Annotated in this window: 100 protein-coding genes, 6 tRNA genes, 3 rRNA genes, 1 pseudogene and 1 riboswitch (2 of these 111 running past the window's edge); of the genes and pseudogenes, 79 read left to right on the top strand and 31 right to left on the bottom strand. The window is 59.2% G+C overall.

Going from position 1 to position 114,231, the window contains the following annotated elements; translation table 11 throughout:
* From RHM69_RS13620 to argH, 6 genes are all read right to left on the bottom strand, one after another.
* A protein-coding gene (locus tag RHM69_RS13620; protein ID WP_122300988.1) for a hypothetical protein crosses the window boundary here: on the bottom strand, nt 1-734 show its 5' portion. It extends 217 nt beyond the left edge of the window; only the first 734 of its 951 coding nucleotides appear in the window; the start codon lies at nt 732-734; its stop codon lies beyond the left edge, outside the window.
* A 54-nt stretch (nt 735-788) separates the two neighbouring features.
* Nucleotides 789-1,958 carry an MFS transporter gene (locus RHM69_RS13615; protein WP_019819281.1) on the bottom strand — a complete coding sequence of 390 codons (1,170 nt, stop codon included), beginning with the start codon at nt 1,956-1,958 and terminating at the stop codon, nt 789-791.
* 163 nt (nt 1,959-2,121) lie between these two features.
* Entirely contained in the window at nt 2,122-2,943 is an 822-nt protein-coding gene (locus RHM69_RS13610) for an ABC transporter substrate-binding protein (RefSeq protein ID WP_020303106.1), read from the bottom strand.
* Between the two features lie 25 nt (nt 2,944-2,968).
* Nucleotides 2,969-3,733, bottom strand: coding sequence for an amino acid ABC transporter ATP-binding protein (locus RHM69_RS13605; protein ID WP_200599608.1), 765 nt, complete (start codon nt 3,731-3,733; stop codon nt 2,969-2,971).
* Nucleotides 3,734-3,757: 24 nt separating this feature from the next.
* Nucleotides 3,758-4,636 (bottom strand): amino acid ABC transporter permease, encoded by an 879-nt coding sequence (locus tag RHM69_RS13600; protein WP_019819278.1) that lies wholly within the window; start codon nt 4,634-4,636, stop codon nt 3,758-3,760.
* A 123-nt stretch (nt 4,637-4,759) separates the two neighbouring features.
* Nucleotides 4,760-6,187, bottom strand: coding sequence for an argininosuccinate lyase (gene argH, locus RHM69_RS13595; RefSeq protein WP_200599610.1), 1,428 nt, complete (start codon nt 6,185-6,187; stop codon nt 4,760-4,762).
* Nucleotides 6,188-6,380: 193 nt separating this feature from the next.
* Between argH and RHM69_RS13590 the strand changes: the two genes are divergently transcribed.
* Nucleotides 6,381-7,340 carry a LysR family transcriptional regulator gene (locus tag RHM69_RS13590; RefSeq protein WP_200599612.1) on the top strand — a complete coding sequence of 320 codons (960 nt, stop codon included), beginning with the start codon at nt 6,381-6,383 and terminating at the stop codon, nt 7,338-7,340.
* Nucleotides 7,341-7,431: 91 nt separating this feature from the next.
* On the opposite strand, the gene RHM69_RS13585 is transcribed toward RHM69_RS13590, so the two are convergent.
* The 3 genes and pseudogenes from RHM69_RS13585 to RHM69_RS13575 form a co-directional block, all read right to left on the bottom strand.
* On the bottom strand, nt 7,432-8,079 hold the full coding sequence (locus RHM69_RS13585; RefSeq protein WP_019819275.1) for an HAD-IB family hydrolase: 648 nt from the start codon (nt 8,077-8,079) through the stop codon (nt 7,432-7,434).
* Nucleotides 8,080-8,151: 72 nt separating this feature from the next.
* Nucleotides 8,152-8,325 (bottom strand): annotated as a pseudogene (locus RHM69_RS13580) (HNH endonuclease); the annotation flags it as partial.
* Between the two features lie 66 nt (nt 8,326-8,391).
* A complete protein-coding gene (locus RHM69_RS13575) occupies nt 8,392-9,642 on the bottom strand; it encodes a ribonucleotide-diphosphate reductase subunit beta (RefSeq protein WP_014719604.1) in 1,251 nt (416 codons plus the stop codon).
* 480 nt (nt 9,643-10,122) lie between these two features.
* Between RHM69_RS13575 and vapB the strand changes: the two genes are divergently transcribed.
* Nucleotides 10,123-10,353: a type II toxin-antitoxin system VapB family antitoxin gene (gene vapB, locus RHM69_RS13570; RefSeq protein ID WP_014719603.1), complete on the top strand. Its 231-nt coding sequence runs from the start codon at nt 10,123-10,125 to the stop codon at nt 10,351-10,353.
* Nucleotides 10,350-10,763 carry a type II toxin-antitoxin system VapC family toxin gene (locus RHM69_RS13565; RefSeq protein ID WP_014719602.1) on the top strand — a complete coding sequence of 138 codons (414 nt, stop codon included), beginning with the start codon at nt 10,350-10,352 and terminating at the stop codon, nt 10,761-10,763. The genes vapB and RHM69_RS13565 overlap by 4 nt, the downstream gene beginning before the upstream one ends.
* A gap of 137 nt (nt 10,764-10,900) precedes the next feature.
* Here RHM69_RS13565 and RHM69_RS13560 read toward each other — a convergent pair whose 3' ends face one another.
* Nucleotides 10,901-11,170, bottom strand: coding sequence for a DUF2790 domain-containing protein (locus RHM69_RS13560; RefSeq protein WP_133632763.1), 270 nt, complete (start codon nt 11,168-11,170; stop codon nt 10,901-10,903).
* Nucleotides 11,171-11,568: 398 nt separating this feature from the next.
* On the opposite strand from RHM69_RS13560, the gene acs reads away from it, so the two are divergent.
* From acs to argR, 7 genes are all read left to right on the top strand, one after another.
* Nucleotides 11,569-13,524, top strand: a complete 1,956-nt coding sequence (acs, locus tag RHM69_RS13555) for an acetate--CoA ligase (RefSeq protein ID WP_200601031.1) — start codon at nt 11,569-11,571, stop codon at nt 13,522-13,524.
* A 695-nt stretch (nt 13,525-14,219) separates the two neighbouring features.
* Nucleotides 14,220-15,005, top strand: a complete 786-nt coding sequence (locus RHM69_RS13550; protein WP_047711612.1) for an ABC transporter substrate-binding protein — start codon at nt 14,220-14,222, stop codon at nt 15,003-15,005.
* A 91-nt stretch (nt 15,006-15,096) separates the two neighbouring features.
* Nucleotides 15,097-15,786: an ABC transporter permease gene (locus RHM69_RS13545; RefSeq protein ID WP_003193627.1), complete on the top strand. Its 690-nt coding sequence runs from the start codon at nt 15,097-15,099 to the stop codon at nt 15,784-15,786.
* Nucleotides 15,783-16,481, top strand: a complete 699-nt coding sequence (locus RHM69_RS13540; RefSeq protein WP_003193625.1) for an ABC transporter permease — start codon at nt 15,783-15,785, stop codon at nt 16,479-16,481. The genes RHM69_RS13545 and RHM69_RS13540 overlap by 4 nt, the downstream gene beginning before the upstream one ends.
* 1 nt (nt 16,482) lies before the next feature.
* On the top strand, nt 16,483-17,595 hold the full coding sequence (locus RHM69_RS13535) for a succinylglutamate desuccinylase/aspartoacylase family protein (protein ID WP_014719599.1): 1,113 nt from the start codon (nt 16,483-16,485) through the stop codon (nt 17,593-17,595).
* A gap of 27 nt (nt 17,596-17,622) precedes the next feature.
* Nucleotides 17,623-18,387, top strand: a complete 765-nt coding sequence (locus RHM69_RS13530; RefSeq protein WP_014719598.1) for an ABC transporter ATP-binding protein — start codon at nt 17,623-17,625, stop codon at nt 18,385-18,387.
* Nucleotides 18,388-18,633: 246 nt separating this feature from the next.
* Complete coding sequence (gene argR, locus RHM69_RS13525; RefSeq protein ID WP_014719597.1) at nt 18,634-19,614, top strand: transcriptional regulator ArgR; 981 nt, start codon at nt 18,634-18,636, stop codon at nt 19,612-19,614.
* Between the two features lie 7 nt (nt 19,615-19,621).
* On the opposite strand, the gene RHM69_RS13520 is transcribed toward argR, so the two are convergent.
* A complete protein-coding gene (locus RHM69_RS13520; RefSeq protein WP_200601032.1) occupies nt 19,622-24,670 on the bottom strand; it encodes a leucine-rich repeat domain-containing protein in 5,049 nt (1,682 codons plus the stop codon).
* Between the two features lie 301 nt (nt 24,671-24,971).
* On the opposite strand from RHM69_RS13520, the gene RHM69_RS13515 reads away from it, so the two are divergent.
* From RHM69_RS13515 to astE, 7 genes are all read left to right on the top strand, one after another.
* Nucleotides 24,972-26,192: an aspartate aminotransferase family protein gene (locus RHM69_RS13515; protein ID WP_014719595.1), complete on the top strand. Its 1,221-nt coding sequence runs from the start codon at nt 24,972-24,974 to the stop codon at nt 26,190-26,192.
* Between the two features lie 212 nt (nt 26,193-26,404).
* Nucleotides 26,405-27,424 (top strand): arginine/ornithine succinyltransferase subunit alpha, encoded by a 1,020-nt coding sequence (gene aruF, locus RHM69_RS13510; protein WP_003175655.1) that lies wholly within the window; start codon nt 26,405-26,407, stop codon nt 27,422-27,424.
* 51 nt (nt 27,425-27,475) lie between these two features.
* Nucleotides 27,476-28,501, top strand: a complete 1,026-nt coding sequence (gene astA, locus RHM69_RS13505) for an arginine N-succinyltransferase (protein WP_003193612.1) — start codon at nt 27,476-27,478, stop codon at nt 28,499-28,501.
* Entirely contained in the window at nt 28,498-29,967 is a 1,470-nt protein-coding gene (astD, locus tag RHM69_RS13500; protein ID WP_165901725.1) for a succinylglutamate-semialdehyde dehydrogenase, read from the top strand. Before astA ends, astD begins: the two co-directional genes overlap by 4 nt.
* A gap of 156 nt (nt 29,968-30,123) precedes the next feature.
* On the top strand, nt 30,124-31,470 hold the full coding sequence (gene astB / locus RHM69_RS13495; protein WP_168224590.1) for an N-succinylarginine dihydrolase: 1,347 nt from the start codon (nt 30,124-30,126) through the stop codon (nt 31,468-31,470).
* 26 nt (nt 31,471-31,496) lie between these two features.
* Nucleotides 31,497-31,784 (top strand): hypothetical protein, encoded by a 288-nt coding sequence (locus tag RHM69_RS13490; RefSeq protein ID WP_003175651.1) that lies wholly within the window; start codon nt 31,497-31,499, stop codon nt 31,782-31,784.
* 11 nt (nt 31,785-31,795) lie between these two features.
* Nucleotides 31,796-32,800 (top strand): succinylglutamate desuccinylase, encoded by a 1,005-nt coding sequence (astE, locus tag RHM69_RS13485; RefSeq protein ID WP_014719592.1) that lies wholly within the window; start codon nt 31,796-31,798, stop codon nt 32,798-32,800.
* A gap of 133 nt (nt 32,801-32,933) precedes the next feature.
* Here the strand turns inward: astE and RHM69_RS13480 are convergent, their stop codons facing one another.
* Entirely contained in the window at nt 32,934-33,443 is a 510-nt protein-coding gene (locus RHM69_RS13480) for a 6,7-dimethyl-8-ribityllumazine synthase (protein WP_003193604.1), read from the bottom strand.
* A gap of 97 nt (nt 33,444-33,540) precedes the next feature.
* Nucleotides 33,541-33,710: riboswitch (FMN riboswitch) on the bottom strand.
* A gap of 190 nt (nt 33,711-33,900) precedes the next feature.
* On the opposite strand from RHM69_RS13480, the gene ltaE reads away from it, so the two are divergent.
* From ltaE to mgtE, 8 genes are all read left to right on the top strand, one after another.
* A complete protein-coding gene (gene ltaE, locus RHM69_RS13475) occupies nt 33,901-34,905 on the top strand; it encodes a low-specificity L-threonine aldolase (protein WP_014719591.1) in 1,005 nt (334 codons plus the stop codon).
* Nucleotides 34,906-35,051: 146 nt separating this feature from the next.
* Entirely contained in the window at nt 35,052-37,670 is a 2,619-nt protein-coding gene (alaS, locus tag RHM69_RS13470) for an alanine--tRNA ligase (protein ID WP_200601033.1), read from the top strand.
* Between the two features lie 95 nt (nt 37,671-37,765).
* Entirely contained in the window at nt 37,766-39,007 is a 1,242-nt protein-coding gene (locus RHM69_RS13465) for an aspartate kinase (protein WP_003193595.1), read from the top strand.
* Nucleotides 39,008-39,181: 174 nt separating this feature from the next.
* Nucleotides 39,182-39,370, top strand: a complete 189-nt coding sequence (csrA, locus tag RHM69_RS13460) for a carbon storage regulator CsrA (protein WP_003175645.1) — start codon at nt 39,182-39,184, stop codon at nt 39,368-39,370.
* Nucleotides 39,371-39,432: 62 nt separating this feature from the next.
* Nucleotides 39,433-39,523: transfer RNA gene (locus RHM69_RS13455), tRNA-Ser, on the top strand.
* 108 nt (nt 39,524-39,631) lie between these two features.
* Nucleotides 39,632-39,708: transfer RNA gene (locus RHM69_RS13450), tRNA-Arg, on the top strand.
* 72 nt (nt 39,709-39,780) lie between these two features.
* Nucleotides 39,781-39,857: transfer RNA gene (locus RHM69_RS13445), tRNA-Arg, on the top strand.
* A 348-nt stretch (nt 39,858-40,205) separates the two neighbouring features.
* On the top strand, nt 40,206-41,648 hold the full coding sequence (gene mgtE, locus RHM69_RS13440) for a magnesium transporter (protein WP_003193593.1): 1,443 nt from the start codon (nt 40,206-40,208) through the stop codon (nt 41,646-41,648).
* A 101-nt stretch (nt 41,649-41,749) separates the two neighbouring features.
* On the opposite strand, the gene RHM69_RS13435 is transcribed toward mgtE, so the two are convergent.
* From RHM69_RS13435 to RHM69_RS13425, 3 genes are all read right to left on the bottom strand, one after another.
* Nucleotides 41,750-42,076: an Arc family DNA-binding protein gene (locus RHM69_RS13435; protein ID WP_003193592.1), complete on the bottom strand. Its 327-nt coding sequence runs from the start codon at nt 42,074-42,076 to the stop codon at nt 41,750-41,752.
* A 394-nt stretch (nt 42,077-42,470) separates the two neighbouring features.
* Nucleotides 42,471-42,650, bottom strand: a complete 180-nt coding sequence (locus RHM69_RS13430; RefSeq protein ID WP_003193590.1) for a PA3371 family protein — start codon at nt 42,648-42,650, stop codon at nt 42,471-42,473.
* 11 nt (nt 42,651-42,661) lie between these two features.
* Nucleotides 42,662-42,889 carry a hypothetical protein gene (locus RHM69_RS13425; protein ID WP_014719587.1) on the bottom strand — a complete coding sequence of 76 codons (228 nt, stop codon included), beginning with the start codon at nt 42,887-42,889 and terminating at the stop codon, nt 42,662-42,664.
* A gap of 322 nt (nt 42,890-43,211) precedes the next feature.
* Here RHM69_RS13425 and RHM69_RS13420 point away from each other — a divergent pair.
* From RHM69_RS13420 to RHM69_RS13390, 7 genes are all read left to right on the top strand, one after another.
* Nucleotides 43,212-43,288 (top strand) — tRNA-Arg (locus tag RHM69_RS13420).
* Between the two features lie 566 nt (nt 43,289-43,854).
* A 16S ribosomal RNA gene (locus RHM69_RS13415) occupies nt 43,855-45,391 on the top strand.
* A gap of 81 nt (nt 45,392-45,472) precedes the next feature.
* Nucleotides 45,473-45,549, top strand: a tRNA-Ile gene (locus RHM69_RS13410).
* Nucleotides 45,550-45,579: 30 nt separating this feature from the next.
* A tRNA-Ala gene (locus tag RHM69_RS13405) sits at nt 45,580-45,655 on the top strand.
* Between the two features lie 247 nt (nt 45,656-45,902).
* Nucleotides 45,903-48,794: ribosomal RNA gene (locus RHM69_RS13400) — 23S ribosomal RNA — on the top strand.
* A gap of 151 nt (nt 48,795-48,945) precedes the next feature.
* A 5S ribosomal RNA gene (gene rrf, locus RHM69_RS13395) occupies nt 48,946-49,061 on the top strand.
* Together the 16S, 23S and 5S rRNA genes with 2 tRNA genes alongside form the textbook arrangement of a ribosomal RNA operon.
* Nucleotides 49,062-49,395: 334 nt before the next feature.
* Nucleotides 49,396-50,769, top strand: a complete 1,374-nt coding sequence (locus RHM69_RS13390; RefSeq protein WP_102666808.1) for an MFS transporter — start codon at nt 49,396-49,398, stop codon at nt 50,767-50,769.
* Nucleotides 50,770-50,829: 60 nt separating this feature from the next.
* On the opposite strand, the gene RHM69_RS13385 is transcribed toward RHM69_RS13390, so the two are convergent.
* The 4 genes from RHM69_RS13385 to flgA all read right to left on the bottom strand — a co-directional run bounded on the left by RHM69_RS13385 (nt 50,830) and on the right by flgA (nt 53,424).
* Nucleotides 50,830-51,579 carry a flagellar brake protein gene (locus tag RHM69_RS13385; RefSeq protein WP_014719585.1) on the bottom strand — a complete coding sequence of 250 codons (750 nt, stop codon included), beginning with the start codon at nt 51,577-51,579 and terminating at the stop codon, nt 50,830-50,832.
* A 96-nt stretch (nt 51,580-51,675) separates the two neighbouring features.
* Nucleotides 51,676-52,146 carry a flagella synthesis protein FlgN gene (locus RHM69_RS13380; RefSeq protein ID WP_014719584.1) on the bottom strand — a complete coding sequence of 157 codons (471 nt, stop codon included), beginning with the start codon at nt 52,144-52,146 and terminating at the stop codon, nt 51,676-51,678.
* A 48-nt stretch (nt 52,147-52,194) separates the two neighbouring features.
* Nucleotides 52,195-52,518 carry a flagellar biosynthesis anti-sigma factor FlgM gene (gene flgM / locus RHM69_RS13375; protein ID WP_019817214.1) on the bottom strand — a complete coding sequence of 108 codons (324 nt, stop codon included), beginning with the start codon at nt 52,516-52,518 and terminating at the stop codon, nt 52,195-52,197.
* Nucleotides 52,519-52,659: 141 nt separating this feature from the next.
* Nucleotides 52,660-53,424, bottom strand: coding sequence for a flagellar basal body P-ring formation chaperone FlgA (gene flgA / locus RHM69_RS13370; RefSeq protein WP_014719582.1), 765 nt, complete (start codon nt 53,422-53,424; stop codon nt 52,660-52,662).
* A 74-nt stretch (nt 53,425-53,498) separates the two neighbouring features.
* On the opposite strand from flgA, the gene RHM69_RS13365 reads away from it, so the two are divergent.
* The 7 genes from RHM69_RS13365 to RHM69_RS13335 all read left to right on the top strand — a co-directional run bounded on the left by RHM69_RS13365 (nt 53,499) and on the right by RHM69_RS13335 (nt 59,831).
* Nucleotides 53,499-54,431, top strand: a complete 933-nt coding sequence (locus tag RHM69_RS13365; protein ID WP_003193578.1) for a chemotaxis protein CheV — start codon at nt 53,499-53,501, stop codon at nt 54,429-54,431.
* Nucleotides 54,432-54,473: 42 nt separating this feature from the next.
* Nucleotides 54,474-55,301: a protein-glutamate O-methyltransferase CheR gene (cheR, locus tag RHM69_RS13360; RefSeq protein ID WP_014719581.1), complete on the top strand. Its 828-nt coding sequence runs from the start codon at nt 54,474-54,476 to the stop codon at nt 55,299-55,301.
* Between the two features lie 313 nt (nt 55,302-55,614).
* Nucleotides 55,615-56,022, top strand: coding sequence for a flagellar basal body rod protein FlgB (gene flgB, locus RHM69_RS13355; RefSeq protein ID WP_003193573.1), 408 nt, complete (start codon nt 55,615-55,617; stop codon nt 56,020-56,022).
* A 3-nt stretch (nt 56,023-56,025) separates the two neighbouring features.
* Nucleotides 56,026-56,469: a flagellar basal body rod protein FlgC gene (gene flgC / locus RHM69_RS13350; RefSeq protein WP_014719580.1), complete on the top strand. Its 444-nt coding sequence runs from the start codon at nt 56,026-56,028 to the stop codon at nt 56,467-56,469.
* 16 nt (nt 56,470-56,485) lie between these two features.
* Entirely contained in the window at nt 56,486-57,211 is a 726-nt protein-coding gene (flgD, locus tag RHM69_RS13345; protein ID WP_014719579.1) for a flagellar hook assembly protein FlgD, read from the top strand.
* A gap of 31 nt (nt 57,212-57,242) precedes the next feature.
* Nucleotides 57,243-58,553 (top strand): flagellar hook protein FlgE, encoded by a 1,311-nt coding sequence (gene flgE, locus RHM69_RS13340; protein ID WP_014719578.1) that lies wholly within the window; start codon nt 57,243-57,245, stop codon nt 58,551-58,553.
* 180 nt (nt 58,554-58,733) lie between these two features.
* A complete protein-coding gene (locus tag RHM69_RS13335) occupies nt 58,734-59,831 on the top strand; it encodes a hypothetical protein (protein WP_014719577.1) in 1,098 nt (365 codons plus the stop codon).
* A gap of 92 nt (nt 59,832-59,923) precedes the next feature.
* Here RHM69_RS13335 and RHM69_RS13330 read toward each other — a convergent pair whose 3' ends face one another.
* On the bottom strand, nt 59,924-62,818 hold the full coding sequence (locus RHM69_RS13330) for a ribonucleoside-diphosphate reductase subunit alpha (RefSeq protein WP_003193565.1): 2,895 nt from the start codon (nt 62,816-62,818) through the stop codon (nt 59,924-59,926).
* Nucleotides 62,819-63,679: 861 nt separating this feature from the next.
* Between RHM69_RS13330 and RHM69_RS13325 the strand changes: the two genes are divergently transcribed.
* Together RHM69_RS13325 and RHM69_RS13320 are read left to right on the top strand one after the other, a co-directional pair.
* The gene (locus RHM69_RS13325) at nt 63,680-64,405 is read left to right on the top strand and encodes a response regulator (RefSeq protein ID WP_060766977.1); all 726 of its coding nucleotides are present in this window, start codon (nt 63,680-63,682) and stop codon (nt 64,403-64,405) included.
* Nucleotides 64,402-66,012 (top strand): ATP-binding protein, encoded by a 1,611-nt coding sequence (locus RHM69_RS13320; RefSeq protein WP_020301728.1) that lies wholly within the window; start codon nt 64,402-64,404, stop codon nt 66,010-66,012. The genes RHM69_RS13325 and RHM69_RS13320 overlap by 4 nt, the downstream gene beginning before the upstream one ends.
* 79 nt (nt 66,013-66,091) lie before the next feature.
* On the opposite strand, the gene RHM69_RS13315 is transcribed toward RHM69_RS13320, so the two are convergent.
* Entirely contained in the window at nt 66,092-66,811 is a 720-nt protein-coding gene (locus RHM69_RS13315; protein WP_032872446.1) for a 4'-phosphopantetheinyl transferase family protein, read from the bottom strand.
* Nucleotides 66,812-66,949: 138 nt separating this feature from the next.
* Here RHM69_RS13315 and RHM69_RS13310 point away from each other — a divergent pair, with 138 nt between their 5' ends.
* From RHM69_RS13310 to RHM69_RS13300, 3 genes are read left to right on the top strand one after another with little or no spacing between them, the layout of a single operon-like run.
* Nucleotides 66,950-67,258, top strand: a complete 309-nt coding sequence (locus tag RHM69_RS13310) for a hypothetical protein (protein ID WP_003193560.1) — start codon at nt 66,950-66,952, stop codon at nt 67,256-67,258.
* An 18-nt stretch (nt 67,259-67,276) separates the two neighbouring features.
* Entirely contained in the window at nt 67,277-67,954 is a 678-nt protein-coding gene (locus RHM69_RS13305) for a response regulator (protein ID WP_003193559.1), read from the top strand.
* Nucleotides 67,951-69,297: an ATP-binding protein gene (locus RHM69_RS13300; RefSeq protein ID WP_019817208.1), complete on the top strand. Its 1,347-nt coding sequence runs from the start codon at nt 67,951-67,953 to the stop codon at nt 69,295-69,297. The genes RHM69_RS13305 and RHM69_RS13300 overlap by 4 nt, the downstream gene beginning before the upstream one ends.
* A 128-nt stretch (nt 69,298-69,425) precedes the next feature.
* Here the strand turns inward: RHM69_RS13300 and RHM69_RS13295 are convergent, their stop codons facing one another.
* Nucleotides 69,426-70,424 carry an AraC family transcriptional regulator gene (locus RHM69_RS13295; RefSeq protein WP_200601153.1) on the bottom strand — a complete coding sequence of 333 codons (999 nt, stop codon included), beginning with the start codon at nt 70,422-70,424 and terminating at the stop codon, nt 69,426-69,428.
* A 338-nt stretch (nt 70,425-70,762) separates the two neighbouring features.
* Here RHM69_RS13295 and RHM69_RS13290 point away from each other — a divergent pair, with 338 nt between their 5' ends.
* The 3 genes from RHM69_RS13290 to RHM69_RS13280 all read left to right on the top strand — a co-directional run bounded on the left by RHM69_RS13290 (nt 70,763) and on the right by RHM69_RS13280 (nt 73,801).
* Nucleotides 70,763-72,094 carry a dicarboxylate/amino acid:cation symporter gene (locus RHM69_RS13290; RefSeq protein WP_003189258.1) on the top strand — a complete coding sequence of 444 codons (1,332 nt, stop codon included), beginning with the start codon at nt 70,763-70,765 and terminating at the stop codon, nt 72,092-72,094.
* 133 nt (nt 72,095-72,227) lie between these two features.
* Nucleotides 72,228-73,214: an XdhC family protein gene (locus tag RHM69_RS13285; protein WP_014719571.1), complete on the top strand. Its 987-nt coding sequence runs from the start codon at nt 72,228-72,230 to the stop codon at nt 73,212-73,214.
* Nucleotides 73,211-73,801 carry a nucleotidyltransferase family protein gene (locus RHM69_RS13280; protein WP_200601152.1) on the top strand — a complete coding sequence of 197 codons (591 nt, stop codon included), beginning with the start codon at nt 73,211-73,213 and terminating at the stop codon, nt 73,799-73,801. The genes RHM69_RS13285 and RHM69_RS13280 overlap by 4 nt, the downstream gene beginning before the upstream one ends.
* Nucleotides 73,802-73,833: 32 nt before the next feature.
* Here RHM69_RS13280 and RHM69_RS13275 read toward each other — a convergent pair whose 3' ends face one another.
* Both RHM69_RS13275 and rne read right to left on the bottom strand, forming a co-directional pair.
* Nucleotides 73,834-74,775, bottom strand: a complete 942-nt coding sequence (locus tag RHM69_RS13275; RefSeq protein WP_397388902.1) for an IS110 family transposase — start codon at nt 74,773-74,775, stop codon at nt 73,834-73,836.
* Nucleotides 74,776-75,155: 380 nt separating this feature from the next.
* Nucleotides 75,156-78,311, bottom strand: coding sequence for a ribonuclease E (rne, locus tag RHM69_RS13270; protein WP_200601044.1), 3,156 nt, complete (start codon nt 78,309-78,311; stop codon nt 75,156-75,158).
* Between the two features lie 766 nt (nt 78,312-79,077).
* Here rne and rluC point away from each other — a divergent pair.
* From rluC to RHM69_RS13255, 3 genes are read left to right on the top strand one after another with little or no spacing between them, the layout of a single operon-like run.
* Complete coding sequence (gene rluC, locus RHM69_RS13265; RefSeq protein ID WP_014719568.1) at nt 79,078-80,037, top strand: 23S rRNA pseudouridine(955/2504/2580) synthase RluC; 960 nt, start codon at nt 79,078-79,080, stop codon at nt 80,035-80,037.
* Nucleotides 80,024-80,686 (top strand): HAD-IA family hydrolase, encoded by a 663-nt coding sequence (locus tag RHM69_RS13260; protein WP_014719567.1) that lies wholly within the window; start codon nt 80,024-80,026, stop codon nt 80,684-80,686. Before rluC ends, RHM69_RS13260 begins: the two co-directional genes overlap by 14 nt.
* A gap of 21 nt (nt 80,687-80,707) precedes the next feature.
* Entirely contained in the window at nt 80,708-81,691 is a 984-nt protein-coding gene (locus RHM69_RS13255; RefSeq protein ID WP_014719566.1) for a S49 family peptidase, read from the top strand.
* A gap of 131 nt (nt 81,692-81,822) precedes the next feature.
* On the opposite strand, the gene RHM69_RS13250 is transcribed toward RHM69_RS13255, so the two are convergent.
* Complete coding sequence (locus tag RHM69_RS13250; protein WP_200601043.1) at nt 81,823-82,401, bottom strand: Maf family protein; 579 nt, start codon at nt 82,399-82,401, stop codon at nt 81,823-81,825.
* 105 nt (nt 82,402-82,506) lie between these two features.
* On the opposite strand from RHM69_RS13250, the gene RHM69_RS13245 reads away from it, so the two are divergent.
* The 20 genes from RHM69_RS13245 (at nt 82,507) to RHM69_RS13150 (ending at nt 100,153) form a co-directional block, all read left to right on the top strand.
* Complete coding sequence (locus RHM69_RS13245; RefSeq protein ID WP_003175611.1) at nt 82,507-83,037, top strand: YceD family protein; 531 nt, start codon at nt 82,507-82,509, stop codon at nt 83,035-83,037.
* A 13-nt stretch (nt 83,038-83,050) separates the two neighbouring features.
* Complete coding sequence (gene rpmF, locus RHM69_RS13240) at nt 83,051-83,233, top strand: 50S ribosomal protein L32 (RefSeq protein ID WP_003179396.1); 183 nt, start codon at nt 83,051-83,053, stop codon at nt 83,231-83,233.
* Between the two features lie 4 nt (nt 83,234-83,237).
* Nucleotides 83,238-84,248: a phosphate acyltransferase PlsX gene (plsX, locus tag RHM69_RS13235; protein ID WP_200601041.1), complete on the top strand. Its 1,011-nt coding sequence runs from the start codon at nt 83,238-83,240 to the stop codon at nt 84,246-84,248.
* A 126-nt stretch (nt 84,249-84,374) separates the two neighbouring features.
* Nucleotides 84,375-85,313 (top strand): ACP S-malonyltransferase, encoded by a 939-nt coding sequence (fabD, locus tag RHM69_RS13230; protein ID WP_014719563.1) that lies wholly within the window; start codon nt 84,375-84,377, stop codon nt 85,311-85,313.
* Nucleotides 85,314-85,337: 24 nt separating this feature from the next.
* Nucleotides 85,338-86,081, top strand: a complete 744-nt coding sequence (gene fabG, locus RHM69_RS13225; protein WP_005790544.1) for a 3-oxoacyl-ACP reductase FabG — start codon at nt 85,338-85,340, stop codon at nt 86,079-86,081.
* 191 nt (nt 86,082-86,272) lie between these two features.
* Nucleotides 86,273-86,509 carry an acyl carrier protein gene (acpP, locus tag RHM69_RS13220; RefSeq protein WP_003175607.1) on the top strand — a complete coding sequence of 79 codons (237 nt, stop codon included), beginning with the start codon at nt 86,273-86,275 and terminating at the stop codon, nt 86,507-86,509.
* Between the two features lie 111 nt (nt 86,510-86,620).
* Nucleotides 86,621-87,865, top strand: a complete 1,245-nt coding sequence (fabF, locus tag RHM69_RS13215; protein WP_014719562.1) for a beta-ketoacyl-ACP synthase II — start codon at nt 86,621-86,623, stop codon at nt 87,863-87,865.
* Entirely contained in the window at nt 87,865-88,680 is an 816-nt protein-coding gene (gene pabC / locus RHM69_RS13210; RefSeq protein WP_014719561.1) for an aminodeoxychorismate lyase, read from the top strand. The genes fabF and pabC overlap by 1 nt, the downstream gene beginning before the upstream one ends.
* Before the next feature lies 1 nt (nt 88,681).
* Nucleotides 88,682-89,818, top strand: coding sequence for an endolytic transglycosylase MltG (gene mltG, locus RHM69_RS13205; RefSeq protein WP_014719560.1), 1,137 nt, complete (start codon nt 88,682-88,684; stop codon nt 89,816-89,818).
* A 19-nt stretch (nt 89,819-89,837) separates the two neighbouring features.
* Entirely contained in the window at nt 89,838-90,470 is a 633-nt protein-coding gene (gene tmk / locus RHM69_RS13200) for a dTMP kinase (protein ID WP_014719559.1), read from the top strand.
* Nucleotides 90,463-91,452 (top strand): DNA polymerase III subunit delta', encoded by a 990-nt coding sequence (locus RHM69_RS13195; RefSeq protein WP_014719558.1) that lies wholly within the window; start codon nt 90,463-90,465, stop codon nt 91,450-91,452. The genes tmk and RHM69_RS13195 overlap by 8 nt, the downstream gene beginning before the upstream one ends.
* 62 nt (nt 91,453-91,514) lie before the next feature.
* Nucleotides 91,515-92,300, top strand: a complete 786-nt coding sequence (locus tag RHM69_RS13190) for a TatD family hydrolase (RefSeq protein WP_073454166.1) — start codon at nt 91,515-91,517, stop codon at nt 92,298-92,300.
* Between the two features lie 445 nt (nt 92,301-92,745).
* Nucleotides 92,746-93,411, top strand: coding sequence for a TetR/AcrR family transcriptional regulator (locus tag RHM69_RS13185; protein WP_003189287.1), 666 nt, complete (start codon nt 92,746-92,748; stop codon nt 93,409-93,411).
* Nucleotides 93,412-93,550: 139 nt separating this feature from the next.
* On the top strand, nt 93,551-94,519 hold the full coding sequence (locus RHM69_RS13180) for a GTP 3',8-cyclase MoaA (RefSeq protein WP_019817203.1): 969 nt from the start codon (nt 93,551-93,553) through the stop codon (nt 94,517-94,519).
* A 111-nt stretch (nt 94,520-94,630) separates the two neighbouring features.
* Nucleotides 94,631-95,236 carry a DUF4823 domain-containing protein gene (locus RHM69_RS13175; protein WP_019817202.1) on the top strand — a complete coding sequence of 202 codons (606 nt, stop codon included), beginning with the start codon at nt 94,631-94,633 and terminating at the stop codon, nt 95,234-95,236.
* 16 nt (nt 95,237-95,252) lie between these two features.
* On the top strand, nt 95,253-95,813 hold the full coding sequence (locus RHM69_RS13170) for a DUF1285 domain-containing protein (RefSeq protein WP_014719554.1): 561 nt from the start codon (nt 95,253-95,255) through the stop codon (nt 95,811-95,813).
* A gap of 70 nt (nt 95,814-95,883) precedes the next feature.
* The gene (locus RHM69_RS13165) at nt 95,884-96,597 is read left to right on the top strand and encodes a GntR family transcriptional regulator (RefSeq protein WP_019817200.1); all 714 of its coding nucleotides are present in this window, start codon (nt 95,884-95,886) and stop codon (nt 96,595-96,597) included.
* Complete coding sequence (locus RHM69_RS13160) at nt 96,594-97,595, top strand: ADP-ribosylglycohydrolase family protein (protein WP_072435756.1); 1,002 nt, start codon at nt 96,594-96,596, stop codon at nt 97,593-97,595. Before RHM69_RS13165 ends, RHM69_RS13160 begins: the two co-directional genes overlap by 4 nt.
* Before the next feature lie 187 nt (nt 97,596-97,782).
* Nucleotides 97,783-99,249: a purine-cytosine permease family protein gene (locus RHM69_RS13155; protein WP_014719551.1), complete on the top strand. Its 1,467-nt coding sequence runs from the start codon at nt 97,783-97,785 to the stop codon at nt 99,247-99,249.
* The gene (locus RHM69_RS13150; protein WP_014719550.1) at nt 99,242-100,153 is read left to right on the top strand and encodes a PfkB family carbohydrate kinase; all 912 of its coding nucleotides are present in this window, start codon (nt 99,242-99,244) and stop codon (nt 100,151-100,153) included. The genes RHM69_RS13155 and RHM69_RS13150 overlap by 8 nt, the downstream gene beginning before the upstream one ends.
* Before the next feature lie 117 nt (nt 100,154-100,270).
* Here the strand turns inward: RHM69_RS13150 and RHM69_RS13145 are convergent, their stop codons facing one another.
* From RHM69_RS13145 to RHM69_RS13130, 4 genes are all read right to left on the bottom strand, one after another.
* Nucleotides 100,271-100,651, bottom strand: a complete 381-nt coding sequence (locus tag RHM69_RS13145; protein WP_014719549.1) for a Rho termination factor N-terminal domain-containing protein — start codon at nt 100,649-100,651, stop codon at nt 100,271-100,273.
* Between the two features lie 48 nt (nt 100,652-100,699).
* Nucleotides 100,700-100,966, bottom strand: coding sequence for a hypothetical protein (locus RHM69_RS13140; RefSeq protein WP_014719548.1), 267 nt, complete (start codon nt 100,964-100,966; stop codon nt 100,700-100,702).
* Nucleotides 100,967-101,017: 51 nt separating this feature from the next.
* Nucleotides 101,018-101,356 (bottom strand): hypothetical protein, encoded by a 339-nt coding sequence (locus RHM69_RS13135; protein WP_014719547.1) that lies wholly within the window; start codon nt 101,354-101,356, stop codon nt 101,018-101,020.
* A gap of 85 nt (nt 101,357-101,441) precedes the next feature.
* The gene (locus RHM69_RS13130) at nt 101,442-102,638 is read right to left on the bottom strand and encodes an MFS transporter (RefSeq protein ID WP_200601039.1); all 1,197 of its coding nucleotides are present in this window, start codon (nt 102,636-102,638) and stop codon (nt 101,442-101,444) included.
* Nucleotides 102,639-102,826: 188 nt separating this feature from the next.
* On the opposite strand from RHM69_RS13130, the gene RHM69_RS13125 reads away from it, so the two are divergent.
* From RHM69_RS13125 to RHM69_RS13100, 6 genes are all read left to right on the top strand, one after another.
* Complete coding sequence (locus tag RHM69_RS13125; protein WP_010208407.1) at nt 102,827-103,306, top strand: GNAT family N-acetyltransferase; 480 nt, start codon at nt 102,827-102,829, stop codon at nt 103,304-103,306.
* Between the two features lie 237 nt (nt 103,307-103,543).
* Nucleotides 103,544-104,365 (top strand): SDR family oxidoreductase, encoded by an 822-nt coding sequence (locus tag RHM69_RS13120; protein ID WP_014719545.1) that lies wholly within the window; start codon nt 103,544-103,546, stop codon nt 104,363-104,365.
* Nucleotides 104,366-104,397: 32 nt separating this feature from the next.
* Nucleotides 104,398-105,378, top strand: a complete 981-nt coding sequence (locus RHM69_RS13115; protein WP_200601037.1) for a substrate-binding domain-containing protein — start codon at nt 104,398-104,400, stop codon at nt 105,376-105,378.
* Nucleotides 105,375-106,874: an L-arabinose ABC transporter ATP-binding protein AraG gene (gene araG / locus RHM69_RS13110; RefSeq protein ID WP_200601035.1), complete on the top strand. Its 1,500-nt coding sequence runs from the start codon at nt 105,375-105,377 to the stop codon at nt 106,872-106,874. Before RHM69_RS13115 ends, araG begins: the two co-directional genes overlap by 4 nt.
* 22 nt (nt 106,875-106,896) lie before the next feature.
* Complete coding sequence (araH, locus tag RHM69_RS13105) at nt 106,897-107,862, top strand: L-arabinose ABC transporter permease AraH (protein ID WP_200601034.1); 966 nt, start codon at nt 106,897-106,899, stop codon at nt 107,860-107,862.
* Between the two features lie 181 nt (nt 107,863-108,043).
* The gene (locus RHM69_RS13100) at nt 108,044-108,847 is read left to right on the top strand and encodes an IclR family transcriptional regulator (RefSeq protein WP_019820600.1); all 804 of its coding nucleotides are present in this window, start codon (nt 108,044-108,046) and stop codon (nt 108,845-108,847) included.
* Here the strand turns inward: RHM69_RS13100 and RHM69_RS13095 are convergent, their stop codons facing one another.
* Nucleotides 108,848-109,900 (bottom strand): NAD(P)-dependent alcohol dehydrogenase, encoded by a 1,053-nt coding sequence (locus RHM69_RS13095; RefSeq protein WP_133633152.1) that lies wholly within the window; start codon nt 109,898-109,900, stop codon nt 108,848-108,850. It lies immediately after the preceding gene.
* Between the two features lie 181 nt (nt 109,901-110,081).
* Here RHM69_RS13095 and RHM69_RS13090 point away from each other — a divergent pair, with 181 nt between their 5' ends.
* Nucleotides 110,082-110,975, top strand: coding sequence for an AraC family transcriptional regulator (locus RHM69_RS13090; RefSeq protein ID WP_003193483.1), 894 nt, complete (start codon nt 110,082-110,084; stop codon nt 110,973-110,975).
* 168 nt (nt 110,976-111,143) lie between these two features.
* Here RHM69_RS13090 and RHM69_RS13085 read toward each other — a convergent pair whose 3' ends face one another.
* Entirely contained in the window at nt 111,144-112,808 is a 1,665-nt protein-coding gene (locus RHM69_RS13085) for an electron transfer flavoprotein-ubiquinone oxidoreductase (RefSeq protein ID WP_200600977.1), read from the bottom strand.
* Between the two features lie 516 nt (nt 112,809-113,324).
* Between RHM69_RS13085 and RHM69_RS13080 the strand changes: the two genes are divergently transcribed.
* Both RHM69_RS13080 and RHM69_RS13075 read left to right on the top strand, forming a co-directional pair.
* Entirely contained in the window at nt 113,325-114,074 is a 750-nt protein-coding gene (locus tag RHM69_RS13080) for an electron transfer flavoprotein subunit beta/FixA family protein (RefSeq protein ID WP_014719538.1), read from the top strand.
* Nucleotides 114,075-114,076: 2 nt separating this feature from the next.
* Nucleotides 114,077-114,231: the 5' end (the start) of an electron transfer flavoprotein subunit alpha/FixB family protein gene (locus tag RHM69_RS13075; RefSeq protein WP_014719537.1), read on the top strand. The gene runs 775 nt beyond the window's last position; only the first 155 of its 930 coding nucleotides appear in the window; the start codon lies at nt 114,077-114,079; its stop codon lies beyond the right edge, outside the window.

Genomic DNA, 114,231 nt, shown 5'->3' with positions numbered 1-114,231 from the left:
AGCTTTTTGCTCAGGTAGACGTTCACCGAATAAGGCTTCCTGTCGAGCCACACCTTCTTTTCGAAGTCGATGCGAAAACTGCTGGTGTAGTCCTTGATGGTCTTGATCTTGCCCCAGTAAATCAAACCCTGGTTGTCTTGCAGGTATTCGATCTTCTTGAAGAATGCCCAGTAGGTCGCCGCGTGCTCACCGATCTTCAAAGGCATGGCCTTGAGCTTGTCCTTGTCATCGATGTTGGACACGTAGCACTCCACCGGGTGTGCGAATACGCTGGTTTTGTCCGGGATCGAGTCATTGCTGCCAGAAGAGGTGGTAGCGCGGTTTGCGGGCGCTTTCGTCGGCTCCTGAAGGACGCTTCCAGCGGTGCCGACTACCGGCGTTTTAGGCTCGTACAGTCGCCGCGTCAGCACAAATTCCGATGGGAAATTTTCCTCACGCTCGTCGTCATTTTCACCCGTCGCAGGTTTATGGCTGCCGGCATAGCGGCAGCCGTCGATATGCCGCGTGCCGGGTTTGTTCTTGAAGTGCGGCGTGCGCAGGTAGTTGACGTTCTTGGCGTTGAAAGTGCTCAACGCATTGGTGCTATCGAACGCCGCGCGGCAGGCGTCGTTGGGGCACAGGAAGCTGTCCTTGTCGGAATCGAACGCGGTGGTTTCGTCGAAATTCAGGTCTCGTATGTCATAGATCGACACCTTGTCGTCGAGACTCAGGCTGTAGGCCGTGTCGAATTTCATGGGGCTCGGGTCCTTCAGAGGTTTGGCTATTAATAGCCGGATCTTGCGTAAATATCAGCAAGAACCTGCCACGCGTCGCCCGCTCAAGAAACACAGGGTGCCGCCCATGGCCGTGAGTGCGGCCAAGGCAAAGAACATGCTGGTGGGCGCCGCATTGATCAGCAGATAGCCGCAAATCACCGGGCTCATGGCCCCGCCAAACGCGGCCAGGTTCTGTGCCCCGTAATAACTGCCCCGTAGTGCATCCGGCGCGATGGTGTCGATAAACAGGAACTCTGAGGGATAGATGATCATCTCGCCCAAGGTGAACACAAACATCGCTAGGCACCAGGTCAGCAGACTGTGCGCCTGGCTGAAGCCGACCAACCCGACAATAAACAGCAGGGTGCCCAGCACGATCCAATGGCGCAATTGCTCGCGCTTGAGAAATCGGCCGATTTGGTACTGCATCAAAATCACGGTGATGGCGTTGCAGGCGAGCACCGCAGACAGAATTTTCAGTGCTTGGTCGGGGGTGTAGGCCACCAGCAAAAACTGCGACAGATAAAGGGTGTAGCGCCCATGGACGATGGTGCTCAACAGGCTGCCGCTGGTGAAGAGGATCAGCGTGCGGTCGCTGCGCAAGATGCGCAGGGTGCTGAGGAAACTCTGAGGCTTATGACTGTCGTCGCGCTGGGTCGGCGCAATGCCGATCATCAGGAACAGGCTGCCAAAGGCAATGGCGCTGGCGATCAAAAACGGTGCCCACGGCAATTGGCCGGCAATCACTACGCCCAACATCGGGCCCGTGGCATAGCCGACATTGGTCAGGGTGTAGCGCAGGGAAAACACCTTGGCGCGCTCACCCACCGGCAGGTTCTCGCTGATGATCGCCTTGGAGCCGATCAGGAACAGCGCCGACGCGGCTTCAGTCACAACAAGGGTCAGCGTAGTGAGGTAGAGGTTGCTGGCAAAGGTCAGCAACAAAAAACCGATGGAACTGGAGAGCATGGCCAGGATCAGCAGTTTGCGCTTTTCCAGGCGATCGATGATGTAGCCGCCATACAACCCCATGAGCGTGGCGATGAACACCGCGACCCCCATCAGCAGGCCGATGTCCTGCTGGTTGAGGCCCAGGCGTGTGCTCAGCCAAAGGGCCAGCAATGGGCTGGTCATGGCACGGCTGACCACGATGGTCACCGAGCAGATCATCAGGCGACGGATTACCAGGGAGTAGGTGGCCACGGTGGGGTGGGCTCCTTGTGATTCTTACCTACACGACTCAGATCACCAGCGAACGCAGATTGAGTGTGGGAGCTGGCTTGCCTGCGATAGCGGAGTAACAGCCAACATTGTTTTAGCTGACCCACCGTTATCGCAGGCAAGCCAGCTCCCACATTCGATGGCGTTATTGGCCAGAGTTGATGGTGATTTTTTCTACCGCACCTTGTTCCAGATCCCACTTCTTCAGGATCTTGCCGTAAGTCCCATCATCAATCATGCCCTGCAACGCCTCACTGATCGCCGTGACCAACTCGGTATTGCTCTTCTCAATCCCAAGCCCGGTGAATTGCTTGGAAATCGCCAGCCCCACCGGCTTGTACTTGCCCTTGTCCAGCGACATCAAATAAGGAATGGTCTCGCTGCCCTGCATCGCCGCATCCAGGCGGTTCTGCTGCAACTGCGCCCGCGCATCCGCCGAGCCTTCGGTGCCGATCACCACGATTGCCGGCTTACCTGCCGCCTCGCAGTTTGCCTTGCTCCAGGCGGTAATTTCCGACGGCCAGGTGGTGCGGCGGCTGGTGCCGACTTTTTTACCGCACAGGTCGGTCAATTCCTTGATCTCTTCGCGCTTGGCCAGGGTGTACAGCTGCGGGCCGCTGGTGAAGTAGTCGATGAAGGTCACGGCTTTCTGGCGCTCGGCGGTGTCGGTCATGCCTGACAGCACGATGTCGACGCGCTTGGTGGTCAGACCGCTGAGCATTTGTTCGAAGCCGGTTTCCTGCCATTTGATCTTCACGCCCAGTCGCTCGGCCAGGGCGTTGCCCAGGTCGAAATCAAAGCCGGTGAGTGTGTTGGTGGCCGGGTCCTTGAAGTCCATCGGCGGGTAGTTCGGCACGATGGCCGCGCTGATCTCACCCTTGTCCTTGATGGCTTGCGGCAAGGCCGCGAATACACATGAGGAGGCAATCAGGCCTGCAAGCAAGGTAGGGATAAACATCTTCTTCATGGGGGCGTTCTCGTTAGTTTTTTAGTTAAGTGCGAACGGCAGAAATAAAGCTTTGGGTACGCGGGTTTTGTGGGCTTATTAGAATGTCTTCCGGGCTGCCGGCTTCCACAATCTGGCCGGCGTCCATAAACACCATGCGGTTGGACACTTCGCGAGCGAAGCCCAATTCATGGGTGACCACGATCATGGTCATGCCGGTGGTGGCCAAATCGCGCATCACCGACAACACTTCGCCTACCAGCTCCGGGTCGAGGGCTGATGTGGGTTCGTCAAACAGCATCAACTTGGGGCGCATCGCCAAGGCACGGGCGATTGCCACACGCTGTTGCTGGCCACCGGACAACTCCACCGGGTAAGCATTGCGCTTGTCCGCCAGGCCAACGCGGGCCAGCAGTTCCAGCGCGCCTTCGATGGCTTCCTTGGGCGAGCGCTTGAGCACCTGGCACGGGCCTTCGATGATGTTTTGCAACACGGTCATGTGCGGGAACAAATTGAAACGCTGGAACACCATGCCGGTGGCCAGGCGCTGGCGGGCGATCTGCGCTTCGTTCATCTCGTGCAGCTTGTTGCCGACTACCCGATAACCGACCAGTTCGCCGTCGACCCACAGGCCGCCCTTGTCGATCTTTTCCAGCTGGTTGACGCAACGCAGCAGGGTACTTTTGCCCGAGCCGGACGGGCCGATGATGCACATCACCTCGCCTTGCTCGACCTCGATATTGATGTCACGCAGGGCGTGATACTGGTCGTAATACTTGTTCAGGTTGACAGCCTTGACGATGCTTCTCATGGGGCAAATCTCCTCAACCCAGGCTTACGAACGCTTGCCGGCGCCGCGGGCAAAACGACGCTCGAGGCGGCTTTGACCAAATGAAAGAACAGTCACCACCGCCAGGTACCAGATGCCCGCCACAATCAGCAGCTCCATCACCCGGGCGTTGGCGTAGTAGATGTTTTGCGCGTTGTGCAGCAGTTCCGAGTACTGGATGACACTGGCCAGGCTGGTCATTTTCACCATGCTGATGAACTCGTTGCCTACGGGCGGGATGATCACGCGCATGGCCTGCGGCAGAATGATCCTGCGCAGCGCCTGCAGGCTCGGCATGCCGATGGACTTGGCCGCCTCGTATTGGCCGGTGTCCACCGACAGCAAGCCGGCACGCACCACTTCAGCGGTGTAGGCGCCCTGGTTGATGCTCAAGCCGAGCAGGGCGGCTACGAAGGGCGTCATCAGGTCGACGGTGTCGATGCTGAACAGGCCCGGAATCGCGATCACCGGGAAGATCAACGCCAGGTTGAACCACAGCAACAATTGCAAAATCAGCGGTGTACCGCGAAACAACCAGGTGTAGGTGATGGCCACGTAACGCAGGATCGGGTTGGCCGACATGCGCATGATCGCCGTGATCACGCCGATCACCACGCCCAATGCCATCGCCAGGATCGACATGACGATGGTGTTCACCAGGCCCCAGAGGATGGCTTGCGACGTAAGGAACTGGCCAATGTAGGACCATTCGATCTGGCCATTGGCAAACGCGCGCAACAGCGCAGCCAACACAATCACGATCAACGTGGCAAAAAACATCCGCCCGTAATACCGCCGCGGCACATGCTCGTACTGCGTGATATCGAACTGGTTTTCAGACAACTTGCGCTCGGCTTCCAAGCGCTCGGCCGGGGTTTGATTCATGTTGCTACTCCAAAACTAATGACGCTCTAACCGATGTACACGGTGTTACGGTTGAAACCCGGTCAAATGTGGGAGCTGGCTTGCCTGCGAAAGCGCCGGTGAGCTCACCACACCTACCAAGGCTTAAATCCGAAACCCCTGATAACTCTCAGCCCACTTCTGCTGTTCAGCCAAAGCAGTCTTCAACCGCCCAATCTGCTCCTTCACCCGCTCCGGCGCCGTCCCACCCCACCCACTGCGCGCCGCAATCGCCGCCTCCAGGGTCAGGCACTCGCGCACGTCCGGGGTGAGTCGCCCATCCACCTCGGCCAACATCGCCGGTGAGGCTTGCCACAACTCAATCTCATGCTGCTCACAGGCCTGCACCAGCGCGCCGGTAATCTCATGGGCCTCCTTGAACGGCACGCCACGGGTGGCCAACCAATCCGCCACCTCAGTCGCCAAGGTAAAGCCCATCGGTGCCTGGCGTCGTAGCTCCTCTACCTGCACCTTCATGGTCGCCACCATCCCGGCCATCGCCGGCAACACCAGCAGCAAGGTGTCCACACTGTCCAACACGCTGTGCTTGTCTTCACTCAAATCGCGGTTGTACGACAGTGGCAACGACTTGAGCGTCGACATCAGCCCGGTCAGGTTGCCGATCAAACGCCCGGCCTTGCCCCGCGCCAGTTCGGCAATGTCCGGGTTCTTTTTCTGCGGCATGATCGAACTGCCGGTGGCGTAGGCGTCGTCCAGCACTACCCAGCGAAACTGGCGCGACGACCACAGGCAAAACTCCTCAGACAGCCGCGAAATATTCACCCCGAGCATGCCCGCCACAAACAGGAACTCCGCCACATGGTCACGGCTGGCGACAGCGTCGATGGAGTTTTCGCATGGCCCGGTGTAGCCCATTTCCTTGGCCGAGTGCTGCGGCTGACGTGCTATCGCCGAACCTGCCATCGCTGCCGCGCCCAACGGCGACAGGGCCGTACGCGCATCCCAATCCACCAGGCGCTGCACATCGCGCAGCATCGACTGCGCGTGAGCCAGCAAATGATGGGCAAACACAATGGGTTGCGCCTGCTGCAAATGGGTGAAGCCCGGGCAGATGCTCTGCACATGTTGCTCGGCCTGTTCAACCAACGCCTGCTGCAGGCCCAACACCTCAGTGGCGATGGTGCGTGCATGGTCACGCAGGAACAGGCGCAGATCATTGGCCGTCTGGTCATTGCGCGAGCGTCCGGCGCGCAACTTGCCGCCCAGGGCACCGAGGCGCTCGGTCAATACGCGTTCGATAAAGGTGTGTACGTCCTCGTCATTCAGGGTGGGATGCAGGCGACCGGCGGCGAAATCCTCACCGATACGGTCCAGGGCTTCGAGGGTGCGCAGGGTTTCCGATTCATCCAGCAAACCGGCGCGCTGCAACTCACGGGCATGGGCGCGGGAGCCGGCCAGGTCGTAGGGCGTGAGGCGAAAATAGCGCTCAGGGCAACGCGACAACGCGGCCAACGCCGCAGACGGACCGGTCTTGAAACGAGCGCCCCAAAGGCGGTCGGTGGGCTGGGACATGGGTGTTCCTCACGCTTGTTTTTAGAAGAGTCGGAGGCAGTTTCAACAGAAGTTTATCGGTGTAGAACCGACGTCTGACGCGCCGTATTCAAGGTTGCCAAGGGCGGATGTTTATGTTCATTATCGCCGCCTGGCTATGTTCAAGGATTGGGTTCAAGCCTGTTGAATATGGCACTCGAGGTCAACGCGCATTATGGAAACCCCACTTTCCACTTCTGGAAACCTGCCGCCAAAACCCGGCACACGAGCGCCGCTGCAACTGAGCGGGCTGGACTTTAAATTGTTGCGGGTATTTATGGCCGTGGTCGAAGCCGGCGGCTTCAGTGCCGCGCAAAACGAGCTGAACGTGGGCCTGGCGGCCATCAGCAAACAGATCTCCGATCTCGAGATTCGCATCGGCATGCGCCTGTGCACACGGGGCCGCGAAGGGTTCGGGCTGACCGAAGAAGGCAAGTTGGTGTATCAAGCATCCATCGAGTTATTTACCTCGGTGGACAGTTTTCGCGACAAGCTTAGTTCGGCGCAGAATGAACTCATCGGCGACCTGAGTGTGGGCGTTATCGATAACACCGTCTCCGACGTTAGTTCCCCACTGATTACCGCCCTGGGCAACTTACATCGCCAATCGCCAAAAATAAGATTGCGCCTACACGCCTCGCAATTGGACGAAGTTGAACGTGGGGTAGTGGAAGGGCGACTGGTCGCCGGCATCGTCCCGGTGTACCAACGCCGTGAAGAATTCGACTACTTCCCACTCTACGAAGAAAAGGCCCACGCCTACTGCGCCGTAGGGCATCCCTTGTTCACTGCGAGCGACATCACCTCCGACGCTCTTCGCCAATACGAAGTGGTCAACCATCGGTATGCGATCCATCGCGACAAGGCCAACTTCGTCAGCCACGACAGCCAGTCCGCCTCGGCTTCACAAGTGGAAGCCGTCGCCATCCTGATCCTCACCGGCCGCTTCCTGGGCTTTCTGCCAGAACACTACGCCACGCCACTGGTAAGGGAAGGGCGCCTGCGCGCACTGTGCCCAGAGCAGGTTCATTTAAGCACCGCGTTCAACCTGATCCTGCGCCACAACGCGCCGAGAAGCCCGATGGTAAAAGCCTTCGCCACAGCGCTGGGTGTAGACTTGAAGACGTCGGCCTAAGCCTCAACAAAGCTCAAATGTGGGAGCTGTCGAGCCCCAGCGAGGCTGCGAAGGGATCGCCTCGGTCTCCCGCCAACCCCACCCACCCGCATCACCGCTGCAACCGAGCCCGCTTTTTCTTCTTCGCATGAAAATGCCGAAAATGCGCATCCTGCGCCGCCGCCAACAACTCCCGATCCCCACGCGTATCGCCCCAGGCCCTGAGCCGATACTCCCCCAGGTCCCCATACACCGCCTCAAGCCGCAGCACCTTATTCTCACAACGGCAATTATTCCCGGTGAGCTTGCCGGTCAGCACCCCATCCACCACCTCAAGCTCAGTACCGATCAAGCGGATGCCAAGCCGGTCGGCAAACGGCTGCAACACCAACGCCGGCGACGCCGAACACAGCGTCACCACCGCCCCGGACTTCACCTCATCCGCTACCGACTGCAAACCGCTCGGGCGCATCAACTTGCTCCAGCGCGCCTGGCAATATTCCTGCGCTTGCTGCTCAACCCAAGCCTTCTCCACCCCGGTCATAAAGGTGCGAATCAACTGCGCCTTCAACTCATCCCGGCTGATCTGCCGCACCAAAAACCGCAGCCCCGGCAGCGCCAGCTTGACCATCCGGCCATAAAACTCGCCGGGGCCAAAGGCAAACTTGAGGAAGGGCACGAAACTGTCGTGGTGGGTGAGGGTGCCGTCGAAGTCAAAGACGGAAAGTACTTTGGCGTCTGCGGGGCCGGCTTCGAGCATGTCTGGGTTCACGGGTTGGCCTCGATCCTATCTGATAGTTTTCAAGCGGGCATCAGCTGTGACAGCAGGAGTCTACTCCCGTGCCAATCTTCCGATCTTGGCGTAAAGCTCTTCGGTGAAAGCTTCCCGAGCGCTTGACCGGTGACAACGCTGATGGCAATTGGGGCACAAGGCTACAGCATTGGGGGGGCGATCCGAACCCTTCCGGGCCAGGTGCTTGAGGTGATGTACTTCAAGAAATGGCAAATGCCTTTTTTACCGACGAAAAAAAGCCCTGAACATGCCAGGGCTTCCTTTAGTGCTTAGTCCGAATCAATCCCAGCTCAACGCGCCGCCAGTCTGATACTCGATCACACGGGTCTCGAAGAAGTTTTTCTCTTTCTTCAAGTCCATGATCTCGCTCATCCACGGGAACGGGTTGGTGGTGCCTGGGTACTCTTCCTTCAAGCCGATCTGCGACAGGCGACGGTTCGCGATGAACTTGAGGTAATCCTCCATCATCGCCGCGTTCATGCCCAGCACCCCACGCGGCATGGTGTCGCGAGCGTATTCGATCTCCAGCTGCGTACCCTGCAGAATCATCTGGGTCGCTTCTTCCTTCATCTCGGCATCCCACAGGTGTGGGTTTTCGATTTTGATCTGGTTGATCACGTCGATACCGAAGTTCAGGTGCATCGACTCATCGCGCAGGATGTACTGGAACTGCTCGGCCACGCCGGTCATTTTGTTGCGGCGGCCCATGGACAGGATCTGGGTGAAGCCGCAGTAGAAGAAGATGCCTTCCAGTACGCAGTAGTAGGCGACCAGGTTGCGCAGCAGTTCCTTGTCGGTGTCGACGGTGCCGGTTTCGAACTTCGGATCGGAGATCGAGCGGGTGTACTTCAGGCCCCAGGCGGCCTTTTTGGCCACCGATGGAATCTCGTGGTACATGTTGAAGATCTCGCCTTCATCCATGGCCAGCGATTCGATGCAGTACTGGTAGGCGTGGGTGTGGATCGCTTCTTCGAAGGCCTGGCGCAGGATGTACTGGCGGCACTCCGGGTTGGTGATCAGGCGGTACACGGCCAGCACCAGGTTGTTGGCTACCAGGGAGTCGGCGGTGGAGAAGAAGCCCAGGTTGCGCATGACGATGCGGCGCTCGTCGTCGGTCAGGCCTTCGGGGTTTTTCCACAGGGCGATGTCGGCGGTCATGTTGACCTCTTGCGGCATCCAGTGGTTGGCGCAGCCGTCGAGGTACTTCTGCCAGGCCCAGTCGTACTTGAATGGCACGAGTTGGTTGAGGTCGGCGCGGCAGTTGATCATGCGCTTTTCATCAACGGCGACGCGGGCGGAGGCACCTTCCAGCTCGGCGAGGCCTTCGGCGACGTCGAGTTTGTCCAGGGCGGCCTTGGCGCGCACGATGGCGGCGGAGTCGTTGGCGGTGACGGCGCGGGCTTCCACGGCGGCAGCGGCGCCGGCACCGTCGAGACGGTCCATGTTGGCTTCGGTGGCGTGGCCGGCGTTGGCGCCTTTAGCGGCTACTTCGCCTTCTTCTTCTTTGTCGAATTCGTCCCAGCTCAGCATGACGTGTCGTCTCCTGCGTGAGGGCTCAAAGGTGCCCGTGTGAAACCGGATGGTTGGGTGTTCACACGGCCCTAGGGCCGCGGTGGATCTTAAGGAATCGTTTGTTGCAACAGCTCGCGCAGGCAAATAAACGGAATCAGGTTGCGGGTGCTGCATGAGGCTTGAGGGGCGCAGCGATGCGTGCTTGCTGCAGCGCAGGCTCAAGGTCTGGCTCTTTATCCCTGTGTAAAGGGATATTGCAGGCCCGATTTACCCGCGCATTATAGGGAAAAAATTGGGTTTGTGTTGCGGCGGATGGTCACTGATTAGAGACAAAAAGGACGCTTTTTAAGCCGGGGTGAGAGTTTTCGGGCTGTTGCTGTCGCAAGTTTTTTTAGCAGCTGGCACACGTCTCCAATCGTCGGCCAATTGCCATATGTCTTGCATAGGCTTCAGGGTGTCCTTACATTGCATATGTCAGGCATAGGTAGAGGATGAATCATGCGCACAGTCTCAATTTTTAAAAATGGAAAGAACCAGGCTATTCGATTTCCAAACGACATGGCCTATGAGGGAGTCGGTGAGCTCGAAATCACCCGCAATGGAGATACGATTACATTACGACCTGTCCGACCTAGCTGGGGGTCGCTGAGTGAGTTACCCAGGGCGGACGAAGATTTTCTTCAGGAGCGTCAGGACGTTGTTGGCGATGAAGGCAGGTTCAACCTGTGACGACATACATGCTGGATACCTGCATTTGCTCGTTCATCATGCGTGAGCGGCCCGAGTGCGTGCTTAAACGTCTGGCCTTGGAGGTGGCGAGGAGCAATCGAATCGTGATTTCGGCCATAACCTATGCCGAAATGCGATATGGACAGATTGGGAAAAAGGCATCGTCCAAACACAAGACGTTAGTCGATGAGTTTGTGAAGCGACTCGATGAAGTGTTGCCGTGGGGCGTGGCGGCGGTGGACGCGACGGTTGAGGTGAAGCGAAGCCTGACCGAGCAAGGGGCGATCATCGGCCAAAATGATACTGCTATTGCAGGGCATGCAATTGCTTCGGGGTGTACGTTGGTGACCAACAATATTCGGGAGTTCAGTCGCGTAGCGGGGTTGTCTTACGAGGATTGGGTCCATTAACCGGAGCGGGTGTTATGGCTGAAATCGCCATCGCAGGCAAGCCAGCTCCCACAATTGATGTGGGGTGTATTCAAGGGCGGGTTCTTGGCCGCAAGAACGATTTCTTGCGGCAATTAAGAATCCAACTTCAGAAGTTGTTAGCCGTTAGAGCAACCATTGCCCATCACTTGATAGTTAAGAATATGCCGCTGGCCTTGCGAATCTTCATATTCCATCTTCACCGGTACAACTTCGCAGACTTCTGGAATGCTGCTCATGGACAAGACTTTGGCCACATCCAATTGCGTGCTATAGGTGTAGTCCTCGACAATCGGGGCGTTCTGGCCGGCCAGTTCAGTCGGGGCTTCGTCCGCCAGGGCGGCGGTGGCGCACAGGCTGCTCAGGGCCATCACTAATAACGCTTTCATTGCTTCATTACCTTCTTCAGGGCGAAAGGGGGCACGGGGCCCTTGTGAGGCCGCGTGTGTCACTTAAAAGTTGGGAAGTTCGGATTAACGTTGCCTTCGTGGGGGCTGTTGCGTTGTTAATCAGAGTGCCTTGTTGGCGGAGTTGATTTTAGGCGCCTCGGTTATATTCATATACCCGTGGTTTTGATAAACACTTTTGGCGGTTTTTGTAACAATCCCTCGATTAAGCTTTTTTCAGAAAGCTGCCAAGCGCCGCAGCACGCGGGCCAGAGCGGTGAAACGGCATAGCAGGGCAATTTGTAGGGTCTTGTTACTACCATCGTCGAATGGTTCTATAGGCCCACCCCGGCTACAACAGGGGCCATACAACAACAACTATTGTCACCGAGGTAAGAAAGATGAGTGCGGCTTCCCTGTACCCCGTTCTCCCCGAAGTAGCAGCCAACACGCTGACCGACGAGGCGACCTACAAGGCCATGTACCAGCAGTCGGTGGTCAACCCCGATGGCTTCTGGCGCGAGCAAGCCAAGCGCCTTGACTGGGTCAAGCCTTTCACCGCGGTGAAACAGACCTCTTTCGACGACCACCATGTCGACATCAAATGGTTCGCCGATGGCACCCTGAACGTTTCCTACAATTGCCTGGACCGTCACCTCGCCGAGCGTGGCGACCAGATCGCAATCATCTGGGAGGGCGACGACCCTGCCGAGAGTCGCAACATCACCTACCGCGAGCTGCATGAAGAAGTCTGCAAGTTCGCCAACGCCTTGCGCGGCCAGGACGTGCACCGCGGCGATGTAGTGACTATCTATATGCCGATGATTCCCGAAGCCGTGGTCGCCATGCTGGCCTGTACCCGCATCGGCGCGATCCATTCGGTGGTGTTCGGCGGTTTTTCCCCGGAAGCCCTGGCCGGTCGCATTATCGACTGTAAGTCGAAAGTGGTGATTACCGCTGACGAAGGCATCCGCGCTGGTAAGAAGACTCCGCTGAAGGCTAACGTTGACGACGCGCTGACCAACCCGGAAACCAGCAGCATCCAGAAGGTGATCGTGTGCAAGCGCACCAATGGCGCGATCAAGTGGAACCAGCATCGCGACATCTGGTACGAAGACCTGATGAAAGTGGCGGGTACTGTGTGTGCGCCAAAAGAGATGGGTGCCGAAGAAGCGCTGTTTATCCTCTATACCTCTGGCTCTACCGGCAAGCCTAAAGGCGTGCAGCACACCACCGGCGGCTACCTGCTCTATGCGGCCCTGACTCACGAGCGTGTATTCGACTATCGCCCGGGCGAAATCTACTGGTGCACTGCCGACGTGGGCTGGGTCACCGGCCACACCTACATCGTCTACGGCCCGCTGGCCAATGGCGCGACCACGCTGCTGTTCGAAGGCGTGCCGAACTACCCGGACATCACCCGCGTGGCGAAGATCGTCGACAAGCACAAGGTCAACATCCTCTACACCGCACCGACCGCGATCCGCGCGATGATGGCTTCCGGCACCGCAGCCTGCGAAGGCGCCGACGGCAGTAGCCTGCGCCTGCTGGGTTCGGTGGGCGAGCCGATCAACCCGGAAGCCTGGGACTGGTACTACAAGAACGTCGGCCAATCCCGTTGCCCGATCGTCGACACCTGGTGGCAAACCGAAACCGGCGCCACGCTGATGAGCCCACTGCCAGGCGCCCATGCGTTGAAGCCGGGTTCGGCGGCACGGCCGTTCTTCGGGGTGGTGCCGGCGCTGGTGGACAACCTGGGCAACATCATCGAAGGCGCCGCCGAAGGCAACCTGGTGATTCTGGATTCCTGGCCAGGCCAGGCGCGTACCCTGTACGGCGACCATGACCGTTTTGTCGACACGTACTTCAAGACCTTCCGCGGCATGTACTTCACCGGTGACGGCGCGCGTCGCGATGAGGACGGTTACTGGTGGATCACGGGCCGTGTGGATGACGTGTTGAACGTGTCCGGCCACCGCATGGGCACTGCCGAGATTGAAAGCGCCATGGTTGCGCACCCCAAAGTCGCCGAGGCGGCGGTGGTGGGTGTGCCGCATGACATCAAGGGGCAGGGCATTTATGTGTATGTCACCTTGAAGAATGGTGAAGAGCCCAACGAAGCACTGCGCCTGGAACTGAAGAACTGGGTGCGCAAGGAAATCGGGCCGATTGCCTCGCCGGATGTGATCCAGTGGGCGCCTGGGTTGCCAAAAACGCGCTCGGGGAAAATCATGCGGCGCATTTTGCGCAAGATCGCCACGGCTGAATACGATGGGTTGGGGGATATCTCCACCCTGGCAGATCCAAGCGTGGTGGCGCATTTGATTGAAACGCACAAGACCATGAACGTCGCGTAAGCGGAGTAGGTGGGACAAAGCCCCATTCGGTGCAAGCCGGGTGGGGCTTTTTTGTACGGCCTCAAGACCGCCCAGATTTAGTGTGGGAGCTGGCTTGCCTGCGATAGGGGTATGTCAGGCAAAGGTTGGTTGGCTGAGGCATCCCTATCGCAGGCAAGCCAGCTCCCACAGTTCAGATTGCATTTCATAAGGGGGTATGGATGGCGGTCTGACAGACCTGCAAGCCACCAAACCAATAAATATCGGTTTTCCCCGTAGGACGTTTCTGAATGTTACCGCCTCGCTCAAATGTGTAACCGCCCGCACAAACCTGGGGCGATGGACCACGCCTACGCCCCGAAAAACCGCGTTCTAGACATCCCCACAAATAAGATTAAACGCCAGACTTGCCGTGCTAGAAGGGTTTGCGAATAATAGGCCCGCAATTTGCAGCATCATCAGGTTTAATATCTTTTGTCTCTGCATAAAATTCAGAGGCTGTCAATGAGCTGGAACCGCTTTCTCAGTGCTTCTGTAAATTGTTGTCGCATTGAGGAAATATCGGCCTCCGGCCTGTCGTTAGAATGCCGATCACTCGCTCGTCGTCGCAGGTGTCGCCCGCGCAGGACGCAGCACCGCTATTCGGTTACACCTTCGCCGCATCGTGGGCCATGGCTCATACTGCTGTTTTTGCCCTATACCGATGGAGTCCCAAGATGAAGAAACTCGTGCTGTTGGGCGCCCTGGCGCTGTCCGTGCTGTCCATGCAGGCTTTCGCCGAAGGCAAGCCGCTGAAAATTGGTATCGAAGCGGCTTACCCTCCGTTTGCCTCGAAGGCGCCGGATGGCAGCATCGTCGGTTTTGACTACGACATCGGCAATGCGCTGTGCAAGCAGATGGACGTCAAGTGCACCTGGGTCGAGCAGGAATTCGATGGTCTGATCCCGGCACTCAAAGTGCGTAAGATCGACGCGATCCTGTCGTCCATGTCCATCACTGACGACCGCAAGAAATCCGTGGACTTCACTACCCGCTACTACCTGTCCCCAGCGCGCCTGGTGATGAAGGAAGGCACCACCGTCAGCGACGGCCTGGATGAGCTCAAAGGCAAGACGATCGGTGTGCAGCGCGGTTCGATCCACGACCGTTTCGCCCGTGAAGTCCTGGCGCCAAAAGGTGCGAATATCAAGGGCTACAGCACCCAGAACGAAATCTACCTGGATGTGGCCGCCGGTCGTCTCGACGGTACCGTGGCTGATGCCACCCTGCTGCAAGACGGCTTCCTGAAAACCGACGCCGGCAAAGGCTACGCGTTTGTAGGCCCATCGTTCACCGAAGCCAAATACTTCGGCGACGGTATCGGCATCGCAGTGCGCAAAGGCGACAAGGAAAACCTTGAGCGCATCAATGCGGCCATCGCTGCGATCCGTGCCAACGGCGAATACAAGAAAATCCAGGACAAGTACTTCGACTTCGATATTTACGGCGCTGACGCCAAGTAACTCATCGCAGCTGTCTGTCCGAAATGGCGCAAGCAACAGTCATCCTGAAGTTTGCGCCATTTTTTCATCCCCCTTTTCGAGGACCTGAATCATGTTGAAAGGCTACGGGGCCGTCATCCTCGATGGCGCATGGTTGACGCTTCAGCTCGCCTTGTCGTCCATGGCCTTGGCCATTGTTCTGGGTCTGATCGGGGTCGCGCTACGCCTGTCGCCGGTACGCTGGCTGGCTTGGCTGGGCGACCTGTACTCCACGGTGATCCGCGGGATCCCCGACCTGGTGCTGATCCTGCTGATTTTCTACGGCGGTCAGGACTTGCTCAACCGCGTCGCGCCGTTGCTGGGCTTTGACGACTATATCGACTTGAACCCCCTGGCCGCCGGTATCGGCACCCTGGGTTTCATCTTTGGCGCTTACCTGTCGGAAACTTTCCGTGGCGCCTTCATGGCCATTCCCAAGGGGCAGGCTGAAGCCGGCCTGGCGTATGGCATGAGCAGCTTCCAGGTGTTTTTCCGGGTGATGGTGCCGCAGATGATTCGGCTGGCGATCCCCGGGTTTACCAACAACTGGCTGGTATTGACCAAGGCCACCGCGCTGATTTCGGTGGTGGGTCTGCAAGACATGATGTTCAAGGCCAAGCAGGCGGCAGACGCCACCCGCGAGCCTTTTACCTTCTTCCTCGCAGTGGCGGCGATGTACCTGGTGATCACCAGCGTGTCGTTGCTGGCCTTGCGTTACCTTGAGAAGCGCTACTCGGTAGGCGTAAGGGCGGCTGATCTATGATCTTCGACTACAACGTCATCTGGGAGGCCATGCCGCTGTACCTTGGCGGCTTGCTGACCACCCTGAAACTGCTCGCTATCTCGCTGTTCTTCGGCCTGCTCGCAGCCTTGCCCCTGGGCTTGATGCGCGTGTCCAAGCAGCCGATCGTCAATGGCGTGGCCTGGCTTTATACCTACGTGATCCGCGGCACGCCGATGCTGGTGCAGCTGTTTTTGATCTACTACGGCCTGGCGCAGTTCGAGGTGGTGCGCGAAAGCTTCCTGTGGCCGCTGCTGTCCAGTGCCACGTTCTGTGCGTGCCTGGCGTTTGCCATCAACACCAGCGCCTATACCGCCGAGATCATCGCCGGCAGCCTCAAGGCCACGCCTAACGGTGAAATCGAAGCGGCCAAGGCCATGGGCATGTCGCGCTACAAACTGTACCGCCGCATCCTGTTGCCGTCGGCCCTGCGCCGTGCGCTGCCGCAGTACAGCAACGAAGTGATCATGATGCTGCAGACCACCAGTCTGGCCTCCATCGTCACGCTGATCGACATCACCGGTGCCGCGCGCACGGTGAACGCCCAGTATTACCTGCCGTTCGAAGCCTATATCACCGCCGGCGTGTTCTACCTGTGCCTGACCTTCATCCTGGTGCGCCTGTTCAAGTTGGCCGAGCGCCGCTGGCTGAGCTACCTGGCTCCACGGAAGCACTGATATGGAACGTATCGATCATCTGCTGCCCTGGGGGCACCTGGGCTGCGAACGCCAACTGAGCGTGTTTCGTTTCGGCAGTGGCGAGCGCAAGGCCTATATCCAGGCCAGCCTGCACGCCGATGAATTGCCGGGTATGCGTGCCGCGTGGGAGCTGAAAAAACGCCTCACCACGCTGGAACAGCAGGGCGCCCTCAACGGCGTGATCGAGTTGGTGCCGGTCGCCAACCCGATGGGGCTCGGCCAGTTGTTGCAGGGCAGCCACCAAGGGCGTTTCGAAGTCGGCAGCGGCAAGAATTTCAACCGCGATTTCGTCGAACTGAGCGAGCCGGTGGCCGAGTTGCTACAAGGCAAGCTGGGGGACGACCCGCACGCCAATGTGCGCCTGATTCGCCAGGCCATGAGCGATACACTCACCGCCTTGCCCGAGCCGAGCAGCCAGTTGCAAGGCATGCAGCGTATCCTGCTGAGCCATGCCTGCACCGCCGATGTGGTGCTGGACCTGCATTGCGATGCTGAGGCAGCGCTGCATATGTACGCGCTGCCCCAGCACTGGCCGCAGTGGCGTTCGTTGTCGGCACATTTGAATGTGAAGGTCGGCCTGCTGGCGGAGGATTCCGGCGGCAGTTCGTTTGACGAGGCGTGCTCGTTGCCGTGGCTGCGTTTGTCGCGCCTGTTCCCCGAGGCGCAAATTCCGCTGGCCTGTCTGGCGACGACGTTGGAATTGGGCGGCCAGGCCGACACCGGCCGTGATGAAGCCATCTTCCACGCCGAAGGCATCCTTGCGTTCCTCGCCGAACAAGGCTTGATCAAGGGCGAGTGGCCCGCGCCGCAACACGAACCTTGCGAAGGTGTGCCTTTCGAGGGCACCGAACTGCTGTTCGCGCCCCATGCCGGGGTGATCAGTTACCTGCGTAAAGCGGGCGACTGGGTAGAAACCGGCGACGAGATTTTTGAAGTGATTGACCCCCTGACCGACCGCGTAAGCACTATTTGCGCGGGCACCTCGGGGGTGTTGTTTGCCGTTGAACGGCTACGTTATGCCCAAGCGGGTTTCTGGCTGGCCAAGGTGGCGGGGCGCGAAGCGCTGCGTCACGGGCGCTTGCTCAACGACTGACCACCTGTTTTTGTGAGAACCGACCGCATGTACAAGCTTGAAGTCCAAGACCTGCATAAACGCTATGGCAGTCATGAAGTGCTCAAAGGTGTGTCCCTGGCCGCCGCCGCCGGTGATGTGATCAGCATCATCGGTTCCAGCGGTTCGGGCAAAAGTACCTTTTTGCGCTGCATCAACCTGCTGGAGCAGCCCCACGCCGGCAAGATTTTGCTCAATAACGAAGAGCTGAAACTGGTGGCCAACAAGGACGGCGCCATGAAGGCTGCCGACCCCAAGCAGTTGCAGCGCATGCGTTCGCGCCTGTCCATGGTGTTCCAGCATTTCAACCTGTGGTCGCACATGACCGCGATTGAAAACGTGATGGAAGCCCCGGTGCACGTGTTGGGCATATCCAAGAAAGAAGCCCGCGAGAAGGCCGAGCATTACCTGGCCAAAGTCGGCGTGGGCCATCGTAAGGATGCGTTCCCCGGCCACATGTCCGGTGGCGAGCAGCAGCGCGTAGCGATTGCCCGTGCACTGGCGATGGAGCCTGAGGTGATGCTGTTCGACGAACCTACTTCTGCGCTGGATCCGGAGCTGGTAGGCGAAGTACTCAAGGTGATGCAGGACCTGGCCCAGGAAGGCCGCACCATGGTGGTCGTGACCCACGAAATGGGCTTTGCCCGCGAAGTGTCGAACCAATTGGTGTTTTTGCACAAAGGCATCGTTGAAGAGCGTGGCAACCCGCGGGAAGTGCTGGTGAACCCGCAGTCGGAACGGTTGCAGCAGTTCCTCTCTGGCAGTTTGAAATAATCAAGACTGCTTTTGTGCACCGGGATAGTGCATGCTCCGCAGTCTTGAGGTAAGCCCCGATCCCCTGTGGGAGCTGGCTTGCCTGCGATAGCGATGTATCAGCCAATGATGTGTTAACTGACCCACCGCCATCGCAGGCAAGCCAGCTCCCACTGTTGATCTGTGTTTGTTTTGGGATTTGTAGTTGATTACGGGCTAGCATTGGCCCACAGCTTCTTTCACCGTTTTCGCTCCGGATAGCACTCCATGACCGCCCACAAAATTGGTTTCCTGATTTGGCCCAGCACAAAAGCCCTCACGCTTGCGCTGGCTGAGGAGGCCTTGCGCGTTGCCCAGCGGGTGCATCCGGATGTGATCTACGAGTTGTCGTTCCTGCTCGCCGAACCCGCCGTCGAAGGTGCCTGGCAACTGCCGGGCGAGCCGTGGGCCGGTAAGCTGGAGGGTTTTCAGAAGTTGTTCCTGTTGGCCGACGAACCGCCGACGGTCATCGCTTCGCCACTGAGCTCCGCGCTCAAGCAGCTTGTTCGGGCGGGGTGTGTGATCGGCGGCTTGTCAGCGGGGGTGTACCCGTTGGCCCAACTGGGCCTGCTCGATGGCTACCGCGCCGCCGTGCACTGGCGCTGGCAGGACGATTTCGCCGAGCGTTTCCCCAAGGTCATCGCCACCAGCCACCTGTTTGACTGGGACCGTGATCGCCTGACCGCTTGCGGCGGCATGTCGGTACTTGACCTGCTGTTGGCGGTATTGGCCCGTGACCATGGCGCCGAGTTGGCCGGTGCTGTGTCTGAAGAACTGGTGGTGGAGCGCATCCGCGAAGGCGGCGAGCGCCAGCGTATCCCGCTGCAAAACCGCCTGGGCTCCAGCCACCCTAAGCTGACCCAGGCGGTATTGCTGATGGAGGCCAATATCGAAGAGCCGCTGACCACCGACGAAATCGCCCAGCACGTGTGTGTTTCACGACGACAACTTGAACGCATCTTCAAGCAATACCTCAACCGCGTCCCCAGCCAGTATTACCTGGAGCTGCGCCTGAACAAGGCGCGCCAGATGCTGATGCAAACCAGCAAGTCGATCATCCAGATCGGCCTGTCCTGCGGCTTCTCCTCGGGGCCGCACTTCTCCAGCGCCTACCGCAATTTCTTCGGCGCCACTCCTCGCGAAGATCGCAACCAGCGTCGCAGCAGCAGCCCGTTCGAGTTGTCGTCGGTGCCTTCCGAGCGCGGGTGAGCTGCGTCTATTCTTCTCCCTCTGTTTCGGATGACGTCGCAGAGCGTGAGCTGGAGCGGTCTGGCGCGGGTTGTCGGGCTTGCGCTACATCGAAATCCACTGCCGTGCGGTTGTAATAGCGACGCAGAATGGCAAGTGCTACGGGTGAGAAGGGGTTGTCGCTCAGGTCAAAGCCTGCCGCTGAGTTCGGGTCTACTTCAAGCAGGTCCGTGGGCAACTCGGTGATGTGGTTATCGCTCAGGTTCAGTTGGGTGAGCGACGTCAGGTTGAACACCCCGTGAGGCACCTCGGTAAGCCTGGTGTTTTCCATCATCAGGGTTTCCAGGCCGGACATTTTGCTGACGTCGGGCGTCAGCGCCAGCGGGTTATCGCTCAGGTCCAGGTACTCCAGGTCGTGCAGGTCGCTCAAGGCGGCGACGCTGTCGGGGGTCAGTCGCAGATTGCATTGCGTGAGGCTGAGTGTGGTCAACTTGGGCAGCTTGAAGACGCCAGCGGGAATGTCTTGCAGGGCATAGCGGTGGATCAGCAGGCTTTCCAGATTGGGGAAACGTTCCAGAAAACCTTCGGGTATCGAGGTGGTTTCCTGTGCCCTCAGCTCCAGCTTGGAAATATGCTTGAAATCCACACTCAGTCTTGGCAGGTCTCCCCACAGCGGCAAGGTCAATGTCATTTGATGGGACTGCGTCAGCGGGTCATGGCTTAAGTCCAGGCTGGTTTCACGCCGCCAGCCTTGCTCCAGCAGAGCGCGGATTTCCGCTCGAATGAGTTGTTGCTGTGGGCGAATCTGTTCATCCATGGGCAGGTTCGTGACGGGGTGGCTCTCAGGCACATCCACCACCCATTCCTGCAGGTCGGCTTGCAAGCGTTCGTAGTCGGCCTTGAGGCGCACGAGATTCGCCATCGAATCATCCAGCCCGCCCGGTAGCCTGAAGATAAATTGATTGGCCTCGGGAACGTTGTAGGTCGGGTAAAGCGCTTGGACCAGGCGAACCTCATCTGGATTGGCTTGGACGCCAAAATGTTCCCCGGTGCTCTGGCAGTAGGTTTTTATCCGTTCCAGGGTTGCGCGCGTCAGCGGGTTGCCGGAAAGGTCGTAGGCCTTGGCAGCACTGGCGGGCAACGAATACAGGGCTTCTGGCAGCCTGCGCAGGTTATTGTGGCTGAGATTGGCGTTTGCCAGCCGAGGCCGATTGAGCAGGCCTGTGGGAAAGATGGAAATACCGCAGTGGCTCAGGTTGAGTGTTCGCAGGTTGGCCATGTTTTCGAAATTGGGCGCCAGCACCAGCGGGTTGTGGGACAGGTCAAGGGTATGCAGCTCGGTCAGGTTGGCCAGGGCTGCTCGGGTTGGGGTGGTCAGGTTGAGTGCGCAGCCGCGCAGTGTCAGCGCATTAAGGTGGGTCAATGCACTGATTTCGCCGGGCAGTGTTCTGAGGGGCATGTCGCTGATGGCCAGTCGGCGCAATCCGGGGAAAGATGCCAGGAAGCCCGGCGTGCCGCGGGTGGTCAAGTAACCCTGGAATTCCAGGGTAGTGATGTGCCCAAGGCGGGTATCGAGCGCGGGCAGTTCCCCATAAATGGGCTGGTTGAGTTGCAGCAGGTGACCGTTGTCATAAGCAGGGTCTACAGGGGTATTGTGGCGCCAGGCGCCGATCAGTTTTTGTGACCAGAGAAAGCGATTTTGCTGTTCCGCAGCAATCCGCCAGCGGCTTAACGGTAAATCTGTACCGACAAGGGTCTGCGGCACATTCTGCTGCCATGTCCGCAGGTTGGTTTCCAGTTGCGAGAACTCTTTCTTCAGAAATTGAAGGGTACCCCAAGGTGTGCCGGGATCGTTTTGCATGGCGGCGAGTACGGCCGTCACCTGGCTGGGGCTCAGTTGTGGGTACAGGGCATGCAACTGACTCTCCAGCGAGACCCCTTCGCTGCTGCCAGCGGTGACCGGGCTGGCGTCGTAGCCCTCCATGCCGCCGGGTAGGCGCACCAATGTCGGGTCATAGGACGGTTTGAGCAGCGGAACTTCGGCCAGCAGGGCGCCAAGTTCGTCATGTGCCAATGTGTGTTGGCGCAAGGTTTCTCTCAAGTGTGGGCCTTGGCCTATCTGCATAGCCAGTGCGTCGCGCTGTGCATCGGGGAGTGCCTGGAGCACGGCGGTGTAGAAATCGGTTTCGCCAAGCAGGGTGCCCTTGCTGTCTTCGGGAATGTAATCGCCTTCGATGGTGCGCAGCAGCAGGCGTCGGATGGGCGCCTGGGCGGGGCCGATGGCGTCGCGCAGATGGCCGTCGCGCTTGAAGTCGCGAACTTCCAGGCGCACCTGGGGCGACCAGCCCGGCAATTTTTCCAGGGAGTGCAGGGCGAGTCGATGGGTGTCGCCGCTCTCCAGCGCGCCCATGTACAGGCCTTCATACGCCCGGCTGATTCTGACCTGATGGGCCACCCAGCGTGCGCGTTCGACCAAGTGCGAAGGCAGCGTGCCCTGGTCGATGTCGAGCAAGTCCTGGCCGTGGGCACTGAGCAGGACCTCCTCGGCCGCGCTGACGGGCAGGCCCGGTGTGCTGTCGATGAGCTTTTGCACGCGCGCATCGGTGGTCAGCTCCAGGCCTCGATAGCGCGCGTCGAACATCGAAGCGCGTTTATCCTCGGCTCTGCGTGCCAGCTGTTTGCGCAGCTTGGCGGCGCGCACATGCAGTTGGGGGGCCGGGCTACCGAAGTCTTCCTCCAGCACAGTCTTGCGCTCTGACTCGTCGAGGGTTTCCAGCAGGGTCTTGAGCAGGTCGCCGTTGTTCATCTGCGCTTCATGAATTTGCGCTACCGCCGCATTTTCCCTGCCTGGGTGTTCCCATACGGTTTCGCCTTTGGCATTCAGAAAGCGCAGGGTCTTGGATTCCGGCCACAGGCCGGTCTGGCTAAGCAGCCAGAGTTGGGTTTGCGTGTCGGCTTTTGCGTAAACCAGTGGGTCGTCGCTGTTCATCTGGTCGATGAAGTCTTGCAGTTGCTGGTCGATATGGATGCGCTTGAGGCTGTCGGCCAGCAAGGGCGGTGGCGGTTGGCGGTCCATGTAGAGTTTGCGCAGGGCACCATCGTCGGTGCTACTGATGCGCTGCGCCTGTTCCAGACCGGTTTCGCTGAGAGCGTTGGCGGGCTCGCCGAGTCTGCGCAACAAGGTGCTGCGATGCCATGTCAGCGGGTGATCCAGTGGGGTTATCCAGGCGCCTTTGCCATTGCCGATAACGGGCGGTTGGTAGGCATGCGCATGGCTTGGGTGCGCCAGCACGGCGTTGCCCGCTTGTTGCTTGACGGCAAAGTGTTGCCCTTCAAGGGGCAGGATCTGCTTGTCCCCGTAGGCATGCAATCCATCCGCCTTGGGGCGCGAGGCGGTGGGCAATTGAAGGTCGTGGGCGTAGGGGCTCAGGTCTGGGTTCCACAGGCGCGTTTTGCCGTCGTCCGAGCTGACCGGATGAAGGCGCTCGAAAAACGCCCAGACTTCCCGAGGCAGTGCCTGGCGTAGCAGCCCTTCGGCAATCGGTGCGCCGACCGCGAACATACCCAATTGCACCATTTGCTCCAGGGTCGACATCAGGTGCCCGAACGCCTGGCGCTTGAGACCCTCGGCCCAATCGACGATGCCTTCGAATACGTCATCGAGCAGTTGATAGGCGGTGTAGCCGAGCATCAGTAAGCCCAGGGGGGGAATGAACGGCGTGGCGATGAAGGCGGCGATTTCGAGCAGGGCCTTACCGATTTTCTGCACGATGGCCCAGCGCTGCCAGCGTGCCTTGCTGTCGGCGTCGGCGGTGGACACGGCGATGCTTCGCGCGTCATTGAGCAGCTTATTGAGTTTGGTTTCATAGAGGTGTTCGTACAGCTCGCCCGTGATTTTCGTCGCGTGCAACTGCAGGTTGGGGTTGGCCACAGGTTCGGCGCGCCAGGTCGGCCTGGGGTCGCCGGGGACGGGGTGATGCCAGGTAACCTGAGACAAGCGGTTATGCAGGTTGGCAAAGAAGTAGGCGCGGTGCTCGTGGCTTATAAAGCGGCTGAAGAATGCCTGGTAATCGGCATCGCGCAATTTGCGGATCAGGTCTTGAATGAATGCGATGCCATCGTGGTAATACTTGAGCGGTGCCTGTGGGTCGCCGGGAATGTACGCCACCACGGGCACTGCGCTGTGGTGCAGTTCCAGGTCTGCGGCGAACAGCACAATGCCGGCCAGTGGTGCGTCCATCAGGCTCAGGTCGTGGCTGAGCAGCGTCTTACCGTCGAGTGTCAGGCCGCTGATGCCTTTGAGTTGAGCCTGGAGCGTGCGTAACACCCGCTCGCTGCCGTCCTTTTTCAGGCGCGCCAGGTGTACGGCAGTTTGGGCCTCGGCTTTGAGGCTCTCGATGACAGTACTACGCAGCGAAGCCTTGCGTTTGGCATCTTTGAAGCCGAAAAATGTCTTGAGGTAGTTCTGGTATTGCGCACCGATGTCCAGTTCACGGCACAGCCCGACGAAGGTCTGGATGCTGACTTTGCTGTTCACTGAGGGCAGGGTGTCGAATTGCCCGGTGGCGGTGGGTTGGGTAATGAAGCTGGAGTCCGCGGTGAAGGCAGTTTTCTCGCTTTCTGCTGCGTCGAAGTTATGCAGCGCGGCGTCCACCAACGACACGGTCCAGACGTTGACGCCGCCAGTTTCTATAGGAAACAGTGGGATCGTCAGGGGCGCATACAGGCGCAGATGGGTGGTGCGGACATCAATCTCCACGCCCCATCTTGTCTTGAACGCCTGTTGCAAAAGCGGCGCGGCGAAGGCCTGCGGTGTCTTGAGGTCGGCCAGCGCCGTGTCTACTTTGTTTTGCGCGGCCCAGCTCTGCTCCACCGCCTGTTTGAGCGGCGCGTGCTGCTGGCGGCTGGCGTCTGCCTGCCAGTTGGCAATGTCCAGTGGCGCATTCTTCAAGGCTTGGCGCTTGTCATCCGAGGCGCTTGCCAGCCAGGCCGGCAGGCGTGTGTGAAACCCGGGGGGTACTTGGGTGGCGGCGACTGCGAGGCGCTGGCTGATGGTCGTGGGGTAGGGCGTGGGCACGAGGCTGATCCTTCAGTGGGAGTGAGTCACTGTCATCACAGCAAGCCTGATGGGTTCACGGGCAGCAGATAGTTAAGGCATTAGGCGAAAATCAGCGGGCCGTGCCTCTGCCTCTCACTGAACGCAGCGTTTACACTGCGCCATTGCGATGCAATATGTCGCATTGCCGTAAACCCGCGTAAAACCGGGGTTGGCGCTATAAGAAGTTGTCGCTTGGCGACAAGGTGGCGCTGAAAACTGTCCTTACAATCCCTGCATCGCCCGCCAGTTCCAGGCAGGCGTTCCTCTTCAGGAGACTCCGATGTCCGTTGAGCAAGCCCCGGTGCAACGTGCCGATTTCGACCAAGTGATGGTGCCCAACTACGCACCTGCTGCCTTTATCCCTGTACGTGGCGCAGGTTCGCGCGTGTGGGACCAGGCCGGTCGCGAGCTGATCGACTTTGCCGGCGGCATCGCGGTCAACGTATTGGGCCATGCGCACCCGGCGCTGGTCGGTGCACTGACCGAACAGGCCAACATGCTGTGGCATGTCTCCAACGTGTTCACCAACGAGCCGGCGTTGCGTCTGGCCCACAAGCTGATCGACGCCACCTTTGCCGAGCGCGTGTTCTTCTGCAACTCCGGCGCCGAAGCCAACGAGGCCGCGTTCAAGCTGGCCCGTCGCGTGGCGTTCGACCGTTTTGGCAGCGAGAAGTACGAGATCATCGCCGCGTTGAACAGCTTCCACGGCCGTACCCTGTTCACCGTCAACGTCGGTGGCCAGTCGAAGTACTCCGATGGTTTCGGGCCTAAAATCACCGGCATCACCCACGTTCCTTATAACGACCTGGCTGCGCTGAAAGCGGCAGTAACCGATAAGACCTGCGCCGTGGTTCTGGAACCGATCCAGGGCGAAGGCGGTGTACTGCCGGCCGAACTGGCTTACCTGCAAGGCGCTCGCGAGCTGTGCGACGCCCACGACGCACTGTTGGTATTCGACGAAGTGCAAACCGGCATGGGCCGCACCGGCCACCTGTTTGCCTACCAGCATTACGGCGTGACGCCAGATATCCTCACCAGCGCCAAGAGCCTGGGCGGCGGCTTCCCGATTGCGGCGATGCTCACCCGTGAAGACTTGGCCAAGCACCTGGTAGTCGGCACCCACGGCACCACCTACGGCGGCAACCCGCTGGCGTGCGCGGTAGCGGAAGCGGTGATCGACGTGATCAACACCCCAGAAGTGCTGGCGGGTGTGAATGCCAAGCACGACCTGTTCAAGGCGCGCCTGGAGCAGATCGGCAAGCAGTACGGCATCTTCACCCAAGTGCGTGGCATGGGCTTGTTGATCGGTTGCGTACTCAGCGATGCCTTCAAAGGCAAGGCCAAGGACGTGTTCAACGCGGCCGAAAAAGAGAACTTGATGATCCTGCAAGCCGGCCCTGACGTGGTGCGTTTTGCACCGAGCCTGGTGGTGGAAGAGGCGGACATCAATGAAGGCCTGGATCGTTTTGAGCGTGCTGTGAAGACGTTGACGCAAGCCTGATAGCGACACATTTTATTGGCCGGACCTGAACAAATGTGGGAGCTGGCTTGCCTGCGATAGCATCACCTCGGTGCCGTTGATATACCGAGTTGCCTGTATCGCCGGCAAGCCAGCTCCCACATGGATCTGCTTACACATTGAGACCGATGTGTATCCGGGGCCTGTGTCCGGCATTTTTTCCTCTGTGAGTTTTCGAGTTAAGGAGTGACACCATGCTGGTGATGCGCCCCGCGCAAATGGCTGATCTGGGCGAGGTACAGCGTCTGGCTGCGGACAGCCCGATTGGTGTCACCTCCTTGCCGGATGATGTGGAACGCCTGAGCGACAAGATCGCGGCCAGCGAAGCGTCCTTCGCGGCCGAGGTGAGTTTCAACGGTGAAGAGAGCTATTTCTTCGTGCTGGAAGACACCGAGACCGGCAAGCTCGCCGGCTGCTCGGCTATCGTAGCCTCGGCCGGTTACTCCGAGCCGTTCTATAGCTTTCGTAACGAAACCTTCGTGCACGCCTCCCGCGAGCTGAAGATCCACAACAAGATCCACGTGCTTTCCCAGTGCCACGACCTTACCGGCAACAGCCTGCTCACCAGCTTTTATGTGGTGCCTGAGCTGGTCGGTTCGCCGTGGTCGGAACTCAATTCCCGTGGCCGACTGCTGTTTGTCGCCAGCCATCCTGAGCGCTTTGCCGACTCGGTGGTGACCGAGATTGTCGGCTACAGCGACGAGAACGGCGATTCACCGTTCTGGGATGCCATTGGCCGCAACTTCTTCGACCTCAACTACGCCGCCGCCGAGCGCCTGTGCGGGCTGAAAAGCCGTACCTTCCTCGCCGAGTTGATGCCGCACTACCCGATCTACGTGCCGCTGCTGCCGGACGAAGCCCAAGAGGCCATGGGCCAGGTGCACCCGCGTGCGCAAATCACCTTCGACATCCTCATGCGTGAAGGCTTCGAAACTGACCATTACATCGACATCTTCGACGGTGGCCCGACGCTGCACGCCCGGGTCTCGGGCATTCGCTCAATCGCCCAGAGCCGCGTGGTGCCGGTGAAGATCGGCGAGATGGTCAAGGGCGTTGGCCGCCAGTACTTGGTGAGCAACGCGCAGTTGCAGGATTACCGTGCGGTGATGCTGGAGCTGGACTACGCGCCCGGCAAACCGGTGACCCTGGACCTGGCGGCAGCCGAAGCGCTGGGTGTTGGTGAAGGCGCCAGTGTGCGCCTGGTTGCGGTTTAAAAAGAGAGTTTCGCGGGTGGCTGACAACAGCGGCCCGTTCGAGGAGATAGCATGATCGTTCGTCCCGTACGCAGCAGCGATTTACCGGCCCTGATTGATCTGGCGCGCAGCACTGGCACCGGTCTCACCACCTTGCCGGCCAACGAAGAGCGCCTGACCCACCGGGTGGGCTGGGCGGAAAAAACCTTTCGCGGCGAAGCCGGGCGCGGCGATGCCGACTACCTGTTCGTGCTGGAAAACGACGAAGGCCGCGTGGTGGGAATCTCTGCCATCGCTGGCGCCGTTGGCCTGCGCGAGCCGTGGTACAACTTCCGGGTTGGGCTGACTGTCAGCGCTTCCCAGGAACTGAATATCTACCGTGAGATACCGACGCTGTTCCTGGCCAACGACCTCACCGGTAATTCCGAATTGTGCTCGTTGTTTTTGCATGCCGATTACCGCAACGGCCTCAACGGTCGCATGCTCGCCAAGGCGCGCATGTTGTTTATCGCCGAGTTCCCGCAACTGTTCGGCAACAAGATCATTGCCGAGATGCGCGGTGTGTCCAACGATGCCGGGCGTTCGCCGTTCTGGGAAAGTCTGGGCCGGCACTTCTTCAAGATGGAGTTCAGCCAGGCCGACTACCTCACCGGCGTGGGCAACAAGGCGTTTATCGCCGAGCTGATGCCCAAGTTCCCGTTGTACAGCTGCTTTCTCTCCGAAGACGCGCGCAATGTGATCGGCAAGGTCCACCCGGACACCGAGCCGGCCCTGAGCATGCTCAAGAGCGAAGGCTTCAGCTACCAGGGCTATGTGGATATTTTCGACGCCGGCCCGGCGGTGGAATGTGAAACCAGCAAGATCCGTGCGGTGCGCGACAGCCAGTCACTGGTGTTGGCCATCGGCACGCCGGGGGACGACGCCACGCCGTTCCTGATCCATAACCGCAAGCGCGAAGAATGCCGTATCACCGCCGCTCCGGCCCGTCTGGCGGCAGGTACCCTGGTGGTCGATCCACAGACCGCCAAGCGCCTGCAGCTGGTGGTGGGTGATCAAGTACGTGCTGTTGCGTTGTCTGCTGCTCGGGAGTCCAAATAATGAATTCGTTGTATATCGCAGGTAGCTGGCTGGCTGGCCAGGGTGAGTTGTTTGAATCGCGCAACCCGGTGACCCAGCAAGTGCTGTGGGCTGGTAACGGTGCCAGCGCTGAACAGGTCGAATCCGCCGTGCAGGCTGCGCGTCAGGCATTCCCGGCATGGGCCAGGCGCCCGCTCGAAGAACGCATCAGCGTGCTGGAAACCTTCGCCGCCACGCTTAAAAGCCGTGCCGATGAAATCGCCCGCTGCATTGGCGAAGAAACCGGCAAGCCCCTGTGGGAGTCGGCCACTGAAGTCACCAGCATGGCCAATAAGATTGCGATCTCGGTGCAAAGCTACCGCGAGCGTACTGGCGAGAAGAGCGGCCCCCTGGGCGACGCCACCGCAGTGTTGCGCCATAAGCCCCACGGTGTGGTGGCGGTGTTCGGCCCTTACAACTTCCCTGGGCACTTGCCCAATGGGCACATCGTCCCGGCGTTGCTGGCGGGTAACACCGTGCTGTTCAAACCGAGCGAACTGACCCCCAAGGTCGCCGAGCTGACCGTGCAGTGCTGGATCGAAGCCGGTTTGCCACCGGGCGTGCTGAACCTGCTGCAAGGCGCGCGGGAAACCGGCATCGCCCTGGCGGCCAACCCAGGCATCGACGGCCTGTTCTTTACCGGCTCCAGCCGCACCGGCAACCACTTGCACCAGCAATTCTCAGGGCGCCCCGACAAGATCCTGGCCCTGGAAATGGGCGGTAATAACCCGCTGGTCGTGGACGAAGTCGCCGACGTGGATGCGGCGGTGTACACCATCATCCAGTCGGCGTTTATCTCGGCAGGCCAGCGTTGCACCTGTGCCCGCCGCTTGCTGGTGCCGCAAGGTGCCTGGGGCGATGCCTTGCTGGCGCGCCTGGTGGCGGTGAGCGCGAGCCTTGAAGTGGGCGCTTTCGATCAGCAGCCGGCGCCGTTCATGGGTTCGGTGATCTCCCTGGCTGCGGCCAAAGCCTTGATGCAAGCCCAGGAACTGATGTTGGCCAATGGCGCCGTGGCACTGCTGGAGATGACTCAGCCTCAGGCTCAGGCCGCTTTGTTGACCCCTGGCATCATCGACGTAACCGGTGTGACGGAGCGTGAAGACGAAGAGCTGTTTGGGCCGCTGCTGCAGGTAATCCGCTATGCGGATTTTGCCGGTGCCATCGCGGAGGCCAACAACACCCAGTACGGCCTGGCCGCTGGCCTGTTGTCGGACTCCGAAGCGCGTTACCAGCAATTCTGGCTGGAAAGCCGCGCCGGCATCGTCAACTGGAACAAGCAGTTGACCGGCGCTGCCAGTACCGCGCCGTTCGGTGGTGTCGGGGCGTCGGGCAATCATCGCGCCAGTGCCTATTACGCGGCGGATTATTGCGCGTACCCGGTGGCGTCGCTGGAGACGCCGAGCCTGATAGTCCCGGCAACGCTCACGCCAGGTATAACGCTGATCTAAATGTGGGAGCGGGCTTGCTCGCGAATGCGGTGTTTCATTCAACATTTGAAGTGACTGAACCACCGTTTTCGCGAGCAAGCCCGCTCCCACAATGGATCTGTGGTGTATTCAAGTGATTTGATGCCTATAAAAACAGATGTTCGTGGAGCCTCGCCGATGAAATCCTGTGAAGTCAATTTTGACGGTCTAGTGGGGCCGACCCATAACTACGGCGGTTTGTCCTTCGGCAACGTCGCGTCCCAAAGCAACAGCCAGCAGTCTTCCAACCCGAAGGAAGCGGCGTTGCAGGGCCTGCAGAAAATGAAAGCCCTGATGGACATGGGCTTTGTGCAAGGTGTATTGGCGCCCCAGGAGCGCCCGGATGTAGCCGCCTTGCGCAGCTTGGGTTTCAGCGGCACCGACGCCCAGGTAATCCAGCAGGCTGCCAGGCAGGCTATGCCTTTGCTGGTAGCGAGCTGCTCGGCATCCAGCATGTGGGTAGCCAACGCCGCCACCGTCAGCCCAAGCGCCGACACCGCAGACGGCCGTGTGCATTTCACTGCCGCCAACCTCAATTGCAAATACCACCGCAGCATCGAGCACCCCACCACCAGCCGTGTGCTGGGGGCGATGTTCGCCGATGGCAAGCATTTCGCTCACCACGCCGCCTTGCCGGCCGTGGCGCAATTTGGCGATGAAGGCGCGGCCAACCACACGCGTTTCTGTCGTGAGTACGGTGAGGCGGGCGTCGAGTTTTTCGTCTTCGGCCGTAGTGCTTTCGACCCTCGTTACCCGGCCCCGCAGAAGTACCCGGCGCGCCAGACCCTCGAAGCCTCCCAGGCCGTTGCGCGCCTGCATGGCTTGAAGGATGACGGTGTGGTCTACGCCCAGCAGAACCCGGCGGTGATCGACGCGGGTGTGTTCCACAACGATGTGATCGCGGTGGGCAACGGCGAAGTGCTGTTCTATCACGAGGATGCGTTCCTCAACACCGAGCAGATGCTCGCCGAACTGCACGGCAAGTTGGGCAAGCTGGGCGGTAACTTCCAGTCGGTGTGTGTGCCTCGCGCGTTGGTCAGTGTCGAGGACGCGGTGCGTTCCTACCTGTTCAACAGCCAGTTGCTGACTCGTCCTGATGGTTCGATGCTGCTGATCGTGCCGGAAGAGTGCCGCGCCAATGAGCGCGTGTGGCAGTACCTGCAAGGGCTGACCGCTGCCGGCGGGCTGATTCGCGAGGTCAAGGTCTTCGACCTCAAGCAAAGCATGCAAAATGGCGGTGGGCCGGCGTGCCTGCGCCTGCGCGTGGCGTTGAACGAAACCGAGCTGGCGGCCGTGAACCCAGGGGTTATCATGACCGCGCCGTTGTACGAAACCCTGACCCAATGGGTGGGCAAGCACTACCGTGACAGCCTGCGCGAAACCGACCTGGCTGACCCGCAGTTGCTGCTTGAGTGCCGGACGGCATTGGATGAACTGACGCAAATCCTTAAACTGGGCTCGGTTTATCCTTTCCAGATCAATTAATGCCACACGGCTGAGATATTTTATTTATGACCGACACCCTGAAACTCATCCTTGAAGACACCGACGGCACCCAGCTGGAAACCTCCTGCACCCGCGTCGCCGTGGTCTGGCAGGGCAAGGAGATCTGGATCCAGCACGATGGCCGCGGCCAACTGCTGATTGGCGTAGACGTAGAAGAGGGCGACGCCGAGTACGCCAACCTGCTGATGCGCCCATTGGCCACCAACCTGATGAGCCTGCAACTGGAAATGGAACCGGCCGACGTTGAAGGTGACGACGACGATCACGTCCATGGCCCAGGCTGCAACCACTAAGGAAGCTGCTTATGCTCGCCCTCGGCAAACTGCTTGAACTGACCCTCGCCGGTCGTGAACCGGCGCAAAAAATTCAACTGACTGTCGACGGCGTGCAGATGCGCTGGCTCAGCGAAGGCGCGCTTGAAGTGCGCCCTCCTGAAGCTCTGGACAACGGCAGCGACTTGCTGCTGTCGTCCGGCATCCATGGCAACGAAACCGCGCCGATCGAATTGCTCGACCGCCTGTTGCATGGCATTGCCCGCGGGGAGATCAAACCCCGCACCCGTATTCTGTTCCTGTTCGGTAATACCGAGGCCATGCGCCGCGGTGAGCGTTACCTCGAGCTGGACGTCAACCGGCTGTTCAATGGCCGGCATGAACAAAACATCGGCCCCGAAGCAATGCGCGCCGCCGAGCTTGAGCAATTGGCCCGCAGCTTTTTCAGCCTGCCTGGCCGTTCGCGCCTGCATTACGACCTGCATACCGCGATTCGTGGTTCGAAAATCGAACAGTTCGCGTTGTACCCGTGGAAGGAAGACCGACAGCACTCGCGCCGAGAGCTGGAGCGCCTGAACGCGGCTGGTATGCAGGCGGTGCTGTTGCAGAACAAAACCTCGATTACCTTCACCGCGTTTACCTACGAACAACTCGGCGCCGAGGCGTTCACCCTGGAGTTGGGCAAGGCCCGGCCGTTCGGGCAGAACGACGGTGTGGACGTGTCGCGCCTGGAAGCGCGTCTGAAGCAGATCATCGAGGGCAACGAGCCTGAGACCGGTAGCCTCGACGGCCTGCAACTCTTCGCCGTTGCGCGAGAAGTGATCAAGCACAGCGACGCCTTCCTGATGCACCTGCCCGCAGATGTGGAAAACTTTTCGGAATTGGAAAGGGGCTACCTGCTGGCCGAAGACGTGGCCAAGACCCGTTGGGTGATCGAGGAGGAGGGCGCCCGCATTATCTTTCCCAACCCAAAGGTGAAGAACGGCTTGCGCGCCGGGATATTGATCGTGCCCACCACGGATGCCGGCCTGGCCTGAGAGCCAAGTCTGGCTCAGTCCAATGTGGGAGCTGGCTTGCCTGCGATAACATCACCTGGGTATCACTGATACACCCAGGTGTCTGCATCGCAGGCAAGCCAGCTCCCACACTGGTTTGCGGTGAGGCTTGGATTTAGACCGCTACCGCACGCGGCTCGCTACGACGGATCGCGCGTACCTTGTGCAGGGTATCGGCGCAGGTGCGCGCCGCTTCCTGGCCCTTGTGCACGAAGTGCTCGTAGAAAAACGTGGTGTGCTCGCTGCCGGCATGGAAGTGGTGCGGCGTCAGGGACACCGAGAACACCGGCACTTCAGTTTCCAGCTGCACCTGCATCAGGCCGCTGACTACCGATTGCGCGACGAATTCGTGACGGTAGATGCCACCGTCCACCACCAGCGCGGCAGCGACGATGCCGGCGTAACGGCCGGTCTTGGCCAGCAACTTGGCGTGCAGGGGCATTTCAAAGGCGCCGCCGACTTCGAAGAAGTCGATGTCCGATTCCTGATAACCCTGGGCGATCATTTCGGCGAGGAAGCCTTTGCGCGATTGGTCGACAATATCCTTGTGCCAGCAGGCCTGGATAAACGCGACGCGCTCGCCGTGATGGTTTTTGCTTTTGCTGTCGATTGCGGTGGGTTGCATGTTCTGACTCCTGTTTAAGAAAAAAACAGGGCGTTATGAATCGAATGGGATTTAAGGGTACGCATGCGCAAACAAGCGCGCGGCCCTTAGGTGCCAATCCCGTTCTCTCTTCATCCGGACTATGACCGTCGGCCCCGGGATCACACCGGGTCTGCTGACCTCGTCGCCGTCCTGCCTGAGCAGTTCGAGGCGCCAAGCGCTCGCGGGCTATGCACATTGCGTGCAATTACCGCCGGTGGGGAATTGCACCCCGCCCTGAGAACGTTGCCACCAGAACCCTGGCGGCGCAGAGTTTTTAACATGGTTTTTCGAAAACTGCACGGCTGCCGTCTCGATAACTTATATCGGTTTGATTGGTTGGTATTCGAATGAATGCAATAGGGGCTTGATATTCCGTGGCTTTGCCCGCAGTAATCACACACAAAAGGACTTATCCACTCCGTTAGAGGCCCCCTTCATGACCGTGATCGACCTGCGCAGCGACACCGTGACCCAACCTACCCCCGGCATGCTCGACGCAATGGCCAGCGCCGTCAGCGGCGATGATGTCTACGGCGAAGACCCCAGCGTCAACCGCCTGGAGGCCGAGTTGGCCAAGCGCCTGGGCTTTGCTGCCGCGCTGTTCGTGCCCACCGGTACCATGAGCAACCTGCTGGCGTTGATGGCTCACTGTGAGCGCGGCGAGGAATACATCGTCGGCCAGCAGGCTCACACCTACAAATACGAAGGCGGCGGTGCGGCGGTGCTGGGGTCGATCCAGCCGCAACCCCTGGAAGTTCAAGCTGATGGCTCCCTTGATCTGAACCAAGTGCTTGCCGCCATCAAGCCCGACGACTTCCACTTCGCCCGCACACGCCTGCTGGCGCTGGAAAACACCATGCAGGGCAAAGTACTGCCGCTGGATTACCTGGCCAAGGCCCGTGCATTTACCCACGAGCATGGCCTGGCCCTGCACTTGGATGGCGCGCGCCTCTACAACGCGGCGGTCAAGCTGGGGGTGGATGCGCGAGAAATCGCCCAGCATTTCGATTCGGTGTCGGTGTGCCTGTCCAAGGGCCTCGGTGCGCCGGTCGGCTCGGTGCTGTGTGGCTCGACGGCGCTGATCGCCAAGGCTCGGCGCTTGCGCAAGATGGTCGGCGGCGGCATGCGCCAGGCGGGCTCCCTGGCGGCGGCGGGGTTGTATGCTCTGGATCATCAGGTGCAGCGCCTGGCTGACGACCATGCCAACGCGCAATGGCTGGGCGATGAGTTACGCAAGGCCGGCTACAGCGTCGAGCCGGTGCAGACCAATATGGTGTATGTGCAGGTAGGTGATCAGGCGCAGGCGCTGAAGGCCTTTGCGGCCGAGCGTGGGGTCAAGTTGAGCGCCGCGCCGCGCCTGCGCATGGTCACCCATCTGGATGTGAGCCGGGCGCAGATCGAGCAAGTGGTGCAGACATTCGTCGCGTTTTCGCAGAAATGACAGTGCAGGCCGTCTAATTGACTGTTTCTATCACATAAACACGCTGTACCACCGGCAAAGGGCCGATATAATGCGGCCCTTTGCCGTCGCTCCGTCTGATGATGTTGCGCACTGGCCTTTGGCCGCAGCCTCCGTGGAAGAACCTAATGAAAAGCGCAGAAATCCGTGAAGCCTTCCTTCGCTTCTTCGAAGAGCAAGGCCACACCCGTGTAGCCTCCAGCTCCTTGATCCCAGGCAATGACCCAACCCTGCTGTTCACTAACGCGGGGATGAACCAGTTCAAGGACTGTTTCCTGGGCCAGGAAAAGCGCGCCTACACCCGCGCTACCAGCAGCCAGAAGTGCGTACGCGCCGGCGGCAAGAACAGTGACCTGGAAAACGTCGGCTACACCGCCCGTCACCACACCTTTTTCGAGATGCTGGGTAACTTCAGCTTCGGCGACTATTTCAAGAAAGACGCGATCACGTTCGCCTGGACCTTCCTCACCGGCGTGCTGAAGCTGCCCAAGGAAAAACTCTGGGTCACCGTGTACGCGACGGACGATGAAGCGTATGACATCTGGACCCAGGAAATCGGTGTACCTGCCGAGCGCATGATCCGTATCGGTGACAACAAAGGCGCGCCCTACGCGTCCGATAACTTCTGGACCATGGGCGATACCGGCCCGTGCGGCCCGTGCACCGAGATTTTCTACGATCACGGCGACGATATCTGGGGTGGACCGCCAGGCTCGCCGGAAGAAGACGGCGACCGCTACATCGAGATCTGGAACAACGTGTTCATGCAGTTCAACCGCACCGTTGATGGCGTGTTGCATCCGCTGCCGGCACCGTCGGTAGACACCGGCATGGGCCTGGAGCGGATCAGTGCGGTGATGCAGCACGTTCACTCCAACTACGAAATCGACCTGTTCACCAACCTGCTGAGCGCCTCGGCGGCAGCTATTGGTTGCGCCAATGAAGGCCAGTCTTCGCTCAAGGTGGTGTCGGACCACATCCGTTCCTGCGGTTTCCTGATCGCAGACGGCGTGCTGCCGTCCAACGAAGGCCGTGGCTACGTGCTGCGTCGCATCATCCGTCGCGCGTGCCGCCACGGTAACAAGCTGGGCGCTACCGGCAGCTTTTTCTACAAGATCGTGGCCGCGCTGGTTGCCGAGATGGGCGATGCCTTCCCGGAACTCAAGCAACAGCAAAGCAACATCGAGCGGGTGCTCAAGGCTGAAGAAGAGCAGTTCTCCAAGACCCTGGAGCACGGCCTGAAGATTCTGGAACAGGACCTGGCTGAGCTCAAAGGCACCGTGGTGCCGGGTGATGTGGTGTTCAAGTTGTACGACACCTATGGTTTCCCGATGGACCTGACTGCCGACATCGCCCGCGAGCGTGAGTTGACCGTCGACGAAGCCGGTTTCGAGCGTGAGATGGAAGCCCAGCGCGTGCGGGCCCGTTCGGCCAGCTCCTTTGGCCTGGACTACAACACCCTGGTCAAGGTTGACGTACCGACCGAGTTCACCGGCTACAAGGCGACTGCGGGCTCGGCCAAGATCGTCGCCATCTATAAAGACGGTAAGTCGGTCGACGTGTTGAGCGAGGGTGAAGAGGCGGTTGTGGTGCTGGACCAGACGCCGTTTTATGCCGAGTCGGGTGGCCAGATTGGCGATTGCGGTTTCCTGAGCTCGACATCCGGTCGTTTTGACGTGCGCGACACCACCAAGACCGGCGGTGCGTTCCTGCATCACGGTGTGCTGGTGCTGGGCAACTTGACTGTGGGCGCACCGGTAGACACCCAGGTCGATGCCGATGTAAGGCATGCCACGGCGTTGAACCACTCGGCCACGCACTTGCTGCACGCCGCGCTGCGCCAGGTCCTGGGCGAGCACGTGCAGCAAAAAGGTTCGTTGGTGGACAGCCAGCGCCTGCGTTTTGACTTCAGCCACTTTGAAGCGATCAAGCCTGAGCAGATCAAGGCCCTGGAAGACATCGTCAACGCCGAGATTCGCAAGAACACCCCGGTTGAAACTGAAGAAACCGATATCGAGACCGCCAGGAACAAAGGCGCCATGGCGCTGTTTGGCGAGAAGTACGGCGACGAAGTTCGCGTACTGAGTATGGGTGGCAGCTTCTCGGTAGAACTCTGTGGTGGCATCCACGCCAACCGCACCGGCGATATCGGCCTGCTGAAGATCATCAGCGAAGGTGGTGTGGCCTCGGGCGTACGTCGTATTGAGGCGGTGACTGGTGCTGCGGCCCTGGCTTACCTCAATGCAGCCGAAGAACAACTCAAGGAAGCGGCCGGCCTGGTCAAGGGCAGCCGCGACAACCTGATCGACAAGCTGTCCGCCGTTCTGGAGCGCAACCGTGCGCTGGAAAAACAGCTGGAGCAGTTGCAGGCCAAAGCGGCGAGCGCTGCGGGCGATGACCTGTCGGCCGCGGCGGTTGACGTCAAGGACGTAAAAGTCCTGGCGGCGCGCCTGGACGGCCAGGATGGCAAGGCGCTGTTGGCCTTGGTCGATCAGTTGAAGAACAAGCTCGGCCGCGCAGTGATCCTGCTCGGCAGTGTCCATGAGGATAAGGTCGTTCTGGTTGCGGGTGTAACCAAGGACCTGACTGGCCAACTCAAAGCCGGTGATTTGATGAAGCAAGCCGCTGCGACAGTGGGCGGCAAGGGCGGTGGTCGTCCGGACATGGCGCAAGGCGGTGGTGTCGATGCCGCAGCGCTGGACGCGGCCCTGGCCTTGACCGTGCCATTTGTCGAGGCAGGTATTTAAAGCACTGTTAACCGGCCCGTGGTCTAGTCACGGGCTTGTTCAGTGCAGGTGGATTGGATATTAGGCGCCCCTTTACGGGCTGAGGCGGCTTGGAAATGGCTTTGATCGTACAGAAATTTGGAGGCACCTCGGTTGGTTCTGTCGAAAGAATCGAGCAGGTCGCCGACAAGGTTAAGAAGTTCCGCGATGCTGGTGATGACCTGGTAGTGGTGCTGTCGGCCATGAGTGGCGAGACCAATCGCCTGATCGATCTGGCCAAAGCCATCAGCGGTGATCAACAGCCGCTGCCGCGTGAGCTGGATGTGATCGTCTCCACGGGCGAGCAGGTGACCATTGCGCTGTTGGCCATGGCGCTGAACAAGCGTGGCGTGCCAGCGGTGTCCTACACTGGTAGCCAAGTGCGCATTCTTACAGACAGCGCACATACCAAGGCGCGGATCCTGCAAATTGATGATCAGAAAATTCGTACTGATCTGAAAGCAGGGCGCGTGGTAGTTGTAGCGGGTTTCCAGGGTGTGGATGAGCACGGCAACATCACCACGCTGGGTCGTGGCGGTTCGGACACCACCGGTGTGGCCCTGGCGGCAGCGCTCAAGGCGGACGAATGCCAGATCTATACCGATGTGGATGGCGTCTACACCACTGACCCACGCGTCGTGCCCGTGGCCCAGCGGCTGGACAAGATCACCTTTGAAGAAATGCTGGAAATGGCCAGCCTTGGTTCCAAGGTGTTGCAGATTCGTGCGGTGGAGTTCGCCGGCAAGTACAACGTTCCGCTGCGCGTATTGCACAGCTTCAAGGAGGGTCCGGGCACCCTCATTACTATTGATGAAGAGGAATCCATGGAACAGCCGATCATTTCCGGCATCGCTTTCAATCGCGATGAAGCCAAGCTGACGATCCGTGGCGTGCCAGACACCCCGGGCGTGGCTTTCAAGATTCTGGGCCCTGTCAGCGATGCGAATGTTGAAGTCGACATGATCGTGCAGAACGTTTCGCACGATAACACCACCGATTTCACCTTCACCGTGCACCGCAACGAATACGATGCAGCATTGAAAATCCTGCAGAACACAGCGAGCGAGATTGGCGCCCGTGAAGTGGTCGGCGATACCAAGATTGCCAAGGTGTCGATCGTAGGGGTGGGCATGCGTTCCCATGCTGGCGTTGCCAGCCGTATGTTCGGGGCCCTGGCCAAAGAAGGTATCAACATCCAGATGATTTCCACCTCGGAAATCAAAGTCTCGGTAGTGCTCGAAGAGAAGTACCTGGAACTGGCTGTACGCGCGCTGCATACGGCTTTTGAGTTGGATGCTCCGGCCCGACAGGGCGAGTGATGCGTTGCCAGGAAGGCGCGGTTTACCGCGCCTTTCATTTTTTTGTGGGGTACATGGTCTTTTGCATGGGCTCGACAATACTTAGCGAGTAGGGCTACGACCTTTTGGTTGTAGGTCGAATGCTTTTTTTTTGCAGACTGTTGTTCCTGAACTGAAATGCGTGAGGTGAAAGGTATGCTGATTCTGACTCGTCGTTGCGCAGAAAGCCTGATTATCGGTGATGGCGAAATCACCGTGACGGTGCTCGGCGTTAAAGGCAATCAAGTACGTATTGGGGTTAATGCTCCGAAAGAGGTGGCGGTCCACCGCGAGGAAATCTACCTGCGGATCAAGAAAGAGAAGGACGAAGAACCAAGCCTTTAATTTTTATCGTTTTTTATGTTTGCAAACGGGGAGGAACGTGGTTAATATACGCCCCGTGTTGCGGAGAGCTGGCCGAGTGGCCGAAGGCGCTCCCCTGCTAAGGGAGTACACCTCAAAAGGGTGTCGGGGGTTCGAATCCCCCGTTCTCCGCCATTATTTGCTTAGTACGTTGCAATCTGGTTTTTTCGGTAAGTTGTTGAAAATACTCGAAAAAATAGCTTTACATAGAGATTGAACGGCCTATAATGCGCGGCAACAAATGCACTCGTAGCTCAGCTGGATAGAGTACTCGGCTACGAACCGAGCGGTCACAGGTTCGAATCCTGTCGAGTGCACCATTTAAGAGTTAGTTGCAGTGATGCAGGTAGCTTGGCTTCAACCAGTTGTGATCTGGTCTAAAAACACAATCTGCACTCGTAGCTCAGCTGGATAGAGTACTCGGCTACGAACCGAGCGGTCACAGGTTCGAATCCTGTCGAGTGCACCATACAAACAAAAAGCCCGCCTAGTGCGGGCTTTTTGCCGTCTCGGGTTTGTGTGGGTTTTATCCGGCGTCCTCCTTTTTCTCCCTCTTCATGTGTTTTCCCATGCGCCTGCGTCGTCGCAGTTCATAAATGCAGCCAATACTGAGCTTTGGCGTGCAAGCGCTTGTTCTTTCCAGTTTTTTAACGTTTAAAACGTCCGGGCGGTGTATCATGCGCCCGTCAGCCCCGCCGGGGCTTGTGGAATACCTCCATGGACTTACCCAGTAGTTACTCAGTACCCCGCTTTACCAATCATGAATTGACTGATTGATCCTTCCGGCGTGCCCCGCTGCTGGGAGTGGAGTTCGCCTATGACCGAAGTAGAAGTAAAGAAGACACAAGAAAGCCTGCAGGATCGTCTGGCTCAAGTTATCGAGCTGCTGCAGCGCCAGCGCGTGGTCGAAGACCTCACGCACCGCCAGGAAGGTCCGAACCACGACCGCGTCGAAAACCTGGTTCACCGGCAAAACCTCGTCGAGCTACAACGCAAGCTCGATGACCTGCACTCCGCCGACGTCGCCTATATTCTTGAAGCCTTGCCGTTGGATGACCGACTGACCCTGTGGCAGTTGGTGAAGGCTGATCGTGACGGTGACATCCTTCTGGAAGTATCGGACTCGGTGCGTGAAACGCTCATCGCCGACATGGATGACCACGAGCTCCTGGCTGCCGCCAAGGAGATGGATGCGGACGAGCTTGCTGACCTGGCACCTGAGCTGCCCCGTGATGTTGTCCATGAGTTGATGGAGGCGCTCGATACGCAGCAGCGTGAGCGTGTGCGTTCCGCGCTGTCGTACGACGAGGATCAGGTCGGCGCCCTGATGGACTTCGAGATGGTCACCATTCGCGAAGACGTCAGCCTGGAAGTGGTGTTGCGTTACCTGCGCCGTCTAAAAGAATTGCCCGGCCACACCGACAAATTGTTTGTGGTCGACTATGAGGGGATCCTCAAGGGCGTTTTGCCGATCAAGCGCCTGCTGGTCAATGATCCGGAGAAGAAAGTTGCTGACCTGATGGCCAGCGATACCGTGAGCTTCCATCCGGACGAAGATGCCTACGACGCGGCCCAGGCATTCGAGCGTTACGACTTGATCTCGGCTCCGGTGGTGGATAAGAACGGCAAGTTGATCGGTCGTCTGACCATCGATGAAATCGTCGACTTGATCCGTGAAGAAAGTGAAACCGAAGTCCTCAACATGGCGGGTTTGCGTGAAGAGGAGGATATTTTCGCGTCGGTCTGGCGTTCACTGCATAACCGCTGGGCCTGGCTGGCTATCAATCTGATTACCGCGTTTATCGCTTCTCGCGTGATCGGGTTGTTTGAGGGTTCCATCGAGAAGCTGGTGGCCTTGGCGGCGTTGATGCCGATTGTGGCGGGTATTGGCGGTAACTCCGGGAACCAGACCATCACCATGATCGTGCGCGCCATGGCGCTGGATCAGGTCAGTACTGCCAATTCCTCACGGCTGCTGCGTAAGGAACTGGCGGTAGGCCTCATAAACGGATTGGTGTGGGGCGGTGTGATTGGCGTGGTGGCTTACTTGCTCTACGGCAGTTGGTCCCTGGGCGTGGTAATGACTGCGGCCATGACCCTTAACCTGTTGCTGGCGGCCTTGATGGGGGTATTGATTCCCATGACCCTGGCGCGTCTAGGTCGCGATCCTGCCATGGGTGCCAGTGTGATGATCACGGCCATGACTGACAGTGGTGGTTTCTTCATCTTCCTGGGCCTGGCAACGATCTTCCTGCTCTGACCCTTCCAGCGGGGGCAAATCTGCCCTCGCTTTGCTTCTTATTCCCAAACTCCAGGCAAAAAAAAGCCAGCACATGGCTGGCTTCGGCTTTCAGGTGTCAATCAATTGGCTTCTGCGGCCGCCTCCACGTCATGCGCGATAAGCGAGACGAGAGCATTTTGCTGGCGGTGGGAGAGCTGACGAAAACGCTGCAGCAGTTCGCGTTCGTGCAGTGACAGCTCGGGGCTGTCCAGGCGCATGCTCAACTCTTCACCCAAGGCACCTTCCTGAATAAGGCTTTGTTCCAGGCGTGCGATGATTTCGGAGTTCATGCTGCGGTGATGATTGCGAGCCACCTCGGCAATGCGTTCCCGCATTCCGTCTGGCAGACGTACGACGAATTTGTCAGCCGTACGGCTGGAATAAATTGCCTGTTTCAATGGGCGCATATATTTAACCGGTTAGTTCAGGGGAGCGGTTTCTGGAATTGGCCGCAAGATGAGTGTTAAGACAAGGCTCACGACCAAAGTTCAACCCGAATTGCAAAGAGGCCGCATCATGCCTCAGATTTGACATTTCATTGGCGTCAATTCTGTGACAAATATTGAACCGCCTACAGGCTTTATGCCAGTACTGATTTACGTTTTTGCGGACTGGTTAGAAAAAATCCTGCGACTGCAGCGAAGCTCGTCAATCTTCGCCCAAGCCTGCACGGCATCCGGGTTGAAGGGCGCCCGTCCTATAGCGATATGGCCTTTTGCCCTCAAGCTTAAGGTTAGTAGCTGTTCGCCTATTTACGAGTATCAGGCGACATAAGGTAGGGGAGGGAGATGGGGAAGGGGGTTAGCGCAGGAGCGGATCGAATTTGATTCGGCGACCCTTGATTAGCGTCAGTACCAGTAGGCTGCCCAGCACGGCGCTGGCGACGAAGGCTAGGGTTTGAGTTTGTTGTGATGTAGCTCCCAGGCCTAGCGCAACAGATAGGAGCGTCAGGCACAGAAACAACCAGGCAGATTTCGACATGAATAGTGTTCTCAGAAAACCCAATGCTCGGCCGCTGGCGCTGATTGTGTATCTTGGGTCAGGCGGATGGGAGATTGGGGGTTTGCAGTCATCAGTGCCAACTGAGGTCGCTGTTGCAGATGGTGGGGAATGGCTTGGCTGATTTGCGCGCCGTCTTCAGTACTGGTCGGCTGAAAATGAAACGTCACCACCGTAGCCAGTGCCACAGCGTTCAGTGCTAGTAGAAGGGCGCTGTTCATCATCATAGTCTCCACGGTGCCTGGAACGATTGGTTTTGTGTTTATGACTTTGCAGATGTCGTGCCAATCTATTATTCCAATAAAAACAAGGAGTTAAGATTGTTTTTTGAGGGCGCTGGGTTGCAGTTTGCAATGATGGCATATTGGCGTAGTGCAATTTGCACGATGAGGGTGAAAGTCTTGGCATGCTGAATGAGGCTATGAACGTACGTGCAAGGATTGGCCTACAGTCAAAATGCCAACGGACGACATGACAAAACCAGCCTCGGCCGTTAAGATGCACGCCGTCTGTCGCTAGCCCTTCAGGTTAAGCGTCGCATTTGTCCCAGTAGCTCAATTGGATAGAGCATCCCCCTCCTAAGGGGAAGGTTGGCCGTTCGAACCGGCCCTGGGACACCATCTCTGTAAAGCTTTCCCCTCCTGGTATTCGTCGGTCTCAACAACAGTCATCCTCGTTCCTCGCCTGTGCGGGATCCAGCCGCGCTTCTTTCGGTTGAGATCCAGATGCATTTGTGTGGGTGGGAATAATTCACGTCCCTAGGTTGTGCGCTCCTTCTATATAGAAGAGGCGGTGGGGCACCCTGGTTTTTATAGGCGAGTAAGTGTTTCGCTTTTTTTAAGATAAGGGGGTTGACGTTCATGGCGATCCCTGTAGAATTCGCCTCCCGCTTACGAGAGATCGCAAGCGCAAGTGGTTGAAGTTGTTGAAGAAATCTTCGAAAACTTCTGAAAATAACCACTTGACAGCAAATGAGGCTGCTGTAGAATGCGCGCCTCGGTTGAGACGAAAGATCTTAACCAACCGCTCTTTAACAACTGAATCAAGCAATTCGTGTGGGTGCTTGTGGAGTCAGACTGATAGTCAACAAGATTATCAGCATCACAAGTTACTCCGCGAGAAATCAAAGATGTAACCAATGATTGCTGAGCCAAGTTTAGGGTTTCTTAAAAACCCAAAGATGTTTGAACTGAAGAGTTTGATCATGGCTCAGATTGAACGCTGGCGGCAGGCCTAACACATGCAAGTCGAGCGGTAGAGAGAAGCTTGCTTCTCTTGAGAGCGGCGGACGGGTGAGTAATGCCTAGGAATCTGCCTGGTAGTGGGGGATAACGTTCGGAAACGGACGCTAATACCGCATACGTCCTACGGGAGAAAGCAGGGGACCTTCGGGCCTTGCGCTATCAGATGAGCCTAGGTCGGATTAGCTAGTTGGTGAGGTAATGGCTCACCAAGGCGACGATCCGTAACTGGTCTGAGAGGATGATCAGTCACACTGGAACTGAGACACGGTCCAGACTCCTACGGGAGGCAGCAGTGGGGAATATTGGACAATGGGCGAAAGCCTGATCCAGCCATGCCGCGTGTGTGAAGAAGGTCTTCGGATTGTAAAGCACTTTAAGTTGGGAGGAAGGGTTGTAGATTAATACTCTGCAATTTTGACGTTACCGACAGAATAAGCACCGGCTAACTCTGTGCCAGCAGCCGCGGTAATACAGAGGGTGCAAGCGTTAATCGGAATTACTGGGCGTAAAGCGCGCGTAGGTGGTTTGTTAAGTTGGATGTGAAATCCCCGGGCTCAACCTGGGAACTGCATTCAAAACTGACTGACTAGAGTATGGTAGAGGGTGGTGGAATTTCCTGTGTAGCGGTGAAATGCGTAGATATAGGAAGGAACACCAGTGGCGAAGGCGACCACCTGGACTAATACTGACACTGAGGTGCGAAAGCGTGGGGAGCAAACAGGATTAGATACCCTGGTAGTCCACGCCGTAAACGATGTCAACTAGCCGTTGGAAGCCTTGAGCTTTTAGTGGCGCAGCTAACGCATTAAGTTGACCGCCTGGGGAGTACGGCCGCAAGGTTAAAACTCAAATGAATTGACGGGGGCCCGCACAAGCGGTGGAGCATGTGGTTTAATTCGAAGCAACGCGAAGAACCTTACCAGGCCTTGACATCCAATGAACTTTCTAGAGATAGATTGGTGCCTTCGGGAACATTGAGACAGGTGCTGCATGGCTGTCGTCAGCTCGTGTCGTGAGATGTTGGGTTAAGTCCCGTAACGAGCGCAACCCTTGTCCTTAGTTACCAGCACGTTATGGTGGGCACTCTAAGGAGACTGCCGGTGACAAACCGGAGGAAGGTGGGGATGACGTCAAGTCATCATGGCCCTTACGGCCTGGGCTACACACGTGCTACAATGGTCGGTACAGAGGGTTGCCAAGCCGCGAGGTGGAGCTAATCCCATAAAACCGATCGTAGTCCGGATCGCAGTCTGCAACTCGACTGCGTGAAGTCGGAATCGCTAGTAATCGCGAATCAGAATGTCGCGGTGAATACGTTCCCGGGCCTTGTACACACCGCCCGTCACACCATGGGAGTGGGTTGCACCAGAAGTAGCTAGTCTAACCTTCGGGAGGACGGTTACCACGGTGTGATTCATGACTGGGGTGAAGTCGTAACAAGGTAGCCGTAGGGGAACCTGCGGCTGGATCACCTCCTTAATCGACGACATCAGCTGCTCCATAAGTTCCCACACGAATTGCTTGATTCATTGAAGAAGACGAAAGAAGCAGCCCGAAATTGGGTCTGTAGCTCAGTTGGTTAGAGCGCACCCCTGATAAGGGTGAGGTCGGCAGTTCGAATCTGCCCAGACCCACCAATTTTGTGTGGGAAACGCCTGTAGAAATACGGGGCCATAGCTCAGCTGGGAGAGCGCCTGCCTTGCACGCAGGAGGTCAACGGTTCGATCCCGTTTGGCTCCACCACTACTGCTTCTGTTTGTATAAAGCTTAGAAATGAGCATTCCATCGTTGTGATGGTGAATGTTGATTTCTAGTCTTTGACTAGTTCGTTCTTTAAAAATTTGGGTATGTGATAGAAAGATAGACTGAACGTTACTTTCACTGGTAACGGATCAGGCTAAGGTAAAATTTGTGAGTTCTCTTAACTGAGAAATTCGAATTTTCGGCGAATGTCGTCTTCACAGTATAACCAGATTGCTTGGGGTTATATGGTCAAGTGAAGAAGCGCATACGGTGGATGCCTTGGCAGTCAGAGGCGATGAAAGACGTGGTAGCCTGCGAAAAGCTTCGGGGAGTCGGCAAACAGACTTTGATCCGGAGATGTCTGAATGGGGGAACCCAGCCATCATAAGATGGTTATCTTGTACTGAATACATAGGTGCAAGAGGCGAACCAGGGGAACTGAAACATCTAAGTACCCTGAGGAAAAGAAATCAACCGAGATTCCCTTAGTAGTGGCGAGCGAACGGGGACTAGCCCTTAAGTGGCTTTGAGATTAGCGGAACGCTCTGGAAAGTGCGGCCATAGTGGGTGATAGCCCTGTACGCGAAAATCTCTTAGCCATGAAATCGAGTAGGACGGAGCACGAGAAACTTTGTCTGAATATGGGGGGACCATCCTCCAAGGCTAAATACTACTGACTGACCGATAGTGAACTAGTACCGTGAGGGAAAGGCGAAAAGAACCCCGGAGAGGGGAGTGAAATAGATCCTGAAACCGTATGCGTACAAGCAGTGGGAGCCCACTTTGTTGGGTGACTGCGTACCTTTTGTATAATGGGTCAGCGACTTATTTTCAGTGGCGAGCTTAACCGAATAGGGGAGGCGTAGCGAAAGCGAGTCTTAATAGGGCGTCTAGTCGCTGGGAATAGACCCGAAACCGGGCGATCTATCCATGGGCAGGTTGAAGGTTGGGTAACACTAACTGGAGGACCGAACCGACTACCGTTGAAAAGTTAGCGGATGACCTGTGGATCGGAGTGAAAGGCTAATCAAGCTCGGAGATAGCTGGTTCTCCTCGAAAGCTATTTAGGTAGCGCCTCATGTATCACTGTAGGGGGTAGAGCACTGTTTCGGCTAGGGGGTCATCCCGACTTACCAAACCGATGCAAACTCCGAATACCTACAAGTGCCGAGCATGGGAGACACACGGCGGGTGCTAACGTCCGTCGTGAAAAGGGAAACAACCCAGACCGTCAGCTAAGGTCCCAAAGTTATGGTTAAGTGGGAAACGATGTGGGAAGGCTTAGACAGCTAGGAGGTTGGCTTAGAAGCAGCCACCCTTTAAAGAAAGCGTAATAGCTCACTAGTCGAGTCGGCCTGCGCGGAAGATGTAACGGGGCTCAAACCATACACCGAAGCTACGGGTATCACGTAAGTGATGCGGTAGAGGAGCGTTCTGTAAGCCTGTGAAGGTGAGTTGAGAAGCTTGCTGGAGGTATCAGAAGTGCGAATGCTGACATGAGTAACGATAATGGGTGTGAAAAACACCCACGCCGAAAGACCAAGGTTTCCTGCGCAACGTTAATCGACGCAGGGTTAGTCGGTCCCTAAGGCGAGGCTGAAAAGCGTAGTCGATGGAAAACAGGTTAATATTCCTGTACTTCTGGTTATTGCGATGGAGGGACGGAGAAGGCTAGGCCAGCTTGGCGTTGGTTGTCCAAGTTTAAGGTGGTAGGCTGGAATCTTAGGTAAATCCGGGATTCTAAGGCCGAGAGCTGATGACGAGTTACCTTTCAGGTAACGAAGTGGTTGATGCCATGCTTCCAAGAAAAGCTTCTAAGCTTCAGGTAACCAGGAACCGTACCCCAAACCGACACAGGTGGTTGGGTAGAGAATACCAAGGCGCTTGAGAGAACTCGGGTGAAGGAACTAGGCAAAATGGCACCGTAACTTCGGGAGAAGGTGCGCCGGTGAGGGTGAAGGACTTGCTCCGTAAGCTCATGCCGGTCGAAGATACCAGGCCGCTGCGACTGTTTATTAAAAACACAGCACTCTGCAAACACGAAAGTGGACGTATAGGGTGTGACGCCTGCCCGGTGCCGGAAGGTTAATTGATGGGGTTAGCTAACGCGAAGCTCTTGATCGAAGCCCCGGTAAACGGCGGCCGTAACTATAACGGTCCTAAGGTAGCGAAATTCCTTGTCGGGTAAGTTCCGACCTGCACGAATGGCGTAACGATGGCGGCGCTGTCTCCACCCGAGACTCAGTGAAATTGAAATCGCTGTGAAGATGCAGTGTATCCGCGGCTAGACGGAAAGACCCCGTGAACCTTTACTATAGCTTTGCACTGGACTTTGAATTTGCTTGTGTAGGATAGGTGGGAGGCTTTGAAGCGTGGACGCCAGTCTGCGTGGAGCCATCCTTGAAATACCACCCTGGCAACTTTGAGGTTCTAACTCAGGTCCGTTATCCGGATCGAGGACAGTGTATGGTGGGTAGTTTGACTGGGGCGGTCTCCTCCTAAAGAGTAACGGAGGAGTACGAAGGTGCGCTCAGACCGGTCGGAAATCGGTCGTAGAGTATAAAGGCAAAAGCGCGCTTGACTGCGAGACAGACACGTCGAGCAGGTACGAAAGTAGGTCTTAGTGATCCGGTGGTTCTGTATGGAAGGGCCATCGCTCAACGGATAAAAGGTACTCCGGGGATAACAGGCTGATACCGCCCAAGAGTTCATATCGACGGCGGTGTTTGGCACCTCGATGTCGGCTCATCACATCCTGGGGCTGAAGCCGGTCCCAAGGGTATGGCTGTTCGCCATTTAAAGTGGTACGCGAGCTGGGTTTAGAACGTCGTGAGACAGTTCGGTCCCTATCTGCCGTGGACGTTTGAGATTTGAGAGGGGCTGCTCCTAGTACGAGAGGACCGGAGTGGACGAACCTCTGGTGTTCCGGTTGTCACGCCAGTGGCATTGCCGGGTAGCTATGTTCGGAATAGATAACCGCTGAAAGCATCTAAGCGGGAAACTAGCCTCAAGATGAGATCTCACTGGAACCTTGAGTTCCCTGAAGGGCCGTCGAAGACTACGACGTTGATAGGTTGGGTGTGTAAGCGCTGTGAGGCGTTGAGCTAACCAATACTAATTGCCCGTGAGGCTTGACCATATAACACCCAAGCAATTTGAGTCGAAAGGCCAGATTGCGGTGTGTGAAGACGAAGATGAACCGAAAGTTCGACGCTCACAAAACACCGAAACTATCACATACCCAATTTGCTGAAGCGAGGCCAGCTGGCCACGACTCAGTACCCGAATTTCTTGACGACCATAGAGCATTGGAACCACCTGATCCCATCCCGAACTCAGCAGTGAAACGATGCATCGCCGATGGTAGTGTGGGGTTTCCCCATGTGAGAGTAGGTCATCGTCAAGATTAAATTCCGAAACCCCAATTGCGAAAGCAGTTGGGGTTTTGTTTTGGGCGCTCGAAAAGAACGCCAACTTCCAAAGCCTGCACAGCGTTCCATTGACGCCTTTTGTACAGATACCCCAATACCAGTCGAACCTTGCGTGTTATCAAGGTTCACAGGTGGTGCGCCGTGTATTTATCTCCACGGTTATGTACCTCACAGACACCCACGTATCGTCTGAGCTGTGAAACAAAATAATCCCCGGAAACAGACCCTACCGTCTGTCCGGACTCAACCGCCCCGGACTATCATGCTGATAGCCCTACCCCTCACCGCAAGGAGCCGCTCGGAACGCCGATGCGCCAGATCTGGAAATCTTTTCGAGCCCTTTATTTCGCCTCTTTGATGATGCTGATCGGCTCCGGCCTGCTTAGTACTTATCTGGCTTTGCGTCTGGCAGCAGACAACGTCGACAGCCTGTGGGTGGGTGCGCTGATGGCTGCCAACTATTTTGGCTTGGTGCTGGGCGGCAAGCTCGGGCACCGCTTGATTGCCCGGGTCGGGCATATTCGTGCCTACGCTACCTGCGCCGGGATCGTCGGCGCAGCAGTGCTGGGTCACGGTTTGATTGATTGGCTGCCAGCCTGGATTGTGCTGCGGATGATCGTGGGCCTGGGGATGATGTGCCAGTACATGGTCATCGAGAGTTGGCTCAATGAGCAGGCAGACGCCAAGCAGCGCGGCGTAGTGTTCAGCGGTTACATGATTGCGTCCTACCTTGGGTTGGTGCTGGGCCAATTGATCCTGGTCATGCACCCCCATCTCGGGCTTGAACTGTTGATGCTCGTAGCGCTGTGCTTTGCGCTGTGCCTGGTCCCTGTGGCGATGACCCGACGCATTCACCCGGCCCCACTGCACCCGGCTCCGATGGAGCCGCGCTTCTTTATCAAGCGCGTGCCGCAATCGCTCAGCACCGTGTTGGGCGCTGGGTTGATCGTCGGTTCGTTCTACGGCTTGGCGCCGCTCTACGCCTCTCAGCAGGGCCTGACGACTGAGCAAGTCGGCTTGTTCATGGGTAGCTGCATTTTTGCTGGATTGGTCGTGCAGTGGCCACTGGGCTGGTTGTCGGACCGCTATGACCGCGCGCTGCTGATTCGCTGCTTTGCCTTGTGCCTGGCGATAACGGCCTTACCGTTGGCCATCATGACGCAGGTACCGCTGGAGGTGTTGTTCGTGGCGGGCTTCTTCTGTTCGCTGGTGCAGTTCTGCCTTTACCCCTTGGCGGTGGCCTTTTCCAACGACCATGTGGAAGGCGATCGCCGGGTGTCACTGACGGCCATGTTGCTCGTTACCTACGGGATCGGCGCCAGCGTGGGGCCGCTGTTGGCCGGTGTGGTGATGAAGCTATTCGGCAGCCAGATGCTCTACGCGTTTTTCAGCCTGTGTGCGCTGATCCTGGTGTGGCGCATTCGACCCAAGGCGGTAACCAACCTGCATCAGGTCGACGACGCACCACTGCATCACGTGGCGATGCCCGACAGCATGTCCAGTTCGCCTTTGGTGGCTGCCCTTGACCCGCGGGTGGATGAGCAGGTGGTGCAGGAGCAGATGCAAGTCACTGTTCCTGACCCAGAGCCCGTCCCTGATACCGAGGAGCCAGCGAGCGAAGAACCGCACGAGCCACCAGACCCGGACGAACATCCCCATGACTTAAGCAGGGCGCGCCCCTGAACGAAAAAACGGGCAGATCCCATCAGGATCTGCCCGTTTTTTTATCTCAGCGTCTAACGCTTAAAGATCGTCGTCTTTATCGAAGCGCCGAGCTTCTCGCTGCAATTGGTAGACAAAGCGTTCCACTTGTCGCTGCACCAAACCACTCATGTTGTGAAAGCGCACGCCGGCAAAGGTGGTGTTGATCTTGTCTTCGAAGTGCAGGTAGCGCAGTTCCACGGAAGTGGTCATGCTGCCGAAGGGCAGGGCAGCAATAAAGCGATCATAGACCTGGCCCAACTGCAGACGTTCGGAGATATCGCCTTCAAAGCGCAATTTGCAGCCGGTTGCCGAGATATCCAGCAGCTTACCGCTGATAGGTGCCTTGAGCTTCTCGCCACCCAACTGAATGTCCACCAGCTGCGCAAGCTTGAGTGCGGCGCGGAAGGCATTGCGTCGTTGATGGTAAACCACTTCGCCGGGCAGGCTGCCGCTATAGATGCGGTGGCCGCCTTTTTCGCTGATGGTCAAGGTGCCGTTGCTTTCCCAGGCAACCCGCACGCCCTCATGGAAACCTTCGATACGGAAGGCTTCGCCATTCTCAAGATAGCGTTCACCGTCACGGGGAATCATTTCGTCCAGTACCAGCGTCTTGCTGTCGCGGTCAATGTCCACCAGGTAGCTCTGGAACCGCTGGCTGCGTTCGTGGAAAGTGATGATCAGCGGGTCATGGCTTTCTTGCAGCATCCGCAACGTGCTGGCGATTTCCAGAGGCGTGGTGAGCACCTTGGGTGGCTGCGGTGCATCTTCCGCATTAAGGGCGTTGAACACGGTTCTTCCATCTCCAGGCAAAATACGACTACACGCAAGAACCGGCATTTTGCCAGTATGTAGCGCGCCTTGGATAGGTCGCGCTGTAAACCGGTGTCAGGCTTGGCTGCGGGTGCTTGGCTTGACCAGGCGTGAGGTGGAGCCTTGGGCGTTATACAGGGCCGGAGGCTCTCCGCCGTGCAGTATGCGCAGCTGATTGGCGGTCGTGGCTTGCTGAAGCTGGATCGACTGACCGTTGAGCAGGTTGGCTTCCTGGCACTGTGCGAGCAAATGATTGAGTTCTTTGCTCTGTGCCAGCAGTTGATCGCCGACTGAAGAGTGGCTGGCCAGTTGTGCCAGGCCATCGTGGTCGGCAGGCAGGCCCAGGCTGATCAGAATCTCGCTGCGCTTCTTTCCGTGCTGTTCGAGCAAGACAATCAGCGACTGTTTGCGCGCCAGGATTTCTTCCAGCAAGGGCATATCCCGGCCGTACAAGGCCAGGGATTCTTCCTTGAGCAGCTCGAGCAATTGTTGCGTCGGCGCCAGATCATCAATGATCAGTTGGAGCAAATGTTCGTCGTGGTGCATGGCTGGCCTTGGGTTTTAAGCGTCCAAAAGCCCTGCGCAGGCCTTTGCCTAGCGCTCGGCTTCGAAGTTGAGCAGCTTGCTGGCTACACGGTTGCTGTCGACTTTATAGCTGCCATCGGCGATAGCCTGTTTCAACTCGGCCACGCGGGCTTTATTGACGACGGGTTGATCGCGCAGCGAGTCAGTGACCTTTTGCAACTGTTGAGCCTCATTGCTCAGGTGTACCGATTCCCCACTCTGGCTGGCGGCGGCCTGCTCTGCTTTGGCAGGCAAGGGCTGCGGCTTGGCTTCTACGCTGTCCTTGGCACCGCCGGTGCGCGTATTGCCGGGCAAGGCCGGGGTGTTATTCAAACGACTGAAATCAATGACCATGTTGAAAAACCTCTGGGTATTTGGACGCTTGCCATGTTTTCGGCCATACCCGGGCAAACTTTAGGCTCGATTGACAATAAACCTGTTCGGCTCAATATCCAGCACACAGTGTAGGAAAAGCTGGCATTTGATTCCAGTCATCTATAGCGCCACCTCGACTTGGCCTGGCGCCGTGACCCGCGCCTTGATCACGCGATTGGAGTTGAGGTTCTTGACACGGATCTGTTCGCTCATGCCGCCGTTGGACAACGCCTCGCCCGGCATCCTGACGTTCAGGCCGCCACTGCTGGCGGAAATCACCACTTGGTCACCCTTGCGAATCACCTCCGCCTGTTCCAGATGAACCAGTGTGAGGACTTGGTCAGTGACCACGGGGCGGGTGAGTTTTTGCCCGACGGCCTGGTCCAGTGACGTCAGGTAGCCCTGGTTGATCAAGCTGATGTCCCTCTCGCGCAGCGCCACATCGTCGTAGCCGATGATGCCGGTGCGCTTCAATGGCCGCGCCACTACCACTACGTCGCGAAACAGCTTGACCTGCGCCGGCACAAATACCGTCCAGGGCGAGGCGCCCTCACAGCGCACCTTCACGGTCACACGGCCGATAGGCTGGGCGGGGCTTTCCAGGGTGGCTGTCAATTCCTTGTCGCACATTGGCATGCGCAAACGTGGGTCCAACTGGTTGACCTGAATTTCATAACGCCCCGGCGTCTGGGTGGTCGCCAGATAATCTTCTACAGTGAACTCAAGAAAGCCTTGGGTGACGCCGATAAGTAGATCAGGCAGGGTAACGTTGTCGGCGCGGGCCGTGACGCCCAGGCCCGAGACAAGCAGCGCCATCGCGGCGCAGAGCAGTCTGCGGTAGCGTGAGCGGCCAGGGTGTCGGGAAACTGTCGTTTTAATATCCATACTCAGTAAATAGCAAAGCTCGTGCCGTTTAGTGTTGGGTACGCGTCGTACCCCTAGGATTTAGGAGTCTGGGCATGGCAGGTGTAATGGATTCAGTAAACCAGCGTACACAGCTGGTAGGGCAGAATCGCCTGGAGTTGTTGCTTTTCCGCCTGGATGGCAATCAGTTGTATGGCATCAACGTGTTTAAAGTGCGTGAAGTGCTGCAATGTCCCAAGTTGACGATCATGCCCAAGTCCAGTCCGGTGGTGTGTGGCGTGGCCAACATCCGGGGCGCGACCATTCCGATTCTTGACCTGGCCATGGCCACGGGGGCCGCGGGTTTGCAAGACCGCCAGAACCCTTTCGTGATCATCACCGAGTACAACACCAAGACCCAGGGTTTCCTGGTGCGCTCGGTGGAGCGCATCGTCAATATGAACTGGGAAGAGATCCATCCGCCGCCCAAGGGCACGGGGCGCGATCACTACCTGACGGCGGTGACGCGGGTCGATAACCAGTTGGTGGAAATCATCGACGTGGAGAAGATCCTCGCCGAAGTGGCCCCCACCTCGGAAACCATCTCCGTCGGAGTGGTGGATGCCGAAACGGCACACAAGGCGGTTTCGCTGCGCGTGTTGACCGTGGACGACTCTTCGGTGGCGCGCAAGCAGGTCACGCGTTGCCTGCAAACCGTCGGGGTGGAGGTGGTGGCCCTCAATGACGGACGCCAAGCCCTGGATTACCTGCGCAAGCTGGCGGACGAAGGCAAGAAGCCCGAAGAAGAATTCTTGATGATGATCTCTGACATCGAGATGCCGGAAATGGATGGCTATACGCTCACGGCCGAGATACGTAACGATCCACGCATGCAAAAATTGCATATCATCCTGCATACTTCGTTGTCGGGGGTATTCAATCAGGCAATGGTCAAGAAGGTCGGTGCGGATGACTTTCTGGCCAAATTCCGTCCTGATGACCTCGCATCCCGGGTAGTCGACCGGATCAAGGCAGCAGATCACGGCTAGGGGATGTCCCCCGGCGGTCACACGATTTAAGAGGCGGCATCATTGTCTACGGGTAATTTGGATTTCGAACAGTTCCGGGTCTTCCTGGAAAAAGCCTGTGGCATATTGCTCGGTGAAAACAAGCAGTACCTGGTATCCAGCCGTCTCAACAAGCTGATGGAACAGCAGGGCATCAAGTCCCTGGGTGAGTTGGTCCAGCGGATCCAGGGGCAGCCGCGCAGTGGGCTCAAGGAAATGGTGGTCGATGCCATGACCACCAACGAAACCTTATGGTTTCGCGATACCTATCCCTTTGAAGTGCTCAAGAACAAAGTGTTGCCCGAAGCCATCAAGGCCAGCCCGGGCCAGCGCCTGCGTATCTGGTCGGCGGCCTGTTCTTCGGGGCAGGAGCCGTACTCGATCTCGATGTCCATCGATGAGTTCGAGCGGACCAACATGGGCCAGTTGAAAGCCGGTGCGCAAATTGTGGCCACGGACTTGTCCGGCACCATGCTCACCAACTGCAAGACCGGTGAGTACGACAGCCTGGCCCTGGGCCGAGGTTTGTCCCAGGAACGCCTGCAACGCTACTTCGACCCCAAAGGGGCAGGGCGTTGGGCGATCAAGGCGCCGATCAAGAACCGCGTCGAATTTCGCTCTTTCAACCTGCTCGACAGCTACGCCAGCCTAGGCAAGTTCGACATGGTGTTCTGCCGCAACGTGCTGATCTATTTCTCGGCTGAAGTGAAGAAAGACATCCTGTTGCGCATCCACGGCACGCTCAAGCGCGGAGGTTATCTGTTCCTCGGTGCTTCCGAGGCGCTCAATGGGCTGCCGGATCACTTCCAGATGGTGCAATGCAGCCCGGGGATCATCTACCAGGCCAAGTAGCCTGGGGTATGCAATAAAACTGTGGGAGCCGGGCTTGCCCGCGATGGCGTTGTGTCAGTCGATGAATTGGTCGGCAGGTACTCCGCCATCGCAGGCAAGCCAGCTCCCACATTTTTTTTCTCGGCAAGCTGGCGTAAAGCGGCAACTGCCCATTGCCGCTTTAATGGCGCTACGCGGAAATCGCTTGCCGCTTTTCTGGCATAGCCGCCGTCGACTCCCCTCCAAACCCTTGATATAGGGGCTCCCGCAAGATTGGCATGCACCTTGCTATAACCCTGCTAACGAACAGCAGGTCAGCCTAAAGGTTTCCGCCATGAGCATCAGCTTCGATAAAGCGCTCGGTATCCACGAACAAGCCCTGGGCTTCCGCGCCCAGCGTGCCGAAGTCCTGGCCAACAATATTGCCAACGCCGACACCCCGAACTACAAGGCTCGGGACCTGGACTTCTCCGCCGTGCTCGCCGCACAGCAGGACAAGACCAAGAACGGCACCTTCGCCTTGAACATGACCAACAGCCGTCATATCGAAGCGCAAGGCCTGAGCAAGGGTGACGAGTCGCTGCTGTATCGCACGCCGATGCAGCCGTCGATCGACCAGAACACCGTCGACGCCCAGCTGGAGCAATCGAACTACGCCGAAAACTCGGTGAACTTCCAGGCCAGCTTCACCCTGCTCAACAGCAAATTCAAAGGGCTGATGTCAGCCCTGCGTGGAGAGTAAGCCATGTCTCTGTCCAGTGTTTTCAATATTGCCGGCAGTGGCATGAGCGCGCAGACCACGCGTTTGAACACCGTCGCCAGTAACATCGCCAACGCCGAGACCGTCTCGTCGAGCATTGACCAGACGTATCGCGCCCGCCATCCGGTGTTTGCCACCATGTTCCAGGGTGGTCAGGCAAACGGCAGCGATTCGTTGTTCCAGAACCAGGACGCCGCCGGCTCAGGCGTGCAGGTGTTGGGCGTGGTCGAAGACCAGAGCAACCTGGAGGCCCGTTACGAGCCCAACCATCCGGCCGCGAACGAAAAGGGTTACGTCTACTACCCCAACGTCAACGTGGTCGAGGAAATGGCTGACATGATCTCCGCCAGTCGCTCGTTCCAGACCAACGCGGAAATGATGAACACCGCCAAAACCATGATGCAGAAGGTTCTGACCCTGGGTCAGTGATAAGGGGCGCCAAATAATGGCCATCGTTGATACGTCTAACAACACGGCGGTTCAGGACCTTTTCAATTCCAAGGTCAAGACCGCGACGAATAACAGCAGCGTCAGTGACGCTTCCAAGACGGCGACGGGCAACCAGTCGCTGGGCAAGGATGCTTTCCTGCAACTGCTCGTCACTCAACTGAAAAACCAGAACCCGCTGTCGCCTCAGGACAACGGCGCGTTCGTCGCGCAGCTTGCCCAGTTCAGCAGCCTGGAAGGCATCAACACCCTGAATGACTCGGTGAACAACATCTCCAGCAACTTCAGCTCCTCGCAGGCGCTGCAGGCTTCGTCGCTGGTGGGGCGCTCGATCATCATCCAGACCGACAAGGCCATGGTGGATACCAGCAAGAGCATGACCGGTTCGGTGGCAGTGACCTCGGCGGTGGGCAATGTCTCCGTCAAGATCACCGACAAAGACGGCAATGTGGTGCGCACCGTTGACATGGGCGCCCAGAGTGCCGGCACCCAAAGCTTTATCTGGGACGGCAAGAACGACAAGGGCGAGGTCGCCCCAGCTGGCACCTACACCTTCAACGCCACCACCAAGAACGACAAAGGCGACGCAGTGGCCTTGGCCACTTCGCTGCCCGCCACGGTCACCAGTGTGACCCTGAGCAAGACTGGCGGCGAAATGCTGCTCAACCTTGCAGGCGGCATGGGCAGCGTCAAGCTGTCGCAAATTCAGACTATCGGTACATAGAGCCGGCTAAATACGGCAGAAGGAGAGAAACATGTCTTTTAATATCGGCCTTAGCGGCCTCTATGCGGCCAACAAACAACTGGACGTGACCGGCAACAACATCGCCAACGTCGCGACCACTGGCTTCAAGTCATCCCGTGCGGAATTCGCCGATATCTACGCGGCTTCCAAGCTGGGCACCGGCCAGAACAGCATCGGCAACGGTGTGAACCTGGCGGCGGTGTCCCAGCAGTTCACCCAGGGCGATGTCAACGGTAGCGGCGGCATCCTCGACATGGCGATTCAGGGCGGTGGCTTCTTCGTGCAGAAGGGCAGCGACGGTTCGCTGGAGTACACCCGTAGTGGTGCGTTCCGTGCGGACAAGGACGGCTACATCACCAACAACACCGGCACTTCGCGCCTGCAAGGATATGCCGCGGACGATAATGGCAAGATCACCAAGGGCGGCTTGGTCGATCTGCAACTGAACCTGGCGAATCTGCCGCCCAAGGCATCCACCAAGGTCGACTCCACCAGTAACCTGAATTCCTCGGAGCCGGTGATTGACCAGGCGGCCAAGCCGTTTGACCCGACCAAGACCGAGACCTTCACCACCCAATACAGCACCACCTTGTACGACTCTCAGGGGAACGCGCACCCGATGGTGCAGTACCTGGTGAAAACCGACGGCAACAAGTGGAATGCCTATACCCTGATTGACGGTCGCAACCCTGATGGTTCGGCCCCGACTGGCACCCCTTCGACGCCACCCGTGCCGTCGACATTGACCTTCGATGGCGCTGGCAATCTGACTACTGTCGTCACCAATGGTGTGTCCGACAAGACCCTGACCGTTGCCGGGTGGGTTCCAGGCAAGGTGACTGACGGCGTGTGGAAGGCTAACGGTGCGGATGCCAACCCGGGCGGCATCGCCATCAACATGGCCAACATTACCCAGTACAACTCGGCTACCTACCGTAACCCTCCGGTCACCGACGGCTATGCCACCGGCCAGATCACCGGCCTGAAAATCGACGGCAGCGGCGTCCTGTTCGCCACCTTCAGCAACCAGCAGAGCAAGGCCATCGGCCAGATCTCCCTGGCCAGCTTCAACAACGAGCAGGGCCTGCAGCCAGCCGGTGCGACCACCTGGAAAGAGACCTTCGCCTCGGGCCAGCCAGGTTATGACAACCCGCAAGCCGGCACCCTGGGTTCGATCGTGGCCAACTCCCTGGAGAACTCCAACGTTAACCTGACCAACGAACTGGTGGACCTGATCAAGGCCCAGAGCAACTACCAGGCGAACGCCAAGACCATCTCCACCCAAAGCACCATCATGCAGACCATCATTCAGATGACCTGATACCCCTGCTCAAAAAATACCTGCACACAAAAAGGCCCCTCAATCGAGGGGCTTTTTTGTGCGCGCGCGTTGCTAGTTTACCGCCTGTTTCATCTCGCCTTGCTGCTGGAACGCCCAACGCCCCTTGCGCCACGCACGGGACACGGGCGCATGTCGCCCATGGACCATCGGGAGAGTGGCATGGCGATCTACAAGCAGTGGGAAGGGATGCCAGCAGGCAGCCATTGGTTTGTTCTGAATAACTACAGCGCCGGTCTATACAGACGCAAAAGTCAGTCGGATGAACCCGGGGGAGGCAAGTCCTCTGATGCAGAATCAGTGAGGCAACTGCTCAATGAGTTGAGAGATGCCGAGAAAACATCCAAGAGCCAAACCGTCCAGGGCCTTCGTGACAAGTTGAACGAGAAGCGCGAAGAACTGGGTGATGAAAAGTTCAAGGAGATCATGCAGGAGTTGATGGAGAAGGCAGACGTCTCCTGGCTGGAGATGCTGCGGCGCCTGATGAAAGAATGGTTTCCGGAAACGGACGATACATCACCCACACCTTCGCCGCCTTCTCCTGGCCCGTCGCCAGGTGGGGGCGGTGGGGGCGGTGGTGGCAGGCCAAGCCCCGGTAATTTTGGGCCCAGCGAGCCCATGAGTAATCTGCCGATTACGGAAGGCTCCAAGCACTTCAACTACAAGCCTGATCAAAGTAACCCAGGAAAAAAACCGGACAACATCTGGAGTGGATTCAGCCAGGGCCCCGATGGCAATTGCGTCACGGTTTCAGCGATAAAGGGCGCAATGATGAAGTTTGGTCAGAAACCCACTGACGTGTTCAAGGAGGTAAAAGAGACGGCAGACGGTTATCACGTGAAGATGCGCGACGGCTTCGAACTTAATCTATCCAAGGATGAATTAAAGCAGGCGGCCAGGTATGCGCAGTTCAAGGGTGACAATCCGGGCATGCTGACCGATGCCAACTTCATGTTTGCAGCGAGCGCCAAGCGGGCACAGATGGAAGGGAATGGCTTGGACGACAACCCTAGCCAATCAAAAAGAAGCTTCGCCCATGCGATGCAAAGTTTGAATAACGGCGAAATGCCCCGCGAAGCATTGGATCGTCTGGGTTTGAAAGGGCTTTACAGGCAGTCCTCAAGCAGTGAGCTGGCGAGCGGCAAGCTCGGCGTCGTGGCCTACGATCGCCATTCGATGGTGGTCATCGACGGGCGCGTGGAGTTGTGGGGGCGCCGAGGTGGCGCGCCAAAGCAGGGTATTGCGTACGCGTTTCTCTAAGGCAGTCAGCAAAAAGCCCGATAAACCCTATGCAGTCGGGGTCTATCGGGCTTTTTCAATCCAGGGGGACAATATCCCTGGACTGGCTCAGCTTATTGGCAAGCTTCGCAATCCGGCTCGTCAATCGCGCAGGCTTTTGGCACCGGTGCTGGGCCGGCGGGTGCTGCGAGTACCGAGTCATCACCGTGGTTGCCGCTGGACACTGCGTTCAGCTTGCCGGTGTTGATGGTCGACTTCTCGGTGCTGGTCGCAGCCAGGGCACGGAGATAGTAAGTGGTTTTCAGGCCACGGTACCACGCCATGCGGTAGGTCACGTCCAGCTTCTTGCCCGAGGCGCCGGCGATGTACAGGTTCAGGGACTGGGCCTGGTCGATCCACTTCTGACGACGGCTGGCGGCGTCAACGATCCACTTGGTGTCCACTTCGAAAGCGGTCGCGTAGAGCTCTTTGAGTTCTTGCGGGATGCGTTCGATCTGCTGCACGGAACCGTCGTAGTACTTCAGGTCGTTGATCATGACCGAGTCCCACAGGCCACGGGCCTTCAGGTCGCGAACGAGGTACGGGTTGATCACGGTGAATTCGCCCGACAGGTTCGATTTCACATACAGGTTCTGGTAGGTCGGTTCGATCGACTGCGACACGCCAGTGATGTTGGCGATGGTGGCGGTCGGTGCGATGGCCATGATGTTGGAGTTACGAATACCTTTCTGCACACGGGCACGTACCGGCGCCCAGTCCAGGGTTTCGTTCAGGTCGACGTCGATGTACTTCTGGCCACGGGCTTCGATCAGGATCTGTTGCGAATCCAGCGGCAGGATGCCCTTGGACCACAGCGAACCCTGGAACGTCTCGTAGGCGCCGCGCTCGTCGGCCAGGTCGCAGGAAGCCTGGATCGCGTAGTAGCTGACCGCTTCCATGGACTTGTCGGCGAACTCGACCGCTGCATCGGAACCGTAAGGGATGTGCTGCAGGTACAGCGCGTCCTGGAAGCCCATGATCCCCAGGCCAACCGGACGGTGCTTGAAGTTGGAGTTCTGCGCCTGTGGCACCGAGTAGTAGTTGATGTCGATCACGTTATCGAGCATGCGTACGGCGGTGTTGACGGTGCGTGCAAGCTTTACGGTGTCCAGCTTGCCGTTGACGATGTGGTTCGGCAGGTTGATCGAGCCCAGGTTGCAAACGGCGATCTCGTCCTTGTTGGTGTTCAAGGTGATCTCGGTGCACAGGTTCGAGCTGTGGACCACGCCCACGTGCTGCTGCGGGCTGCGCAGGTTGCATGGGTCCTTGAAGGTCAACCATGGGTGGCCGGTTTCGAACAGCATGGACAGCATTTTGCGCCACAGGTCTTTGGCCTGGATGGTCTTGAACAGTTTGACCTTGCCCGGGTACTCGGTGAGGGCTTCGTAGTACTCGTAGCGCTCTTCGAAGGCTTTGCCGGTCAGGTCGTGCAGGTCCGGCACTTCGGATGGCGAGAACAGGGTCCACTTGCCGTCATCGAAGACGCGCTTCATGAACAGGTCAGGGATCCAGTTGGCGGTGTTCATGTCGTGGGTACGACGACGGTCATCACCGGTGTTCTTGCGCAGCTCGATGAACTCTTCAATGTCCATGTGCCAGGTTTCCAGGTAGGCACATACAGCGCCTTTGCGCTTGCCACCCTGGTTCACGGCGACGGCGGTGTCGTTCACCACTTTCAGGAACGGTACGACGCCCTGGGACTTGCCGTTGGTGCCCTTGATGTACGAACCCAGTGCGCGCACCGGTGTCCAGTCGTTGCCCAGGCCACCGGCGAATTTGGACAACATGGCGTTGTCGTGGATCGCGTGGTAGATGCCCGACAGGTCATCCGGCACGGTGGTCAGGTAGCAGCTCGACAGCTGGGGACGCAGGGTACCGGCGTTGAACAGGGTCGGAGTCGACGACATGTAGTCGAAGGACGACAGCAGGTTGTAGAACTCGATCGCGCGGTCTTCCTTGTTCTTCTCTTCGATCGCCAGGCCCATGGCCACGCGCATGAAGAACACTTGCGGCAGTTCGAAGCGGATGCCGTCCTTGTGGATGAAGTAACGGTCGTACAGGGTTTGCAGGCCCAGGTAGGTGAACTGCTGATCGCGCTCGTGGTTGATTGCCTTGCCGAGTTTTTCCAGGTCGAAGGTGGCCAGGATCGGGTTCAGCAATTCGAATTCGATACCTTTGGCGATATAGGCCGGCAGGGCCTTGGCGTACAGGTCGGCCATCTCGTGGTGAGTGGCGCTGTCGGCGACTTTCAGGAAGCCCAGGCCTTCGGCACGCAGGGTGTCCATCAACAGGCGCGCGGTCACGAACGAGTAGTTCGGCTCACGCTCGACCAGGGTACGGGCGGTCATCACCAGGGCGGTGTTGACGTCGGTCAGGGCGACGCCGTCGTACAGGTTCTTCAGGGTTTCGCGCTGGATCAGGTCACCGTCGACTTCTTCCAGGCCTTCGCAGGCCTCGGTGATGATGGTGTTCAGGCGGCCCAGGTCCAGCGGTGCGAAGCTGCCGTCGGCCAGGGTGATGCGGATCGACGGGTGCGCTTGTACGGCGGCTTCTTCGGCCGGGGAACGTACGGCACGTTCCTTGGCGCGCGAATCACGGTAGATCACGTAGTCGCGGGCCACTTTCTGCTCGCCGGCACGCATCAGGGCCAGTTCGACCTGGTCCTGGATTTCTTCGATGTGGATAGTGCCGCCCGATGGCATGCGACGCTTGAAGGTCGCGGTGACCTGTTCGGTCAGACGGGCAACGGTGTCGTGGATGCGCGACGAAGCGGCAGCGGTGCCGCCTTCAACTGCAAGAAACGCTTTGGTGATGGCGACGGTGATTTTGTCATCGGTATAAGGAACGACAGTGCCGTTACGCTTGATCACACGCAGTTGGCCAGGTGCAGTGGCGGACAGATCCAGATTCGAATCAGCGGCCTGCGGCACGGAGCCTTGCGGGTTCTCGCGAGTTGTGTCGGTTTGCATGAGGGGGTGTCTCCACATTCTATATTTATTTGGGCACCATCACGGTGCCCACCGTTCCGTCCTGAAGCACTTACAGCAGGCCTGGGCCTGGCATAACAACTTCGGGACAGGAGGAAGGGAGCTCATCGCGCCGCTTCCATGCCGAAGTCTTTGGTTCGGGGCCGGGGAGCCCTTAGCCGTATTCCTGGTGGGTGACAGTGGCCCCATTCAAGCCCTGCAACACCCGTACCGTTTTCTGCCAATCGGGCTGGAAAACGGTTGCCATCCGCGTGCGCGGTTTGGGCTTTCAAAAAATGCGTTGGTTCAACCAAGCACGAGCAAGAAAGCGCTTGAGTTTCTTGTCTGATCTGTGTTTGGTCTTTTCGCTGAAAACCCTACATGTAGGGTTTTTTTAGCGCCGAGGTACAAGATAATGCGTTTTCGGGGGCTTAGCAACGCACTACCTGTGGATAACGCTGTGGGTAAAATGTGTATGAATCATGGAACACCCGTGTAGGCCGCATTACTACTGGATTACACCGTTTGTCACCGAATATTCCCGGCTAGAAACTGCCGGCGGGAATTTTGAGGGCGCGAACCCTACCACAAAAAATCGCCATGACCGAATGGATTTCGCGGCTTGTGTTCAAGGGCCGTTGCATGGCTACAATCGGCCTTTGTTATGCCTTCAAAACATGACAAACAGGCTATGCCTGCGGAAGATCAATAGGTGGGAGCTGGCTTGCCTGCGATGGCGGTGTATCGGCCACCAACAGGCGCGCTGACCCACCCTCATCGCAGGCAAGCCAGCTCCCACACCGACCGTATTTCACATTCGATTGTGTCGGCCAGAAGAACTTCTTATAAAAACGAGGACAATGCATGGAGCAAGAAGCCTGGCAGATACTGATCGTCGAGGACGACGAGCGACTCGCCGAGTTGACCCGTGAGTACCTGGAAAGCAACGGCCTGCGTGTGTCGGTGGAAAGCGATGGTGCCAAGGCCACGGCGCGCATCATCGCCGAACAGCCCGACCTGGTGATCCTCGACCTGATGCTGCCCGGCGAAGACGGCCTGAGCATCTGCCGCAAGGTGCGCGAGCGTTATGACGGCGTGATCCTGATGCTCACCGCGCGCACCGACGACATGGACCAGGTGCAGGGCTTGGACATGGGCGCCGATGACTATGTGTGCAAGCCCGTGCGCCCGCGTTTGTTGCTGGCACGTATCCAGGCGCTGCTGCGCCGCAGCGAACCGGTGTTGCCCGTTGCAGTGGAAAACCAGCGCCGCCTCCAGTTTGGTCCGTTGGTGGTGGACAATGCCTTGCGCGAAGCCTGGTTGCATGAGGGCAGCATCGAACTGACCAGCGCTGAATTCGACCTGTTGTGGCTGCTGGTTGCAAACGCCGGACGCATTCTGTCCCGCGAAGAAATCTTCATCGCTCTGCGCGGTATTGGTTATGACGGCCAGGATCGCTCCATTGATGTGCGTATCTCGCGCATTCGGCCAAAGATCGGCGACGATCCGATCCACCCACGCCTGATCAAGACCATTCGCAGCAAAGGCTACCTGTTCGTCCCCGAAGCTGCTGCCGATATGCCGCTGTGAACTCGATCTTCCTGCGCATCTACGGCGGCATGTGCGCGGCGCTGATCCTGGTGGCGTTGCTCGGCGCCCTGGCACTGCACCTGCTTAATGACGTGCGCAGCGGCCAGTACCGTGAGCGCCTGGCCCACGGCACTTTTGCGTTGATGGGCGATAACCTGCAGCCCATGAGCGCCATTGAACGACAGCGCGCCTTGGCGGTGTGGGAGCGTTTGCTCGGTATTCCGCTGGAACTGCGCACGTTCACCGATGCGCAATTGGACCTTGGCCAGCGCAACCGCCTGCAACGCGGCCAGGTCCTGGTGGAACAGACCGGGCCTCATGCGGCGCGGGTGCTGCGGTTGGTCAGCGAGCAAGAGCAATTGGTGCTTACCGGCGAAGTGCAGCAGATCAGCGAGCAATTGGCCCGCGCAACCATTTACCTGCTGGCCGACGAACTGGTGCGCTTCCCGGTGGCCGAACAGCCCCAGCGCCTGGCCGACATCAAGCACGCCAAGGGTTTTGGTTTTGAAATGCACTTGACGGCCCTTGACCAGGCCGACATGGACGAGGACCAGCGTCGTCGCGTGGCGGAGGGCGATACGGTGATGGCGCTGGGCAAGGGCGGCGATTCGATTCGCGTGTTTGCCGGCATGGTCGGCACCCCGTGGGTACTGGAGATCGGCCCGCTGTACCAGATGAATCCGTACCCGGCGCAATGGCTGATCCTGATCACCTTGATCGGCCTGACTTTGATCGGCTTGATCGTCTATTTGCTGGTGCGTCAACTTGAGCGCCGGCTCAAAGGCCTGGAGGCGGCGGCTACGCGTATCGCCAAGGGCAACCTGGAAGTGCGCGTACCCGCTCGCGGTGCAGACTCGGTCGGGCGGCTGGCGGCAGCTTTCAATGGCATGGCCGAGCACCTGCAGCAATTGCTGGCGATTCAGCGTGAGCTGGTGCGGGCGGTCTCCCACGAGCTGCGCACTCCGGTCGCGCGCCTGCGTTTTGGCCTGGAGATGATCGGTGACGCCGCCACGCCCGAGGCGCGGCGCAAGTACCTGGAGGGTATGGATGGCGATATCCAGGACCTTGATGGCCTGGTGGACGAGATGCTCACTTATGCCCGCTTGGAACAGGGTGCGCCGGAACTGAATTTCCAGCGCGTGGACCTTGATGCATTGCTCGACCAGGTGATTGGCGAATTATCGCCATTGCGCCCCCAGGTCACCGTCACCCGGGGTATTTGCCTGTCATCGGCGCATTGGGATGACGCCTGGGTCGACGCTGAACCGCGCTACCTGCACCGCGCCCTGCAAAACCTGGTGAGCAATGCCATGCGCCACGCCAAAGGCCAAGTGTTGATCAGTTATCAGGTGGGGCAGGTACGCTGCCGCATCGATGTGGAAGACGACGGCCCCGGCGTGCCGGAAAGCGCCTGGGAGCGGATCTTCACGCCGTTCCTGCGCCTGGATGACAGCCGTACCCGCGCCTCTGGCGGGCATGGCCTGGGTTTGTCGATCGTGCGGCGGATTATCTATTGGCACGGCGGGCGGGCGTTGATCAGCAAGAGCAACAACCTGGGCGGGGCGTGCTTCAGCCTGAGCTGGCCCAGGGATCAGGATAAGCCCTGACACCGCTGTCGCAGGCAAGCCAGTTCCCACAGGCGAATGCATTCCCAATGTGGGAGCCGGGCGTGCCCGCGATGGTGGTCTACCAGGCGCTGATAGCCACCAGGCTCAACAACTGCTCCCCTTGCACCACAAACTGCCCTTCCAGCTCTTTGCCATGGCCCCACTCTTGCGAAAGATCGGTCAGCAACCGCAACCGCACCCTCCCAGCCGCTGACCACTCCAGCACCTCGGCATGCTCGAAATAAAAGCGCTTGTGCACGATCGGATAGAGCGCCTTGAACAGGCTTTCCTTGACCGAAAACGTCAGCGTCACCAGCAAGGCGAGTTGCTCACGGGGCAGGGTGGCCATGCGCTGTAATTCATCGGCCGTCAGGATTTCCCCGGCCAGGCGTTCGGCCCGCTCCAGTGACAGCAGATGCTCCAGGTCCATGCCCAGCCCGCGCCATTGCGCCTTGTGCCCGACAATCGCCGCAGCGTGCCCGGTGCTGTGGGTGATGGAGCCACTGATATGCCCTGGCCAGACCGGGGCGCGGTCTTCGCCGATGGCCGGGACGCAGCGCAGATGATCGAGTCGTTGCAGCGCTTCGCGCGCGCACAGGCGCCCGGCGAGAAATTCCGCCTGGCGCTTGGCGACCGAGCGCTGGATGCTAGCCGGCGGTGGCACATCGCAGCGCTGGAAATCGCCCGGGCTCAATAAAGCCGGGTCGAATCGCGTGCTCAAAAACACCGTGCCCGGCAAAGAAACCGGCAACGGCCAATGATCATCAAGTGGGGTGCAGCAAGCGGGTAGGGGCGTCATGCGCGGTATTTTGCCGAGTTGGCGGGCCAGTGGATAGCCCGGTGCGGTTCAGCTGCGGTTCAGAGCCTGTTCAGGGGGAGTTCAGGGGCGCCTGCGTAGTCTGGACCCCACAGCCCAAACGCGTATGAGGTAACCACCATGACTGCGATCAAAAAGCTGATGTTGGCCTTGACCATGCTTGGCGCCACTGCCGGCGTGCAGGCGTCCGATGGCGCCTTTGCGGCCTTTGGCAGCGAGAAAACCAAGAAATCCAGCAACCTGATCCATCGTGTCAGCTTCGAAGACGCTGGCACTCAGGCTGCGCCGTGGGGCCAGGCCCTGGGCGCTACCCCTGCGCAACCCGACTATCGCAGCGGCTACGCGCACCTGACCGGCCACTACAATGGCATAAAACTGCGCCCCCAAGAGCTGCAGGGCCGCTATGATATCCCCCTGTCGGCTAGTTGAATTGCAGTGGAGAACCTTATGAAATTGCTGGTGGTGGAAGATGAGGCGCTGCTGCGTCATCACCTGTTTACCCGCCTGACCGACAGCGGGCATGTGGTCGAAGCCGTGGCCAATGCCGAAGAAGCCCTGTACCAGACCGGCCAATTCAACCATGACCTGGCGATCATCGACCTTGGCCTGCCCGGCATGGGCGGCCTGGACCTGATTCGCCAGTTGCGCACCCAGACCAAGACCTTCCCGATCCTGATCCTCACCGCTCGCGGCAACTGGCAGGACAAGGTTGAAGGCTTGGCGGCCGGGGCCGACGACTACGTGGTCAAGCCGTTCCAGTTCGAAGAGCTGGAGGCGCGCATGAACGCCTTGCTGCGTCGCTCCAGCGGTTTTACCCAGTCGACTATCGTTGCCGGGCCGCTGCTGCTAGACCTCAACCGCAAGCAAGCCTCCCTGGACGAGCAACCCCTGGCGCTGACCGCCTACGAGTATCGGATCCTCGAATACTTGATGCGTCATCATCAGCAAGTGGTCGCCAAAGACCGTTTGATGGAGCAACTGTACCCGGATGACGACGAGCGCGATCCAAACGTGATCGAAGTGCTGGTCGGCCGCCTGCGCCGCAAGCTGGAAGGCCCGGCCGGGTTCAAGCCAATCGATACCGTGCGTGGCCTGGGCTACCTGTTCAATGAGCGCTGCCGTTGATTCGTTCGCTACGTGTGCGCCTGATGCTGGCGGCCGCCACCCTGGCCGTGCTGTTTATGCTCGGCTTGTTGCCGGCCATGCAAGGCGCGTTCAGCCTGGCGCTGCAGGATTCCATCGAACAGCGCCTGGCGTCGGATGTGACCACCCTGATTTCCGCGGCGCGGGTCGACAATAACCGCCTGCTGATGCCGGCGCAGTTGCCCGATGAGCGTTTCAACCTCACCGACAGTCGGCTGTTGGGCTATATCTACGACCGTGAAGGCCATCTGGTATGGCGCTCGCGGGCGACCCAGGAAGAAAACATCAACTACAAACCGCGCTACGACGGGCGCGGCAACGAGTTTGCGCGCATTCGCGAGGCCAATGGCCAGGAATTTTTCGTGTATGACGTCGAGGTCCGGCTGCTGGGAGGCAAGAGCGCGGCGTTCAGCATTGTCGCCCTGCAGCCGGTACGCGAATACCAACTGACCCTCGAAGGCCTGCGCGAGAACCTCTACCTCGGGTTCGGCGCGGCCTTGCTGGTGTTGTTGACGCTGTTGTGGCTGGGCCTGACCTGGGGCCTGCAAGCCCTGCGACGCCTGAGCCATGAACTCGACCAGATCGAAGGTGGCACCCGCGAAAGCCTCAGCGAAGAACACCCCCGCGAACTGCTGCGCCTGACCGGCTCCCTGAACCGCTTGCTGCACAGCGAGCGCGAACAGCGTGCGCGCTACCGCGACTCCCTCGATGACTTGGCTCACAGCCTGAAAACGCCACTGGCGGTGTTGCAGGGCGTGAGCGAAGACATGGCCCAGCGCCCCGAAGAACGTAGCCAGGCGTGGGTGCTGCAATCGCAGATCGAACGCATGAGCCAGCAGATCGGTTACCAGTTGCAGCGTGCCAGCCTGCGTAAAAGTGGCCTGGTGCGCCACCAGGTCCGCCTGGAACCGGTGGTGCAAAGCCTGTGCGATACATTGGAAAAGGTTTATCGCGACAAGCGGGTCACCGTGACCTTTGATTTGCCGCAGGCCTGCGAGGTACCCATCGAAAAGGGCGCGTTGCTCGAAATGCTCGGCAACCTGCTGGAAAACGCCTACCGCCTGTGCCTCAAGCAAGTGCGTATCAGCCTGGTGGAAAACCTCGATGGCATTGAGCTGTGTATCGAAGACGACGGCCCCGGTGTACCACCGGACCAGCGTGCACGGATCCTGCAGCGCGGCGAACGGCTCGACCGTCAGCACCCGGGGCAGGGGATCGGGCTGGCGGTGGTCAAAGACATCATCGAAAGCTATCACGCGCGGTTGACGTTGGGGGATTCAGCGCTGGGTGGGGCGGCGTTCAGGATTCACTTTCCTGCCTTGTGATCTGCACTGGCCTCATCGCAGGCAAGCCAGCTCCCACAGTTGATCGGGTTTACAAATTTTGATGTGTGAATACATTCAAGTGTGGGAGCTGGCTTGCCTGCGATGAGGCCCTCCCAGCCAATACACCTCTAACTCTCCTGCGCTCTGTAGGCCCCCGGCGTCAGCCCCGTCCACTTCTTGAACGCCCGATGAAACGCCGACGGTTCGGAAAACCCCAACTGCTCGGCGATCTCCTGCAAAGACAAATCCGCCCGCCCCAGGTGGTAAATGGCGATATCCCGGCGTAGCTCATCCTTCAATGCCTGAAAACTCGTGCCTTCTTCGCGCAGGTGGCGGCGCAGGGTCTGTGGGCTGATGTGCAGGTGCTGGGCAACGGCTTCCAGGTCTGGCCAGGGCGTGCGGTCGCGGCTCAGCAAGCGACGCAACTGGCTGCTCAGGCTGTCGCCTTCATCCGGCCGCGACAGCAAGTCGGCAGGCGAGCGCTGCAAGAAGTGCTTGAGGGTGCGTTCGTCCTGCAACAGCGGCAGGCTCAGGTAGCGGCTGGGAAACACCAGGCTGCTGGTCGGCGCGCCGAACACCTGGGGGCAGGGGAACAGCAGGTCGTATTCACCGGCATGGGCCGGCATCGGGTACCTGAAGGTGGCCTGCTGCAGCCGGATACGCTGGCCGATCAACCAACTGCCCAGGCGATGCCAGATCACCAGCAGGCATTCACTGAGGAAGTGGTCCGGGTCCCATAGCTGTGAGTCGTCCAGGCTCAGGCGCGCCATGTCGCCTTCTTTGGTCAGTTGCCAGCGTGGGCCTTGGGGGAACAGGCTATAAAACAATAAGCCGCGCTCCAGCGCCTTCTCCAGCGTGCGGCAATGAATCAACGCATGGCACATCATGGCGAAAGTGCCACGTTTGCTGGGCCCTTCTGCAAACCCCAGGTATTCGTCATCCAACCCCAGCCAGAGCATTTGCAGCAAGCGCGTAAATTGCTCTGGAGCGATGCGGGCGCGGGGTTCGGTCAGCAGTTCCGGGGTGATGCCCACCTGCTGCAACACCCCCGAGTAGTCAAAACCGGCCCGGCGCGCACCGCCGAGAGCCGCTCGGGCGTAATGGCTGGCGATGGTACGTTCACGCATGCAAGGGCCTCATCCATGGAGGGGCGGATGGTAGCCATCACCCGGCGGGGCGACAAGGCGGATATCCGCCAAATTGTAGGACGAGACAGGATGAGTGGGCGGAAATCCGCCACCCTGTTGCATTCTCCGGAGTCGCCCGTGAACCCCAAGCCCTGATGTCTAAAGGCCTTCAGCGCGTTTAAGCAAAGTGGCACGCTGTTTGCGATAAGGATTACAGCGCAGGCTTGCTCCTACAGGCTTCGCAAACAACAAATCCCTCCAGTGCAGGAGGGTTCGCAATTCAAGTGCCGTGGGCAATGGCGGATATTTGCCACACGGGACGATTGAGGAACTTTGCAATGACGACTCGTCAGCCAATCTACAAATCCCTGTATTTCCAGGTGATCGTTGCAATCGTTATCGGTATCTTGCTCGGCCACTTCTACCCACAGACCGGCGTGGCCCTCAAGCCACTGGGTGACGGCTTTATCAAGCTGATCAAAATGGTCATCGCCCCGATCATTTTCTGTACCGTGGTCAGCGGCATCGCCGGCATGCAAAGCATGAAGTCGGTGGGCAAGACCGGCGGCTACGCGCTGCTGTACTTCGAAATCGTTTCCACCATCGCCCTGCTGATTGGCCTGGTCGTGGTCAACGTGGTGCAGCCGGGCGCCGGCATGCACATCGACGTCGCGACCCTGGATGCTTCCAAAGTGGCGGCCTACGTCACCGCCGGTAAAGACCAGAGCATCGTCGGCTTTATCCTCAACGTCATCCCGAACACCATCGTCGGCGCCTTCGCCAACGGCGACATCCTGCAAGTGCTGATGTTCTCGGTGATCTTCGGTTTCGCCCTGCACCGCCTGGGTGCCTACGGCAAGCCGGTGCTGGACTTCATCGATCGCTTCGCCCATGTGATGTTCAACATCATCAACATGATCATGAAGCTCGCGCCAATCGGTGCCCTGGGTGCGATGGCATTCACCATCGGCGCCTACGGTGTCGGTTCCCTGGTGCAGTTGGGCCAGTTGATGATCTGCTTCTACATCACCTGCATCCTGTTCGTGGTGCTGGTGCTGGGCGCTATCTGCCGCGCTCACGGTTTCAGCGTGTTGAAGCTGATCCGCTACATCCGTGAAGAACTGCTGATCGTACTGGGCACCTCGTCGTCGGAATCCGCACTGCCGCGTATGCTGATCAAGATGGAACGCCTGGGCGCGAAGAAGTCCGTGGTCGGCCTGGTGATTCCAACCGGTTACTCCTTCAACCTCGACGGTACTTCGATCTACCTGACCATGGCGGCCGTGTTCATCGCTCAGGCGACCGACACCCACATGGACATCACCCACCAGATCACTCTGCTGCTGGTGTTGCTGCTGTCGTCCAAAGGCGCGGCTGGCGTGACCGGTTCGGGCTTTATCGTACTGGCCGCCACCCTGTCGGCTGTCGGCCACTTGCCGGTTGCCGGCCTGGCGCTGATCCTGGGTATCGACCGCTTCATGTCCGAAGCCCGTGCCCTGACCAACCTGGTGGGTAACGCAGTTGCCACCATCGTTGTGGCCAAGTGGGTCAAGGAACTGGACACCGACAAGCTGCAAAGCGAACTGGCGTCTGGAGGTACCGGTATTTCCGAAACCCGCGAGCTCGATGACCTGGGCGTGGCAGAAGGCCCGGCGCCTGTCGTCAAGTAAGTGGCTGCTGGCGTGAACTGACGCCAACGCTATCCGCAAACGCCCCGACTGGTTCGGGGCGTTTGCATTTCTGGCGGGATGCAACGGATATTTTTGGTTTACAGTGAGCGCGACAGTACTTACCGGAGGCCTGATGGACAGTGTGGATCTGAACGTCCTGCGCAGCGTGCTGCAATGGCGCCGCGCCGGGCAGCGCGTGATGTTGTACAGCGTGGTGCAAACCTGGGGCAGCGCGCCGCGCCCGCCAGGCGCAATGCTGGCCCTGCGCGGTGATGGTGTGGTGATTGGCTCGGTGTCGGGCGGTTGCATCGAGGATGACTTGATCGCGCGCCTGCAAGACGGCCGCTTGCCTGCTGACGGCCCGCCCGTGCAGTTGGTGACCTACGGCGTCACTCGCGACGAGGCGGCGCGTTTTGGCCTGCCCTGCGGCGGCACCCTGAGGCTCACCGAGGAGCGAGTGGAGGAGTGGGGTTGGGTCCAAGCGCTGCTGGCGCGTTGTGAAGATCACCAGATTGTCGCTCGCGAGCTGAACCTGGCCACCGGCGAAGTGATCTTGAGCGCCGCCAGCAAGACCGACGTGGTGAGCTTCGACGGCGAACGCTTGCGCGCCATCTATGGCCCGCGCTGGCGCCTGCTGTTGATCGGCGCCGGGCAGCTGTCGCGCTACGTAGCGGAAATGGCGCGCCTGCTGGATTTCGAAGTGCTGATCTGCGACCCCCGCGAAGAGTTCGTCTACGGCTGGGAAGATCAGCATGGCCGCTTTGTGCCGGGCATGCCCGACGAGGCGGTGTTGAATATTCATACCGATGAACGCACGGCTATTGTCTGCCTGACCCACGATCCACGTCTGGATGACATGGCGTTACTGACGGCGCTGAACTCCACGGCGTTCTATATCGGCGCCCTGGGTTCGCGGGTCAATACCCAGAAGCGTCGGGAGAACCTGGCCGCGCTGGGCCTGTCGGCGGAGGCCATTGCGCGCTTGCACGGGCCGATCGGCCTGCACATCGGCAGCCATACGCCGGCGGAAATTGCGCTATCGCTGATGGCGGAAATTGTTGCGATCAAAAACGGGGTGGCACCGATGCAGAAAAAACCGATGGCAGTGGTGGCCGAGTGACGGTGACGGCGATTGTGCTGGCGGCGGGGCAGGGCAGTCGTTTTCGTGCCGAAGCTGGAGCTGATCAAGACAAATTGCTCGCCGCGTGTGTGGGGCTGGATGGTGTTAGCCGGCCGGTCATCGAGCAGGTGTTGCGCAACTTGCCTGAGCGTGTTGTAACGCGCTGGCTAGTGACGTCGCCGGAGCGCGGGGAGGTTATCCGCCTGGCAGAGGCTTATGGCTGTCAGGTTGTACTGCTGGATTCGAGCGGTATGGGCGACAGCATTGCGGCGGCGGTCAAGGCCAGCGGTGCAGCGGATGGGTGGCTGGTGGTGTTGGGGGATATGCCGTTTATTCAGTCATCGAGTATCGAACGGGTGATTGATGCGCTGGAGGAGGGTGCCATCAGCGTCCCCGTACAGGCGGGGGAATATGGACATCCTGTGGCGTTTGACCGTGCGTTTGGCCCAGGTTTGCTGGCTTTGGTCGGCGACCGTGGGGCCAGATCGTTGTTTGCGGATGCCGCCTTGAGGGAGGTGCCTGTACTTGATCCTGGAGTCTTGTGGGATGTAGATACACCCCGGCTATTAGGTTTCAACGCAGGCTGAATGTGGGAGATTCTATGGTTGAGGGGCAACCCTCAACCAACCTTTGGCTGATATTCGCTTTGCCCTTTCAGTAGAGCGAATACCACCCGAGCAAGCTTGCGAGCCAATATTACCAACGCTTGAGTGGTGCTATAGCCTCGTGCCCTCTGTGCTTGATAAAACGCTTTCCATGTCTCTGTTCGGCTAGCCGCCATCGCGGCGTTATGCAGCAGGCGCCGGGCCTCTGAGTCGCCGCGCTTACTTAAACTACGACGACCATCTTTCTGTCCTGACTTGTTGACGCGCAAATCCATACCAAGAAAGGCGATAAACGCGTCTGAATTCCTGAATTCTCCCCGTTGGAAGGTGGCAATCAAGCGCGCGCCAGTCAAAAAGCCGATGCCTTCGACCTTCAAGCAACGCTTCAACTGCCCCAGCAAACCTGCCTCTTTCAGGCAATCACTGATCATCTTTTCAATTAACCCTTCAAGTCTCTGCATCGACTTCACCTGCTCGGCAAACGAGGCCTTAAGCAGTGGTTCATTCGCCCAGCTTTGCGTCAGGCTGACGCGCGCCTGAACCAAGGCTGCGCGCCGACGAAACAGGCTTAGAAGGTGGCGATACAGCGGCGATGGCGGTGTCCAGGGACGCAGTTCGTCTGCCTCCTTTCTCAAATAGCGGGCGAGCAACTGGGCATCCAAAGCATCGGTCTTGGCCCGGATCTTCAAACTTTCGCGGTAATGCTTGAGCTCATAACCTCCAACCATGTAAACCACGCAACCAGCTTCATGGGCTAGATCGGCAAACTCCAAGTGGTAGATGTTGGTGGCTTCAATTGCGATGGCCACTTTGCAGGACAGCGTTTTCAGCCATTTTTTGATAGCAGCTTTGTTGTTTGCGATCGTTTCCAGTAGATCGGCTTCAGCGTGATAAATCACCAGCTCATTCTTAGCGACATCAACGCCTACGATCGGCTTTGAGACAGAAACTGGCATTGCCATGGGGGCTTCCTCCGGGCTATGTTTTTGAGCACTTGAAGGGCTCACCCAGAGGCGCAGGCTTGTTCCTATCGTCGGTCATAGCCAGATGCATTCTTTATCGGCGCTTGGGTGAAAGGAGGAGGGGTGAAATCTCCCACGGTCTGTACTGCGTCAACAGTCAGAATCGGGCTTCGTCCCTTCTCCTCCCTTCAAGTCCTAGCATACAAGCGGGCTTGCTCGCGAATGCAATACATCAGTCGCCCTATTCACTGACTGACACTCCGTATTCGCGAGCAAGCCCGCTCCCACATTTGGGGCGCCACAAGGCTCAAGTTGATCGTCATAAAAAAGCCCCGCCTGATCACTCAGGCGGGGCTTTTTAGTGGCTTATGGAATCAGACGAGGGGTTTAGGCTCGTGCTCTGCTTCCTGGGCCTTGTGCTCTACCGCCTGGGCAGCGGCAGCGGCAGCAGCAGCTTCGGCTTCCTTGCGGCGGCGACGCACTTCACGTGGGTCATTCGGCGCACGGCCGTTTTCGGTGAGGGCGCTTGCAGGCGCAGCTTCAACCACAGGGGCGGCCACTTCGGCAACCACCGGGGCTTCAACTTCAACCACGGCCGCAGGCTCCACAACCGGCGTCGGCTCAACCACTGGGGCTGGCTCGGCGACGACTTCAGCAACCGGTGCCGGTGCTTCTTCTACCACTGGGGCAGGTGTTGGCGCTTCAACCGGTGCAGCCGGTTCGGCAGTCCACTGGAAGGCGGTCTGTTCTTCGCGAACTTCACGCACAGCCGGGGCAGCTTCTTCGACCGCCGGAGCTTCTACAGCCGCTTCGACTACTGGCTGAGGCTCAACCACTGGAGCCGGTTCAACGGCAACCGCTTCAGTTTCTGGCTGTGCGTCGCGAACCGGGGCAACTTCCACTTCCGGAACCACTGGGGCTTCGACAGGGGTTGTGGCTTCAACGACTGGCGCTTCAACAACCGGCGCTTCAACCGCTGGGGTTTCGGCGGCTGGCGCTTCTACGGCAACAGTGTCTTCGACGGCAGCGGTAGCACGTTCGGCTTGCTCGTGAGCCTGGGCTTCAGCAGGGGCGCTGATGACCGAACTGGCAACGGCAGCGGTAACGGCCAAGCCGGCAGCCAGTTCGGCGCCTGTTGGCGCGTTGTTGGCAGCTTCTGCGTTCTCGCCGGTTTCTTCCGAACCTTCGATTACGTTGCCGTTGGCATCACGCTGACGCTCACGACGGTTGCTGCGACGACGCTGGCCGCGGGAGCGGCGGCGTGGACGATCGCCTTCGGCGTTGTCCTGGCCGTCTTCCTGCAACTGCTCTTCGCCGGTCAGTACTTCTTCTTCGGTGGCAGCAGCGGCTTGCTCGGCGCGTGGTTGACGCTCTTCACGTGGCGGGCGCGGTTGGCGCTCTTCGCGTGGTGCGCGTTCTTCACGCGGCTGGCGGGCCGGGCGTTCTTCGCTGCTAACGGCTGCGGCAGCGGCAACGGCAGGTGCCGCGTCCAGAGGCTCGCGCAGTTCACGCACGCGTTCTTCACGCTCGCCACGTGGCTTGCGGTCTTCACGTGGAGCGCGTGGGGTACGTGGGGCGCGCTCTTCACGCGGTGCACGTTCTTCACGGGCGACGGTCGGGGTGTCTTCACGGGCTTCGCGAGGCGCACGCTCTTCACGTGGTGCGCGTTCTTCACGCGGGGCACGTTCTTCGCGAGGCTTGCGCTCTTCGTCACGGCGGCCGTTGCGGTTACGGCTCTGCTGGCGACCGTTGCGACGTTCTTCGTTGCGCGCCGGGCGCTCGGTGGCAGGTTTTTCAACCACAACCGGGGCAGCAGGCTCTTCCTTGGTGGCGAACAGGCTGACCAGCGACTTCACCAGGCCCTTGAACAGGCTTGGCTCAGGCAGGGCGGCCGGCGCGGCAACCGGGGCGGCAGCTTCGGTCGGTACCGGTGCGTTGGCACGGGCCGGTGCAGTCTTCACCGCGGCTTCCTGGCGAACCAGGGTGCGGGTCGCAGCGGCTGGCTGGACTTCTTCGACTTCGGCGGCAGCCGCGGCGATTTCATAGCTGGACTGCCCGCTATGGGCTTCCGGGCTGTCGTCACGCAGGCGCTGGACTTCGAAGTGCGGCGTTTCGAGGTGATCGTTCGGCAGGATGACGATACGGGCACGGGTGCGCAGTTCGATCTTGGTGATCGAGTTGCGTTTTTCATTGAGCAGGAAGGCGGCAACCGGAATCGGCACTTGGGCGCGAACTTCGGCGGTACGGTCTTTCAGGGCTTCTTCTTCGATCAGGCGCAGGATCGCCAGGGACAGCGATTCAACGTCACGGATGATGCCGGTGCCGTTGCAACGCGGGCAGACGATGCCGCTGCTCTCGCCCAGGGATGGACGCAGGCGCTGACGGGACATTTCCAGCAGGCCGAAGCGCGAGATGCGGCCGACTTGCACGCGAGCGCGGTCAGCTTCCAGGCACTCGCGGACTTTCTCTTCCACGGCGCGCTGGTTCTTGGCAGGGGTCATGTCGATGAAGTCGATCACGATCAGGCCGCCGATGTCACGCAGGCGCAGCTGGCGGGCGATTTCTTCAGCCGCTTCCAGGTTGGTCTGCAGGGCGGTTTCTTCGATGTCGCTGCCTTTGGTCGCACGTGCCGAGTTGATGTCGATGGACACCAGGGCTTCGGTCGGGTCGATCACGATGGAGCCGCCGGAAGGCAGTTCGACCACGCGCTGGAAGGCGGTCTCGATCTGGCTTTCGATCTGGAAACGGTTGAACAGCGGCACGCTGTCTTCGTACAGCTTGATCTTGCTGGCGTACTGCGGCATCACCTGGCGGATGAAGGTCAGGGCTTCGTCCTGGGCTTCAACGCTGTCGATCAGCACTTCGCCGATGTCCTGGCGCAGGTAGTCGCGGATGGCGCGGATGATCACGTTGCTTTCCTGGTAGATCAGGAACGGCGCGGAACGATCCAGGGACGCTTCTTTGATAGCGGTCCACAGTTGCAGCAGGTAGTCGAGGTCCCACTGCATTTCTTCGCTGCTGCGGCCAAGGCCGGCAGTGCGCACGATCAGGCCCATGTCGGCCGGTGCGATCAGGCCGTTCAGCGCTTCACGCAGTTCGTTGCGCTCTTCGCCTTCGATGCGACGGGAAATACCGCCGGCACGTGGGTTGTTCGGCATCAGCACCAGGTAACGACCGGCGAGGCTGATGAAGGTGGTCAGGGCCGCGCCCTTGTTGCCACGTTCTTCTTTTTCGACCTGGACGATGACTTCCTGGCCTTCGCTCAGGACGTCCTTGATGTTCACGCGGCCTTCAGGGGCTTTCTTGAAGTATTCGCGGGAGATTTCTTTGAGGGGCAGGAAGCCGTGGCGCTCGGAGCCGAAATCGACAAAGGCAGCCTCAAGGCTTGGTTCGATGCGAGTGATACGGCCTTTATAGATGTTGGCCTTTTTCTGCTCGCGTGCACCGGATTCGATGTCCAGGTCGTAGAGGCGTTGGCCATCTACCAGTGCAACACGCAACTCTTCGGGTTGAGTTGCGTTAATCAGCATTCTTTTCATGTTGTACCGTCGGTTTCCGGGCTGCCGGAAACGGCGTTCGGCACACACGACTTCTCACGGTCGGTGTCAGGTGCGTCAAGAGTGGTTGGCCACTCCAGTGTCCAGCAAAATCGGCCAATTGGGCCGGTATCGCGACGGACGCGTCCTGCTCGTTAGCGGTGGTGACAAAGGCACCACTTCAACAAAAGCTAAGGTCAGGAGGAGGAATCAACCGGCGACTGTGGACGAGATGAAGCGTCTAAAACAAGCCTAGTGCTACACAGTCCGACGGTTGTGCATCTCCACCCTACACGTATCCCTGATAATTCGGGTGCTGCCGCGCGCAGAATCCGCAGCGGGTTGGCATTTACCGTGTTCTCCAATGGGGAGTCCACGCTCATGGCTAAACAAGACTAGGTGTGGGCGGTTGCGCTCTCACTCAGCTCTTAACAGGCGTTGTTTCCGAAGCATTCGCCATGGTCTGGCTCAAAACTGACTGCACTTTGTGAACTGGCCGTAAATATCGGCGCAAAAGGCGAGTGTTCACTCTGCTTTCTGCACTCGCTTCAGGCCTCATGTCACCTGCGCTTGTTACAATCTTGAGCCTTCCTGGGTGGCGAAAGCCCCGTAGGACGGCCTCGCGTCCTGATGAATTGCGATGGTCAGGGCCGGCAGTTTGCCGCATGTCCTCTGTCCAGGCCGCTTTTGGCGGCGTTCGCGACTATAGCAGTAATGATTAAGTGCTTCAATTCCATAAAAAATTGTTATCATCGCCGCCATGACGACTACCACCCCCCCGACCCCCAGCGTCCAGCTGCTTGAGGTCTCGCCGGAATATGCCGGCCAACGCATCGACAATTTTCTCCTGGCCAGGCTCAAAGGCGTGCCCAAGACCTTGATTTACCGCATCTTGCGTAAAGGCGAAGTGCGCGTGAACAAGGGGCGCATCAAGCCTGAGTACAAGCTGCAGGCGGGCGATATCGTCCGTGTGCCGCCGGTGCGCGTGCCTGAGCGCGACGAGCCGGTGCCGCTGGCCCAAGGCTTGTTGCAGCGCCTGGAAGCGTCGATCGTGTTCGAAGACAACAAGCTGATCGTGATCAACAAGCCCTGTGGCATTGCGGTTCACGGCGGCAGTGGCTTGAACTTCGGCGTGATCGAAGCCTTTCGTCAGTTGCGCCCCGATTGCAAGGAGCTGGAGTTGGTTCATCGCCTGGACCGCGACACGTCTGGCCTGTTGATGATCGCCAAGAAACGCAGCATGTTGCGCCACTTGCACACCGCCCTGCGTGGCGATGGCGTGGATAAGCGCTACATGGCGCTGGTGCGCGGCAACTGGGCCAGCTCGATCAAAAGCGTGCGTGCGCCGTTGCAGAAGAGCAACCTGCGCTCCGGCGAGCGCATGGTCGAAGTGGACGAGGAGGGCAAAGAGGCCCTGACCCTGTTCAAGGTGCTGCGTCGCTTCGGTGACTTCGCCACCATGGTCGAGGCCAAGCCGGTCACTGGTCGCACTCACCAGATTCGTGTGCACACCCTGCATGCGGGCCACTGCATTGCGGGTGACACCAAGTACGGCGACGAGGATTTCTCCAAGGAAATTCGCGATCTGGGCGGCAAGCGCCTGTTCCTGCACGCCTACATGCTCACCGTGCCGCTGCCCGATGGTGGCGAGCTGAAGTTGCAGGCGCCGGTCGATGAGATGTGGGCCAAGACCGTGGAGCGTTTGAGTGTCGCACCTTGACTACAAGCTGCTGATCTTCGATTGGGACGGGACGCTGGCCAATTCCATTGGCCGCATCGTCGAGTCCATGCACATGGCGTCGACCCGCTCGGGCTTTGAATTGTGCACGGACCTGGCGGTGAAGGGCATTATCGGCCTGGGTTTGCCTGAAGCCATTCGCACCCTGTACCCCGACATCAGCGACGCCGAGTTGGTAGCGTTTCGCGAGCACTACGCCGACCACTATATTGCGCTGGAAGCTACGCCTTCGCCGCTGTTTGAAGGCGTGGTGCAATCGCTGGAAGCGTTTCGTGCCCAGGGTTATCACCTGGCGGTCGCCACCGGCAAGGCTCGTCGCGGCCTGGACCGTGTACTCAAGGCTCATGGCTGGGAGGATTACTTTGATATCACCCGCGCTGCGGATGAAACCGCCAGCAAGCCTCATCCCTTGATGCTGGAGCAGATCCTTGCGCACTGTGGCGTAACGCCACGCGAGGCATTGATGGTGGGTGATGCGTCTTTCGACCTGATGATGGCACGCAATGCGGGCATGGACAGCGTCGCTGTCAGCTATGGCGCCCAGTCTGCCGAGGCGTTGCAGCAATACGAGCCGAGGCTGACGATTGATCATTTTTCTGAACTGCAGGCCTGGCTCAGCCGGGCCCTGTAAGTCTTTGCTGGGGTTAATGGCATGAGTGACGAGTGGAAGGCGCCTGAAAAGGCACAGAGCAGTGATGATAAAAGCTGGAAGCTTTTGGAGAAGACCCTCCTGGCCAGCGTCCAGGAGCAGCGACGTTCGCGGCGCTGGGGGATTTTCTTCAAGCTGCTGACCTTTGTATACCTGCTTGGGATGCTGGCGCTGTTCAGTCCGCTGATGGACATGGAAAAGAGCGCCGCCCGTGGCAGTCATTACACTGCCTTGATCGAGGTGCGCGGCGTGATTGCCGACAAGGAGCCCGCCAGTGCCGACAATATCGTCACCAGCCTGCGCGCGGCGTTTGAGGACCCCAAGGTCAAAGGCGTGGTCCTGCGCATCAATAGCCCAGGCGGTAGCCCGGTGCAGTCGGGTTATGTGTATGACGAAATTCGTCGTCTGCGCACCTTGCATCCGGATACCAAGCTCTATGCCGTGATCTCCGACCTGGGTGCCTCGGGCGCCTATTACATTGCCAGCGCCGCAGACCAGATCTATGCCGACAAGGCCAGCCTGGTGGGCTCTATTGGTGTCACAGCGGCCGGTTACGGTTTTGTGGGTGCCATGGAGAAGCTGGGGGTGGAGCGTCGCACCTACACCTCGGGCGAGCATAAGTCGTTCCTCGATCCTTTCCAGCCGCAGAAGGCGGATGAAACCGCGTTCTGGCAAGGCGTGCTCGACACTACCCATCGTCAGTTCATTGCCAGCGTCAAGCAGGGGCGTGGGGATCGTTTGAAAGATAAAGAGCATCCGGAACTGTTCTCCGGCCTGGTCTGGTCGGGCGAGCAGGCATTGCCGCTGGGCCTGATTGACGGCTTGGGCAGTGCCAGCTCGGTGGCACGGGATGTGATTGGCGAGAAGGAGTTGGTGGATTTTACGGTCGAGGAATCGCCGTTTGATCGCTTCTCCAAGAAACTCGGTGCCAGTGTGGCGGAGAAATTGGCGCTGTACATGGGCTTCCAGGGGCCGTCCCTGCGCTGAAATTCCAAGCTAGGTGTAGATCAACTGTGGGAGCGGGCTTGCCCGCGATAGCGATGGATCAGTCGATATAAGTGTCGCCTGGTATATCGCTATCGCAGGCAAGCCAGTTCCCACATTGCTTTACGAAGGTTTCAAGGGATCTGTACGCCTTCGGTCAGCAGCATGTCCACCAGTCGAATCAGTGGCAGCCCAACCAGGCTGGTCGCATCCGGTCCCTCGGTGCTCCGGAACAAGCTCACACCGAGCCCTTCTGCTTTGAAGCTGCCCGCACAATCATAAGGCTGCTCGATCCGCAGATAGCGCTCGATACGTTCTGCATCCAGTTCGCGCATGTGTACGGTAAACGTCACGCAGTCGACCTGGCAGTGCCCGGTTTCGCTGTTGAGCAGTGCCAGGCCCGTGAGGAAGCTCACACGCTTGCCGCTGGCAGCCAGCAGTTGCTCGCGAGCATTTTCGAAGGTGTGCGGCTTGCCGATGATCCGGCCTTCCAGTGCGGCGACCTGATCCGAGCCAATGATTAAATGGCCGGGATGGCTGGCGGCGAGGGCGCGGGCCTTTTGTTCGGCCAGGCGCTTGACCAGTTCGATGGCGGGTTCATCCGGGCGGTGGCTTTCGTCGATATCCGGCGAGCTGCAGGTGAACGGCAGGTGCAGGCGACTCAGTAATTCCCGGCGATAAAGCGAGCTGGACGCGAGTAATAAAGGCAGCATATACGTCTCCTCAAGGCAGTCGCCGATTCTATCGACGTGACCGGCTGACGCACAGGGCTGAATTTCCTTTGACATGGCCGGGTGCATCCCTATAATGCTGCGCCTATGTTGAATGACCCGATTCCACCTCACGTTGACCCGCGCAAATTGGCTGATCGTGGCACCACCCTTCAAGGTGAAGTGCTGCTGGCCGATTTGGAGAGACTCTGCGACCCGCTTTCCGACACTGTCGGTACGGTGCAGGCGAAATTCGTTTTTGAACGAGATGAACGTAAATCTGTGGTAATCCACAGCGTTATCGACACCGAAGTCAAAATGGTTTGCCAGCGTTGTCTTGAGCTGGTCACCCTGCCGATCCACAGCGAATGCAGTTATGCTGTGGTGAAAGAGGGTGCGAATACCCAGTCGTTGCCGAAAGGTTATGACGTGCTGGAACTGGGCGAAGATCCATTGGATCTGCATGCACTGATCGAGGAGGAGCTTTTGCTCGCCTTGCCCATTGTGCCTGCTCATCATCCGGAAGAATGCCAGCAGCCGGAGGGTCTCGATGACGAGGCCGAGCCGAGCGAGGACGAGGTAACGCGGTCCAACCCGTTCAGTGTATTGGCGCAGTTAAAGCGTGACCCAAACGTTTAGGAGTTAATCAATTATGGCTGTTCAGCAGAACAAAAAATCCCGCTCCGCCCGTGACATGCGCCGTTCGCACGACGCTCTCGAGGCTAGCACCCTGTCCGTGGAAAAGACCACTGGTGAAGTTCACCTGCGTCACCACGTATCGCCAGAAGGCGTATACCGTGGCCGTAAAGTGATCGACAAGGGCGCTGACGAGTAATCACTTGTCTGCTCAAGTCATCGCGATTGACGCAATGGGCGGGGACTTCGGTCCCCGCAGCATTGTTCAGGCCTGCATTGCCAGCCTGTCTGCCACGCCCTCGCTGCACCTGACCCTCGTCGGTCAACCCTCCCTACTTGAAGAACTGATTGCCAGCCATCCGGCGGTGGATCGCGCGCGCCTGACGATTACGCCAGCCAGCGAAACCATCAGCATGGATGAAAAGCCGGCGGTTGCCCTGCGTGGCAAGCCCGATTCTTCAATGCGGGTGGCCCTTGAGCTATTGCGTGATGGCAAGGTGCAAGCCTGTGTCAGTGCCGGCAACACGGGCGCGTTGATGGCCTTGTCGCGGCACGTGCTCAAAACCCTGCCGGGTATTGATCGGCCGGCGATGGTGGCGGCGATCCCGACGCAGAAGGGCTATTGCCAGTTGCTGGACCTGGGCGCCAATGTCGATTGCAGTGCCGAGCACCTGTTGCAATTTGCCGTAATGGGCTCGGTGGCCGCCGAGGCGCTGGGCGTGCCCCGACCCCGGGTTGCCCTGCTGAATATCGGCACTGAGGACATCAAGGGCAACCAGCAAGTCAAGCTTGCCGCTACCTTGCTACAAAGCGCGCGGGGTTTGAACTACATCGGCTTTGTTGAAGGTGATGGTTTGTACCGTGGCGAAGCTGACGTGGTGGTGTGCGACGGCTTTGTCGGCAATATTCTGCTCAAGTCCAGCGAAGGCCTGGCGACCATGATCGCCACGCGTATCGAAGCTTTGTTCAAGCGCAACCTGGCGTCACGTATGGTGGGGGCCTTGGCGCTGCCCCTGATGCGACGCTTGCAGGCCGACCTGGCGCCCGCACGGCACAACGGTGCAAGCTTTCTTGGTTTGCAGGGCATAGTGGTGAAAAGCCACGGTTCGGCCGGGGTGCTGGGCTTTCAAAGTGCAATTGCACGGGCCTTGATCGAGATTCAAGAGAACCTGCCGCAACGCTTGCACGGCCGTCTCGAGGATCTGTTGCCTTAGGCGAATTGGCCCGGGAGTGCTTAAATGTGACCGGCCAGTTCAATTGACCATCCAATCTGTCAGTTTCGTTCGCTCCCACCGTAGGCGCGAGCATTTTTGACGACCAGATCATTAGGGGCTTGTTACATGTCTACATCCCTCGCATTCGTCTTTCCAGGGCAGGGTTCGCAGTCCCTCGGCATGTTGGCCGAGCTGGGCGCGCAATACCCGCTGATCCTGGACACCTTCAAGGAAGCTTCTGACGCCCTGGGTTACGACCTGTGGGCACTGACCCAGCAAGGGCCGGAAGCGCTGCTCAACCAAACCGATAAAACCCAGCCGGCCATCCTGACCGCCTCGATCGCCCTGTGGCGCTTGTGGTTGGCAGAAGGCGGCGCGCGCCCTGCATTCGTCGCGGGTCACAGCCTGGGCGAATACAGCGCCCTGGTGGCCGCGGGCAGCCTGACCTTGGCTGAAGCGGTCAAGCTGGTCGAGCGTCGTGGTCAACTGATGCAAGAAGCCGTTCCGGCCGGGCAGGGCGGCATGGCCGCTATCCTGGGCCTGGACGACGCGGTGGTGATCGAGGCCTGCGCCGAAGCGGCGCAAGGCGAAGTGGTCAGCGCGGTGAACTTCAACTCCCCAGGCCAGGTGGTGATCGCCGGCGCCAAGGCAGCTGTCGAGCGTGCCATCGAGGGTTGCAAGGCCCGTGGCGCCAAGCGTGCCCTGCCATTGCCGGTGAGCGTACCGTCCCATTGTGAGCTGATGCGCCCGGCGGCAGAGCGGTTTGCCGAGTCTATCGCTGCCATCAACTGGCAAGCGCCGCAGATCCCGCTGGTGCAGAACGTCAGTGCGGCCGTGGCCGCCGACCTCGACACCCTCAAGCGCGACCTGCTGGAGCAACTGTACAAGCCAGTGCGCTGGGTTGAATCGGTCCAGACCCTGGCCGCCAACGGTGCCACCGAGCTGGTCGAGTGCGGCCCGGGCAAAGTCCTGGCCGGCTTGAACAAGCGCTGCGCCGACGGTGTGTCGACCGCCAACCTCAATACCCCAGAAGCCTTCGCTGCCGCTCGCGCGGCACTGGCCTGAATCCCGTACTTAGGAGAAGCCTGCATGAGTCTGCAAGGTAAAGTTGCACTGGTTACCGGCGCAAGCCGTGGCATTGGCCAAGCGATCGCCCTGGAGCTGGGCCGTCAGGGCGCCGTTGTGATTGGCACCGCCACCTCTGCCTCGGGCGCCGAGCGTATCGCCGCGACCTTGAAGGAAAACGGCGTGCAGGGCACCGGCCTGGAACTGAATGTAACCAGCGATGAGTCCGTAGCTGCCGTATTGGCCGAGATCACTGCACAGTTCGGCGCGCCGGCAATTCTGGTGAACAACGCCGGGATCACGCGTGACAACCTGATGATGCGCATGAAAGACGACGAGTGGTACGACGTGGTCGATACCAACCTGAACAGTCTGTTTCGCCTGTCCAAGGGCGTTTTGCGCGGCATGACCAAGGCGCGTTGGGGGCGAATTATCAATATTGGCTCCGTAGTGGGTGCCATGGGCAACGCAGGCCAAGTAAACTACGCTTCCGCCAAGGCCGGTCTGGAAGGTTTCAGCCGTGCACTGGCACGTGAAGTCGGTTCGCGGTCGATTACGGTCAACTCGGTGGCCCCAGGGTTCATCGACACCGATATGACCCGCGAATTGCCGGAAGCACAGCGTGAAGCGTTGCTGACGCAGATTCCGCTGGGCCGTCTGGGCCAGGCTCAAGAGATTGCGAATGTGGTCACTTTCCTGGCATCCGACGGTGCGGCATACGTGACTGGGGCTACAATCCCGGTTAACGGCGGGATGTACATGAGTTAAATTGTGACGGATCGCTTCAAAAAAATGTCATACGAGCTGTCTAAAATCCGTTATAAAGCTGCAACTTAATTTATAGGCAGGTGGCCGACCGGGTACAGGGTGAAGCTTTCAGTTGAAAAGCTGAAATGGCTTTCTATACACTTACCCACTGGCCAGCTGCCTGAATTTGTCCATTAGGAGTTAAACAAGGTATGAGCACCATCGAAGAGCGCGTCAAGAAAATCGTCGCCGAGCAACTGGGCGTTAAGGAAGAAGAAGTGGTCAACACTGCTTCCTTCGTAGAAGACCTGGGTGCCGATTCCCTTGACACCGTTGAGCTGGTGATGGCTCTGGAAGAGGAATTCGAGACCGAAATCCCGGACGAAGAAGCTGAAAAAATCACTACTGTTCAAGCTGCCATCGACTACGTTACTAGCCACCAGGCGTAATAGTTTGTAGTCGTCGCTTGCTGTCAGGGAAAAACCGCACTGCTGTAACGGCGTGCGGTTTTTTCTTTAGCGGCGATGAAAAAGTGTCGTCATTAGAAAAAGGAGAGTGCTGTGTCGCGTAGACGCGTCGTAGTCACCGGTATGGGTATGTTGTCGCCACTGGGCACGGATGTGCCGAGCAGTTGGCAGGGCATTCTGGCTGGCCGCAGTGGTATTGGTCTGATCGAACATACGGACCTTTCTGCCTATTCCACCCGTTTTGGCGGCTCGGTAAAGGGCTTCAATGTCGAGGAATATCTCTCGATCAAAGAGTCCCGCAAGCTCGACCTGTTCATTCAGTACGGCCTGGCTGCCGGTTTTCAGGCAGTGCGTAACGCCGGCCTGGAAGTCACCGACGCCAACCGTGACCGCATCGGTGTGGCCATGGGTTCGGGTATTGGCGGTCTGACCAATATCGAAGAAACCAGCCGCACGCTGCATGAGACTGGCCCACGTCGAATTTCACCGTTCTTCGTACCGGGCTCGATCATCAATATGATTTCCGGCTTCCTGTCCATCCATCTGGGGGCACAGGGGCCTAACTACGCGATTTCAACGGCGTGCACCACAGGCACCCACTGCATCGGTATGGCGGCGCGCAACATTGCCTACGACGAAGCCGATGTGATGATCGCCGGCGGCGCCGAAATGGCCGCGTGCGGCCTGGGCATGGGCGGCTTCGGCGCGTCCCGTGCGCTGTCGACCCGCAATGACGAGCCGACCCGTGCCAGCCGTCCGTGGGACAAAGGCCGTGACGGCTTCGTGCTGTCCGACGGTGCCGGTGCGCTGGTGCTTGAAGAGTTGGAGCACGCCAAGGCGCGTGGCGCCACCATCTACGCCGAGCTGATCGGGTTCGGCATGAGCGGTGACGCGTACCACATGACTTCACCGCCGTCCGACGGAGCGGGTGCTGCGCGTTGCATCACCAATGCCCTGCGCGATGCGAAGGTCAACCCCGACCAGGTGCAGTACATCAACGCCCATGGCACTTCGACCCCGACTGGCGACTTGGCGGAAGCCGAGGCCATCAAGTCGGTGTTCGGCGAGCACGCCTATAAGCTGGCGGTCAGCTCCACCAAGTCCATGACCGGCCACCTGCTGGGTGCGGCAGGCGCGGTCGAGGCGATCTTCAGTGTGATGGCCATCAAGGACCAGGTTGCTCCGCCAACTATCAACCTTGATGAGCCGGACGAAGGCTGCGACTTGAACTTCGTGCCGCACGAAGCGCAACCGATGCCAATCGACGTGGTGATCTCCAACTCGTTCGGGTTTGGTGGTACCAACGGCTCCCTGGTGTTCCGCCGGTTCGCCGAGTGATGCACAGCTGGGTCGACGGTCAGCCAGCGGACAGCGTGCCCCTGAAAGATCGCGGCCTGGCCTATGGCGATGGGGTGTTCGAGACCATCGCCGTCAAGGCCGGGCAGCCGTTGCTGCTCGACCGTCACCTGCAACGCCTGGAAGAGGGTTGCAGGCGTTTGGCATTGGTGGTGGATCACGGGTTGATTCGCCACGAAGTGCTGAGCTTCGCCGCCGCCCTTGGCGACGGTATTCTCAAATTGATCCTCACCCGTGGCGACAGCTTGCGCGGTTATGGCATCAACCCTGGCGCCCCGGTGCGCCGTATTTTGCAGGGCAGTGCGCCCGCTGCTTACCCCCTTGCCCACGAAGTCGACGGCGTCCGCCTGTTTGCGTGTGCCACGCGCTTGGCGCAGCAGCCGCTGCTGGCCGGTATCAAGCACCTCAATCGGCTGGAGCAGGTGATCGCGCGTGCCGAATGGCAAGATACCGAACATGCCGAAGGCCTGATGCTGGACATGTCTGGTCGGGTGATCGAAGGCATATTCAGCAACCTTTTCCTGGTACGCAACGGCTTGTTACTAACCGCTGATCTGAGCCGTTGTGGCGTTGCCGGCGTAATGCGCGCCGAAGTGCTGGCCCAGGCACAAGCGCTGGGCGTCCCGGTGGCCGTGGCCGACATCAGTGTTGAGCAGTTGCAACAGGCCGATGAAGTCTTCGTCTGCAACAGCGTATATGGCATTTGGCCGGTGCGTGGTTGCGCTGCGATGAGCTGGCCGGTTGGGCCGCTCACCCGTAAACTGCAAGGCATTGTTCGCGCGCTATTGGATATTTGAGTTGATACGAAAACTGGTGTTACTGCTGCAGATCAGCCTGGTCTCGGCGGCTTTGCTCGTGGGCTTTTCGGCCTGGAAACTCGACTCTGCCCTCAAGCAGCCCCTGAAGCTGCCTCAGGAGCAGTTGCTCGACGTACCTGCTGGCGCTACGCCGACGGGCACCTTCAACCGTCTGGAAGCCGACGGCGTGCTCGACGATGCATTCTGGTTGCGTCTGTACTGGCGCTTCAACCTCGAAGGCCAGCCATTGCACAGCGGCGAGTACCGCATGAGCCCGGGCCTTACCGCCGAGGGTTTGATCGGCCTGTGGCAGCGCGGCGAAGTGGTGCAGTACAGCCTGACCTTGGTGGAGGGCTGGAATTTCCGTCAGGTGCGCACCGCCCTGGCCAAGCATGAAAAGATCGTGCAGACCCTCGCGGGCCTGACTGACAGCGAAGTGATGGATAAGCTCGGCCACCCAGGTGTGTTTCCTGAAGGGCGGTTCTTCCCCGACACCTACCGTTTTGTCCGCGGCATGACCGATGTCGAATTCCTGAAAAAAGCCTACAACCGCCTGGACGATGTACTCGCCCAGGAGTGGAGCAAGCGTGCTGCCGACGCGCCCTATACCGACCCTTACCAAGCGCTGATCATGGCGTCGCTGGTGGAAAAGGAGACCGGTGTGCCCCAGGAGCGCGGGCAGATTGCCGGTGTGTTTGTGCGTCGCCTGAAGATCGGTATGCTGCTGCAGACCGACCCCACCGTGATCTACGGCCTGGGTGAGCGCTACAACGGTAAATTGACCCGTGCCCATCTCAAGGAAGCCAACCCCTACAACACCTATATGGTCGCCGGCCTGCCGCCCACGCCCATCGCAATGGTCGGTCGCGAGGCGATCCATGCAGCGCTGAACCCGGTACCGGGCAGCAGCCTGTATTTCGTCGCCCGTGGTGATGGCAGCCATATATTCTCGGATGACCTGGATGCGCATAATGCCGCCGTGCGTGAGTTCCAGCTCAAGCGCCGTGCCGATTACCGTTCCAGTCCGACGCCTGTGGTGAAACCGCTGGAAGATTCGGCACCTGCCAGTGATGCACCCACCCCCGACGCACCGATCGAGCCCGCGCCGGACACTACTGCGCCGCAAAGCCCGCAATGACTCTGACTAAGGACTGCCTGTGACTGGCTTGTTTATTACCCTGGAAGGCCCGGAAGGTGCCGGCAAAAGCACTAACCGTGACTACTTGGCCGAGCGCCTGCGTGCGCAGGGCATCGAGGTGGTGCTGACCCGTGAGCCGGGCGGTACGCCTTTGGCTGAGCGCATCCGTGAAGTCCTGCTGGCCCCGGGTGACGAGCCGATGAACCCGGACACCGAGTTGCTCCTGGTGTTTGCTGCCCGTGCCCAGCACCTGGCCGAAGTGATTCGCCCGGCCCTGGCGCGGGGTGCGGTGGTGATCTGCGACCGGTTTACCGATTCCACCTACGCCTACCAGGGTGGCGGGCGGGGTTTGTCCCTGGAGCGCATCGCCACCCTGGAAACCTTCGTGCAAGGCGATCTGCGCCCCGACCTGACCCTGTTGTTCGACCTGCCGGTGGAAGTGGGCATGGCCCGCGCCAGTGCGCGAGGTCGCCTGGATCGCTTCGAGTTGGAAGGCCAAGCCTTCTTTGATGCGGTGCGCAGTGCTTTCCTGCAGCGCGCCAAGGCTGAGCCCACACGTTATTACCTATTGGACGCCGCCCAGCCGCTGAGTCAGGTGCAACAGGCTATCGACGCGCTGCTGCCCACTCTGTTGGAGCGTAGCCGTGGCTGAGTCCTACCCGTGGCAGGACGGCCTCTGGCAGCAACTGGCAGGGCGCGCCCAGCACGCCCACGCCTATCTGCTGCATGGGCCGGTGGGCATCGGTAAACGCCACCTCGCCGAACGCCTGATGGGCAGCCTGTTGTGCCAACGCCCAGTCAACCTGGAGGCGTGTGGCGAGTGCAAGTCCTGCCTGTTGCTCAAGGCTGGCAGTCACCCGGACAATTATGTGCTGGAACCCGAGGAAGCGGACAAGGCCATCAAGGTCGACCAGGTGCGCGACCTGGTGAGCTTCGTGGTGCAGACTGCGCAAATGGGCGGGCGCAAAGTGGTGCTGATCGAGCCGGTCGAGGCGATGAACATCAACGCGGCCAACGCCTTGCTCAAAAGCCTTGAAGAGCCGTCCGGCGATACCGTGCTGTTGCTGGTGAGCCACCAGTCCAGCCGCTTGTTGCCGACCATTCGCAGCCGTTGCGTGCAGCAGGCTTGCCCGTTGCCCAGCGAGGACATGAGCCTGCAATGGCTGGCGCAGGCGTTGCCGGAATGCAGCGCAGAAGAACGAGGCGAGTTGCTGACCTTGGCGGCCGGTTCGCCTTTGGCGGCAGTGAAGCTGCAGGCCCAGGGCGTGCGCGAACAGCGTGCACTGGTCGTGGATGGTGTGAAGAAGCTGCTCAAGCAGGAACTGTCGGCCACGCAACTGGCCGAAAGCGCCTGGAAGGACATTCCGCTATTGCTGCTGTTCGACTGGTTTTGCGACTGGTCCAGCCTGATCCTGCGCTACCAGCTTACCCAGGATGAGCAAGGCCTGGGCCTGGCGGATATGCGCAAGGTCGTGCAATACCTGGCGCAAAAAAGTGCCCAGGACAAAGTGCTGAACATCCAGGACTGGATCCTCGCCCAGCGCCAGAAAGTCCTCGGCAAGGCCAACCTCAACCGCGTGCTGTTGCTCGAGGCATTGTTGGTGCAGTGGGTCGGCCTGCTCGGGCGCCGTTAAATTCCGTGGCTGACGGGTGTATCGTTGGCCCTACCTCTTGTGTGACTTAAGCTCAGATTCCTATGCTCGTAGATTCTCATTGCCACCTTGATCGCCTCGACCTTGCCCAGCACGGTGGCTCCCTCGACGCCGCCCTTGAAGCTGCCCGCCAGCGTGGGGTAGGGCACTTCCTGTGCATTGGCGTCAGCGCCGACAACGCCGCCGACGTCAAAGCCCTGGCTGATCGCTATGCCGACGTAGACTGCTCGGTGGGTATTCACCCGTTGGACCTCAAGCCTGGCGAAGCGCCGGCTCTGGACTGGCTACTGGGCGAACTCAACCACCCGCGAGTGGTGGCCATTGGCGAAACCGGCCTGGACTATCACTACGAGCCTGAAGCTGCCGAGTTGCAGCAGGCCTCGTTCCGCTTGCACCTGCAAGCCGCCCAGCAGACGCGCAAGCCGGTGATTGTCCATACCCGAGGTGCCCGTGCCGATACCCTGGCCTTGCTACGTGAAGCCGCGTTGCCGCAGGCTGGCGTGTTGCATTGCTTTACCGAAGACTGGGACATGGCCAAGGCGGCCCTGGACCTGGGGTTCTATATTTCCCTGTCGGGTATCGTCACCTTCCGCAATGCCGACGCGCTGCGCGATGTGGCCCGCCAGGTGCCTGCCGACCGCCTGCTGGTGGAAACCGACTCGCCGTACCTGGCGCCCATCCCCCATCGCGGCAAACCGAACTTGCCCGAATATGTACGTGATGTGGCTGATTACCTGGCGATGCTGCGCGGCGAGTCGTACGAACGCTTTGCCGAGCAGACTACCGAGAACTTCAAGCGCCTGTTCCCGCTGGCCCACCTAGCCGGTTAGAGCGGCCGAATTGCAGGCAAAAAAAACCCGGGTTCTGGGGGGTGAATCCGGGCTAAGACCATTAGGAGTAAAACAAGGGCACGCAGTCCGTCGGTACCCAGGTCGACGCGTCACTTGGGGGAGATGTCGCGCCGACAGTTGAAGTATTGACCACTATCCTATTCAGTCCAGTCGTGACTGATCGTTTTTTAAACAGATTTGGAATACGCGGCCTTCGCTTGAGTTCTCACTGCGCTGATGGGCAGGTTCAGGTGTTGCGTATTATTTCTGACTGATAACGGCGAAATCGTTGGCGCATTGAAAGTTATGTGCCTGACGGGTTCACATAGACATTGCCCAACGACCGTTCAGTCGGGATAATCCCTCGCACCGGGTAAATCGTATCGCCACGTATCCATGGCCCTGCGCAACCCTCCCTATTTCCGACCTTTGCAGACTCTTCCTCATGCACAAAGAACCCCGTAAGGTCCGTGAATTTCGCCGCCGTGAGCAGGAAATTCTCGACACCGCGCTCAAGCTGTTCCTCGAACAAGGTGAAGACAGCGTCACCGTCGAGATGATTGCGGATGCCGTGGGTATCGGCAAAGGCACGATCTACAAACACTTCAAATCCAAGGCCGAAATCTACCTGCGCCTGATGCTCGACTACGAGCGTGATTTGAACGAGTTGCTGCACTCGGCGGATGTCGACAAAGACAAGGAAGCCCTGTCCCGCGCTTACTTCGAGTTCCGCATGCGTGATCCGCAGCGCTACCGCCTGTTCGACCGCCTGGAAGAGAAGGTCGTCAAAGGTCACCAGGTGCCGGAGATGGTCGAGGAGTTGCACAAGATCCGCGCCTCGAACTTCGAACGCCTGACCCTGCTGATCAAGGGGCGTATCAGCGAAGGCAAGCTTGAAGACGTGCCACCGTATTTCCACTACTGCGCCGCCTGGGCCTTGGTGCATGGCGCTGTGGCGCTGTACCACTCGCCGTTCTGGAGCAATGTGCTGGAAGACCAGGAAGGTTTCTTCCAGTTCCTGATGGACATTGGCGTGCGCATGGGCAACAAGCGCAAGCACAGTCCTGAACTGCCGGGCGCCGAGAAGAGCGGCGAAACCCCTGCCACCTAAGTCATTCGCCACAGTGATGGCGCAATGATTTACTGCCAGGCGCAGTAACCCAGGAATATACTCAGGCAAGGACCTTGCTAAAAGCTGAGTTATGAGTCAGCTTTTAGCGCGCCCGAATTATCCTCTGCCGGAGTGATCCATGATCGTTGATCGTCAAGGCAGGCGTTTTCGCAATTTGCGGATCAGCCTGACTTCAGCCTGCAATTATGCGTGTACCTATTGCGTGCCTGACGGCAAGCGGCTGGTGGCTGCCCAGGATGAACTGTCGGCCGAGGCCATGGCCCGAGGCGTGGCTTACCTGATCGAAGCGGCGGGTATCGAGCGCTTGCGCATTACCGGCGGTGAGCCGTTGGTCAGCCCCAAGTTGGAAGCCTTCATGGGGGCGGTAGGGCAGATGGGCCTGAGCGACATCAGTCTGACCACCAATGGCCAACTGCTGGCGCGTAAACTGCCGTTGCTGGTGGCCGCTGGTATACGACGCATCAATGTCTCCCTCGACACGCTGGATGCCGACGCTTTCCGCAGCATCGCCCGTGGCGGCGACCTGGCCACCGTGCTCGATGGCATGGACCAGGCCAGTGCTGCCGGGATCAAGATCAAGGTCAATATGGTGCCGTTGCGCGGCCAGAACCTGGACCAGGTGATGCCGCTGCTCGATTACTGCCTGGCGCGAGGCTACGAGCTGCGCTTTATCGAACTGATGCGCATGGGGCACCTGGCCAAAGACTCCAACGCGTTCCTGCAACAGTTTGTCAGCTTGCAACAGCTGCTCAGCTTGATCGGCGAGCAACACGAATACCTGCAAGCCAACGCACCCGTCGATGCGACGGCGGTACGCTACGAAGTGCCGGGCAAGGGCTTCTTCGGTGTGATCGCCAACGAGAGCGTACCGTTCTGCCGCACCTGTTCGCGATTGCGGTTGTCCTCTACTGGTTGGCTGCATGGCTGCCTGTCGTCCAGCAATCGCCATTATGTCGGTGATTTGCTCGATCAGCCGCGCCATCAAGCGTTGCCAGCGTTGCAGGGCTTGTTGATGAAAGCCTTGGCCGACAAGCAGGAAGTGGCGTTCTCCGGCGGTGCCACGATCATGAAGATCATTGGTGGCTAAGGTAGATATTGCGGGTTCACACATTTGATTTGTAGCGCAGCTGACTGGCGCGGATTCTGCATCCCACGCCCCATTCGCCGGTTTCCTGTCACCGGCCTCTGGAGGATTAGGATGCGTAGTCTGGTTTTGCTGCTGGCGTCATTGGCCCTGGGTGGTTGCATGACCGTCAGTGATATGGCCGAAGGCACCCGCTATCAGATGAGCGATGCCGGACTGCTCGATCACAGCGATACGCGCCGTACTGCCTCGGTGCGCATACAGCCGGACTCCTTTGTGTTTATCGCCCAAGGCGCCTTCGTGCCGCCGGGCAGCGCCTACCCGCGGCCCAATGTGGTGGCCGAGGAAGCCTTCAATGGCTTCGTCGAATATTTCCCCATGGTGCGTCGCGCCCGCCAGCCGGAAGGTCTTGAACAGGCCATGACCGAAGCCCGTGCCGCCGGTGCTCATTACCTGCTGTATTGCCGCTTTGCGGCAGCCGATGACCGTATCGGCAACGCCGACGAGTGGACCGACCAACAAGCCCTGGACCGCCTTGGCCTGGACAGCGGGGTGATCCAAGTCATGTTGATCGAGACCAGCACCCAGTATTTGATTGATACTGCACGTATTCGCAGTCGTGGCGGTTTACTGACGTTCCACGACACATCGCCACAAGATTTGATCGCCCGCCCCCTGGCGCAATACGCCCGCGGTTTGCTGGGTATGAGTGATCAGTAAGACAGAGGAGCCCGCCATGACCGATTCCGCCAAGGCCAATGATTTATTGGCCCAACTGCCCAAGGGCAAGGGGCCGGCACCGGTGCATCTGTGGAACCCGGATTTCTGCGGCAATATCGACATGCGCATCGCCCGCGATGGCACCTGGTTCTACCAGGGCACACCCATCGGGCGAAAGCCGATGGTCAAGCTGTTCTCCAACATCATCCGCCGCGATGGCGATGATTATTTCCTGGTGACGCCCGTGGAGAAGGTCGGCATCCGTGTGGATGATGCGCCGTTTGTCGCAGTGACCCTGGATGTGCAAGGGCAGGGCGAAAGCCAGGTATTGCGCTTTACCACCAACGTCGACGAACAGCTCGAGGCAGGCCTCGAACACCCGCTGCGGGTGGTGACCGACCCCATCACCCAGGAACCCGCCCCCTATGTGCGCGTTCGCACCAACCTCGAAGCCCTCGTGCATCGCAACGTTTTTTACCAGTTGGTGGAGCTGGCGGTGAGCCGTCCGATCAACGGTCAGAACTGGCTTGGTGTCTGGAGCGGCGGGGAGTTTTTCCCCATCGGCCTGGAGCCCTGAGGCGGTTTTTGTCTTCAGCCTGAAATAATCCTCTTGCGGTAAACGCGCGCTTTCGGTTATCAATTTGTACATGATTAGACATGTTCGATTTGATAAGAAAAAACGCGTCGTCGATGAGCTCATCCGCCGTATCGAAGGTGGCGTCATGGCCGACGGTTTCCTATTGCCGGGCGAGCACCAACTGGCCGAGGAGTTTGCGGTCAGCCGGGGCACGCTGCGCGAGGCGCTGGCCGAGCTCAAACGTCGCAACTACATCGCCACCCAAAGCGGCGTCGGTTCGATTGTCACCTTTGACGGCATGGTGTTGGACCAACGCAGCGGTTGGGCCCAGGCCCTGGCCGATACGGGGGCCCAAGTAAGCACCGATACCCTGCGTTTCGAGACCGTGACGCGCCCAGATTTGTTCAGCCGTTTCGGCACCGACCAGTTCATTACCCTCGAGCGCCTGCGGCGCACGGCTGACGGTATAGCGGTGTCGCTGGAACGCTCGTTGATGCCGGCCGTTGGCGACCTGGAAAACCTGCCCCACATTGGGCTGATCGACAATTCCCTGACCATCACCCTGGCCGCCTACGGCTACGTCGGGGCCGACGGCGACCAGTGGATCGGTGCCGAACCCCTGAGTGATGAAGACGCCGAATTACTCGGGCGCCCCAGCGGTACGGTATTTCTCAAGGCGTCGCGCACCACCTATGATCGTCGCGAGCGTTTCATGGAGCATGTCGAAAGCCTGCTTGACCCGTTGCACTTTCGCCTGCATCTGCAGTTTGGAGCGTCGAAATGAGCCGAGAAAATCGCGCACTTGGCGCCTTTTATGGCCTGGCCCTGGGCGATGCCTTGGGCATGCCCACCCAATCCTTGAGCCGCGAACAGGTTCAACAGCGCTTCGGTGCTATCACCGCCTTGGAAGACGCCGACGCGGACCAGCCCATTGCGCCCAACATGCCTGCCGGTTCCATCACCGATGACACCGAACAAGCCATCCTGGTTGCCGAGTTACTGGTGCAAGGCCAGGGCCAGATCGAGCCCGCCGTGCTTGCCCAGCGCCTGATCGACTGGGAAGCGGGGATGCGCGCCAAGGGTTCCCAGGACTTGCTCGGGCCGTCCACCAAGCGCGCGATCGACATGATCCTCGCCGGCCATACCCCGGAAGAATCCGGGCGCTACGGCACTACCAATGGCGCGGCCATGCGCATCACCCCGGTGGGCATCGCCGCCGATGTTGGCGACCCGGGGCGGTTTGTCCAGGCGGTGATCCAGGCGTGCCAGGTCACGCATAACACCAGCCTGGGTATTTCCAGCGCTGCGGCCGTGGCGGCGGTGGTCTCGGCAGGCATCAATGGCGTGGACCTGGGGGAAGCCCTGAATATCGGCACCCAGATTGCCCGACAGGCTGAAAGCCATGGTCACTGGATCGCGGGCGGACGCATTTCTACCCGCATCAGTTGGGCTCGCACCTTGAGCGTCGGCAGCGGCGACAAAGCGTTGTTTGCCGACCTGCTTTACGAGTTGATCGGTACTTCGGTGGCTTCCCAGGAATCGGTGGTGGTCTCGTTTGCCTTGGCCCAGCAAGTGGCGTCAGGTGATATGAATGCCTTCGAAGCCCTGTGCCTGGCGGCCAGCCTGGGCGGCGACACCGACACCATTGCCGCGATCCTCGGCGCCATGCTGGGGGCGTGCCTGGGCATGCAGTGCTGGCCTGAGGCGTTGGTTGAACAGGTCAAGCAAGTCAATGGATTGGATGTGCAACCCTTGGTCCAAGGGTTGTTGGCCTTGCGATAAACACAAATCTGATGTGGGAGCTGGCTTGCCTGCGATAGCGGTTTTCCAGTGGCCGCTGGGCGGGTTGCCCCACCGCAATCGCAGGCAAGCCAGCTCCCACATTCAAAAGCGTTGAGTCAGGAAGACTGGATAAAGATTCGACTCGCTGCCACAACCACAACAATACAGGCACCAGGAGCACCCTTTCATGAGCAGTCCCTCTTCCGGCCAAAGCGCCGGGCAACTGGAAACACGCGGCATCGAGCCGGTCCCGGAAGGTGAGTGCAACGGCCATCCGCTGCAACTGTTCTGGGTGTGGTTCGCGGCCAATATCAGCATCCTCGGTTTGCCCCTTGGTGCAACGCTGGTGGCGTTTCGTGGCTTGGCCATCTGGCAGGCGATCATCGTCGCGATTCTTGGCGCCGCTGGCTCCTTTGCCGTGGTTGGCATTATCTCCATTGCCGGTCGCCGTGGTCGCGCGCCCAGCCTGACCTTGTCCCGCGCCATCTTCGGCGTGCGCGGCAATATCGGCCCGACCTTGGTGTCGCTGATGTCGCGCCTGGGTTGGGAAACCGTCAACACCACCACCGCAGCCTTCGTGTTGTTGTCGTTGAGCTCTATCCTGTTCGGCTCGGCAGTGGAGGCCAAGAGCGCGCCGCTGCTCACCCTGATCTTCATTGCCATCTTCGTGCTGCTGACCCTGGCCGTATCGGGCCTGGGCCACGCCACGTTGCTGGTGATCCAGAAGTGGGCCACCTACGTATTCGGCGGCCTGAACATTCTGGTGGGCGGCTTTCTGTGTGCCACCATCGACTGGAGCGCGGTGTTCAACGCCACCCCGGCGCCGTTGAGCGCGATGATCATTGGCGTAGGCACCATGGCCGCCGGCACCGGCATTGGTTGGGCCAACGCCGGTGCCGATATGTCGCGCTACCAGCACCGCAGCGTCAAGGCTGTACGCCTGGTGGCCAGCGCCGCTTTTGGCGCGGGTATTCCGCTGGTGTTGCTGATTACCTTGGGCGGCCTGCTGTCGGTGGGTAACAACGACCTGGCGTCGGCCACCGATCCGATCATCGCAATCCGCGACATGCTGCCGACCTGGATGGCGGTGCCTTACCTGATCACCGCGTTCGGCGGGCTGTTGCTGTCAAACAACCTGTCGGTGTATTCGGCCGGTCTGACGACGTTGACCCTGGGTTTGAAGGTCAAGCGCGTGCACGCGGTGATTGTCGATATCGTCGCGATCTTTGCTGGCTCCATCTATTTCATGCTGATCGCCGACAGCTTCTATGGCCCGTTCATCACCTTCATTTCGCTGCTGGCGGTGCCGATTACGGCGTGGGTCGGGATCTTCGTGGTCGACTTGATTCACCGTCATTACTACAGCCCCACCGACCTGCTGGACGTCAGCCCCAGCAGTGCCTACTGGTATCGCGGCGGTGTGGAGTGGCGTGCATTTGGCGCCTGGGCCGTGGCCATTGTGCTGGGGTTCAGCTTCACCACCATCGGCACCACCGCCGAAAACATCTGGTTTGCCGGGCCGTTGTCCGACTCCTGGCTGGGCCATAACGGCCTGGGCTGGATCGTGACCTTCCTGGTAGCCGGCGGACTATATGCAGTACTGGGCGGGGCGGCTGACCGTCGTCCTGCTTTAGCAGAGAGCGCCAATGTCTAGATTGCTGCATACCGGCCAGGTCATTGTCGACCTGGTCATGGGCCTCGACACCTTGCCGGCAAGCGGCGGTGATGTGCTGGCCAACTCCGCCAGTTTCCAGGTCGGTGGCGGTTTCAACGTAATGGCTGCGGCGCGGCGCAATGGGTTGCCGGTGGTTTACCTGGGTCGCCATGGCGATGGGCGCTTTGGCGAGCTGGCACGCGCCGCGATGCAGGCCGAAGGTATTGAAATGACCTTGGCGGCCAGCGCTGGCAAAGATACCGGGTTGTGCGTGTCGCTGACTGAAGCGAGCACCGAACGCACCTTCATTTCCCATCTCGGCGCCGAGGGTGAGCTGAGCGCTGACGACTTGGCCCAGATCGTCCCGCGTGTTGATGATTACGTGTACGTCAGTGGCTACAGCTTGCTGCTTGAAGGTAAGGCACAGCCGTTGCTTGACTGGCTGCTGGCGCTGCCGCGAGAGATCGTGGTGGTGTTCGACCCAGGCCCGCTGGTCAAGGCGCCGGACTCGGCGTTGATGCGCGCGTTGTTGCCGCGTATCGACATCTGGACCAGCAATGGCCCTGAAGCCCTCGCGTTTACCGGGGCGGCGGATATGAGTCAGGCGCTGCCCATGCTGAGTCAGCACGTGCAGGCACTGCTGGTTGTGCGTGATGGGCCAAATGGTTGCTGGGTAGGGCGTGGGGCACAGACTGAGCATGTACCTGGCTTCAAGGTTAAGGCGGTGGACAGCAATGGTGCGGGGGATGCGCATGCAGGGGTATTTATTGCCGGGTTGGCGAAGGGCTTGAAACCGGTTGAGGCGGCGCGTCGAGCGAACGCAGCGGCGGCATTGGCGGTAACCCGCTGGGGGCCGGCCACTTCACCTGGCACTGCTGAGGTCGATGCATTAGTGACTGAATAAACGAGGCCCAAAAATGTGGGAGCGGGCTTGCTCGCGAATGCGGTGTGTCAGTTAAAGCATGTGCTGACTGATACACCGCATTCGCGAGCAAGCCCGCTCCCACAATGGGTCCTGCGTTTAACCGGCTTTTTTCAGGGCCTGGATCAACTCATCTTTACGCATGGTCGAGCGTCCTGAAATATTCTTTTCCCGCGCCTCTTTCATCAAGCTTTCCTTGGTTTGCGTACTCAGCGAAGCACGGCTGCTGCGTGGGTGGCCTTCACGGCTGGCAGCGGCACGCTTGGCCGATTCCTGCCGGTCCTGGGCCTTCTTGGCCGGCGCCTTGCCTCGACCTGATCCGCCGGCTCTTTCACCACCGCCAGACTGTTTGTTCACGGTGGCCCAGGCGCGGGCTTCGGCCTCGTCCTTGGGCAGTCCCTTGTGCTCATAACTGTCTTCGATATGAGCGGCCTTGCGTTTCTGTTCGTCGGTGTATTTGGCTTTGCTTCCACGAGGCATCGCTAAAACTCCTTCTGGCCCCGGTCGCGGGGCCAGGCCAGAAATGGATTACTCAGTGCTTTGAGCGTCGAGCTTGCGCGCCTCATCCACACCCGAAGCGGTGAGCTTGATCGGCAGGTTCAACGCGTATTCGCCGGCGTCGTCGGTGGTCACATGCCCATCCTTGATCAGCCCGCGGTCCTGCAGGAACGCCAAGACACTGGCGACCTCTTTTTCACCGCGGTAATTGTCCAGCACCTCCTTGCCCAAGCCTTGCGGGTGGGCGTGCAGCAGGCGGGTGAGGACTTCTTTTTCAAGGTTTCTATCGACGTTCATGCGTACCTCTTCACGGGGAAATGGTCGGGCGTTGGTCGTACCAAGGGTGCATCAAGGCGCTGGTTGTTTCTGCGCGCCGGGGATGTTCGAGTCGTCGCCCTTGTTGATCTTCGGCTCATTGTTGCTCGTGCCAGGGCCCATCTTGCCGTTGCCCACGGCCGCCGGTGCCTGGCGCTGGGTGTCGTTGCCTTTGGTGCGCGGGTCAGCGCTGTTGTCGATGATCGCGCCACCGTTGGTGTCCATGCCGGTGCCCATCGATTTTTGCGATTCGGTAGTGGCGTCCGGCGTTGGATCGGTGGGGCCCGTGGTCGAGCTAGCCGCGAAGGCGCTCAAGGACGCGGCAGACAACAGGCCGGTGAGGGCGAGGGCAGCAAAATTGGAATGTTTCATCAGGGTGTCTCCATATAATTAATGTCCTTACCCTGTATTGGTCTGCCCGCGATTGCTGATCGTGCCGGGATGGCGACGAACGGTATCAGGTCACCTGTATCACTTTGTGTGCCGATACCCGGCGCGCTATCAAGCGCGCCACCGTGATCGCCCAATTGAGTGCGGCGATCACCAGTACGCTCAGCATCATTGTCGCAAGGCCGAAGTCGACGATGATCTTGCCTGCGAGCCAGGGAAACCCGAAGACGCCGATAAAGTACGCCAGGCTGAACAGCAACAACGCCTGAGAAGTGGTGCCGCTGGGCGCTTCGTTGGCCACCAGGCCGTTGATCACCGAATACGTCAGGCCATACCCGATCCCTAGCGTGGCGGCGGCGAGCACATAACTGAGGTTGCCGCTGACACCAAACGCGAACAGCGCGATCGCGCCGAACATTACCCCGGATAACACGCAGGCAGCCTGGTACGCATCGCGCTTGACCACGAAACCGGCGATCAGCAGGCGGCTGGTAATAGCCGCTGTCAGGAAACCCGCGAAGAACAGTGAATAGTCCAGCTTATGGGCCACGGCATAGCTGGTCTGGAACGAAGACAGCCCCCCGAATACGCAGCCGCCCAGCCCGACCATCAGGATGGCGAACGCCGCCTTGGAAGACAGGACGCGGCGGCTTGCGCGCCAGGAAATCCTGGCGGTTGGCACATTCGCGTGCTGTCGCAACCGAGTGCCCATGCGCCAGAACATCACCACCCCGGCGAGGCTGGCGAGCCCGGCGATATAGAACGCGGTTGTCAGGGGCAGGTCCAGCGCAGTGGCGGCGCGTCCCAGCAAAGGGCCGGAACCTATGCCGCTCAACATACTGCCCGAGAGCAAGGCGAAATATTTGGCCCGCTGGCGCGGTTCCACCAGCAGCGTCACGATGATCGGGCCCAGGGTATAGAACACGCCCCAGCCCAAACCAAGAGACAATCCAAACAGCATCAAGCCTTGGCCAAACCCTGGCGTCAGGGCAAACCCCAGGCAGGCCACCACCAACAATACGCCGGTGCTTGCAATGGCCCGCGCCGCGCCTAGCGCGTCAGCCAGATGCCCGGAAAGCACGACCGCTACAAAGGTGCTGAGCATCGCCGTGGCAATGACACTGCCCGCGTCGTGTTCATTACCGCCACGGGCATGGATCAGCAGTGACAACAAAAAGGTCGAGCCGTAAGACAGCGACAACAGAAAACTGGCGAGGCAGAACAGCGCGAATGTCTTCGTGCCCACGGGTGGCGTAACGTGCATGAGCAGGTCTCTGATCGTTGGATTTATGCTCATTGTTTACCATGGGCGTGCGCAGGCTTTGTTCTGTGGTTGCTGATGCTTGCATCACCCCGCGCCGGAGTGAAACGCGCTCGTCGGCATCAATTGCACTGCAAACGGCCATCAAACCGTCTTAGTATGTGGCCTTTGAATTTGCCCAAGGCTCGCCCATGACCATCGAGATTCGCCCCGCCGTGCCCAGCGATGCTGCGCAGATCCTGACCTTTATCACTGAACTTGCCGAGTACGAGAAAGCTCGGCATGAAGTGATCGCCAGCGTGGTGGACATCGAGCGCAGCCTCTTCAGCGAAGGCGCCACGGCCCATGGCCTGATCTGCTTGCGCGACGGCTTGCCGATTGGCTTTGCGGTGTTCTTTTTCAGTTACTCGACGTGGCTGGGCAGTAACTGCCTGTACCTCGAAGACCTGTACATCAACCCGGAGCAACGCGGCGGCGGGGCGGGCAAGAAGTTGTTGCGCCACTTGGCCAAGATCGCCTTTGACAATGGTTGCGGACGCTTTGAATGGAGCGTGCTGGACTGGAACGAGCCCGCGATCGCTTTCTACAAATCCATCGGCGCCCAGCCGCAGGAAGAATGGGTGCGTTATCGCATGGAAGGCGATGCCCTGCGCGACTTCGCCCTGGGCTGAAACCTCTTTCGTATAGTCACTAAAGATCGAATGTGGGAGCGGGCTTGCTCGCGAATGCGGTGTATCAGTCAGCACATGCTTTAACTGACAGACCGCCTTCGCGAGCAAGCCCGCTCCCACATTTTTTCAAGTGCCGCCCATTATATGGGACGATAATTTATATATTGAGATATTTCAGGCGATGGGTTTATAGTCGCCAGCATCAGCACTCACTACAAAAAATAAAAAGGTGAAGCGATGCAGGCGCAACCGTTGTCCCTACCCGCCGTGCCCGAGCCGACTTACGGCGAGCGGCTGAAGAACAAGGTGGTGATCGTCACTGGCGCCGCCCAAGGCATTGGCGAAGCCATCGTTGCCTGTTTCCAGGCCCAGCAGGCGCGGTTGATCATTGCCGATATCCAGGGCGACAAAGTCGAGAAGATCGCCGCTCATTGGCGCGAACACGGTGCGCAGGTTTACGCCCACGCGGTTGATATCACTTCCAAGGATCAGTGGCAGGCATTGGTCAACCTGGCCATCGAGCGCTTTGGCCGTGTGGATGTGCTGGTCAACTGTGCCGGCGTCAACGTGTTCCGTGACCCGCTGGAGATGAGCGACGAGGACTGGCGCCGCTGTTTCGCCATCGACCTCGACGGTGCCTGGTACGGCTGCCGCTCGGTGTTGCCGCACATGATCGAGCAAGGTATCGGCAACATCATCAATATCGCGTCCACCCATTCCAGCCACATCATTCCCGGTTGCTTTCCTTACCCTGTCGCCAAGCACGGCCTGCTCGGCCTAACCCGTGCCCTGGGTATCGAGTACGCGCCCAAAGGCATCCGCGTGAATGCCATCGCCCCCGGCTATATCGAAACCCAGCTCAACGTCGACTACTGGAACGGTTTCCCTGACCCCCACGCCGAACGCCAGCGTGCGTTCGACCTGCACCCGCCCAAACGCATTGGCCAGCCCATCGAAGTGGCCATGACAGCACTGTTTCTGGCGACCGACGAGGCGCCCTTTATCAACGCCACTTGCCTGATGATCGATGGCGGGCGGTCTGTGATGTACCACGACTAAAGCGTTTTTCAATAACAAGAAGGAGGTGGTCCATGTTCAAGCAAACACTCGGTGCCGTGGCACTGGCGATTGCGTTCTGCGGCTGGGTATCGGCTGAAGAAGTGAAGATCGGTTTTCTGGTCAAGCAGGCCGAGGAACCCTGGTTTCAAACGGAGTGGGCATTCGCGGAAAAAGCCGGCAAGGAGCATGGTTTCACCGTGATCAAGATCGCCGTGCCCGATGGCGAAAAGACCTTGTCGGCCATCGACAGCCTGGCCGCCAACGGCGCCAAAGGCTTCGTGATCTGCCCGCCGGACGTGTCCCTGGGCCCTGCGATTGTAGCCAAGGCCAAGGTCAACGGCTTGAAAGTGATGGCCGTGGATGACCGCTTTGTCGATGCCAAGGGCAACTTCATGGAAGACGTGCCTTACCTGGGCATGGCCGCGTTTGAGGTGGGCCAGAAGCAGGGCGCCGCCATGGCCGCCGAAGCGAAAAAACGCGGTTGGGATTGGAAGGACACCTATGCGGTGATCAACACCTTCAACGAACTCGACACCGGCAAGAAACGCACCGACGGCTCGATCAAGTCACTGGAAGAGGCCGGTATTCCCAAGGACCACATCCTCACCGCTGCGCTGAAAACCCTTGATGTTCCCGGCAGCATGGACGCCACCAACTCGGCCCTGGTCAAGTTGCCGAGCGGGGCGAAGAACCTGATCATCGGTGGCATGAACGACAACACCGTACTCGGCGGTGTGCGCGCTACTGAGAGCGCCGGCTTCAAGGCCGCCAACGTGATCGGCATCGGCATCAATGGCACCGACGCCATTGGCGAATTGAAGAAAGCCGACAGCGGCTTCTTCGGTTCCATGCTGCCCAGCCCGCATATCGAGGGCTACAACACCGCGCTGGCGATGTACGAGTGGGTCACCACCGGCAAGGAACCGGCCAAATACACCGCCATGGACGAAGTGACCTTGATCACCCGCGCCAATTTCCAGGAAGAACTGACCAAGATCGGCCTGTGGAAATGAGCGGCGCAGCCCTGCGTTTCAATGGCATCGGCAAGGAGTTTCCCGGTGTGAAAGCCCTGGCGCAGATCAGCTTTGAAGCGCGGCCGCATTCGGTGCACGCGCTGATGGGCGAGAACGGCGCAGGCAAGTCGACGCTGCTGAAAATCCTCGGCGGCGCCTACATTCCGTCCAGCGGCACGGTGCAGATCGGCGCGCAGACCATGGCCTTCAAGTGTGCCGCCGACAGCATCGCCAGCGGTGTGGCGGTGATTCACCAAGAGCTGCACCTGGTGCCGGAAATGAGCGTGGCCGAGAACCTGTTCCTCGGGCATTTGCCCACGCGCTTTGGCGTGGTCAACCGGAGCCTGCTGCGTAAGCAGGCCCTGGCGTGTCTCAAGGGGCTGGCCGATGAAATCGACCCCGACGAGAAACTCGGGCGCCTGTCCCTGGGCCAGCGCCAACTGATGGAAATCGCCAAGGCGCTGTCTCGCGGCGCCAACGTGATCGCCTTTGATGAACCCACCAGCAGTTTATCGGCGCGGGAAATCGACCGCTTGATGGCGATCATCACGCGCCTGCGCGACGAGGGCAAAGTGGTGCTCTACGTGTCGCACCGTATGGAAGAAGTGTTCCGTATCTGCGATGCGGTGACGGTGTTCAAGGACGGCCGCTACGTGCGTACTTTCGAGGACATGAGCACGCTGACTCACGACCAGTTGGTGACCTGCATGGTCGGTCGCGATATTCAGGACATCTACGATTACCGCCCGCGCGAGCAAGGCGAAGTGGCGCTCAAGGTGGACGGCTTGCTCGGCCCGGGCCTGCGTGAGCCGATCAGTTTCCAGGTGCGCAAGGGCGAGATCCTGGGCCTGTTCGGGCTGGTGGGGGCGGGGCGTACCGAGCTGTTTCGCCTGCTCAGTGGGTTAGAGCGCGCCAGTGCCGGCAGCCTGGAACTGTGCGGGCACGCGCTGCAACTGCGCTCACCCCGGGACGCCATCGCCGCCGGGGTATTGCTGTGTCCGGAGGATCGCAAGAAAGAGGGCATCATCCCGCTGGGCAGCGTCGCTGAAAACATCAACATCAGCGCCCGTGGCGCCCATTCCACCTTTGGCTGGCTGTTGCGCGAAGGCTGGGAGAAAGGCAACGCCGACCGACAGATCCAGGCGATGCGGGTCAAAACGCCGAACGCGGCGCAGAAGATCCTGTACCTGTCCGGCGGCAACCAACAGAAAGCCATTCTTGGCCGCTGGCTGTCGATGCCGATGAAGGTGTTGCTGCTGGATGAACCCACTCGCGGTATCGACATCGGCGCCAAGTCGGAGATCTACCAGATCATCCATAACCTGGCGGCCAGCGGCATTGCGGTGATTGTGGTGTCCAGCGACCTGATGGAGGTGATGGGCATCTGCGACCGCATCCTGGTGATGAGTGAAGGCGCCTTGACCGGTGAGTTACCCCGCGCCCAAGCGGATGAAGCGCGCCTGCTGCAACTGGCGCTGCCACAGTCGCGGGCTTGAACAAGAATAAGAGGGTTTGGCTATGTCTGAGGTAAAAACAGCAAAGGGCTTCTGGTCAGGTTTCAATCAGCGCAAATTTCTCGATGATTGGGTGATGCTGTTGGCGGCGCTGGGCATTTTTGTGCTCAGCGCGGTGTTCATCGATAACTTCCTGTCTCCGTTGAACATGCGCGGCCTCGGTCTGGCGATTTCCACCGTGGGTATCGCCGCCTGCACCATGCTGTTCTGCCTGGCGTCGGGGCACTTCGACTTGTCGGTGGGTTCGGTGATCGCCTGTGCCGGGGTGGTGGCGGGCATCGTGATGCGCGACACCGACAGCGTGGCACTCGGCGTGTCGGCAGCCTTGGCCATGGGCCTGGTGGTAGGGCTGATCAACGGCATTGTGATCGCCAAGCTGCGCATCAACGCGTTGATTGCCACCTTGGCGACCATGCAGATCGTGCGCGGACTGGCCTACATCTTCTCCAACGGCAAGGCGGTGGGGGTGATGAATGAAGGGTTCTTCGTGTTCGGCAACGGCCAGCTGCTGGGCGTGCCGGTGCCGATCATCATCACCGTGCTGTGCTTTGTGTTCTTTGGCTGGTTGCTCAATTACACCACTTACGGGCGCAACACTATGGCCATTGGCGGCAACCAGGAAGCCGCGTTACTCGCGGGGGTGAATGTCGATCGCACCAAGATCATCATCTTTGCCGTGCACGGTTTGATCGGCGCCTTGGCCGGGGTGATCCTCGCGTCACGCATGACCTCGGGCCAGCCGATGATTGGCCAGGGGTTCGAGCTGACCGTGATTTCGGCCTGTGTGCTGGGCGGTGTGTCGTTGAGCGGCGGCATTGGCATGATCCGCCATGTGATTGCCGGGGTGTTGATTCTGGCGATCATCGAGAATGCGATGAACCTGAAGAACATCGATACCTTTTACCAATATGTGATTCGTGGCTCGATCCTCTTGCTGGCCGTCATCATCGACCGCATGAAGCAACGCTGATGTTCGCCCTGTGAAGATCAAACTGTGGGAGCTGGCTTGCCTGCGATAGCGGTGTGTCAGCCAGCCCATCTTTAATTGACCCACCGCCATCGCAGGCAAGCCAGCTCCCACCTTGGATCTTCTGTGTTCAGGAGGGCGGTATTTGCCATAATGCCCCCGCTTTCATACTTATAGGCCCGATATGCAGGAAAACGCCCCCACCCCCGTCAAAGACGCCGCCCCCACCGGCACCCAGACCCTGTTGCGCGGCTTGGGGGTGGTGCAAGCGGTGGCGGCTGGTGCGCGGGATCTCAAGGAGATCGCCCGGCGCATCGGCACCACGCGCAGCACGACGCACCGCCTGGCCAGTTGCCTGGTGGACGAGCGTTACCTGCGTGTGGTGCCCCAGGTCGGTTATCTGCTGGGGCCCAAGCTGATCGAGTTAGGGTTCCAGGCCCGTGAAGAGTTGCCCTTGGTGAACCTGGCGGTGCCCTACCTGGATGAATTGTCGGCGCTGACCGGCGATACCATTCACCTGGCGATTCGTGAGTACGACGAGGTGCTTTACCTGCACAAGAACCCCGGCCGCAATGGGCCGGAAATGCGCTCGCGGGTCGGCCATCGCATGCCGTTGGCGCGCACCGGTATCGGCAAGGCGTTGATGCTGGATGACTCGCCGCAGGAGTGGCAGCGCTTGTACGAGGCGAGCTTGCCGACGGCGGGCAAAAGCCTGCAATGGCCGCAGCACCCGGAGCAATCCTGGGCGCAGCTCGAACAACGCATGCATGAGTATGTCGAGGGTGGCTACGCGTTTGACCTCGAAGACAACGAGCCTTCGATCCGCTGCGTGGCCGCACCGGTGCGCGATGCCAGCGGGCGCATCGTCGCCGGCATCAGCATCGCCAGTACGGTGCCCTACATGCCGCTGGAGAAAATGGCCGAGCTGATTCCTGTGATCAAACAGGTCGCAGCCCGGCTGTCAGCGGAGTTGGGCGCCAAGGCCTGATCAGGCTTTGAGGCTTGCCATGTCGATGACAAAGCGGTACTTCACATCACCGGCAATCATGCGTGCGTAAGCTTCGTTGATCTGCCGGATGTCGAGCATCTCGATGTCGCAGGTGATGTTGTGCTCGGCGCAGAAATCCAGGACTTCCTGGGTTTCGGCAATGCCGCCGATCAGCGAGCCGGCCAAGACTTTACGGCCCAATACCAGCTTGGCGGCATTGACGGGCGGGTCCACCGGCTCGATCAGGCCGACCAGGATATGCACGCCGTCAAAGCGCAGCACATCGAGGTAGGGGTTCAGGTCGTGCTGCACCGGGATGGTGTCGAGCAGGAAGTCGAAGTGCCCGGCAGCAGCTTTCATCTGCTCGGCATCAGTGGACACGATCACATGGTCGGCGCCCTGGCGACGGCCTTCCTCGGCCTTGCTCGCCGAACGCGTGAACAGCGTCACTTCGGCACCCATGGCCTTGGCGAACTTGATGCCCATGTGGCCCAGACCGCCCATGCCGAGAATCCCGACTTTATCGCCGGCTTTCACGCCGTAGTGCTTGAGCGGCGAGTAAGTGGTGATACCTGCACACAGGATCGGCGCAGCGCTGGCCAGGTCGAGCTTGGCCGGGATCTTCACCACGAAATGTTCGCTGACCACGATGCTGTCGGAGTAACCGCCCATGGTGTTGCTGCCATCCACGCGGTCCGGCGTGGCATAGGTCATGGTCGGGCCTTCGAGGCAGTATTGCTCAAGGTCCGATTGGCAGGCTTCGCAGTGACGGCACGAGTCCACCATGCAGCCTACGCCCACCAGGTCGCCGACTTTATGGGCAGTCACATTGGCGCCGATGGCGGTGACCTTGCCGACAATTTCGTGGCCCGGCATCAACGGGTACACGGCGATGCCCCACTCGTTGCGAGCCTGGTGGATATCGGAGTGGCACACGCCGCAGTAGAGAATCTCGATGGCCACGTCATCGACGCGCGGGCTGCGGCGTTCAAATGACATCGGGGCGAGGGGCGTGGTGGCCGACTGGGCGGCGTAACCGATGGCGGTGTACATAGTAAACCTCACAAAAGCTTGGACTGCAGAGGTGGCGAATTCTGCGCGTCGGCCTGGGGGCGCGAACATGGCAAATGCTCCGAGTCTCATGCCTATTCGTCCGGCAGTGCCTGAGGTTTGGATATATTGGCCGCCAGACCTGCGATGATGCTGTCATCCCTTATTCGCGAAGTTTTTTGCCATGCTGTTGACCCGCCATTTGGACGCCAATGCCACGCTGGTTGCCTTGATCGAAGGGCTCACGCCCCGCGACGGTTTTTCCCCGACTCACTTGCCCGGTGTGCAGGTGCTGCGCGCCAGTTGCGATGTGGCGCGTGGGCCGCAGATCTATGAGCCAAGCCTGATGTTCGTGGCCCAGGGCAGCAAAGTCGCCTACCTTGGCCCGCGCACGCTGGAGTATGGCGCCGGGCATTACCTGATCCAGGCGATGCCGGTGCCGTTCGAATGCGAGACCTTTGCCATGGCCCCCGAGGCGCCGCTGTATGGCGTGACGGTAGGCATCGACCGCGTGGTGTTGGGCGAGTTGGTGATTGCCATGGGCATGCAGGCCGGGCCACCGCCGACCGCGCAGACCTTGGAATCGATGAGTTCGGTGGTGCTGGACGATGCGATGCGCGGCTGCGTCGAGCGGTTGTTGCAGTGCCTGCACGATCCGCTGGAAAGCCGGATCATGGGCCCGGCGCGGGTGCGCGAATTGTTGTTCACCGCCTTGCGTGGGCCTCAGGCGGATGTGTTGCGTGCGCTGGTGGAACAACAGGGGCAGTTTTCGCGCATCGCCACCTCATTGAATCACCTGCATGCCCATTACGCCGAGCCGCTGAATATCGAGACGTTGGCCGGATTTGCGCACATGAGTGCCTCGACCTTTCATGAGCATTTCAAACGCTGCACCTTGTTGTCACCGGTGCAGTACCTCAAGCGCTTGCGGTTATTGAAGGCCCAGCAGTTGCTGCTGGTGGAAGGCATGAGTGTGGCGCAGGCGGCGCACAAGGTGGGGTACCAGAGTACGTCGCAGTTCAGCCGGGAGTACAAACGCTATTTCCTGCGCAACCCAGGTGAAGAGCGGGCCGCCTGACACCACAAGGTCATTGTGGGAGCTGGCTTGCCTGCGATAGCGGCGGGTCAGCCATACATTTGGCACCTGAAGGCCGCCATCGCAGGCAAGCCAGCTCCCACATTTTTTTCGATGTCGCCCACAAAAAAGGCTCCCATCTCGGGAGCCTTTTTGGGTTAAGCGAACGACTTACATATTCGGGTAAGTCGGCCCACCCGCACCTTCCGGTGTCACCCAGGTGATGTTCTGCGAAGGGTCCTTGATGTCACAGGTCTTGCAGTGCACGCAGTTCTGGGCGTTGATCTGGAAGCGCTTCTCGCCGTCTTCCTTGGTCACCACTTCATACACGCCAGCCGGGCAGTAGCGCTGCGCCGGTTCATCGTAGAGCGGCAGGTTGGTGCCGATCGGGATGCTTGGGTCTTTGAGCTTCAAGTGGCACGGCTGCTCTTCTTCATGGTTGGTGCCAGAGATGAACACCGAGCTCAGCTTGTCGAAGCTCAACTTGCCGTCGGGTTTGGGGTAGTCGATCTTCTGGCTGTCTTTGGCCAGCTTCAGGCAGGCGTAGTCCGGCTTGGTGTCGTGCAGGGTGAAAGGGATCTTGCCGCCGAAAATGTTCTGGTCGAGCCAGTTGAAACCGCCGCCAATGATCGCGCCGAACTTGTGCACGGCCGGGCCGAAATTGCGGCTGGCGAACAGTTCCTCATACAGCCAGCTGGCTTTGAAGCTGTCGACATACGCGGTCAGTTCGTCGCCGCCCTCGGATTCGGCAAACAGGCGGTCGGCCACGGCGTCGGCGGCGAGCATGCCGGACTTCATCGCGGTATGGCTGCCTTTGATCTTGGCGAAGTTCAGGGTGCCCAGATCGCAACCGATCAGCGCGCCACCCTTGAAGACCATCTTCGGCAGCGAATTCAGGCCGCCTTTGCAGATCGCGCGGGCGCCGTAGCTGACCCGCTTGCCGCCTTCCAGGTACTGGGCCAGCACCGGGTGGTGCTTGAGGCGCTGTAACTCATCGAACGGCGACAGGAAGGTGTTGCTGTAGGACAGGTCGACGATCAGGCCGACCACCACCTGGTTGTTTTCCAGGTGATAGAGGAACGAGCCACCGGTGTTCTCGTTACCCATGATGTCCAGCGGCCAACCGGCGGTGTGCACCACCAGGCCCGGCTGGTGCTTGGCTGGGTCGATTTCCCAGATTTCCTTCAGACCGATGCCGTAGTGCTGGGCGTCGGCGTCGCTGTCCAGGTTGAAGCGCTGGATCAGTTGCTTACCGATGTGGCCACGGCAGCCTTCGGCGAACAGCGTGTACTTGCCACGCAGTTCCATGCCCGGGGTGTACAGGCCGTCTTTTGGCTTGCCTTCACGGTCAACGCCAAGGTCGCCGGTGATGATGCCGCGTACCACGCCGTTCTCGTCGAACAGCGCTTCCTGGGCGGCGAAGCCTGGGTAGATTTCCACGCCCAGGTTCTCGGCCTGCTGGGCCAGCCAGCGGCACAGGTTGCCCAGGGAAATGATGTAGTTGCCTTCGTTGTGCATGGTCTTGGGCACAAAGAAGTCGGGCACCTTGGTGGAGGCTTCCGGGCTGCGCAGTACATAGATGTCATCGCGCACCACCGGGGTGTTGAGCGGGGCGCCGAGTGCTTTCCAGTCCGGGAACAATTCATTCAGGGCACGGGGTTCAAACACGGCACCGGAGAGGATGTGGGCGCCGACTTCGGAGCCTTTCTCGACCACGCAGACGCTGATTTCCTTACCGGCTTCGGCGGCCTTCTGCTTCAGTCGGCAGGCGGCAGACAGGCCAGCCGGGCCAGCGCCGACGATGACCACGTCGAATTCCATGTATTCGCGTTCCACAGGCTATCTCCTACTCAAGGCTCAACAGGCTTTTTTTTCTAATGGGTGGAGGTTCGGTGTAGTTCTGCGCGAAGGCAGCACCCACCTGTCTCTCTAGGTGGCGCATTATATATAGACCACTGACAGCGTCCAATACAAACGTTTGTTTGAATTGCCTGCAGCCTAGATAAATCAAAGCAACGGGGCTTATGACTGACCATTTTGCCGTATTGACCAGAATAGGCGTTCCGGTCAAGATACGGTCGGTTTTGCGCTTCCCGTAGGCAGACTGCAGGTTTCAAGAGCACGTCCAAAGACAGGCTGAAGGCAATAAAGGTGATGCGCCCCCCAACGTTGGAGCGCAGTTTACACGCCGCGATAAAGAATGACCTCTCAGTCACCACTGACGAACGGTCGTCATTTCCCGTGTGCAAGGCCACTGCCGAGGTCTTTGGAGGTGCCCTTGTGTGCCGATGAGCATCAACCGCCAGGTTCGCCTAGGCGACTTTCTTTTCACCGGAGAGTAACGAGGAATCCATGAAGGTTCTTGTAGCTGTCAAACGCGTTGTCGATTACAACGTGAAAGTTCGCGTCAAGGCGGACAATTCCGGCGTCGACCTTGCTAACGTCAAGATGTCGATGAACCCTTTCTGCGAAATCGCTGTGGAAGAAGCCGTACGCCTGAAAGAGAAAGGCGTGGCGACGGAAATCGTCGTGGTGTCCATCGGGCCGACCACTGCCCAAGAGCAGTTGCGTACCGCTCTGGCCCTGGGCGCCGACCGCGCCATTCTGGTGGAGTCTGCTGAAGAGCTGACCTCCCTGGCCGTTGCCAAACTGCTCAAGGCCGTTGTCGACAAGGAACAGCCTCAGCTGGTGATCCTGGGCAAACAAGCCATCGACAGCGACAACAACCAGACTGGCCAGATGCTGGCTGCACTGACCGGTTACGGCCAGGGCACCTTCGCTTCGAAAGTCGAAGTGAGCGGCGACAGCGTTGCGGTTACCCGTGAAATCGACGGCGGCGCGCAGACGGTTTCCCTGAAACTGCCGGCCATCGTCACCACCGACCTGCGTTTGAACGAGCCGCGTTATGCGTCCCTGCCAAACATCATGAAAGCCAAGAAGAAGCCTCTGGAGACGCTGACTCCGGACGCTTTGGGCGTTTCCACCGCCTCTACCAACAAGACCGTCAAAGTCGAAGCGCCGGCTGCACGCAGCGCGGGCATCAAGGTCAAGTCGGTGGCTGAACTGGTCGAGAAACTGAAAAACGAAGCGAAGGTAATCTAATCATGACTATCTTGGTAATCGCTGAACACGACAACAAGGTTCTGGCCCCGGCCACCCTGAACACCGTGGCCGCTGCCGCTAAAATCGGTGGGGACATCCACGTCCTGGTAGCAGGGCAGGGCGCTGGCGCCGTGGTTGAAGCCGCTGCGAAAATCGC

Source organism: Pseudomonas sp. CCI1.1 (assembly GCF_034348165.1).
Lineage (GTDB): Bacteria > Pseudomonadota > Gammaproteobacteria > Pseudomonadales > Pseudomonadaceae > Aquipseudomonas > Aquipseudomonas paracarnis.
This window is presented reverse-complemented; position numbering and strand designations above follow the sequence as displayed.

Bases quoted from the DNA above. Each gene is read 5' to 3' on its own strand.
- RHM69_RS13610 (WP_020303106.1), bottom strand. From the start codon at position 2,943: ATGAAGAAGATGTTTATCCCTACCTTGCTTGCAGGCCTGATTGCCTCC.
- RHM69_RS13605 (WP_200599608.1), bottom strand. From the start codon at position 3,733: ATGAGAAGCATCGTCAAGGCTGTCAACCTGAACAAGTATTACGACCAG.
- RHM69_RS13600 (WP_019819278.1), bottom strand. From the start codon at position 4,636: ATGAATCAAACCCCGGCCGAGCGCTTGGAAGCCGAGCGCAAGTTGTCT.
- argH (WP_200599610.1), bottom strand. From the start codon at position 6,187: ATGTCCCAGCCCACCGACCGCCTTTGGGGCGCTCGTTTCAAGACCGGT.
- RHM69_RS13590 (WP_200599612.1), top strand. From the start codon at position 6,381: ATGGAAACCCCACTTTCCACTTCTGGAAACCTGCCGCCAAAACCCGGC.
- RHM69_RS13585 (WP_019819275.1), bottom strand. From the start codon at position 8,079: ATGCTCGAAGCCGGCCCCGCAGACGCCAAAGTACTTTCCGTCTTTGAC.
- RHM69_RS13575 (WP_014719604.1), bottom strand. From the start codon at position 9,642: ATGCTGAGCTGGGACGAATTCGACAAAGAAGAAGAAGGCGAAGTAGCC.
- vapB (WP_014719603.1), top strand. From the start codon at position 10,123: ATGCGCACAGTCTCAATTTTTAAAAATGGAAAGAACCAGGCTATTCGA.
- RHM69_RS13560 (WP_133632763.1), bottom strand. From the start codon at position 11,170: ATGAAAGCGTTATTAGTGATGGCCCTGAGCAGCCTGTGCGCCACCGCC.
- acs (WP_200601031.1), top strand. From the start codon at position 11,569: ATGAGTGCGGCTTCCCTGTACCCCGTTCTCCCCGAAGTAGCAGCCAAC.
- RHM69_RS13550 (WP_047711612.1), top strand. From the start codon at position 14,220: ATGAAGAAACTCGTGCTGTTGGGCGCCCTGGCGCTGTCCGTGCTGTCC.
- RHM69_RS13545 (WP_003193627.1), top strand. From the start codon at position 15,097: ATGTTGAAAGGCTACGGGGCCGTCATCCTCGATGGCGCATGGTTGACG.
- RHM69_RS13540 (WP_003193625.1), top strand. From the start codon at position 15,783: ATGATCTTCGACTACAACGTCATCTGGGAGGCCATGCCGCTGTACCTT.
- RHM69_RS13535 (WP_014719599.1), top strand. From the start codon at position 16,483: ATGGAACGTATCGATCATCTGCTGCCCTGGGGGCACCTGGGCTGCGAA.
- RHM69_RS13530 (WP_014719598.1), top strand. From the start codon at position 17,623: ATGTACAAGCTTGAAGTCCAAGACCTGCATAAACGCTATGGCAGTCAT.
- argR (WP_014719597.1), top strand. From the start codon at position 18,634: ATGACCGCCCACAAAATTGGTTTCCTGATTTGGCCCAGCACAAAAGCC.
- RHM69_RS13515 (WP_014719595.1), top strand. From the start codon at position 24,972: ATGTCCGTTGAGCAAGCCCCGGTGCAACGTGCCGATTTCGACCAAGTG.
- aruF (WP_003175655.1), top strand. From the start codon at position 26,405: ATGCTGGTGATGCGCCCCGCGCAAATGGCTGATCTGGGCGAGGTACAG.
- astA (WP_003193612.1), top strand. From the start codon at position 27,476: ATGATCGTTCGTCCCGTACGCAGCAGCGATTTACCGGCCCTGATTGAT.
- astB (WP_168224590.1), top strand. From the start codon at position 30,124: ATGAAATCCTGTGAAGTCAATTTTGACGGTCTAGTGGGGCCGACCCAT.
- RHM69_RS13490 (WP_003175651.1), top strand. From the start codon at position 31,497: ATGACCGACACCCTGAAACTCATCCTTGAAGACACCGACGGCACCCAG.
- astE (WP_014719592.1), top strand. From the start codon at position 31,796: ATGCTCGCCCTCGGCAAACTGCTTGAACTGACCCTCGCCGGTCGTGAA.
- RHM69_RS13480 (WP_003193604.1), bottom strand. From the start codon at position 33,443: ATGCAACCCACCGCAATCGACAGCAAAAGCAAAAACCATCACGGCGAG.
- ltaE (WP_014719591.1), top strand. From the start codon at position 33,901: ATGACCGTGATCGACCTGCGCAGCGACACCGTGACCCAACCTACCCCC.
- alaS (WP_200601033.1), top strand. From the start codon at position 35,052: ATGAAAAGCGCAGAAATCCGTGAAGCCTTCCTTCGCTTCTTCGAAGAG.
- RHM69_RS13465 (WP_003193595.1), top strand. From the start codon at position 37,766: ATGGCTTTGATCGTACAGAAATTTGGAGGCACCTCGGTTGGTTCTGTC.
- csrA (WP_003175645.1), top strand. From the start codon at position 39,182: ATGCTGATTCTGACTCGTCGTTGCGCAGAAAGCCTGATTATCGGTGAT.
- mgtE (WP_003193593.1), top strand. From the start codon at position 40,206: ATGACCGAAGTAGAAGTAAAGAAGACACAAGAAAGCCTGCAGGATCGT.
- RHM69_RS13435 (WP_003193592.1), bottom strand. From the start codon at position 42,076: ATGCGCCCATTGAAACAGGCAATTTATTCCAGCCGTACGGCTGACAAA.
- RHM69_RS13430 (WP_003193590.1), bottom strand. From the start codon at position 42,650: ATGTCGAAATCTGCCTGGTTGTTTCTGTGCCTGACGCTCCTATCTGTT.
- RHM69_RS13425 (WP_014719587.1), bottom strand. From the start codon at position 42,889: ATGAACAGCGCCCTTCTACTAGCACTGAACGCTGTGGCACTGGCTACG.
- RHM69_RS13390 (WP_102666808.1), top strand. From the start codon at position 49,396: ATGCGCCAGATCTGGAAATCTTTTCGAGCCCTTTATTTCGCCTCTTTG.
- RHM69_RS13380 (WP_014719584.1), bottom strand. From the start codon at position 52,146: ATGCACCACGACGAACATTTGCTCCAACTGATCATTGATGATCTGGCG.
- flgM (WP_019817214.1), bottom strand. From the start codon at position 52,518: ATGGTCATTGATTTCAGTCGTTTGAATAACACCCCGGCCTTGCCCGGC.
- flgA (WP_014719582.1), bottom strand. From the start codon at position 53,424: ATGGATATTAAAACGACAGTTTCCCGACACCCTGGCCGCTCACGCTAC.
- RHM69_RS13365 (WP_003193578.1), top strand. From the start codon at position 53,499: ATGGCAGGTGTAATGGATTCAGTAAACCAGCGTACACAGCTGGTAGGG.
- flgB (WP_003193573.1), top strand. From the start codon at position 55,615: ATGAGCATCAGCTTCGATAAAGCGCTCGGTATCCACGAACAAGCCCTG.
- flgC (WP_014719580.1), top strand. From the start codon at position 56,026: ATGTCTCTGTCCAGTGTTTTCAATATTGCCGGCAGTGGCATGAGCGCG.
- flgD (WP_014719579.1), top strand. From the start codon at position 56,486: ATGGCCATCGTTGATACGTCTAACAACACGGCGGTTCAGGACCTTTTC.
- flgE (WP_014719578.1), top strand. From the start codon at position 57,243: ATGTCTTTTAATATCGGCCTTAGCGGCCTCTATGCGGCCAACAAACAA.
- RHM69_RS13335 (WP_014719577.1), top strand. From the start codon at position 58,734: ATGGCGATCTACAAGCAGTGGGAAGGGATGCCAGCAGGCAGCCATTGG.
- RHM69_RS13330 (WP_003193565.1), bottom strand. From the start codon at position 62,818: ATGCAAACCGACACAACTCGCGAGAACCCGCAAGGCTCCGTGCCGCAG.
- RHM69_RS13325 (WP_060766977.1), top strand. From the start codon at position 63,680: ATGGAGCAAGAAGCCTGGCAGATACTGATCGTCGAGGACGACGAGCGA.
- RHM69_RS13315 (WP_032872446.1), bottom strand. From the start codon at position 66,811: ATGACGCCCCTACCCGCTTGCTGCACCCCACTTGATGATCATTGGCCG.
- RHM69_RS13310 (WP_003193560.1), top strand. From the start codon at position 66,950: ATGACTGCGATCAAAAAGCTGATGTTGGCCTTGACCATGCTTGGCGCC.
- RHM69_RS13305 (WP_003193559.1), top strand. From the start codon at position 67,277: ATGAAATTGCTGGTGGTGGAAGATGAGGCGCTGCTGCGTCATCACCTG.
- RHM69_RS13295 (WP_200601153.1), bottom strand. From the start codon at position 70,424: ATGCGTGAACGTACCATCGCCAGCCATTACGCCCGAGCGGCTCTCGGC.
- RHM69_RS13290 (WP_003189258.1), top strand. From the start codon at position 70,763: ATGACGACTCGTCAGCCAATCTACAAATCCCTGTATTTCCAGGTGATC.
- RHM69_RS13285 (WP_014719571.1), top strand. From the start codon at position 72,228: ATGGACAGTGTGGATCTGAACGTCCTGCGCAGCGTGCTGCAATGGCGC.
- RHM69_RS13275 (WP_397388902.1), bottom strand. From the start codon at position 74,775: ATGCCAGTTTCTGTCTCAAAGCCGATCGTAGGCGTTGATGTCGCTAAG.
- rne (WP_200601044.1), bottom strand. From the start codon at position 78,311: ATGCTGATTAACGCAACTCAACCCGAAGAGTTGCGTGTTGCACTGGTA.
- rluC (WP_014719568.1), top strand. From the start codon at position 79,078: ATGACGACTACCACCCCCCCGACCCCCAGCGTCCAGCTGCTTGAGGTC.
- RHM69_RS13255 (WP_014719566.1), top strand. From the start codon at position 80,708: ATGAGTGACGAGTGGAAGGCGCCTGAAAAGGCACAGAGCAGTGATGAT.
- RHM69_RS13250 (WP_200601043.1), bottom strand. From the start codon at position 82,401: ATGCTGCCTTTATTACTCGCGTCCAGCTCGCTTTATCGCCGGGAATTA.
- RHM69_RS13245 (WP_003175611.1), top strand. From the start codon at position 82,507: ATGTTGAATGACCCGATTCCACCTCACGTTGACCCGCGCAAATTGGCT.
- rpmF (WP_003179396.1), top strand. From the start codon at position 83,051: ATGGCTGTTCAGCAGAACAAAAAATCCCGCTCCGCCCGTGACATGCGC.
- fabD (WP_014719563.1), top strand. From the start codon at position 84,375: ATGTCTACATCCCTCGCATTCGTCTTTCCAGGGCAGGGTTCGCAGTCC.
- fabG (WP_005790544.1), top strand. From the start codon at position 85,338: ATGAGTCTGCAAGGTAAAGTTGCACTGGTTACCGGCGCAAGCCGTGGC.
- acpP (WP_003175607.1), top strand. From the start codon at position 86,273: ATGAGCACCATCGAAGAGCGCGTCAAGAAAATCGTCGCCGAGCAACTG.
- pabC (WP_014719561.1), top strand. From the start codon at position 87,865: ATGCACAGCTGGGTCGACGGTCAGCCAGCGGACAGCGTGCCCCTGAAA.
- RHM69_RS13190 (WP_073454166.1), top strand. From the start codon at position 91,515: ATGCTCGTAGATTCTCATTGCCACCTTGATCGCCTCGACCTTGCCCAG.
- RHM69_RS13185 (WP_003189287.1), top strand. From the start codon at position 92,746: ATGCACAAAGAACCCCGTAAGGTCCGTGAATTTCGCCGCCGTGAGCAG.
- RHM69_RS13180 (WP_019817203.1), top strand. From the start codon at position 93,551: ATGATCGTTGATCGTCAAGGCAGGCGTTTTCGCAATTTGCGGATCAGC.
- RHM69_RS13175 (WP_019817202.1), top strand. From the start codon at position 94,631: ATGCGTAGTCTGGTTTTGCTGCTGGCGTCATTGGCCCTGGGTGGTTGC.
- RHM69_RS13170 (WP_014719554.1), top strand. From the start codon at position 95,253: ATGACCGATTCCGCCAAGGCCAATGATTTATTGGCCCAACTGCCCAAG.
- RHM69_RS13165 (WP_019817200.1), top strand. From the start codon at position 95,884: ATGATTAGACATGTTCGATTTGATAAGAAAAAACGCGTCGTCGATGAG.
- RHM69_RS13160 (WP_072435756.1), top strand. From the start codon at position 96,594: ATGAGCCGAGAAAATCGCGCACTTGGCGCCTTTTATGGCCTGGCCCTG.
- RHM69_RS13155 (WP_014719551.1), top strand. From the start codon at position 97,783: ATGAGCAGTCCCTCTTCCGGCCAAAGCGCCGGGCAACTGGAAACACGC.
- RHM69_RS13150 (WP_014719550.1), top strand. From the start codon at position 99,242: ATGTCTAGATTGCTGCATACCGGCCAGGTCATTGTCGACCTGGTCATG.
- RHM69_RS13145 (WP_014719549.1), bottom strand. From the start codon at position 100,651: ATGCCTCGTGGAAGCAAAGCCAAATACACCGACGAACAGAAACGCAAG.
- RHM69_RS13140 (WP_014719548.1), bottom strand. From the start codon at position 100,966: ATGAACGTCGATAGAAACCTTGAAAAAGAAGTCCTCACCCGCCTGCTG.
- RHM69_RS13135 (WP_014719547.1), bottom strand. From the start codon at position 101,356: ATGAAACATTCCAATTTTGCTGCCCTCGCCCTCACCGGCCTGTTGTCT.
- RHM69_RS13130 (WP_200601039.1), bottom strand. From the start codon at position 102,638: ATGCACGTTACGCCACCCGTGGGCACGAAGACATTCGCGCTGTTCTGC.
- RHM69_RS13125 (WP_010208407.1), top strand. From the start codon at position 102,827: ATGACCATCGAGATTCGCCCCGCCGTGCCCAGCGATGCTGCGCAGATC.
- RHM69_RS13120 (WP_014719545.1), top strand. From the start codon at position 103,544: ATGCAGGCGCAACCGTTGTCCCTACCCGCCGTGCCCGAGCCGACTTAC.
- RHM69_RS13115 (WP_200601037.1), top strand. From the start codon at position 104,398: ATGTTCAAGCAAACACTCGGTGCCGTGGCACTGGCGATTGCGTTCTGC.
- araG (WP_200601035.1), top strand. From the start codon at position 105,375: ATGAGCGGCGCAGCCCTGCGTTTCAATGGCATCGGCAAGGAGTTTCCC.
- araH (WP_200601034.1), top strand. From the start codon at position 106,897: ATGTCTGAGGTAAAAACAGCAAAGGGCTTCTGGTCAGGTTTCAATCAG.
- RHM69_RS13100 (WP_019820600.1), top strand. From the start codon at position 108,044: ATGCAGGAAAACGCCCCCACCCCCGTCAAAGACGCCGCCCCCACCGGC.
- RHM69_RS13095 (WP_133633152.1), bottom strand. From the start codon at position 109,900: ATGTACACCGCCATCGGTTACGCCGCCCAGTCGGCCACCACGCCCCTC.
- RHM69_RS13090 (WP_003193483.1), top strand. From the start codon at position 110,082: ATGCTGTTGACCCGCCATTTGGACGCCAATGCCACGCTGGTTGCCTTG.
- RHM69_RS13080 (WP_014719538.1), top strand. From the start codon at position 113,325: ATGAAGGTTCTTGTAGCTGTCAAACGCGTTGTCGATTACAACGTGAAA.